Source organism: Mycobacterium aquaticum, assembly GCF_002086485.1.
GTDB lineage: Bacteria > Actinomycetota > Actinomycetes > Mycobacteriales > Mycobacteriaceae > Mycobacterium > Mycobacterium aquaticum.
This window is the reverse complement of record NZ_MVHF01000003.1, coordinates 115,343-230,685: the sequence shown is the minus strand read 5'-3', so window position 1 is coordinate 230,685 and position 115,343 is coordinate 115,343. Positions and strand designations below refer to the sequence as shown.

Sequence of the window (115,343 nt, the reverse complement as noted above, 5' to 3'; positions counted from 1 at the left end):
CAGCGAAAGCCGGGTGGCAATCTGTTTGGCGGACAAGCCTTTTGCCACGTAACGCAGCACCTCTGTCTCCCGTTCCGTGAGGCTCGGTGTGGTGGCGTCGCGGTCAGGACGGGCAGCCATGCGTCGGTACTCTCCCAGCACCAAGCCGGCCAGGCCCGGCGTGAACACCGCCCGGCCCTGCGCGGTGGCCCGAACAGCTTCGCCCAGTTCGGCTTTCGATGCGCTCTTGACCAGATAACCGGTGGCGCCGGCCTTGACCGCCTCGAGGACGTCGTCGCGCTCGTCGGACGCCGACAACACCAGGACCTTGGTGTCCGGGGACACCGCGAGCACCTCGGCGGTGGCCTGCGCGCCGGTGCCGTCGGTCAACCGCATGTCCATCACCACCACATCGGGCCGCACGACCGCGGCGCGGCGGCGCGCCGCGGCGACACCGTCGGCCGTTGCCACCACCTCGAATCCGTCGTCGGCGAGATCGCGCGCGACCGCGTCCCGCCAGATCGGGTGGTCGTCGACCACCATCACCTTGGGTGCAGAGTCAGCCATCAGCGTCCCCCTCCTGTGCGCGGCACCGTCAACTCCCATTCCGTTCCGGCGCCCGGTGCGGTGGTCAGATCGGCTCTACCGCCAAGCCAATCCATCCGTCCCACAATAGATTTCGACACACCGAGCCGACCCTGCCGGGCCGCCTCGGCCAGCCTGCCGTCGGCAATACCCACACCGTCGTCGCGGATACTCACCGTCACGCTGTCCCCCAGATCCTCGAGGAGGACGAACGCCCGAGCATCCGGCCCGGCATGTGCGGCCACGTTGTCGAGCGCATTGCCGGCCGCCGCGAACAACTCCCGGGCCACGGCGTCTTCCAGCAACACGGGCTCGGCAGGCAGGCTGACCGAAACCCGGTCACTCGCGCGGCTCCGCAGCAGCGCGCCGACGTCGGTCAAGGTCCCGCCCGCGACCTCGGCGTCCGGTGCGCTGACCAGGCGGCGCAAGGCCCGCTCCTGCTCCCCCGCCAATTCGGCCAGTTCTGCTGTCTCGCCCCCGATCTCACGGCCGCGCCGGGAGACCAAGGCCAGCACCTGGATGGCCCCGTCGTGCACGGTGCGGGACAGCCGCTCGCGCTCCTCCAAGGCCGCCGCCAGCCGTACTGCCCGCTCCAACTCGGCGTGGGCCCGGCGAGCGGTCTGGGCCGCCATACCGACCGCCAGACCCACGGCCACCTCGATGACGATCGTGGCGTTGCGGCCAAGGTTCGGGCTGACATACCCCTTCAGCGTCGCCGCCGCCGCCATGACCGCCAGGCCCGCCGCCATACCGCCGACCGGGCCGAACTGCAGGGCCGCGGAGATCGTGGCGTTGGTGGCCCACAGTGTGGTGGGCCAGGATTGGTTGTCGGCCACCCAGTGATCGGAGGCGACGAACTCCGTCGACAGCATGAGCACCAGCACGATCACGATCTCGGTGATCACCCAGGCCGGCCGTCGCCCGAACCCCTTGAGGTAGGCGACCGCGCACGCAACGCTCCAGAGCATCAGCACGGAGAACAGCAGCCAGGCCAGCATCGGCCGCATCAGATCGTCGTTGATCGCGATCTGAAAGCCCAGCGCGTAAATGCAACTCAGCAGCCGGAACCCCTGCGCCGCCCGCCACAGCGGGGCGACCGGATCCGAACGGCGCTGCACCTGCTCAGCATAAGGTCGCCGACGGCACCACTACGGCACCATCTCGGCGCGACTACGGTCCGACCGCGACCGGACGGGTAGGGTCGGCAGCCCACTCCGACCAGGATCCGGGGAACAGTGCGGCGTCGACACCCGCGGCTGCCAAGGCTGCTACGGCCACTGCGGCGGTGACACCGGAGCCGCAGTACGCGCCGGCCTCGGTGCCTTCGGTGAGTCCCCGCTCAGCCAGCAGCCCCCGCAGGTCGGCGTCCGGCAGCAGGGTGCCGTCGGTGGCGAGAACGCGGGTGCTCGGCAGGTTGACCGCTCCCGGGATGTGCCCGGCGGCCGGGTCCATCGGTTCGACGTCGCCGCGGAAGCGCTCGGGTGCACGGGCATCGAGCAGGACGCCGCGGTGCGCGCCGGCCTCTTCGGCGGTGATGGTGCGACGGGCACCGTGGTACAGGTCGTCGTGCGCGACGACGACGTCACCCGGCTCGGGCTGGACCGGGCCGCTCTGCAATGCCCCGCCCGCAGCCGTCCACGCCGCGAGGCCCCCGTCGAGAATCCGGACATCGGGGATGCCTGCCGCGGTCAGCACCCACCACGCCCGGCCGGAACCGGCCCGGTTCCAGTCGTCGTACACCACGACGGGTACCCCGGAGCGCAGACCCCAGCGGCGGGCCGAGGCTTCCAGGCACCGTCCGGACGGCAACGGGTGCCTGCCGCGGCCGGCCACGCCGTGGTCGGACAACTCGTCATCCAGGGACACGTACACCGCCCCCGGCACGTGCCCGGCCAGATACGCCTCGGTGCCATCGGGCTCTGCCAACGTCCACCGCACGTCCAGGACCGTGACCGGATCCCCGGTCTCGATCAGTTGCCGCAGTTCGGCGGCGGTGACGAAGACGTCTGCTCGTGCTGCACTCACTGCACCGAAGCTACATCACCTTCGACAGAAACGCCTTCGTGCGTTCATGTTTCGGATTGGCCATCACTTCACGGGGATTGCCGCTCTCCACGATGACGCCGCCGTCCATGAACACCAGCTTGTCGGCGACCTCACGGGCGAACCCCATCTCGTGCGTCACGACCACCATGGTCATCCCCTCACTGGCGAGGTTCTTCATCACCGCAAGCACCTCTCCGACGAGCTCGGGGTCCAACGCGGAGGTCGGCTCGTCGAAGAGCATCAGCTTGGGACTCATCGCCAACGCGCGCGCGATGGCCACCCGCTGCTGCTGACCGCCGGACAGCTGGGCCGGGTAGGCATCGGCCTTTGCCGACAATCCGACCTGGCCGAGCAGATCCTTGGCCCGCTTCAGCGCTTCGTCCTTCTTGACCTTCTTGACGTGGACGGGCGCCTCGATGATGTTCTCCAGCACCGTGCGATGCGGGAACAGGTTGAAGTGCTGGAACACCATCCCGACCTCGCGCCGTTGCTTGGCGGCCTCTTTCGGGCGCAGCTCATGCAGCTTGCCGCCGCGCTCGCGGTAGCCGACCAGTTCGCCGTCGACGTAGAGCCTGCCGCCGTTGACCTGTTCCAGGTGGTTGATGCACCGCAGGAACGTCGACTTGCCCGAGCCTGACGGCCCGACCATGCACAGCACCTCGCCGCGACCGATGTCGAGGGTGACGCCCTTGAGGACGTGCAGCGCGCCGAAGTTCTTGCACACACTCTCGGCGCGGACCATGGGTTCGGTCATGGATGCGGCTCTCCCATCTGCGCCTTGGCCAGGGTCTCCAGTTGCTTGGACGTCAGCTTCCGCGACGCGCCCCTCGCGTAATACCGCTCCAGGTAGTACTGCCCGACCATGAGCACACTCGTGACGGCCAGGTACCAGGTGGACGCCACCAACAACAACGGGATCGGTTGGAACAGCGCAACACCGATGTCTTTGGACCGCCCGTACAACTCGAAGCTGTACGGCACCGCGGTCACCAGTGACGTGGTCTTGAGCATGCTGATGAACTCGTTACCGGTCGGCGGGATGATGACCCGCATCGCCTGAGGCAGCACGGTGCGGCGCATCGTCATCCACCACGACATGCCGAGTGCGGTCGACGCCTCGGACTGCCCCTCCGGTACCGAACTGATTCCGGCGCGGATGATCTCCGCCATGTAGGCCGCCTCGTTGAGACCCAGGCCCAGGATCGCCAACATGAAGAAATTCGGTTCGCTGAGGCTGAATTTGAAGAAGGTCGGGCCGAACGGCACGCCCAGTTGGATGTTCTTGTAGATCACCGGGACCAGGCCCCAGAGCACCAACTGCACGTATACCGGTGTGCCGCGGAATATCCACAGATACAGCCAGGACACCGCTTTGAGCACCGGATTCGGCGACAGCCGCATCACCGCCAGGGCGACCCCGAGGATCAACGCCAGCACCATGGAGAAGATGGTGAGCTGCAGGGTGTTCCAGGCGGCCTGCGAAATCCGTTGGTCGAACAGGTATTTCCCGAAGGTGTCCCACCGGTAGGCCTCGTTGGTGGCCGCGCCGTACGCGAACAGCGCCAGCCCGATGATGACGAGACCCGCCATCACCCACCGCCACGGATGCCTCAGCGGGACAGCATCAATGGCGGCAGGTGAGGTTTCCTCTTCGACAGCCGGAGGCGGCGATGCGTCTGCCATTCCCGCCTCAGCTGGTCGCGCCGTTGATGACCGGCTTGTCGATCAGTCCCTTCTCGGCGCCCCAGTTGGCGGCCACCTGCTTGTAGGCACCGGTCTGGATGAGGTGCTCGAGGGCCTTCTGCAGCGACTGGGCCAGCGGCGAGCCCTTGGGGACCACCCAGCCGTACGGCGCCGAATCGAAGATCTCACCGACCTGTTCGAGTTTGCCGTCGCTCTGCTTGATCGCGTAGGCCGTCACCGGGGAGTCGGCCGACATGGCGTCGGCCTGCCCGAGCAGCACCGCGTTGGTGGCTGCGGACTGGTCGTCGAACTTCAGTACGGCGATGGCGGGCTTGCCCTCCTTGGCGCACTTCGCATTGCGGGCGGGCATCTCGTTGGTGTCCTGCACCGTCGCCGTCTGCACCGCGACCCTCTTGCCGCACGCGTCGTCGGGGTTGATGCCCGCGCCGACCTTCTGCGCCCAGGCCGAGCCGGCCTGGAAGTAGGTGACGAAGTCGACCTGCTGTTCACGTTCCTTCGAGTCGGTGAACGACGACATGCCGACGTTGTAGCTGCCGCCCTGCACGGACGGAATGATCTTGTCGAACGCCGATGGCCGGTACTCCGGGGTCAGTCCAAGGGTGGCGGCGATGGCGTTCATGAGGTCGACATCGAACCCGATGATCTTGCCGTTGGGATCCTTGAACTCGTTCGGCGCGTACGTCGGATCGGTACCGACGACGAGCTTGCCGCTCGACTTGATGGGATCCGGCACGGTGTTGGCGATGGAGTCGACCTTCTCAGCCGTTGCCGCGGTGGTCGCCGTGCCTGACGTACCGCTGTCACTGTTGTTCGCGCACCCCGAGAGCATCAGGGCGCCACTTGCCGCGATCACCCCTGCGACGCGCCACATTTTCCCCCGACGGACGTGACATCCAGCTTTCACAGTTGCCTCTTCTCTCTGCCTAGGGCCGTCTTCCGCCCTCATCAAACCGGAGACGTTAACGACCGCGGCCCCAGCCCGCACTGGGGGTAACCGAACATTAACGACCGCAGTACGACACCACAGCGGTACGGTAAAATCCGCGTCCGGCGTTGTTTGTTGTGCCAAACTGCCAGCATGGAAACCACTGCTGCACCAAGCCTGTTGCCTCATCTGTGGAAGGCAACGCTGGCAACTGGCGTTCTCGCAGTCATTCTGGGCGTACTGGTGTTCGTTCGCCCCGCTGCCGCAATCATCGTGACAGCAATCTTCTTCGGCGCTTACCTCTTGGTGACCGGCATCTGGCAGGTGGTGCTCGCGCTGAGCCTGCGCTCCCCCGCCGGTAGCCGCGTACTGCTGTTCATCAGTGGCGCGGCGTCGCTCGTTCTCGCCGTGCTGTGTTTCGTCAACCTGGACAACTCGATCCAATTGCTCGCCATCTGGATTGGTGTCGGCTTCATCTTCCGCGGTGTGGCTACGGCGATGTCGGCCATCGGTGATCAATCTCTGCCCGGACGCATTTGGGAGATCATCGTCGGCATCCTCAGCATCATCGCGGGCGTCATCATGTTCGTCGCACCGGTCGAAGGCCTGGTCGCCGTCACCCAGGTGACCGGCATCATCCTGATCGTGCTCGGCATCGTCGAGGTCGTCTCCGCCTTCGGCATCCGAAGCGACGCCAAGAAATTGAAGGCCGCCTTCGCCCCGGAACCGCCCACGGTGACGTAACCCACCGTGTCGATGATCCCGGGACGCTGGTTGCCGAGACGGATGTCTACTACACTTCGTCGTAGATTGACCTAGCGACCTCGGAAGTAGGGTCAGATGGACGCACTGGATGTGTCACGGTGGCAATTCGGAATCACCACCGTGTACCACTTCATATTTGTTCCGCTGACCATTGGGTTGGCACCGTTGATCGCCATCATGCAGACCGTGTGGGTGATCACCGACAATGACAGCTGGTATCGGCTCACTCGGTTCTTCGGCAAGCTGTTCCTGATCAACTTCGCGATCGGCGTGGCCACCGGAATCGTGCAGGAGTTCCAGTTCGGGATGAACTGGAGCGAGTACTCGCGGTTCGTCGGCGATATCTTCGGCGCGCCGTTGGCCATGGAGGGCCTGGCCGCGTTCTTCTTCGAGTCCACGTTCATCGGGCTGTGGATCTTCGGTTGGACGCGGCTGCCCCGGCTGGTGCACCTCGCCTGCATCTGGGTGGTGGCCATCGCGGTGAACATGTCGGCGTTCTTCATCATCGCGGCCAACTCGTTCATGCAGCACCCGGTCGGAGCGGTGTTCAACGCGGAGAAGGGACGCGCCGAGCTGACCAGCATCGTCGCCCTGTTCACCAACAACACTGCGATCGCCGCGTTTTCGCACGCGGTCGCCGGAGCGTTCCTGACCGCAGGTGTGTTCGTCGCGTGCGTGTCCGCCTGGTGGATGGTGCGATCGCACCGGCTGGGCGCTGTTGATCATATTGCCGACAGCGCCGGTCATCACAGCGGCACCACCCCCGCCCAAGACGCGGTCAACATGTACCGGCCGGCCACCATCCTCGGCTGCCTGGTGACCCTGGTTGCGGCCATCGGGCTGTTCTTCACCGGCGATGCCCAGGGCAAGCTGATGTTCCAGCAGCAGCCGATGAAGATGGCCTCGGCAGAATCGTTGTGCCACAGCCAAACCGACCCGGATTTCTCGGTGCTGACCGTCGGGACCCACAACAACTGCGACAGTGTCGTGCACGCCATCGAAGTGCCGTTCGTCCTGCCGTTCTTGGCCGAGGGCAAGTTCAGCGGCGTGCACCTGGACGGCGTGCAGGATCTGCAGCAGATGTACGAACACAAGTTCGGGCCCGGCGACTACCGGCCCAACCTGTTCGTCACCTATTGGTCGTTCCGCGCGATGATCGGATTCCTCGCAGTGCCAGGTCTTTTCGCGGTCGCCGCGCTGTGGCTGACCCGTGGCGGCCGGATTCCGAACCAGCGCTGGTTCTCGTGGTTCGCGCTACTGACCATCCCCACACCGTTTTTGGCCAACAGCGCGGGATGGGTGTTCACCGAGATGGGCCGCCAGCCCTGGGTCGTCGCGCCCAACCCGACCGGTGATCCGAATATCCGGCTGACCGTGGCCCAAGGCGTGTCGCACAACTCGATGACCGTCGTGGTGCTGTCCCTGGTGACCTTCACATTGCTCTACGCCGTGCTCGCGGTCATCTGGTTCTTCCTGCTGCGCCGCTACGTCGTGGCCGGGCCGCTGGAACACGACTCCGAACCGGCGCCGCCGGCACCGCCGGGTGCCGACGACGTCGCACCGTTGTCGTTCGCCTACTGAGCGCGCCGTACGAGTCGAGGAGCGATTCGATGGGATTACAGGAACTCTGGTTCATTCTGCTGGCCGTGCTGTTCCTCGGATTCTTCGTCCTGGAGGGATTCGACTTCGGTGTCGGGATGTTGATGAGCTTCTTCGGTCGGGCCGCGGACGTGAGGAGCAAATCGGACACCGCAGGTCGCGCCGGAACCGATGCCGAGCAGCACCGCCGCGCCGTGCTCAACACGATCGGCCCGGTGTGGGACGGCAACGAGGTGTGGCTTATCACCGCCGGCGGCGCGATGTTCGCGGCGTTCCCGGAGATGTATGCGACCGTCTTCTCCGGTCTGTATCTGCCGCTGCTGGCGATCCTCTGCTCGATGATCGTGCGAGTGGTGGCCATCGAATGGCGCGGCAAGATCGACGATCCCGGCTGGCGCCGATGGGCTGACATCGCCATCGCGGTCGGATCGTGGGTGCCGGCCATTCTGTGGGGCGTCGCGTTCGCGGGGCTCGTGCACGGCATGCCGGTCGACGCACACGGGCAGATGCACGCCGGAATCACTGACATCGTCAACCCGTACACCCTGCTGGGCGGCGTGGCCACCGGATCGTTGTTCGCCCTGCACGGTGCGGTATTCGTCGCGCTGAAGTCCAGCGGCACCGTGCGCACCGACGCGTTCGGTTTCGCCGGGAAGTTGGCGATCCCGGCGACGGTCCTGGTGGCGGGCTTCGGAGTGTGGACCCAGCTCAGCTACGGCAAGCCCTGGACCTGGATCGTGCTGGGGATCGCCGTGGTGGCGCAGTTGGCCGCGGTGGCCAGGGTGTTCAGCCGCACCGGCGAGGGCTGGGCCTTCGTCTGCACCACGATTGTGGTTGCCGCCGTGGTGGTTCTGCTGTTCGGTGCGCTGTACCCGAATCTGGTGCCCTCGACACTGAACCCCGATTGGAGCCTGACCATTCACAACGGTTCGTCGTCCCCGTACACACTGAAGGTCATGACCTGGGCGGCGCTGGTGTTCGCGCCGCTGGTGATGGTGTACCAGGCGTGGACGTATTGGGTTTTCCGCAAACGCATCTCAGCTGACCGCATACCGGAGCCGATCGGGCTCTCCCGGCGGTCGGACTGAATCTCTGGCGCGCCCTGGGCATCCGCGGCGGGACGGGATCCGTCACGGCGCTGCGCCGCTACCTGGCGGCCGCGGTGGCCTGCGGCGTGGTGATTGCCGGGAGCACCATCGCGTCGGCGGTGGTGCTCGCCCATCTCGTGGCCGGTGTGGTCGTCAATCCCGATTCCGGATCAGACTGGCATTCCTCGCTTCTGGCGCTCGGACTGATCTGGACCGTCCGTACCGTCGCGCAATGGCTGCAGGGCAGGCTTTCCCAGCGCGGCGCCACCGCAGTCATCGGCGAGTTGTCCGGCCAGGTTCTGCGTTCGGTGACCGCTCTGCCGCCCCGGCAATTGGCCGCCGACCGGGATACGGCCGCCGCGGTGGTGACCCGCGGCCTCGACGGGCTGCGGCCATATTTCAGCGGCTATCTGCCCGCCGTGGTGCTCGCCGGCATCCTCACCCCGGCAGCTCTGGTGGTGATGGCGTGTTACGACATTCAGGCCGCCGCGATCGTGATGATCGCGCTCCCGCTCATCCCCATCTTCATGGTGCTGATCGGGTTGCTCACCGCGGACCGGTCGGCGGCGGCGCTGAGTGCGCTGACCACCCTGCAGAGCCGGCTACTCGACCTGGTCGCCGGGATCCCGACCTTGCGCGCGCTCGGGAGGGCCGGCGGGTCGGTGCAGCGCATCGCCGAACTGTCCGCCGCACATCGGCGTTCGACCATGGCGACGCTGCGGATCTCGTTCTTGTCGGCGCTGGTGCTGGAACTGCTGGCCACACTCGGCGTGGCCCTGGTGGCGGTCAGCGTCGGCCTACGACTGGTCTTCGGCGATATGACACTGGCGGCCGCCCTGACCGCGTTACTGCTGGCCCCTGAGGTGTTCTGGCCGCTGAGACGGGTGGGTGCGGCGTTCCACGCCGCGCAGGACGGCAAGACCGCGGCCGAGGCGGCCTTCGCACTGTGTACTGCGCCGCCTCGACCGGCCGGGACCCGTATGCCACCGGGGGCAGCGCCCAGGATCGACGTCGCAGGCTTCGGCACTGCGATCGAACCGGGGCGGGTCACTGTTCTCACCGGTCCCAACGGTGCCGGGAAAAGTACGGCGCTGCAGGCGATTCTGGGTCTGACAGATGAGCCAGGGGTAGAGGTCGACGGAGTCGAGGTGGGCGAGCTCGACCCGGAGGCCTGGTGGCGTCAGGTCGCCTGGCTGCCACACCGTCCGGTGCTGATTCCTGGTACCGTGCGCGCCAACCTGGAGTTGCTCGGCCCGTTGCCCGATCTCGACAGTGCCTGTCGCAGTGCAGGTTTCGATGAGGTCTGCGACAGCCTTCCGGACGGGTTGGACACCGTGATCGGCCGTGACGGGGTGGGCCTGTCGCTCGGGCAGCGGCAACGGCTCGGCCTGGCCCGCGTACTCGGGTCCCCCGCCCCGGTGCTGCTGCTGGACGAGCCGACTGCTCACCTGGATGCCGAACTGGAGGCTCGCGTCCTGCGCGCCATCACGGCCAGGGCAGCCTCCGGCGCCACCGTGGTGGTGGTCGGGCACCGCGATCCGGTGCTGGCGATCGGCGATGCGGTTGTGACGGTGGGTGATTCACGTGTTCCGCGATGACCCGCTGCTGGGGTTCTCCTGGCAACTGCTGAGGCCCCGGGTCGGTCGGCTGGCGCTGGCCAGCATGTTCGGGGTGCTGTCACTGGGCAGTGCCTTGGCGTTGGCCGGCATCTCCGCATGGCTGATCACCCGGGCCTGGCAGATGCCGCCGGTGCTGGACCTCTCGGTGGCCGTGGTTGCCGTTCGCGCGCTGGGCATTTCCCGAGGAGTGCTCGGCTACTGCCAACGGCTGGCGTCCCACGACACCGCTCTGCGGGCGGCAGCCAATGCCCGTACCGGGTTGTACCGCCGGCTCGCCGAGACGGCCACCGATGACGTGATGCGGATGCCCAGCGGTGAACTCGTGGCCCGAATCGGCGGCTCGGTCGACGATCTGGCCGACGTGCTGGTGCGGGCACTGTTGCCCATCGTGGTGTCCGTGGTGCTGTCGGCCGCCGCAGTCGGCGTCATCGCCGTGATCTCGCCTGCCGCCGCTGCCGTGCTCGCCGTGTGCCTGCTGATCGCTGGGGTCCTCGCTCCCGGCATCGCGGCCCGCGCCGCCGACGCATCGGAATCAGTTGCTGCGCACCATCGTTCGCAGCGCGACACGGCCACCATGTTGGCGCTCGAATACGCCCCGGAGCTGCGCGTCAGTGGGCGCCTGGCCGCGGTGATCAACGAGTCCGAGCGACAGCACACGGCCTTGGGCCACGCCGTCGACAGAGCCGCGGCGCCCGCCGCTGTCGCCGCCGCCATGCCCAGCGCAGCCATCGGTGCGAGCGTGCTGGGCTCCGTCGTCGCTGCCCTCGCCCTGGCGCCGACGGTCGCCCCGACCACCGTGGCGATCCTGATGTTGCTGCCTCTCTCGGCATTCGAGGCGACCGCCGCCCTGCCAGACGCCGCTTTGCAGCTGGGGCGCTCACGCATCGCTGCCCGCAGACTGCGGGCCCTCACCGAACCCGAGCCAGGCCTGCGTCGTCGTCCTGCCGCCGCAGCGGTGGACCTGCAGCCGGGCGCACGTCTCGCGGTCCTGGGCCCCAGCGGCTCGGGCAAGACGACGTTGTTGATGGCGATCGCCGGCCAGTACACCGAGAAGCCGCAGCGCGCAGCGTTTTTCGCCGAGGACGCGCACCTGTTCGACACCACGGTGCGCGACAACCTGCTGGTAGCCCGAGGTGACGCCACCGACGATGAACTGTCGGCTGCCCTGCATCGCGTCGGCCTCGGAACTTGGTTCGCGGCACTTCCCGACGGGTTGTCCAGCATTCTGGTGGGCGGCGCGGCTGCAGTGTCTGCGGGCCAACGCAGGCGGCTGCTGCTGGCCCGGGCGCTGATCTCGAGCTTCCCGATCGTCCTGCTCGACGAGCCGACGGAGAACCTCGACGCGGCCGATGCCGAACGCATCCTGACCGAGTTGCTCACGCCCGGCGGCCTGTTCGCGGCCGACCGAACCGTGGTGGTGGCAACGCATCATCTACCGGCCGGTGTCGACTGCCCGACGATCCGCTGTGCGGCGCTGCCCCGCAGGTCCGACGAGTAGCCTCGGTCACATGACCGACGCGCGCGGTGGTGGTGGCACAGAGTCGGACAGACCCGCTCCACCGGCCGCATCGCCGACACCGTACGGACCGTACCCGGGCCCCTACCCGCCGCCGCCCTACAGCAGCTATCCCTCGCCGCCCTACGGTGGCGGTTATCCGCCGTCTCCGTACGGTGGCTATCCCGTGCCACCCCCGCCGCGCCCAGCAGTCGGACCACGCAATGGGCTTGGCACCGCAGCGCTGGTGCTCGCCATCATCGGCCTCGTGCTGTCGTTGTCGGTGATCGGTGGCATCGTGCTCGGGCTCATCGCGGTGATCGTGGGGATCGCGGCGCTGGGCCGGTGCAAACGCGGCGAGGCCGACAACCGGGGCGTCGCCACCAGCGGCATCGTGCTCGGAACCATCGCCGTGGTGGTGTCGATCGCCTTCATCTGGGTGTGGATCGGCGTCGGTCAGCGCTGGTTCGACGAATTCGGCGGCCGTGAATACATGGATTGCATGCAACGCGCGGGCAGCGATCCCGTCGCACAACAACAGTGCGAGGACGCCTTACGCAGCCGGGTGGAGCACGGTCTCGGCGTCACTCCGACGTCGACGCGCTAGCGCGACGCGGGAAAGTACTTGACGATGCCTTCCTGCACGACCGTCGCCAGCAGCTGCCCGGACTCGTCGAAGAAGTGTCCGGTGCCAAGGCCGCGGGACTCGGCCGCGACCGGAGAGGTGGTCGAGTACAACACCCATTCGTCGAACTTGATCGGCCGGTGAAACCACACCGAGTGGTTCATCGTCACCGCGAAGATGCGGTCGAAGCCCCACGACAGACCGTGCGTGGTGATGATCGAATCGAGCACCGTGGTGTCCGACGAATACACCAGCGCGGCGCCGTGCAACACCGGGTCGTCGGGCATGGTGCCCTCGGTCTTGAGCCACACCCGGTTGTGGTCGAGGCGCTCCCCTTTGTTCCGCATCACCCAGGCCGGGTCGTTGGTGTAGCGCCATTCGATGGGCCGCAACGCCTCGACGAACAAGGGCACGGTTTCCTCGTATCCCCGCAACAGCTCATCGATCTTCGGCAGCGTGTCGGGGTGTGCGACGTCGGGCGCGGCCACGCTGTGTTCGAGGCCGCGCCCGCCGTTCATGTAGGAGAGCATCACGGTTGTCAAGAGCTGACCGTCCTGCATGACGTCCACCCGACGATTGGCGAAACGCTTCTCGTCGCGTAGCCGCACGATGTGGAACTCGAGGTCTTTCTCGGGGTCACCACCGGCGATGAAGTGGGCGTTCAGCGCGCTCGGCGGCTGCTTGTGCTCGAGTGATCGACCACCCGCCACGAACGCCTGCGCGATCATCTGACCGCCGAACGTGCGTATCGGGTTCTTGCTCGGGTGCGTCCCGATGAAGAGGTTGTCGTCGACGCGCTTGAGGTCGAGAACCGCCAGCAGCTCCTCGAAATCCGAGTGTGACACCGGGCCCCTCTCCTCGTTTAGACGTCCTCCTCACCGATGCGGTGCACATGGATCAGATTCGTGGAGCCTACTGTGCCCGGAGGAGCACCCGCGACGATGACCACCAGCTCACCGCGCTTGTAGCGGCCGAGCTCCAACAACGACTTGTCGACCTGACGGATCATGTCGTCGGTGCTGGACATCTGCGGGACGATGAACGTCTCGGTACCCCAGGTCAGGGCGAGCTGGCTGCGCACCTCGGGCAGTGCGGTGAACGCCAGCACCGGCAGCGGCGTGTGCAGCCGGGCCAGTCGGCGCACCGTGTCGCCCGACTGGGTGAACGCGACCAGCGCCTTGGCGTCCAGCCGCTCACCGATGTCGCGCGCCGCATACGAGATGACACCGCGCTTGGTACGCGGAACGTGGGTCAGCGGCGGCACCACGACCGAGTTCTCCTCGACCGCGTGGATGATGCGGGCCATGGTCCGCACCGTCTCCAGCGGGTGCTTGCCCACGGAGGTCTCACCCGAGAGCATGACCGCGTCCGCGCCGTCGAGCACCGCGTTGGCGACGTCGGAGGCCTCGGCCCGGGTCGGGCGCGAGCTGTCGATCATCGACTCCAGCATCTGCGTGGCGACGATGACGGGTTTGGCGTTCTCCCTCGCGATCTGGATCGCCCGCTTCTGAACCAGCGGCACCTCTTCCAGCGGCAGCTCCACGCCGAGGTCGCCACGGGCCACCATCACGGCGTCGAATGCCAGCACGATGGCCTCGAGATTCTCGACGGCCTCGGGCTTCTCCAGCTTCGCGATCACCGGAACGCGGCGCCCGACGCGGTCCATCACCTCATGCACCAGCTCGATGTCTGCCGGCGAGCGGACGAACGACAGCGCGACCAGGTCGACGCCCAGCTGCAGCGCGAATTCCAGGTCCTTGATGTCTTTCTCCGACAGTGCCGGGGCAGACACGTTCATGCCGGGCAGCGACATGCCCTTGTTGTTGCTGACCGGGCCACCCTCGGTGACCTTGCAGACCACGTCGTTGCCCTCGATGCTCTCGACGATCAGACCGACATTGCCGTCATCGACCAGCACCCGGTCCCCTGCCACGGCGTCCTCGGCCAGCCGCTTGTAGGTGGTCGACACCCGGTCGTGGGTTCCGGCGCACTCGTCGACGGTGATCCGCACCGTCTCGCCGGTCGCCCACACGGTCGGCCCGTCGGCGAAGCGTCCGAGGCGGATCTTCGGTCCCTGCAGGTCGGCGAGCACACCGACTGCGTGCCCGGTCTCATCGGCTGCTGTCCGGACCCTGCGGTACGCAGCCTCATGATCCGCGTAGTCGCCATGGCTGAAGTTCAGCCGCGCTACATCCATTCCGGCTTCGACCAGCGATTTGACCATCGCGTCGGTGCTAGTAGCCGGACCCATCGTACAAACGATCTTCCCGCGTCGGTTCACGGGTTCAGAGCATAGTCGTTGATCGATTCAGACGACGGCCAGCGGCAGCACACCCGGGCGCACCGGCGCCGGCAGGTCGGATTCACCCATCAGGTAGGCGTCGACCGCGTGGGCCGCGCTGCGGCCCTCGGCGATGGCCCACACCACCAACGACGCTCCGCGGTGGGCATCACCGCAGACGAACACGCCCGGTGCGTCGGTCTGCCAGTCCGAGCCGCACGGCACTGCACCGCGCCCGTTTAGCTGCAGACCGAGCCCGTCGAGCAGGGCCATGTGTTCGACACCCTCGAACCCGATCGCCAACAACGCCAGGTCGCACGGGATCTCAAGCGATTCCCCGACCGGGGTGATCTGGCGGCGGCCCTCGGCGTCGCGGGTGACCCGTACCTCGGCGATCTCCATCGCCCGCAGATGACCCGTGTCGTCGCCGATGAACCGCTGTACCGCCACCTCGAAGTGGCGGGCTCCGCCCTCCGCGTGCGCCGGTGAGGTACGCAGGACCAGCGGCCACGTCGGCCAGGGTGAGAGGGACTCGTCACGGGTTCCCGGCGGCTCCGGGTTGTAGTCCAACTGCGTCACCGATTTCGCACCCTGCCGGTGCGCGGTGCCCAGACAGTCGGCCCCAGTGTCACCGCCACCGATGATGACCACGTGACGCCCGGCGGCCGACAGCGGTGACGGACCGTCGCCCTCACATTCCCGATTGGCCGGTACGAGGTGATCCATCGCCAGGTGCACCCCCGCCAGATCGCGGCCGGGCACATCGTTGTCGCGAGCCCGCAGCGCGCCGACCGCCAGTACAACGGCCTGGTGCCGGGCGCGCAACTGCTCGACCGACAGGTCGACACCCACCTCGCATTCGGTGACGAACCGGGTGCCCTCGGCCCTCATCTGGGCCAGCCGCTGATCGAGAACCGACTTCTCCAGCTTGTACTCCGGGATGCCGTAGCGCAGCAGCCCGCCGAGCCGGTCATCGCGTTCGTAGACCGTGACGTCGTGGCCTGCTCGGGTGAGCTGCTGGGCCGCGGCCAGCCCCGCGGGACCCGAGCCCACCACCGCGACGCTCTTGCCGGTGCTGATGGCGGCAGGCTGGGGCTCGACCGTACCGTCGAGCCAGGCCTGGTCGGCGATGGTCTGTTCGATGCGCTTGATGGTGACGCTACCGCCGGTCTGCTCCTCGCTGATCGAGAGGACGCATGCCGCCTCACACGGCGCCGGGCACAACCGGCCGGTGAACTCCGGGAAGTTGTTGGTGGCGTGCAGACGGTCGCTGGCCGCGTCCCAGCGGCCGCGGCGCACCAGGTCGTTCCACTCCGGGATCAGGTTGCCCAGTGGGCAACCCGCAGTTCCCGAGTGACAGAACGGGATACCGCAGTCCATGCAGCGGCGGGCCTGCTGCGCGACCTCGCCGGCCCGCTCATGCGGGTTCTGCCGTTCGTACACCTCACGCCAGTCCCCGATGCGTTCATCGACGGGCCGCTTGGCGGCCTCCACCTTGGGTACTCGCAGGAATCCGGTCGGATCAGCCACGGCTGGCCTCCATGATCGCGTTGTCGACATCGCGGCCCTCCGCCTTGGCCATCCGGGTGGCCTGCAGCACGCGCTGATAGTCGGTCGGCATGATTTTGGTGAATTGTGAACTGCGCCTTGACCAGTCGGACAACACCGACTTGGCCACGGTGCTGTCGGTGTACTGGGCGTGGCGGGCCACAACCGCCTGCAGCCAGGTCAGGTCCTCGGGCTCGAGCGCCTGCAGCTGCACCATCTCGGTGTTGACCTTCGCAGGATCCAGGCCCAGCACGTAGGCGATCCCACCGGACATACCCGCAGCCATGTTGCGGCCGGTGCGGCCCAGCACCACCACGCGGCCCCCGGTCATGTATTCGCAGGCGTGGTCGCCGACGCCTTCGGCGACGGCCAACGCGCCGGAATTGCGCGCGCAGAACCGCTCTCCCACCCGGCCGCGCAGGAAGACCTCACCCGAGACCGCCCCGTAGAGCAGGGTGTTGCCCGCGATGACGTTGTCCTCGGGCAGGAACAACACGTCGTCGGGCGGCCGCACGATCACCCGGCCGCCGGAAAGACCTTTGCCCACATAGTCATTCGCGTCGCCGATGAGATCGAGGGTGATACCGGGCGGCAGGAACGCCCCTATCGACTGCCCGGCCGATCCCGTCAGGGTCACGTGGATGGTGTCGTCGGGCAAACCGGTCGCACCGTAGCGGCGCGTGACCTCGGAACCGAGCAGGGTACCGACCGTGCGGTTGACGTTGCGGACCGGCAGTTCCAGGCGGACCGGGTGCGCGTCTTCCAGTGCGCCCTCGCAGAGTTGAATCAGGGTGCGGTCCAGGGCCTGCTCCAAGCCATGCTCCTGACCGCGCAACCGGCGACGTTGGGGCAGCTTGGCGCCATGGGCGTCGGTGGACACCGTGAAGATCGGGCTGAGGTCCAGCCCACGGCTCTTCCAGTGCGCGACACCGGGCGCGGTGTCGAGCATCTCGGCGTGGCCGACCGCCTCATCGATACTGCGGAAGCCCAACTCGGCCAGGTAGCGGCGGATGTCCTCGGCGATGAAGGTGAAGAAGTTCTCCACGAACTCGGGCTTGCCGTTGAACCGGGCCCGCAGTTCGGGATTCTGGGTGGCGACCCCGACCGGGCAGGTGTCGAGGTGGCACACCCGCATCATGATGCAGCCCGCCACCACCAGCGGTGCGGTCGCAAAACCGAACTCCTCGGCACCCAGCAGCGCCGCCACCATGACATCGCGCGCCGTGCGCAGGCCACCGTCACACTGCACGGTGATGCGGTCACGTAAACCGTTGAGCACCAACGTCTGCTGCGCGTCGGCCAGGCCGATCTCCCACGGCGCCCCGGCATGCTTGAGCGAAGTGAGTGGTGCGGCACCGGTGCCGCCGTCATACCCGGAGATCAGCACGACGTCGGCGTGCGCCTTGGACACACCGGCGGCCACGGTGCCCACCCCGACACTGCTGACCAGCTTGACGTGGATGCGTGCCTCGGAGTTGGCGTTCTTGAGGTCGTGAATGAGCTGCGCGAGGTCCTCGATCGAGTAGATGTCGTGGTGCGGCGGTGGCGAGATGAGCCCGACACCGGGAGTGGAGTGCCTGGTCTTGGCGATGCTCGGGTACACCTTGTAGCCCGGAAGCTGGCCGCCCTCACCGGGTTTCGCGCCTTGAGCCATCTTGATCTGGATGTCGGTGGCGTTGACCAGGTAGTCGCTCGTCACACCGAACCGGCCCGAGGCGACCTGCTTGACCGCACTGCGCCGCAGCGGGTCATAGAGTCGGCCGACGTCCTCGCCGCCCTCACCGCTGTTGGAGCGGCCACCGAGCTTGTTCATGGCGATCGCCATGGTCTCGTGGGCCTCGGCGGAGATCGAACCGTAGCTCATCGCGCCCGTGTTGAAACGCGACACGATCGATTCAACGGGTTCCACCTCGTTCAGCGGCACCGGCGCCCGCAGCCCGTGTTTGAACTCGAACAGGCCGCGCAGTGCCCCGCCTTCGCGGGACAGTCGATCGACCTCCTCGGAGTACTTGGCGAAAATGTCCCGTCGGCCGGTCCGCGTCGAATGCTGCAGCAGGAACACCACTTCCGGAGTGAACAGATGCAGCTCGCCCTCCCGCCGGAAACCGTACTCACCGCCGACCTCGAGCCGGCGATGGACACGTTCGGTCGGGTTCTCCGGATAGGCACGTCGATGCCGCAGCTTGACCTCTTCGGCGAGCACGTCAAGACCGACCCCGCCGAGCTGGCTGGTGGTGCCGGTGAAGTACTCCTCGACCACTCCGCGGTCGAGTCCGATCGCCTCGAAAACCTGTGCTCCGGTGTAGGACCCGACGGTGGAGATGCCCATCTTGCTCATCACCTTGACCACGCCCTTGCCGAGGGCCTTGACGTAGTTCCGGACTGCCGCGGCCGGCTCGATGCCGGTGAGCTCACCTTCGCGGATCAGGTCTTCGATCGACTCGAACGCCAGATACGGGTTGACCGCCGCCGCACCGAATCCGATGAGCATCGCGATGTGGTGAACCTCGCGGGCATCACCGCTTTCCACCACCAATGCCACCTTGGTGCGTTCCTTGGTGCGGACCAGATGGTGGTGCACCGCCGACACCGCGAGCAACGACGGGATCGGTGCTCGGGTGTGGTCCGAGTCGCGGTCGGAGATCACCAGGGTGCGTGCGCCTTTGGCGATCGCCTCGCTGGCCCGCAGGCGCAGCTCCTCGACGGCCTCGGCGAGGCCGTCACCGCCGCGTTCGACGTCGTAGAGCGCACGCAACACGGTGGAGCGCAACCCCGGATGTTCGCCGTCGTCGTTGATGTGGACGATCTTGCTCAGCTCGTCGTTGTCCAGAACCGGCCAGCGCAGCACGATCTGGCGACATGACGCAGCACTGGGTGCGAGCAGGTTCTCCTCCGGCCCCATCACCCGGGCCATGGAGGTGACCACCGCCTCACGGATGGCGTCCAGCGGTGGGTTGGTCACCTGCGCAAACAATTCGACGAAGTAGTCGTAGAGCAATCGCGACCGCGACGAGAGCACCGCCGTCGGCGTATCGGTGCCCATCGACCCGAGGGGCTCGGCACCCGAGGCCGCCATGGGCGTCAGCAGGATCCGCAGCTCCTCCTCGGTGTAACCGAAAGCGATCTGCCGACGCACGACGGACTCGTGGTTGGGCTGCATGTGGGCCCGATCGGGCAGGGTGGCAAGGTCCAGCAGCCCGGCGTGCAGCCACTCACCATATGGTTCGGCCTGCGCCAACTGCTCCTTGATCTCGTCGTCGGACACGATACGGCCGGCAGCGGTGTCGACCAGGAGCATCTTGCCGGGCTGCAGCCGGCCCTTGGCGACGATCTCGCCCGACGGTACGCCCAGCACGCCGCTCTCGCTGGCCAGGATGATGCGGTCGTCGACCGTACGCCACCACCGGCCGGGGCGTAAACCGTTGCGGTCCAACACTGCTCCGACCAAAGTGCCATCGGTGAAGGTCACGCAGGCCGGGCCGTCCCACGGCTCCATGAGCGAGGCGTGGAACTGCCAGAAGTCCCGTTCGGCCGAATCCATCGTGGTGGCGTTCTCCCACGCCTCCGGAATCATCATCAGCACGGCGTGTGGCAGGCTACGGCCACCCAGGTGGAGCAGTTCCAGAACCTCGTCGAAGGAAGCCGAGTCGGAGGCGTCGGGCGTGCAGATCGGCGACAGCCGGCTCAGATCGCCGGGGATGTGTGCACTGGCCAGCATCGCTTCGCGGGCGTGCATGCGGTTGCGGTTGCCGCGAACAGTGTTGATCTCACCGTTGTGGGCGACGAAGCGGAACGGGTGGGCCAGCGGCCAGGACGGGAACGTGTTGGTGGAGAACCGGCTGTGCACGATCGCGATGGCGCTTTGACAGCGCTCGTCGCGCAGATCTGAAAAGTACTGCGGCAGCTGCAGTGTCGTCAGCATGCCCTTGTAGACGATGGTCCGGCTGGACAGCGACGGGAAGTAGACGTCGCAGCGCTCCGCGCGTTTGCGCAGCGGGTACACGCGCCGGTCCAGGTCGATACCGCCCGGTCGGCCGCCGGCCACCTCCGGGGCAGCGACGAACAGCTGAGCCATGTAGGGCATGCAGCCAAGGGCCGTCATGCCCACGCCGGCACCGTCGGGGTCGACCGGTACCGCACGCCAGCCCAGAACTTCCAGCCCCTCTTCGGCGGCGATGGCTTCGATCCGCTCGCGGGTGCTCTGGCGAACCACCGGGTCCTGCGGGAGGAAGCAGATACCGGCGGCGAAGGTGTTCGCGCCGTCAGCGTTGGGAGCGGGAAGAGCGAAGTCGACCACCTCGCTGAGCAGCTCGACGGGCAGCTGCAGCAGGATGCCAGCGCCGTCGCCACTGTTCGGTTCGGCGCCGGCCGCGCCGCGGTGCTCGAGATTTTCGAGTGCTTCGAGTCCGTTGGCGACGATGCCGTGTGACCGTCGTCCTTGAATGTCGGCGATCATCGCGACGCCGCAGGAATCTGCCTCGTTTGCAGGGTCGTATAGGCCCTGCGCGTCTGGCAATGCCGAGAAAAGCACCTGGATCGCACCTCCACAGTCCGGAACATCCTTGCTCCGGGACTGCACCGGCCCGAATTACGAGTGTATCAGTGCAGGTCGGCGGCTACAGACCAACGAATGTGGGAATCAGCGGGAAGCCGGGCAGATTTCGGACCACAGTCCAGATGACGGCAGCGACCAGGATGGTCGCGACAGCCGGCGCCGGGAAGACCGGCTTGCCCAACCGCCAGCGCACCAGAACCCAGGCCGCCAGCAGCGGAAGACCGACCAGCGCGAACGCGTTGTCGACCACCGCTGCCCCCAGGTCTCCGTGCAGCACATCGTGCGTCATCCGCAACCCACCGCACGCCGGGCAGTTCCAGCCGGTCATCAGCTTGAAGGGGCATGGCGGGAACAGGAATCCGGGTCGGTGTGGGTCGGCCACCGCGGTGTACGCGAGCGCCCCGGTGAGCATGACACCGGCGCCGAGCGCACCGTAGCGCGTCGTCGCGGTGCTCAGGCCCGAGTTAGGTGCCATCGCGCAGCGGACGGCCGTTCGTGTCCCGGACCTTGTCGGTGAAGATGAGGATCGCGTCGATGACGCCCCAGATCCAGGCGCCGATACCGCACGTCAGGATCCCGACGACCAGTTGAATGACGCCCATGGTGGTGTCGCCGATGTAGATGCGCCCGATACCCACGAGTCCGAAGAAGCCCAGCAGCTGCAGCAGCCCGGCGGTGACCTTCGACTTGTCCGAGAACGGCTCGCCGGTCAGCGGGTGGCGCCCGTAGGGCGCCGACGGATCGACATACGCCGGGGGCGGGCAATAGCCATTGGGCTGCCCGTATCCCGGTGGTGGGTACCCCGGCTGCGGCCCGTAGCCGGGAGGTGGCGGTGGATAACCCGCGGGCGGCGGGAACGGCGGTACCGAGCCTTCGGCACCGGCGCCGTATTCCGGGCGATCGGTCATGTTCACAGCATGCCAGAACGGGACTCGTTCAAGCCGCCCTCACGCTCACGTTCCGACGTGAAGTCAGCGCCGGCGTCGCCACCACCGACGACGCTGCGGCGCGGATGCCGGTACAGCCGGAGTGCTGGGCGTGGTCGCGGCAACTTTTGACGTCTCGGGCTTGGCCGATTCGTCTTCTGCCGCATCGGATTCAGCGTTCTCAGTCGCCCCGTCCGTGTCCTCGCCGTCGGTCGCTTCGGTGGCGTCACCACTTTCCGCGTCATCAGCGTCGGCCTTCTCGGGCTCTCCGGTTTCGGCGTCGTCTTCTGCCGTCCCAGATTCTGCGGTTGGAGCTTCCTCAGCTGCTTCACCCTCGGAGTCGGACTCCGAAGCTTCGGGCTCGGTTGTCTCGGGCTCGGCAGCGTCCGACTCCGCAGCCGGCTCCGATGCTTCGGCGTCGGCTTCAGGTTCTGGCTGCTCGGCCTCGTCAGTTGAGGCTTCTGCGGCTGGTTCGCTCTCAGTCTCGGCGGCGTCGGAGTCCGCAGCTGGCTCGGTCTCGGACTCTTCGGCTTCGGAGTCAGTCGATTCCGGCTCATCGGTCGCATCTTCTGCGGCTGGTTCCACCTCAGGCTCGGTGGTTTCCGGCTCGGCGACGGCGTCGGCGACGGCTTCAGGCTCGGGCTGCTCGGTCTCTCCTTGGGGCTCGTCAGCTCCGGCCTTGGACGTCTCGGCCTCGTCGGTCGCGGCGTCTGCGGCTGGTTCGCTCTCAGTTTCGGCAGCGTCAGACTCTGATGCTTCGGCGGCTTCAGTTTCCGGTTGCTCGGTCTCGCCTTCGGCCTCGCCTGTCTCGGCCTCGTCAGTTGCGGCGTCTGCCGCTGGCTCGTCCTCAGTTTCGGCAGCGTCAGACTCTGATGCTTCGGCGGCTTCTGGCTCAGGCTGCTCGCTCTCGCCTTCTGGCTCCGCAGCTTCGCCGTCGGCAGTCTCGGGCTCGTCGGTCACGGACTCTTCGAGTGCTTCGTCCTGAGTCGTAGTGTTTTCCGGCTCCGCGGATGGTTCGGCCTCGGACTCTGCAACTTCGGCCTGGGTCGTCTCGGACTCGTCAGTTGCGGCTTCTGCGGCGGGTTCGACCGCAGACTGCTGCTCGGTCTCACCTTCGGACTCCGCGGCCTCGGCCTGGACCGCCTGGGGCTCGTCGTCTGCGGCCTCTGCGGATGCTTTGCCCTCAGTCGTAGTGGTTTCCGGTTCGGCGTCAGGCCCTGATGCGACGGCGTCGGCTTCAGTTTCCGGCTGCTCGGTCTCGCCTTCGGACTCCGCGGCTTCTGCCTCGGTCGTCTCCGGCTCGTCGGTCACCGCCTCTGCAGCTGCTTCGTCCTCAGAGACCGCTTCGGGCTCGGAAGCCTCGGACTCCGGCGCTTGCGCCTCGGTGACGGGCTCGCTGTCGTCAGTCGGGTCGGCGGCGGCTGCGGCATCCTCAGGTTGCGTCGCGTCGGCCGCCTCGCCCTCGCTTGCGGGCTCTTCGTCGGTCTGCGGCGCGATGGCCTTCAACTCGACCGCGGCGGCAGCATCGGCACCTTCGTCCTCTGCCACGGCGTCCGGGTGCATGTCCTCGGAATGTTCGTCTGCGGTGTCGGAGTCGCCTGCGACCTTCGCGGCCGCCACGACGCCCGATGCGGCCGCCACGCCGACCAGGTCTTTGCCCAGCTCGTCGAGCACCGATTCATCGGACTCGTCACGCGGTCGGCCCGCCAAGGTGGCAGGATCCTCACGGCCCTTGGGGGCCAACATGATGTAAACGACGGCACCGATGAACACGAACGTCGAGGTGAAGGTGTTGATGCGGATGCCGGCCAAATGTGTGGCGGCGTCGCTGCGCATGAGTTCCACCCAGAACCGACCCACGCAATAGCCGGCCACGTACAGCGCGAACAACCGGCCGTGGCCGATCCGGAACCGCCGGTCCACCCAGATCAGCAGGGCGAAAATCAGCAGGTTCCACAACAACTCGTAGAGAAAGGTGGGGTGCACGACCGCCAGCACGGTGCCGTTGGAGACGCCGTTGAGTTGATCGGGCAGGCCAGCGGCGTTGCGCCGATCGTAGATCTCCAGACCCCACGGCACCGACGTCGCGCGGCCGTAGAGTTCCTGGTTGAAGTAGTTGCCGAACCGGCCGATCGCTTGTGCGAGGACGATTCCGGGGGCGATGGCATCGCCGAACGCAGGCAACGGGATTCCGCGTCGCCGACATGCGATCCAGGCCCCGACCGCGCCGAGTGCGACGGCACCCCAGATGCCGAGGCCGCCCTCCCAGACCTGGAACGCCGCGGCCAGGCCCTTGCCTTCGGGGCCGAAGTAGGTGCGCCAGTCGGTCATGACGTGATACAGCCGGCCGCCGACGAGGCCGAAAGGCACGGCCCACAATGCGATGTCGTAGATGACGCCCGGCTCGCCGCCGCGCGCCGCCCACCGCCTGTCACCGATGATCAGTGCCGCAACGATCCCGGCGATGATGCACAGGGCATACGCGCGGATCGGTACCGGCCCCAGATGCCAGACGCCCTGTGACGGGCTGGGCAGGTACGCGAGGACGGTTGTGGTCAAGCCGAAATCCTTTGCCGAACACCGGTGGCCAGTTCTTCGGTGAGCGCGCGGACGGAGTCGAGCCCGTTCTGCAGGGCCGAGACAAGGGCCGATCCGACGATCACCCCGTCAGCGAAGGCCCCGATTTCGGCTGCCTGCTGTCCAGACCGCACGCCGAGGCCGACTCCGACCGGGATGTCCGAGATTTCCTTCACCCGGCTCACCAGCTCGGGCGCTGCGCTGGAGACCGCGTCGCGGGCACCGGTGACGCCCATGGTCGATGCGGCATAGACGAATCCGCGGGACGCCTGCACAGTGGCCGCCAACCGCTGCGGGGTCGACGACGGCGCCACCAGAAAAATCCGATCGAGCTGATGGGCGTCCGAGGCTGCCAGCCAATCGTCGGCCTCTTCTGGAATGAGGTCGGGGGTGATCAGACCGTAGCCGCCTGCCGATGCCAGATCACGCGCGAAAGCGTCAACCCCCTTGCGCAGCACCGGGTTCCAGTAGGTCATCACGACCGCGCGGCCACCGGCATTGCTGATCGCCTCCACGGCGGCGAGGGTGTCACGCACCCGGACTCCCCCGGCCAGCGCGGTCTCGGTCGCCGCGGCGATGGTCGGCCCGTCCATGCCGGGATCCGAGTACGGCACGCCGACTTCCACCAGATCGCAACCGGATTCGACCAGCGCGGTCATCGCCGCGATGGATCTCGGCACATCGGGGAAACCGGTTGGCAGGTAGCCGATCAGGGCTGCCCGTCCTTCCGCTCGGCACCCGTCGAACAGTTCCGCCAACCGGCTCATCAGGCGCCTCCCTCGTCAAGCAGGCCGAACCACTTGGCCGCCGTTTCCACGTCCTTGTCACCGCGACCGGAGACATTGACCAGGATGATCGACCCGGTACCGAGCTCCTTGCCGAGCTTGAGTGCCCCGGCCACGGCGTGCGCCGATTCGATGGCCGGGATGATGCCCTCGGTCCGGCACAACAACGAGAACGCATCCATGGCCTCGGTGTCGGTAATGGGCCGATAATCCGCGCGTCCGGTGTCCTTCAGATAGGCGTGCTCGGGGCCGACACCCGGGTAGTCCAGGCCGGCCGAGATCGAGTGGGACTCGACGGTCTGCCCGTCCTCGTCCTGCAGCAGGTAGGAGAACGAACCCTGGAACGCGCCTGGCGACCCGCCCGAGAAGGTCGCGGCGTGGCGTCCGGTTTCCACGCCGTCACCGGCCGCTTCGAAGCCGACCAGTCGCACGCCGGGATCGTCGATGAAGGCGTGGAAGATGCCGATGGCGTTCGATCCGCCACCGACGCACGCGGTCACGGCGTCGGGCAGGCGCCCGGCCTGATCCTGGATCTGTACACGTGCCTCCAACCCGATGACCCGCTGGAAGTCGCGCACCATGACCGGGAACGGGTGTGGGCCCGCCGCGGTCCCGAAGCAGTAGTAGGTCTCGTCGGCGTTGGTGACCCAGTCGCGGAATGCTTCGTTGATCGCGTCCTTGAGAGTCTTCGACCCGGCTTCCACGGAGACCACCGTTGCGCCGAGCAGCCGCATCCGCGCCACGTTCAACGCTTGCCGCTGAGTGTCGACGGCGCCCATGTAGATCACGCACTCGAGGCCGAGCAGGGCGCAGGCCGTGGCGGTCGCGACACCGTGCTGTCCTGCACCGGTCTCGGCGATCACCCGGGTCTTGCCCATCTGACGAGCCAGCAGCGCCTGCCCGAGGACATTGTTGATCTTGTGAGAACCGGTGTGGTTCAAGTCTTCCCGCTTGAGGAAGAGCCGGGCACCGCCCGCGTGCTCCGAAAGCCGAGCGGCCTCGTACAGCGGCGACGGGCGCCCGGTGTAGTGCCGTTGCAGCCGGTCGAGCTCGTCGAGGAATGCCTGGTCGCCGCGGGCCTTCTCGTAGGCCGCGGTCACTTCCTCGATCACCGCCATCAAGGCTTCCGGCACGAGTCTGCCGCCGTAAGAACCGAAGTGGCCTCGGGCGTCGGGATCATGGACCGTTGGTTCGGCCACGGCTGCGCTGGAACGCGGCAGCTCGGGGCCGGCGATATCCGCCATCAGTGTGCCTCTTCGCGCCAGCGGCTCATTGCCGATTCAACGAGCCGGTTTCGGGCAGGACGGGTGGGTACCCGCGGTCACCAGATCGGCCACCGCGCTCCGGGGGTCACCACTGGTGACGAGCCCCTCACCGACGAGGACCGCATCTGCGCCCGCGCCGGCGTACGCCAGGAGATCCGCCGTTCCGCGGACGCCGGATTCGGCGATGCGGATGACGTTGCTGGGCAGCCCCGGCGCGATGCGCGCGAAGCAGTCCCGGTCGACCTCCAGGGTCTTGAGATCCCGTGCGTTGACACCGATCACGCGGGCGCCGGCCTGCAGGGCACGGTCGGCTTCCTCTTCGGTGTGAACCTCGACCAGAGCCGTCATACCCAACGACTCGGTGCGCTCCAACAAAGACTCGAGCACGGGCTGTTCGAGCGCCGCGACGATGAGCAGCAGCATGTCCGCTCCGTGCGCACGGGCCTCATGGATCTGATACGGCTTGACGATGAAGTCCTTGCGCAGCACGGGAATTGACACCGCAGCGCGCACCGTGTCCAGATCTGCCAACGAACCGTGAAAACGCCGCTCCTCGGTGAGCACGCTGATCACCCGGGCGCCACCATCCTCGTAGGCGCGAGCCAACTGCGCCGGGTCGGCGATATTGGCCAGCGCCCCGCGGGACGGGCTGGCACGTTTCACCTCGGCGATGACGCCGATCCCGGGTTCGCGCAACGCTGCCATCACGTCCAGTGGTGCGGGTGCATCCAGGGCGCGCGCCTTGATTTCCTCAAGGCTTATGACGGCCTCGCGAGCCGCAACGTCGGCGCGGACTCCTTCGATGATGGAGTCGAGCACAGTGGCCGAACTCATCGCCGTCGATTCCTTTCCGGTGCGCCCGGGACGATCCCGGTGGACCTCACTCGAAGGGTAGTCGCCGCCACACCTTCTGCTGTCACCGACCCTTGTTGTCCGGATCGGACTGCTCGCCGTTCTGCCCGCCCGTCGGATCGTGCCCCTCGTCGAGGGCGTCCCAGATCATTCGTTCGGACATTGGGGCGTCGGAGTTCTCGCCCTGCGCGGCGGCCCGGCGCGCCGCCGGCGCGGCATAGCGCGACGCTACTGCGCGGGCACCGGTCGCCGACCGCATGAGCAGCACCGCGCCGGCGAGTGCCAACACGGCGGCTACCAAGGTCAGCACGGCGCCGCCGTAGTACTGATGGGTGCCGGTCAGCTGCGCCACCGGGACCAGAGCCAGGTCCGCGGCACGGACGGCGACGTCCTTGGCCACCCACAAGCTGATTCCCAGATAACCCATACCGGCACTGGCGACGGCGACGAGCAGTGCCAGCAGCCGCAACAACCAGCCCCGCACCGCCAGAACCGCGACAGCGGCCGCCAGCACCACCAGTGCGAGCGGGATCAACGCCGTGGACCACATGGCACCCGTCAGCAAGGTGTTCTTGGGCTGTCCCAGCCCGTCGAACGACGACACCTGCACCCACGACATCCGCGACGCGCCCCACAGGGCCAGGGCCGCGGCCACGAGCAGAACCTGCGCGATCCGCATCATGGTTCGGTGAGCGTGTCGGCGGCGGCGATCGCGTTGAGCACCGCTTTGGCCTTGTTCGCCGACTCGTTGTATTCGTAGGGACCGTTGGAGTCCGCCACGACTCCGCCGCCGGCCTGCACGTAGGCGGTGCCGTTGCGCATCAGGGCGGTACGGATGGCGATGGCGAAGTCGGCGTTGCCCGCGAAGTCGAGATAACCGAGCACGCCGCCGTACAGGCCTCGCCGCGTCTTCTCGACCTCCTCGATCAACTCCATGGCGCGCACCTGGGGCGCGCCGGAAAGGGTGCCGGCCGGGAAGCACGCCGTGACCGCGTCGAGTGCGGTCTTACCCTCGGCGAGTTCGCCGGTGACCGTGGACACCAGATGCATGACGTGGCTGTAGCGCTCGATGTGGCTGTAGTCCTCGACGCGCACGGTGCCGGGTCGGCACACGCGACCGAGGTCGTTGCGGCCGAGATCAACCAGCATCAGGTGCTCGGCGCGTTCCTTGTCGTCGGCCAGCAACTCCTTCTCCAGCAGCACGTCCTCTTCGTCGGTGGCGCCGCGCCAGCGGGTGCCCGCGATGGGATGGGTGGTGGCCCGCCCGTCGGTGACGGTGACCAACGCCTCCGGGCTGGAGCCGACGACCGAAAAGTCCAGTCCGCCTTCGGCATTCGGGACGTTGAGCAGATACATGTACGGGCTGGGGTTGGTCACCCGCAACAGCCGGTAGACGTCGAGTGGGTCAGCCGTGGTGTCCATTTCGAACCGTTGCGACGGCACCACCTGGAACGCCTCGCCGGCTTCGATGTCGCCGACCAGCTTCTCGACGATCGCGGAGTACTCCTCGACGGTGCGCTGCGCCCGGTGCTCCGGGGTGGGACGGCTGAAGGTCGCCACCGCCGAGGCCAACGGTTGCCCGAGTGCCGCCGTCATCACGTCGAGGCGTGCGACCGCATCGTCGTAGGCCCAGTCGACGCGCTCATCGGTGGCGTTCCAATTGACGGCGTTCGCGATCAAGGTGATGGTGCCCTCGTGGTGGTCGACCGCCGCGATGTCGGTGGCCAGCAGGAGCAGCATGTCGGGCAGGCCGAGGTCGTCGACCGCCAGTTCAGGCAACCGCTCCAGGCGCCGCACCATGTCGTAGGCGAAAAAGCCCACCAGGCCCGAGGACAGGGGCGGCATCCCGGGCACCGCAGCGGTAGCCAGCAGCTCGAGCGTCGTGCGGATCGCCTCGAGCGGATCGCCGCCGCTGGGGGCGTCCTGCGGCGTCGTGCCCAGCCACACCGCCTGATCGTCGCGGACAGTCAACGCCGACGGCGCGCCGGCGCCGATGAACGACCATCGCGACCACGACCGGCCGTTCTCGGCCGATTCCAGCAAGAACGTTCCGGGCCGGTTGGCAGCCAGCTTGCGGTACGCCGACAGCGGCGTCTCGCTGTCGGCCAGTACCTTGCGGGTCACGGGGACCACCCGATGTTCGGCGGCCAGCGCCCGGAAATCCTCACGCGACGTGGTGGAAGCAAGCGTGTGCACGCAGACGATCCTCCCAGACTGGCAGCGATGAGTCGGCGTAGCGTGGACGCCCATGACACCTCTTAAGACGGGTGACACCGTTGCCGAGTTCGAACTCCCTGATCAAACCGGCACGGTACGCAGTCTGACGAGTTTGCTGGCCGATGGGCCTGTTGTGCTGTTCTTCTATCCCGCGGCGATGACGCCCGGCTGCACCAAGGAGGCGTGTCACTTCCGCGACCTGGCCGCCGAGTTCGCCGCGGTCGGTGCGTCCCGGGTCGGCATCAGCACCGACCCGGTCGCCAAACAGGCCAAGTTCGCCGACATCCAGCGGTTCGACTATCCGCTGCTGTCCGATGCCGACGGGAAAGTGGCCAGCCATTTCGGTGTCAAACGTGGCCTGCTCGGCAAGCTGATGCCGGTCAAGCGGACCACGTTCGTCATCGACACCGATCGCACCGTGCTCGACGTGATCTCCAGCGAAATCAGCATGGACACCCACGCCGACAAGGCGCTGGAGGTGCTCAGGGCGCGTTGACTGCCCGCAGCACCGCCGCTATCGACGCGGCGAGCACCGAATCGCTGCGACCGCATGCCCACCCGGTACTGCCGCCGCAGCGGTACTCCAGGTAGCTGACCGCCTCACGACCGACGGACTGTTGGGTCAACCCCAGCACCTCGACATCGCGCCCGACGGCACTGAGCGCTGCCGTCAACGCATCCAGTGGGCCGATCCCGTGATGCGTGCTGGTCCGGGTCTGGCCGTCGACGACGAGGGTGATCGCGGTCGTCTCGTCGCGGCCGGTATGCCAGTCCTTCAGCTCGACCGGGCCGCCCGGCTGCAGATATGCGGCATCGAACAGGTCGAACAGCTCGGCTGCGGTGACCTCCGCACCGTGGCTGTCGGTGTGCTCCTGGACACGGCGGGCGAAGTCGATCTGCAACCGGCGGGGCAGGTCCAGGCCGTAGTCGGTGAGCAGCAGGTAGGCGATGCCGCCCTTGCCCGATTGCGAGTTGACCCGGATCACCGCGTCGTAGGTACGTCCGATGTCGGCCGGGTCGATCGGCAGATACGGGACCCGCCAATCGATTTCACGCTCGGACCGGCCTTCGGCGGCGGCCCTGTCCCGATGTTCGGCCAAGCCCTTCTTGATGGCGTCCTGGTGCGTGCCGGAGAACGCGGTGTGCACCAGGTCGCCGACGTAGGGATGGCGCTCAGGGATCGGCATGCGCGTGCAGTAGGCGACGGTGCGGGCGATCTCATCGATGTCGGAGAAATCGATCATCGGGTCGACGCCCTGGGCGTGCAGATTCAACGCCAGCGTGGCGATGTCGACGTTGCCTGTGCGTTCGCCGTTGCCGAAGACGCAGCCCTCGACCCGCTGCGCGCCGGCCAGCACTGCGAGTTCGGCACACGCGATACCGGTGCCGCGGTCGTTGTGCGGATGCACCGAGAGGATGACGCTGTCGCGACGGGTCAGGTTGCGGTGCATGTACTCGATCTGGTCGGCGTACACGTTGGGAGTGGCCACTTCGACCGTCGCGGGCAGGTTCAGGATCACCGGCCGGTCCGTGCTGGCCTGCCACAGTTCGGTGACCGCGTCGCACAACTCCAGCACGTAATCGGGTTCGGTCAGGTTGAACACCTCGGGCGAGAATTCGAAGCGGACGTTGGGCAGGTCGCCGGCGAACTCCAGGACGTCGCGGGCGCCGGACAGGATCAGCTCGCGCAGTTCGCCGCGGTCCTTGCCCAACACGGTGTTGCGCCACACCGGCGCGGTGGCCGTGTACATGTGGATGACGACCTCGTTGCGGACGCCTCGCACCGACTCCACGGTGCGCTCGATGAGATCGCGCCGGGCCGGGGTGAACACCGCGATTCCGACATCGGAGGGGGCGATGTCGGAGTCGGCCAGCAGCCGCACGAAGTCGTAATCGGTCTGCGACGCCGACGGGTAGCCCACCTCGATCTCCTTGTAGCCCATGGCCACCAGCAGTTCGAAGAAACGTCGCTTGCGGGCCGGGTCCATCGGCTCGGCCAGTGCCTGGTTGCCGTCGCGCAGGTCCACCGGCACCCACAGGGGTGCCGCGGTGAATCGGGCGTCGGGCCAATGGCGTTGTGTGAGTGGAACATCCACGCGGTCGAAGACGGATGCATAGCGATGCGACGGCATCGTCGAGGGCTGCTGCCGGTTCCACGTCGGGGTTTGGCTCATGCTGGTGTGCGCTTTCTGCTCGGTCGGTGATGGATCGACCGGCGCAACGACAGCCCCGCGGCAGGGGGCCGGTCGGTCAGGCCCTGCCGAGGCAGCTAAGGAGAAGCACGCGCGTCATGATGGCTAGAATATACACAACTCCTCAGACAAGTAGAGAGGTTGTGATGATTTCCCAGGTGCAACGCCACCCGTTGGCTGCGCAGACGGCGCAGTTGCTGCTGGCGCGGATCCGAGACGGCGAGTGGCCGCTCGGCCACCGCCTCCCCGGCGAAACCACGCTCGCCGCCCAACTCGGGGTGGGTCGCTCGACGCTGCGCGAGGCCATCCGCGAACTGGCAGGCAAAGGTGTATTGGAAAGCCGCCAGGGCGCCGGGGTGTTCGTCACGGCGTTGGATGTCACCGAGGACTGGGACACGGTGCTGCGTGGCGCAAACATCGCCTCGGTGATCGAAGCCCGCATCGCCATCGAGGCCGAGGGCGCCGCGTTGGCGGCAGCCCGGCGCACCCCGGCAGACGTGCGGACGATTCGGCGTACCCTCGCGGCCCGCGGTGTGACGGGCCAGTCGGTGCCCGAGCACGTCGACGCCGACATGGCGTTTCACCGCGCGGTGATCACCGCCGCGCACAACGATGTGCTGACCCAGTTGTTCGACGCGTTCCTGCCGCGACTGCGGCTGGCGATGATCGACATGCTCAAGATCCGTCCCATCGCATCCGAACCGTGTGACCACGACCTGCACCAGCAACTGGCCGACGCGATCATCGCGCGGGACCCCGCCGCCGCGGCGGCCTCCAGCCGCACCCACCTGAGCGCATTGAAGGAATCCTTTTCATGACACCGGTTTTGGAAATCAGCGACGTCACATTCCGCCGCGACGGCAAGCACATCATCGACGGCATCTCGCTGACCGTGCAATCCGGGGAGCACTGGGCGCTGCTGGGCCCGAATGGCGCCGGGAAGAGCACGCTGCTGGGATTCTGTGCAGCCGTGACCTTTCCGACGACCGGCACGGTGCGCGTGCTGGGCGGGCAGATGGGACGGACCGATCTCGCGGTGCTGCGGCGGTCCATCGGCCACGTGAACCCCCGGCACCGACTGCAATACCCGCTGACCGTGCGCGAGGTCGTGCTCACGGGCATCACCGCCACCATCGACACCGCGGCCCGCTGGACACCGAGCCCAGAGCAGGTGGCCCGCGCCCAGGAGCTCATCGACACCGTGGGACTGTCCGCGCGGGCCGATGCCACATGGCCGACGCTGTCGCAGGGCGAGCGGGGCCGCACCCTGATCGCCCGCGCGCTGATCTCCGATCCGCAGCTGCTGCTGCTCGACGAGCCCACCACGGGGCTGGACGTCGCCGCCCGCGAGCAGCTGCTGGAAACCCTTGACACCCTGGACGATTCGCATCCAGACATGGCGTCGATCCTGGTGACACACCATCTGGAGGAACTGCCGACGTCGACGACGCATGCGCTTCTGATCGCACATGGGCGGACCGTCGCGAGCGGCCCGGCTCAGGACACGGTGACCACCGATCACGTCACGACGGCGTTCGCCCATCCGGTCGAGGTCGGCTTCCACGACGGCCGCTGGACTGCCCGAGCCAAGGCCGGGCCCCGGATCCGCTAACCGGCGGGCGCCTCCCGGCGGCGCCGACGGGCTTCGCGGTGCCGGGTCACCGGCGTCGTGTCGACGACGCGGGTGACCATGGTGGCCAGAAAACGTGACGGCTGCAGCTCGGGCGGCACGGTGTCATGGCGGATGGCGATGTCGGGAAGTGCGGCCAGTGCCTCGTCCACCGCCGCGGTCTCGACGTCGACGATTTCGAAAAGCGCATCAGGCTCGGCCTTTTCGATGCTGTCCACCTCGTCGTCCTCGACCGGTGCTTCGACGTCGTAATCGATCATCACCAACGCGACCGCATGATAGGCGTCGTCCTCGGTACCCAGCTTGCCGAGCAGGTCGATCAGCCATTCCGCCTTGTCGGGCTCGGTCGTGAGGATCGTGGAGCGCAGGCCGTAGACGAAGCCGAGTGCGGCCATCGGATGGCGCAGCCGCAGATTCTTGGCGTCGCCGTAGCTCTCCTCGACCCGGTTGGCGGCGTTCTTGCCGAAGCTGGAGTCCATCCGCTTGGTGCTGATGAGAAGCTCCGGGCCGGTGTCCCAGTCCGACATCACCACGTCGACCTGCTTCATGTAGTGCTTGCCGAGAATGCTGGCGCTGGAGCCGGCGACACCCTTCATCGAGCGGCGCAGCCGGTGCTCGATGAGTTGACGCTCCTTGAGCGGCAGCCCGTCGAGCAGGTTGGCGATCGCGCTGGGCATGATCCGCGGCTCGGTCGGCCGGGGCCATACCGCGTCGGTGTCGAAGCCGGCGCGGCGCAGCTCATACGCCAGCCACACATCGAGGGCCAGCGCAGGCACACCCGTCGTCGACGGGGCATCGAGATGCAGTGGCACACCGAGAAGCCGGCGCAGCACCCGGAAGTCGGGTCGGTAGGTGAGCTCGTCGCCGCAGCGTACCCACGGGTTGGTGTGCTCACCGCCGGGCGCGGCATCGGCGACGATCCGGTCGAAGATGGCCCAGGCGGTGGCTTTCGTCGACGGTTCAGCGGGCACGCCGCGACCTTACCGCCCGCCGGGTGGCCAATGAATGCCGCGCTGTGCGAATGGATTCCAGGTCCGACAATCCGAGTGCGTCGTCGACGAGGTACACCGCGTCGAGCAACTGACCGTTGCGCAGCAAAGACGCGGTCCTCCGCCGCACGGCACGCAGCTGCGGCGCGCGTTCGACGATGAGCTCGGGCGCCGGCACCAGCCACCGATCCGCTTCGCGTGGTTCGATTTTCAGAATTCCGCCGCCGTACGACCGGCCGGTCATCTCGGCGTGCAGCAGCGTCACCGAATTCAAGGCCGCCAACGGGAGCAGGTCGCGCCCGAGGTTGGCCAGCCCGTCGCGCAGATACACGCCGTGCACCGAATTGAGGTGATGAGCCTTGACCCGGTTGGTCACCAACCGTGGGGTGTCGGCGTTCATGCACGTCAGCAACAGGTCTGCCGGCGCAACCAGCGGCACGAGGTACCACGGCGTGCGAACCCGGCACTTGTAGGCCAGGTGCACCCCGGCGGCATGCCCCGCGTCGAGGTAGCGCTGAGCCGCCGCCGACAACCGGCCTGCCGGCCGGAACAGCTGGGTGGACTTGCCCTGCTCCCCCAGCTGGCCCAGCTGATCGGCGGTGAGTGTGAGGCCGCGCAGGTGGGCGCTGCCCGGCGGGGACAGCGGGAGCAGATCGCTGCGGCGCAACCCCAATTCGCGAACCCGGTCCGGTGACAGCGCAAAAAATCCGTTGTTGCCGGTCACCATGCCCAGCGTGGTGTCTCCCCACAGCTCCAGGTGAGCGAAGCGGCCCGCGGTGTGCAAGGCGTGCAACGCGTCGACGGGGCCGTTGCCGATCAATCCGCTGACCCATTTGTCGGCGGGGTCGCGCGGCGACCAATTGCGCTGTACCAGTTCGGATGTCAGCGATACGGCATTGTGGGCCCGGTGGATGACGGCGTGGCCGGACGGTCCCTGGTCGAAGCCGTCGGCCAACAGCAGCACGATGTCGGCTTCAGCCTCGGGGAACACCTGCTCGTCGAACATCACGAGCTCGACGTGGGCGAACCGGTCGAACAGGAACTTGCGTACGGCCGCGGCATAGTTGACGCTCAGCAACTCTGCGGGCAGCACCAGCGCCATCCGGCCGCCGGGCCGCAAAAAGAGTGCGGAATGCACGGTGAAGGCCGCCCAGCTGGAAGCCAACCCGGACAATGCCACGCCGGCCTGTAGCGCCGCGCGCCGCGACTGGGCGCGTACCTGCCCGCGGAAGTCCTGGTAGCGGATGTAGGGCGGGTTGCCGATCACGGCGGTGTATTCCGGCCGCGGGGCGACGTCGAAGAAGTCGGCGGTGCGGATCTGTGCCGTGCCACCGGCCTCGGCCACCCGGCGCCGCGCGGCGGCCGCACTGGCGGCGTGGATCTCGACACCGTCGACCCGCGGGGCCGAAGCGCCGAGATGCTGCAGGCGCTCGGTGGCAGCGAGCAGAAATGCCGCGTCACCGGCTGACGGCTCGAAAACCCGGTCATCGGTACTGCGAACGGCCCACCGGGTGAGATACCGAGTGATCTCGACGGGCGTGAAGAAGGCACCACGCGCCTTGCGCGCCGCGGCGGAATCGCCGTCGGAATGGGCTGCGCTGTCGGTCACCCCGTCATTGTTATCGAAGCCACCGACAAGCCCACGCACCGCAACGCCGGGCGGCTTGCCCAACGGATCCGGTCAGATGCGCCGGTTGGCCCAGCCGTCGTCGTTGTGTGCCAGAAGCTGCAACTCACGCTCCCAAGCGTTGGCGCGCACCCGGTCGAGCAACCGACGCACCAGATAGGCGATCAGCACGCTCAACGCAACGGCACCGAGCCACACACCGGCCGACCGCACAAAGGCGGTCAACTGGGCATCGGCCTTACGTCTGGGGGCATCGACCACATTGCCCTTCTGATCAAGCCAGATCACCACTTGCTGGCCGGTCGAGGTCGGCGTCGAGAACGTTGTGCGCCCGGTTCGGGTCTGCGAGCCCTCGCGCCACTGGACCAGCACAGGCAGACCGGTGGAGTACCGCTGCGCGCCCTGCACGGTGCCGCGGAGAACCTCGGCATTCGTCGAGTGCAGTGACCGGGTCTGCTCGGCGATCGCACGCAGGTCTGCCGAGTATGCGTCGGTGCCCGACTGAACGGCCGTCGGGACGACGAGAAGAGCAGTGAGAAGAACACCCAAAATCGCAAACGCTTCGACGCGATCGGTCATCCGGGCCAATGGGTTGCGAGCCAGCCCACGGAACACCCACCTGCGGCCGAGGGTGCGCGACAACGTGCTATACATCACACCAGTCCAAGCCTAGTTTTCGAATCTATTACCAACACATTTCGATGGTGTCACTAGCACTGACCACTTTGCCAGTCGCGCCTGGCCGGGGCGACGAAAATCACAGGTCCGACGCTGTTATGGGGCAAACTTCGGTGCGCGGAGCTGGCGCGGTGAAGTTAGCGGAGAGTGGCGGCGATCACAGTTTGCCCTTGCATACGTGAAGGAGCGCGAGCGGCGAAATTCGCCGTATTGGACAGCATCGGTCGATGAGCGTGAGACCTTGCCGGATCGACCACCGTCGCTCCCGCGGCGCCGGTCACAGTGGTGTGATGCTCATATGCCGTATGCCACCCTGCTGCTCGGCGCCGCGGTCCTGCTCGCCCTCACCTCGGCGGTGATGTGGTGGGCCCAGATCGAGCATGCTGCCGCACCCTGGTGGGCGGTCATCCGCGCGCTCGGTCAGTTGGCGCTGATCAGTCTCGCGCTGCGCGGCGTACTCACCCACCCCGCGCTGGTGGCATTGGCACTGGTGGTGATGGTCAGCGTGGCGGCGTGGACGGCGGCCCGCAGACTGCGGGATCTGCACGGCGGCCCGCTCGCGGTGGTGCTGTCGACGGTGGCGGCGAGCGCGCTGACCATCGGCCTGGCGTTCGGGCTGCACATGTTGGCGCTGGAGAGCCGGTTCGTGATCGCGCTCGGCGGCATCGTCATCGGTTCGACGATGACCGCCACCACCTTGGCAGGCCGCAATTTTCAACGGATGTCGGTCAAGTCGCGGGCCGAGATCGAAGGCTGGCTGGCCATCGGCGCGACACCGAGTCAGTCGGTGGTGCACATCGGCCGGGCTGCGGCCGGAGATGCCGTGCGCCCGGTCCTCGATCAGACCAGGACGACAGGGCTCGTCACACTCCCCGGGGCTTTCGTGGGTGCGTTGATGGCCGGCGCTCCGCCGTTGGAGGCCGGCCGGTTCCAGGTTGTGGTGCTGGTGTGCCTGATCACCGCGCAGACCGTCGCGACCACTCTGCTGGTGCGCATCCTGGGCCGCTCACCCGTCCTTGCGGTCTGACGGCTCGGCCGTCGACGAGCATCGTCACAGCGGTCTGCTTGTCGGTCCGTCGTGCGATGCTGCGGGACCGACAACCTTCGAGCAAAGAGGACATCCGCGGTGACCGCACCGATCGCAGCAGACGAGCAGGCCACATATCAGGACCGCGACAGCCAAAGACCGGCCACCTCGAACACTGTTGACCAACACCGAAAAGTCTTGGATCTAGCCAAAAATGACGTCACCAAGATCCGCTACGCCGTGGATGTGCTCGGTGGCGCCCAGCCGGCCGAGGTGGTCGCCTGGCTGGCTCGCTACGGGCACACCGTCGCGTTGCGGAAAGTCTCACCGGAGGTAAAGGCATACCGCGACGCGCATGGCTCCGAAGCCCTGACCGCAGGCGTCGGCACTGACGCTGCCTCAACCGCGTTCTTGTTCGAACCCCGAAATGCTCCCGCCGCCAATCACGAAACCGTTAACGGGGCAGGTATCGACACGTCGGATGAGCGCACGGTCGATGGTCCGCGCGATACCGTCCACGCACTGCCCGAGCCACGAACACCGTGGGTCGCGTTCGCGTGCTACGCCGTCGCTGCAGTCTCGATGACCGTGTCGCTGAACACATCCTGGCGCTTCTTCGATGTCGTACTACACATCCCGACCGAGAACGCCGAACGCTGGGTGATGTTCGCCGTAGCCGAACTCGCTCTCTTCGTGTGCGGCGCGGGAATGGCCGTCAACGTTCACCGCACTGGACATCCCGGCTCATTCCGCACGATCGTGTGGGCAATGTGCGCGGCGATGGCCTACATGGCCTGGGCCATGTCCAGCCCCGGCGAAGCCCTTGGCCGCATCCTGCTCGGCCCGGTGCTGGGCACCGTGATGCTTCACCTCGGCCTGGGCCTCGAACTGCGCACCCACCACCAGGACGCAGGCATCGCGGTACGTGTCGGCCGCGAACTACGCGAACGTTTCCTGGGCCGGCTCGGGCTCGGCGACGACGGCCGCGACGCCGCCCAGCGCACCCGAGATCGCAAGGCATACCGAGCCGCAACGCTCAGCCGCCCATACAGGCACCCGTGGTCGCGGGCCGCCAAGCTGGAGCGAGCACTGGTCGCTTCGGGCGTCGCCGATGACGAATCGCTACGCCAACGGATGCTGGCCCGCCTCGCGGTCCTGCAGCATGCGCACGAACTCGCCGCGCTTACGCAGGGCTCGCCATGGCAATCGTCCGTGACAGAGCAACCTACGGCGATGCCTTGGGTAGATCAGCCCTCGGGCGAGAGGAGCACATCGGCGTCGAAGCAGGTGTGATCGCCGGTGTGGCAGGCTCCGCCGACCTGGTCGACCTCAAGCAGCACCGTGTCGCCGTCGCAGTCCAGCCGCACCGAATGCACGTGCTGGGTGTGCCCGGACGTGGCGCCCTTGATCCACTGCTCGCCGCGCGAACGCGAAAAGTAGGTTGCCTCACGGGTTTCCAGCGTGCGGGCCAGCGCGTCGTCGTCCATCCAGGCGACCATCAGCACGTCGCCGGTCCCGCGCTCCTGCACCACCGCGGTGAACAGGCCGTCGGCGTTGCGTTTGAGCCGCGCCGCGATATCCGCATTGAGTGTGCTCATCGCACAGTGATTCCTTCCGCTGCCATCGCCGACTTGACCTCGGCGATGGTGAGCTCCCGGAAGTGGAACACGCTGGCGGCCAAGACGGCGTCGGCACCTGCAACAACCGCGGGCGGAAAATGTTCCACCGCACCGGCCCCGCCGCTGGCGATCACCGGCACGCTGACCGCCGCGCGCACCGCACGCAACATGGCCAGGTCGAAACCGGCCTTGGTGCCATCGCGATCCATCGAATTCAGCAGGATCTCACCGACGCCGAGCTCGGCGCCACGAACCGCCCATTCGATGGCATCGATACCCGTTCCGCGCCGCCCGCCATGGGTGGTGACCTCCCAGCCGGACGGCGTTGGCGCGGCACCGGACGGCACGGTGCGGGCATCGACACTGAGCACGATGCACTGGGAGCCGAACTGGCGGGCCAACTCGGCGAGCAGTTCGGGACGGGCGATGGCCGCGGTGTTCACCGAGACCTTGTCCGCGCCGGCGCGCAGCAGAACGTCGACGTCTTCGACGGAGCGCACGCCGCCGCCTACCGTCAGCGGGATGAACACCTGCTCCGCGGTGCGCTTGACCACCTCGAGCATGGTCGAGCGGCCCGACGACGATGCGGTCACGTCCAGGAACGTCAGCTCGTCGGCGCCCTCGGCGTCGTAGGCTGCCGCCAGCTCGACGGGGTCCCCCGCGTCGCGGAGGTTCTCGAAGTTGACGCCTTTGACGACACGGCCGTCGTCGACATCCAGACACGGAATCACCCGAGTCGCAACGTCACTGGTCACAGGTAATCCTCCGGGCTGCCCGCGGCTTTCACGATCTCCAGCATGCGTTGGTGCACACCGGGTGCGGCGGCCAGCGCCGACTTCGACTCGACTGTCCACGGCTCGCCTGCGAGGTCTGTCACGATACCGCCGGCCGCCCGGACCAGGGCCACACCTGCCGCGTGATCCCAGATGTGATGCCCGAAACTGATGGCGGCGCCGAGGATTCCGGCCGCCACATAGGCCAGGTCGACGCCGGTGGCACCGTGCATACGCACCCGCGAGCACTCCCGGCTCAGGTTCGCCAGCACCTGCGCGCGGTATCGGCCCGGGAACCGGCCGCGTGAGTCGATGTTGAAGGTCTGGATCCCGACGATGGAGTCGGCCAGCGTCGGAGAGCCCAGTTGCGGAAGCGCTTCGCCGTTGTCGTAGAGCGGTCCGTTGACGAGTGCGGTGTAGCGCTGCCCCGTGAACGGCAGCCAGGTCAGACCCGCGACCGGCTCGCCATCGGCCAACAGCCCCAGCAGGATGGCGGCCATCGGTGAACCGGCCGCGTAGTTGAAGGTGCCGTCGATCGGGTCGAGCACCCACACCAGTTCGGAGTCGATCGGCTCACCACCGAACTCCTCGCCGTGCACGCCGATCCCGGTTCCCTCGGTCAGAGCCCTGACGACCTGCCGCTCGATGGCCAGGTCGACTTCGGTCGCGAAGTCGTTGCCCTGCTTGCGAACCGCGGAATCGGCCCGGTGCCCGGCGATGAACGGTGCCGACGCCTCGTCGAGAATCTCGGCCGCGGTACCGAGCAGTGCGGCCAGCCGGTTGGGATCCATCCGCTCAGCCGCTGACCGCAGCAAGCGCCTCGGGCAGCGTGAATCGTCCGGCGTAGAGGGCTTTCCCGACGATCGCCCCCTCGACACCGCGCTCGGTCAGCGTGGCGATGGCCTGTAGGTCCTCGAGGCTGGACACCCCGCCGGAGGCGATGACGGGTACGCCGCTGCGTTCGGCGACCGCGCCGAGCAACTCCAGGTTGGGCCCGGTCAGCGTGCCGTCCTTGGTGACGTCGGTGACGACATACCGTGAACAGCCTTCGCGCTCAAGGCGTTCCAGTACCTCCCACAGATCGCCGCCGTCGGTTTCCCAGCCGCGGCCACGCAGCCGGTGGGCACCGTCGACGATCTGCACGTCCAGGCCCACGGCCACCTTGTCGCCGTACTCGGCGATGGCTGCCGCGCACCACTTCGGGTTCTCCAGGGCCGCAGTGCCGATGTTGACGCGCGCACAGCCCGTGGCCAGCGCGGCCTTCAGCGATTCGTCGTCGCGGATACCGCCGGAGAGTTCGACGTCGACGTCGAGCTTGCCGACGACCTCGGCCAGCAGCTCGCGGTTACTCCCCCGGCCGAAGGCCGCATCGAGGTCCACCAGGTGGATCCACTGCGCACCGTCACGCTGCCAGGCCATCGCGGCTTCGAGCGCCGAACCGTAGTCGGTCTCGCTGCCTGCCTTGCCCTGAACCAGACGAACCGCTTTGCCCTCGACCACGTCGACGGCCGGCAACAGAATCAAACTCACAGTCCCTCAACCCAATTCGCGAGCAGCGTGGCACCGGCATCGCCGCTCTTCTCCGGATGAAATTGCGTGGCCGCCAACGGCCCGTCCTCGACCGCCGCGATGAACCGAGCATGGTGGGTGGCCCAGGTGACCAACGCGTCGGAATTGCCCGACCACTCCTGTGCGGCATAGGAGTGCACGAAGTAGAACCGCGTGTCGGCGTCCAGTCCGCGGAACAGCCTACTTCCGGCCGCGGCCTCGACCACGTTCCAGCCCATGTGCGGGATCACCGGGGCATCCAACCGGGTGACGGCTCCGGGCCATTGACCACAGCCGACGGTCTCCACGCCGAACTCCACACCGCGGGCGAACAGAATCTGCATGCCGACGCAGACGCCGAGCACCGGGCGCCCCTGCTGCAACCGGTCGGCGATGATCTTTTCCCCGCCGATGGCCCGCAGACCCTTCATGCATGCTTCGTAGGCACCGACACCGGGCACCACCAGGCCGTCGGCGGCCGCGGCGGCACCTGGGTCGGCAGTCACCTCGACATCGGCACCGACGCGCTGCAGGGCCCGTTGTGCCGAGCGCAGATTCCCCGATCCGTAGTCGAGAACAACGAGTTTCTTCGTCACAAACTGCCCTTCGTGGAGGGCACCCCGGTGACCCGCGGGTCGTATTCGACGGCCTGGCGCAACGCGCGGGCGACGGCCTTGTACTCGGCCTCGGTGATGTGGTGCGGATCGCGACCGTAGATGGTGCGCACATGCAAGGCGATGCGGGCGTTGAACGCGATCGACTCGAACACGTGGCGGTTGATCACCGTGTGGTAGGGCGTGCTGGACCCGGCGATGGTGAACTCGACCATGTAGTCCGGCTCGCCGGTGTGCACGAAGTACGGACGGCCCGACACATCCACCGCGGCGTGCGTCAACGTCTCGTCCATCGGGATGAACGCGTCACCGAACCGCCGGATGCCGGTCTTGTCCCCCAGCGCCTGGCCGAGGGCCTGGCCCAGCACGATCGCGGTGTCCTCCACTGTGTGGTGGCCTTCGATCTCGATGTCGCCCTTGGCCTGAACGGTCAGGTCGAAGCTGGCGTGGGTGCCCAGCGAGGTCAGCATGTGGTCGAAAAACGGCACGCCGGTGTCGATGTCGACCACACCGGTGCCGTCGAGGTCGATCTCGACGGCGATCTCGGATTCGCGAGTCTTACGTTCGACTTTCGCCCGACGGGTCACGATGCTCCTACAGTGCTGTTGAGTTCGGTCTTGACGAGGTCCGCGCTGGCAGCCAGGAAGGCATCGTTTTCCGCCGCCAGGCCGATCGTGGTGCGCAGGTATCCGGGGATGCCGACGTCCCGGATCAGCACGCCCGCGTCGAGGTAGCGCTGCCACGTTGCCGGCGCATCGGCGAAGTGCCCGAACAGCACGAAGTTGGCGTCGCTGGGAATCACGCGGTAGCCCAGGCGGGTCAGCTCTGCGACCACGCGATCCCGTTCGGCGGCAAGGGTTGCCACACTGCCGAGGGTGTCATCGGCGTGCCGCAACGCCGCGCGGGCCGCGGCCTGGGTGAGCACCGACAGGTGGTACGGCAACCGCACCAACAGCAGCGCGTCGATCACCGCTGGGGCGGCCGCCAGATATCCCAGCCGGCCGCCCGCGAACGCGAACGCCTTGCTCATGGTGCGGCTGACGACGAGCTTCGCGGGATATTCGGCCAGCAGCGCGACGGCGCTGGGCTGTGATGAGAACTCGCCGTAAGCCTCGTCGAGGACGAGCACGCCGCCGGTCATCGCATCGAGCAGACGCCGCAGATCCTCAAGCGGAACACTCTGTCCCGACGGGTTGTTCGGGCTCGTCACGAACACGATGTCGGGCTTGCGGTCCTTGATGGCGGCCACGGCTGCGTCGACGTCCAGGCTGAAATCGTCCGAACGGGACGCTTGCAGCCAATCTGTCTGGGTGCCGTCGGAGATGATCGGGTGCATCGAATACGACGGCACGAAGCCGAGCGCCCGGGGGCCCGGGCCGCCGAAAGCCTGCAGCAGTTGCTGCAGGATCTCATTGGAACCGTTGGCAGCCCAGAGGTTTTCGGTGGTGAGCCGCACTCCGGTGGCCGACGTCAGATAGGCCGCGAGGTCAGCGCGCAGAGCCACCGCGTCACGGTCGGGATAGCGGTGCAGCTCGGCCGCGGCGTCGCGCACCGACGCTGCGACGTCGTCGATGAGCGCCTGGGTGGGCGGGTGCGGGTTCTCGTTGGTGTTCAGCCGCACCGGAACCTGCAACTGCGGTGCGCCGTACGGCGACTTGCCCCGCAGGTTGTCCCGCAGCGGCAGATCCGCCAAGGTCACCTCTGTCACCGCTCGAACCTCCGTCGTACTGCCTCACCGTGCGCCGGCAGGTCCTCCGCCTTCGACAACGTGATCACATGGCCTGACACATCTTTCAGCGCTGCCTCGTCGTACTCCACCACGTGGATGCCGCGCAGGAAGGTCTGCACCGACAATCCGCTGGAGTGCCGTGCACAGCCGGCGGTGGGCAGCACGTGGTTGGACCCCGCGCAATAGTCGCCCAGGCTCACCGGTGACCAGGCGCCCACGAAAATCGCTCCGGCCGACCGGATCCGATCGGCGACCCCGGCGGCGTCGACGGTCTGGATCTCCAGGTGTTCGGCCGCGTAGGCGTTGACTGTCCGGATACCTGCTGGGATGTCGTCGACGAGCACGATGGCCGACTGCTGACCCGTCAGGGCCGCGGTCACCCGCTCGACGTGCACGGTGGTGGCGAGCTGGTTGGCCAGCTCACGGTCGGTGGCATCCGCGAGGGCCACACTGTCGGTGACCAGCACGCTCGCGGCCATCTCGTCGTGCTCGGCCTGGCTGATCAGGTCGGCGGCCACGTGCACCGGGTCCGCGGTGTGGTCGGCGAGGATCGCGATCTCCGTCGGACCTGCCTCGGCGTCGATACCCACCTGTGAACGGCAGATCCGCTTGGCTGCGGTGACGTAGATGTTGCCCGGTCCGGTGATCATGTCGACCGGGGCCAGCTCGGCTCCATCGGTGTCGGTGCCACCGTAGGCGAGCAGCGCGACGGCCTGAGCCCCGCCGACCGCCCACACTTCGTCCACACCGAGCAACGCCGCGGCGGCGAGGATGGTCGGATGCGGCAGCCCGCCAAACTGCGCCTGCGGGGGGCTCGCGATCACCAGGGAATCAACCCCGGCGGTCTGCGCGGGCACCACGTTCATCACCACACTGGACGGATAGACCGCGTTGCCGCCCGGCACATAGAGGCCGACCCGTTCGACCGGGACCCACCGTTCGGTGACCGTCGCGCCCGGCGCCAGCGTCGTGGTGGTGTTGGTGCGGCGCTGATCGGCATGCACGGCGCGGGCGCGGTCGATCGACACCTGCAGCGCCGCCCGCACATCCGGGGACAGTTCGGCGAGGGACTGCGCCAAGGCCTCGGCCGGGACGCGCACCGCCGCGGGCCGGACACCGTCGAAGGACTCGCCGTAATCCAGGGCGGCCACGGCGCCCCGCTCGGCGATCGCGTCGACGATCGGACGGACCTTGGGAACCACTGCGTCCACGTCGACACCACCGCGGGGCAGGGCAGCGCGCAATTGCGCGGCACTCATCTCGCGGTTGCGCAGGTCGATACGGGACATCTGAAACTCGGCCATCTCTTCGATTGTCCCTGATCAGTCCAGTTGAATAAAAATCCGGGCAGGTAAGCGTCGTAGGGTGGTCGCAAACCGGCGAATGGAGTCGAGATGTCCACGAAGGATCACCCCAACAACGCCCCGGGCGTACCGATGCTCATTCCGCCCGCACTGGAACGGTTTCAGATCAAGTACATCAACCCGGCGCTGAAGCCACTGTCGAAGCGTCTGCCCGGTTTCACCGTGATCAAGCACCGTGGGCGCACGTCGGGCACGCCGTACGAAACCATCGTCACCAGCTACCGCAAGGGCAACACGCTTGCGGTGCTGCTCGCGCACGGCAAGACCAACTGGGTCAAGAACGTGTTGGCCGCGGGCGAGGCGGACGTCCATCTGTTCCGCGGTGACGTCCACATCACCAACCCGCGGGTGCTGCCTGCCGGCACCGATGACGCGTCGCTGCCTCGGATCGCACGCGTCGCGGGCCGCCGGACCGGGGTTTTCGTCGCGGATATTGTTTGACAGCCCTGTCAGACTGCTGCCATGACATGGCAGGTCTGGCTGGCGTTTCTCGGCGCGTCGATCGCGATCAGTGTGTCTCCGGGGGCCGGGGCGATCCAGTCCATGGCCACCGGCCTGACGCACGGCATTCGCCGCGGCTCGTGGAGTGTGCTGGGTCTGCAACTGGGGCTGCTCACGCAGCTGGTGCTGGTGGCGGTCGGCTTGGGTGCCGCCATCGCCAGCTCGATCCTGGCCTTCCAGATCGTGAAGTGGATCGGCGTCGCGTACCTGATCTACCTGGCAATCCATCAGTGGCGCAGCGCATCGCAGGACCTGCGTGAACGGCTCGGCACCGCAGCCGATCGGGGCCGGGCGGCTCTGGTGGCGCGCGGGTTCCTGGTCAACACCACCAACCCGAAGGGTCTGGTGTTCCTGGTCGCAGTGCTGCCACAGTTCGTCGTGCCGACGGCCCCCTTGCTGCCGCAGTACCTGGCGATCGGCGTGACGATGGTGTGCGTCGACGCCGTGGTCATGAGCCTCTACACCGGTGGGGCCGCGCGGCTCCTGGCCTGGCTGCATACCCCGCGCCAACAGACCGTGCTCAACCGGGTGTTCTCCGGCCTGTTCGCGACCGCAGCGGTGGTGTTGTCCCTGGTACGGCGCGGCGTCGTAGCCTGATCCGCCGCGGCCGCTCAGATGTCGAGGCCCAGGTCGAGCACCCGTACCGAGTGTGTGAGCGCGCCGACCGCGAGATAGTCCACTCCGGTGCCGGCGTACTCGGCTGCGGTGTCGAGAGTCAGACCGCCCGAGGATTCGAGCTTGGTCGCCGGTGACGCGGCAGCGCGTCGTTGCACCGCGATCTGCGTCTGCCAGACCGGGAAATTGTCGAGGAGCACCAGCTCGGCCCCGGCGGCAAGCACGTCGTCGAGCTGTTCGAGGGAATCGACCTCGACCTCGCACGGCAGCTCGGGCGCGGCGGCGCGCACCGCCTGCAGCGCGGCAAGCACTGAACCGGCCGCGGCCACATGGTTGTCCTTGATCAACGCAGCGTCACCCAACCCCATTCGGTGGTTGACTCCCCCGCCGACGCGGACGGCGTATTTCTGCAGGGCACGCAGCCCGGGCAGCGTCTTGCGGGTGTCGCGGATCTTGGCGTTGGTGCCGGCGACGGCGTCCACCCAGGCGGCGGTCGCGGTGGCGATACCCGACAGATGGCACATCAGGTTGAGCAGCGTGCGCTCAGCGGTGAGCAGCTGCCGGGTCGGCGCCTCCACGGTCAGTACCTGGGCCTTCGCGTCCAGGCGGGCTCCGTCGTCGACGCGGTGGATCACCCGGTATCCGTCGGGACCGATCACCTCGTCGAGCACCAGCAGGGCGATGTCGACGCCGGCGACGACTCCCGGTTCCCGGTTGACCACCGAGGCGGTGGTCATGGTCGAGGCCGGCACGGTCGCCTGGGTGGTGACGTCGGGGCCGTAGCGCAGGTCTTCCTCAAGTGCCCGCGCGATGGTGGCCCGGGCCTCGACGAGCTCGGATTCTGAGAGTCGCATCAGCACACCGCCGTCGGGGTTGCGGCGGTGATCGCGCCGGCAGTGTCGCGAATGCTCAACGGATGCTCCTGGTTCGGGTCGGTCCCGGGGAAGTCGCCACGGTGGTGGCACCCCCGGGTCTCGGTACGGGCGAGGGCCGCAGCGGCAACGGCCTGCGCCGTGACGGTGAGCGCAGCATCTTCAAAACTCTTGCGGCTGCGGGCTTCCCGCTGGGATGCGGTGGCCAACAGCTCACGCAGCCGTCCCAGTCCGGCGGCGTCGCGGACCACGGAGGCGTGGGCGGACATCGCGTGTTGCAGCAGGCTGCGGTCGACGACGTCGACACGGCGCTCGCGGGGAGCCTGGGCACGCACCGAACCGGCGTGTGCCGCATGGTCGGCGGCGGCGCGCCCCGCCCGGCCACCCACCACGAGTCCCTCAAGCAGGCTGTTGGAGGCCAGCCGATTGGCGCCGTGCATGCCGGTGCGCGCGACCTCCCCGGCGGCGAACAGTCCGGGCAACTCGGTACGGCCGTGCACGTCGGTGACCACTCCGCCGCAGCTGTAGTGCGCACCCGGCACCACCGGGATCGGCTCGCGGGTCGGGTCGATCCCGGCTGCGGCGCACGATGCCGCGACGGTGGGAAACCGTCGCCGGAAATCACCGATGCGGCGGGCGTCGAGATAGACGCACGGGTCACCGGTGGCGGTCAGCCGGGCGTCGATGGCTGCTGCCACAACGTCGCGCGGCGCCATGTCGCCCATCGGGTGCACCCCGTCGGTGACCGAAAGACCTTGCGAGTCAACCAGAACAGCGCCTTCCCCGCGGATCGCCTCGGTCACCAGCGGCAGCCGGCCGTCGACTTCACCGTTGAACAACATGGTCGGGTGGAACTGGATGAACTCGATATCGGCAACCGGTACACCTGCCCATAGGGCCAGGGCGATACCGTCGCCCGTGGAGCCCTCGGGATTGGTTGTGGCGCAATAGAGATGCCCGAGGCCGCCGGTGGCCAGGACCACCGACGGGGCATGCAGGATCCCCATGCCGTCGTCGTTGTTCACCAGTACACCGGTGACGGCCGAACCGTCGTGCAGGATCTGCAGCGCGACGTGATTGTGTCGGATGTCCAGGTTGGCGGAGGCGTGGTCAAGGGCGCGTTGCACTTCCGCGCCGGTGGCGTCACCGCCGGCATGGATGATCCGGTGCCGGGTGTGTCCGCCCTCGCGAGTCAGTGCCCACCGGCCCGGAGTGGTTTCGTCGAACCGCGCGCCGGCATCCACCAGATCGGCCACGGCGCGGTAGCCGTCCGCGACGATCGAGCGGACCGCATCGGGATCGCAGAGCCCGCCACCCGCGGCGACCGTGTCGGCGACGTGCGCGTCGATCGAGTCGTCGTTGCCGGGGAGCACGACGGCGATGCCGCCCTGGGCATAGGCCGTCGCTGTTTCCCCGGTCTTGCTGAGCACGATCACGCGCCGGCCCTGCCGGTGGGCGGCGAGCGCCGCAACGAGGCCACCGACCCCGGTGCCGATCACCACGACGTCGGCGCGCTGCTGCCACAGCGTCGACGCACCGCAGGCGAACGAGCCACCGGCGGTGCGGGCCGACAACCCGCTCACTCGCCGCCGCCGGGCTGGCCGATGGCAATCATCCGTTGCACACTGGCGCGGCCCAGCCGGGCGGTCTCGGGATCGACGTGTACCTCGTCGGCTCCTTCGACCAGGCACCGCAGCAGGGCGGCGGGCGTGATCATCTTCATGTACCGGCACGAGGCCCGGTCGTTGACCGCGAGGAAGTCGACTTCCGGTGCGGCCCGGCGCAGTTGGTGCAGCATGCCGATCTCGGTGGCCACCAGCACCTGGCTGGCGCCGGTCTCGCGGGCCGCGTCGAGCATGCCGCCGGTGGACAGGATCTTGACGCGCTCCTCGGGCACGGCGCCTTCACCGGCCAGGTACAACGCGGAAGTCGCGCAACCGCATTCGGGGTGCACGAACAGCTCGGCGTCCGGGTGTGAGCGAGCCTGGTCGGCCAGTTCGTCGCCGTTGATGCCGGCGTGCACGTGGCATTCCCCGGCCCAGATGTGCATGTTGGTGCGACCGGTGACGCGCCGGACGTGTGCGCCGAGGAACTGATCGGGGCAGAACAGCACCTCACGGTCGGCGGGGATGGACGCCACCACGTCGACGGCATTCGCGGACGTGCAGCAGATGTCGGTGAGCGCCTTCACCGCGGCGGTCGTGTTGACATACGACACGACGACGGCGTCGGGATACTCGTCTTTCCACGCCCGCAGTTCGTCGACGGTGATGGAGTCGGCCAGCGAGCAGCCGGCACGCTGATCCGGGATCAGCACGGTCTTGTCCGGGCTGAGGATTTTGGCCGTCTCGGCCATGAAATGCACGCCGCAGAACACGATGGTGTCCTCAGGTGCGTCGGCGGCGATGCGCGAGAGTGCCAACGAATCGCCGACGTGATCGGCCACGTCCTGAATCTCGGGCAGCTGGTAGTTGTGCGCCAGCAGGGTCGCGCCGCGCTGGTCCACGAGGCGGCGGATCTCGGCGGCCCACTCGGCGTCGCCGACCACGCCGGAATAGCCGTCGGGTCCGTCCAGAATCTGGTCCGCCATCCGGCCTGCCAGATCCCCTGCAGTCGTGCCATTGAGCACCGTCACGACGGCCTCCTCAATCCGAGTCAAGTTTTCGACTTATAATCGAAAACATGCCACATACTAGCACCGAGCACGAAGTGCTCGCTGTCGTGTTCCAGGTTCGCGGCCTCGACTCCCGGCAACCCGTGCTTAACGTGCTGTTATGGCAGCGGGCACGCGAACCCGAGCGTGGCAAGTGGTCCCTGCCCGGCGGCCGGCTGCGCGACGACGAGGATCTGATCAGCTCGGTCCGGCGCCAACTCGCCGAGAAGGTCGACGTACAACAGCTCACCCACCTCGAACAACTGGCCGTGTTCTCCGCGCCCGACCGCGTTCCCGGGCCGCGCACCATCGCGTCGACGTTCTTGGGGCTGGTGCCCTCCCCCGCCACCCCCGAGTTGCCGCCCGACACCCGCTGGCACCCGGTAAACGACCTGCCCCCGATGGCCTTCGACCACGCGCCGATGGTCGAACATGCACGGACCCGGCTGGTCGCCAAGATGTCGTACACGAACATCGGATTCGCTTTGGCACCAACGGAATTCGTACTGTCATCGTTGCGGGATGTCTACAGCGCGACGCTCGGGTACCAGGTCGACACGACCAACCTGCAGCGCGTGCTCGAGCGCCGCAACGTCATCACTCGCACCGGCACCACCGCGCGGTCGGGCCGGAGCGGAGGCCGCCCGGCCGCGCTGTACCGCTTCACCGAATCGCGCTACCGCGTGACCGACGAATTCGCCGCGCTGCGCCCGCCCGGGTGAGTCGACTGGATTCTTAGACCCTTCTTAAGTAAGAATGCCCGGATGGACTTGGGCAGTGCCGCCAACTTGGCCGACGCGGAATGGATCGGCCGCACACCGCACGAAGAACTCGACCGCGGTGCCCGGCCTCAGTTGCCGGCCGACGATCCGTTCTACACACCGCCCGCCGGGTTTCAGCACGCAGCCCCCGGCACCGTGCTGCGCAGCCGTGACGTCGAACTGTCCTTCCTGGGCCTGATCCCACAGCGCCTGCACGCCACCCAGCTGCTCTACCGCTCGACGAGCCGCACCGGCGTCCCGGAGGCAGCAGTCACCACCGTGATCGTCCCGCCCGACGCGGCGCCGGACTGCCCCCTGGTGTCCTACCAGTGCGCGATCGACGCGATCACCGGACGCTGTTTCCCCTCCTACGCGCTGCGCCGCCACGCCAAGGCCACCGGATCGCTGGCCCAACTGGAGCTCCTGCTGATCACTGCGGCGGTGGCCCAGGGCTGGGCGGTGTCGATCCCCGACCACGAAGGCGTCGAAGGGATGTGGGGCGCTCCCTATGAGCCCGGCTACCGCATCCTCGACGGGCTGCGGGCCGCGCTGGAATCCGAGCAACTCAACTTCTCGCCCGAGGCACCCATCGGCCTGTGGGGCTACTCCGGCGGCGGACTGGCCACCGGCTGGGCCGCCGAGATGTGTGAGTCATACGCTCCCGAGCTCAACGTCGTCGGCGCGGTCCTCGGCTCGCCCGTCGGCGACCTCGGGCACACCTTCCAGCGGCTCAACGGCACCATGTTCTCCGGACTGCCCGCGCTCGTGGTGGCCGCGCTCGCCGATATCTACCCCGGCCTCAACCGCGTCATCGCCGAACACGCCACCCGGGAAGGCCGCAAGCTGCTGGACCGGCTGCACCGGATGACCACGGTGGAAGCCGTGCTGCGCCTCATCGGCACCGACATGGAAGATCTGGTGGACCTGCCGCTGGAGCAGATTCTCGCCATGTCGGAAGTCAGCGAGGTGTTCGACGACATCAAGCTGGGAACCGCCGCTCCCCGGCCGCCGGTGCTCATCGTGCAGGCCGTCCACGACGAGATCATCTCGGTCGACGACATCGACGCGCTGGCCGACACGTACATCACCGGTGGCGCCGACGTCACCTACCACCGGGACATGTTCTGCGACCACCTGTTGCTGCATCCCATGTCGGCGCCCATGGCGCTGCGCTGGCTGGGCGACCGGTTCGCCGAACGCCCGCTCACCGCACACCTCGTGCGCACGAAATGGCCGACGCTGCTCAACCCCATGACCTACGTGGGAATGGCCCGGCTCGCCGGCATCGGGTTCAAGATGGTCACCGGCCGCACGGTGCGGCACCGGCGGCTCTGAGCCGGCTCAGACTCCGGGCTGGGCGACCGGCGCAGGCAACACCGGATACACCGGGGTCTCCTCGGGCGGCCAGGCACCCAGATCGTCGCGCGCCGCCGAAACCGCCATCAACGCGTAGACCAGCGCTGCGACGGCCGCCGGAAACAGGATGGTCGTGGCGATCTGCAATGGCCCGTGCCCGAAGAACGCCGCCGGAGCCTCCACGACATAGTGCACGCGGTGTTCCGGACTGATCGGAGCGCCGAGCAGGTCGACGGTTCCGTAACGCAGATGTGCCAGCGCAACACCGACACCTGCCGCTGCAGCCGCCGACACCCCGCAGCCGACGACCAGCGCCCCCGCAAGCACCGGGCCACGGTGCGCACGCCACTGCCAGACCAGGACCGCGGCCACGACCGACGCCACCACCAGGAAGCCGACGAACATGAAGGCGGATGTGAAAAAGTTGTCGGACTCGCTGCCAAGGTAGGCATGGATCCGCTCACCGCTGCGCGTGAGCGCAACCACGCCGTGGATCGACGGCGCCAACCAGGCCCACAGCGCACCGACGACAGCACCCACCAGCGCCATGGCAACCACAACGGTCACCGCGGCGCGTTGCCGTGAAACACGCGGGCCCGCAACAACATCGGGGGCAGGGGCGGCAGCAGGTGCGGGCGTCTCGCCCGGGGCGTTCGGCTCTTCGCCCGAGAGGCTCATCGGGGCCTTCGGCTCTTCGCCCGAGAGGCTCATCGGGGCCTTCGGCTCTTCGCCCGAGAGGCTCATCGCTGGGTCTCCAGGTCCTTGGAGTCCACCACCCCATGCCGCGAACACTTCGCCCACCACCCGTCCGGGCGCACCTGGACGATCATCCGGCGGCCACACTCGGCGCAGAAGCGGGGCGGCTCGAGGCCGAGCTGAGCGGCCGTCGGGACCGCCGAGCCTGCCGCTGCATTGACCTCGACGCCGGTATAGACGTTGTACACACCGGCACTGACGGGCGCGGGCAGCGCCGGCATCTCGCTAATCATCACCAACAGTTCTACAGGCTGGCGTTGAGCGCCTTGATGGGCATCTGCAGATCGTCGAGCAGCTCCAGGTCCGCTTCGGCCGGACGGCCAAGCGTGGTCAGGTAGTTGCCGACGATGACGGCGTTGATGCCGCCCAGGATGCCCTTCTTGGCGCCGAGGTCACCGAGGGTGATCTCGCGGCCGCCTGCGAAGCGCAGCATCGTGCGCGGCAGCGCCAGCCGGAACGCGGCGACGGCCTTGAGCGCCTCGGAGGCAGGCAACACCTCCAGATCGCCGAACGGCGTGCCCGGGCGCGGGTTCAGGAAGTTCAGCGGCACCTCGTGCGGGTCGAGCTCGGCCAGGTTCGCGGCGAACTCGGCGCGCTGTTCCAGCGTCTCCCCCATGCCGAGGATGCCACCGCAGCACACCTCCATACCGGCCTCGCGGACCATGCGCAGGGTGTCCCAGCGCTCTTCCCAGGTGTGGGTGGTGACGACGTTGGTGAAGAACGAGCGCGCCGTCTCCAGGTTGTGGTTGTAGCGGTGCACGCCCATGTCGGAGAGCCGCTGCACCTGCTCCTCGGACAGCATGCCCAGCGAGCACGCGATCTGGATGTCGACCTCGTTGCGGATCGCCTCGATGCCTGCGGCCACCTGGGCCAGCAGCCGCTCGTCCGGGCCGCGCACAGCGGCCACGATGCAGAACTCGGTCGCACCGGTCTTGGCGGTCTGCTTGGCCGCTTCCACCAGGCTCGGGATGTCCAGCCAGGCACTGCGCACGGGAGACGCGAAAAGTCCCGACTGTGAACAGAAGTGGCAGTCTTCAGGGCAGCCGCCGGTCTTGAGGCTGATGATGCCCTCGACCTCGACATCCGGACCGCACCACTTCATCCGGACGTCGTGCGCCAGGGCGAGGAGTTCCTCGAGGTGCTCATCGGGCAGCTGCAGTACCTGCAGCGTCTGGTCCTGATCGAGGCCCACGCCACGCTCCAGGACCTGCTCCCGGGCCACACTCAACACATCCACGGCAGCCTGCGTCACGGTGGTTCCTCCTGCGGATCTTCGGCTTGAACGTCGGCGGTGCCGACCATTGAACACCGTTCAGGTTAGGGTAGCGGCGTGCAACTCCACAAACCCGACGTGGTGGATGCGGCGACGGCCATCCTCGACAGCTACGGCATCGCGGACCTGACCATGCGGCGGCTGGCTCGGGAGCTCAACGTCAGCCCGGGCGCGCTGTACTGGCATTTCGCCAACAAACAGGAGCTGCTGGGCGCTGTGGCGGACCGCATTCTGCAGCCGGCCGGCACCGACGCGGGTGGATTCGGATGGCGCGACCGAATCCACGGGATCTGCGCCGGCCTGCGCGATGCGCTGCTGTCGCACACCGACGGAGCCGAGCTGGTGTCGTCGAGCTTCGCGGCCGGCCAGTCGGCCCGTGCCGCCGCGATCGTCGCCCAACTGGCCGATGCCGCCCGCGACGCCGGCGTGGCCGCCCAGGACGCCGAACCCGCGGCCCGCACCGTCATGTACTACGTCCTCGGATTCACCGTCGACGAACAGTCACGGCTGCAGTGGGACGCCGCGGGCGCACTCAGTGACGAACAGTCGGTGCTGATGGCCGACACCGGCCGCGAGTTCGGTTTCGGGTTACAGCTGCTTGTCGACGGCCTGGCCGTGCACGGCGGTGCCGATCTCGACGCGCTGCGGGCCAACGCCGAATAGCTCACGGCCCCAGTCGAACTCGGCCGAACAGGCCGCCGTTACGGCATGCCGTTGCGCACCACGGCGTCCAACGCGGCCAGCGCCGTCGGGTCACCGGTGGCGTCGACCGCACCTCCCCTGGTCCAGCTCCACAACGCCAGGTCGGCGACGGGTGCACGCACCGTGGCCGTCGCTGCAGCACCCGGGCGCGCGCGCACCGCACGCGGCCATTCGCCTGCCCTACCCACCTCGACGAGCCAGCGCTGCGCTGTGTCGGTGCCGACGAATTCGACGACCGCGTGGGGCTGATACGTCGTGCCTTCCGGCTGCCATCCCCACATCACGTCGACGGCATGATCGACGGCGCCCGCAGCCACGTCGATGCCGATCGCGCTGACGGGTAGCCCTGCCGTCAACTCCGCATCGACGCGGTGCAGGGTCGCCTCGTAGGTCTGCATCCGCCGGGTGAACCCGACGGTCTGGTCGGGCGCGAACCACGACCAGCGTGGTTCGCGGTCCTCGAGCCGGTCCAGTTGGCCGAGCAGCGCGGAGGTGGCCTGCGCCCGCAGCGCCAACGCATCTGCGAGAGTGTCAGGGCGTGCCGGTTTGTCCTGCTCGACCGCCGCGAGATCGGCGTCGGACCGGACATCCCTTTCCAGCACGCCGGCCCAGAAGAAATGCACCTCGGTCAGGTGCCACAACAGATCCGCGGCGCTCCAGTCCGGACAGGTGGGACACCGGCTCTCCGGTGCGACGCCGGACAGCACATCGGCGAATCGTCGGGCCTCGGCGCGGATGATGGCAATCCGGTCCACCCCGTCAGCATGTCAGCCGATGAGGTGTTCTGTCCTGTGGTCGCCGTCCCACCTGCGCAGGCCCGTGATCTTGCCGGTGATCTCCGCGGGGCGCCCCGCGATCTTCAGCGCGGCCGTCAACTTCGCCGGGGCGATCCGGCGGGCCAGCGTGACGTGAGGAGTCCAGTGGCCCGGCTCGGTATGCGGCATCGGGCCGGGCGCCATGAGCGGCACGCACGACCGGTAGACGTGCGCGTGAACGTCGAGAATCTCAGGCGACGGCAGCAACAACCGCCCGAGCACGCCGGCGGTGCGCCCGAAGATCAGCGTGGCGCCTATCCGGCATGGCAGCGGAAAGCGGTCGACGACGGGCAGCAGCACCGTCTCGGCCGCAGCATCGATGTGTTGGGCGACCGCCAATGTGGTGTGCGGTCGGCCGGCAGGCGCCTGGCTGGGAATGCCTGCCTCGCGCAGTCCGTCCCAGATACCGCGGATCGTCTCCTCGGTATCGGCGTCGAAGACGAATTCGACGGAATGCACCACTTCAGACCGCCTCGATCCACCCTCGCTCGAAAGCCTTGGCGCTGATCTCCTCGAACTCCTCCGGACTCGCCGCGCCGGCCCCGGCGGGCAGCACTGCGCGCAGGGGCGCCAGTCGGGCCAGCTCCTCCAGATTGCCTTCCTCAGCAGGCCCAGGTTTCGCAGGCCATGCGCCGATGACCAATCCGGCGCACGGAATGCCTTGTCCGGCAAGCGATTCCAGCGTCAGTTCAGTGTGGTTGAGGGTGCCGAGGCCGGCCGACACCACCACCAGCACCGGAGCCGAGACATCGGCGGCGAGATCACGCAGCGTCACCCCATCGGCGCCGATCCGCACCAGCAGCCCGCCGGCCCCCTCGACCAGGGTCAACCGCCCCGGCGCGTCGGCCGATCGCACCGCAGTGACCAAGTCGGCGCGGGTCGGCAGGGCAAGTCCCGCCCGCTGCGCTGCCGCCTCGGGCGCCAGCGGCTCGGGATAGCGCCAGCCGCCGTGCAGCGCGGTCACCCCGGCGAGTCGGCGCACCTCGCCGAGATCGTCGTCGCCGTCCGCGTCCCCGGTCTGCACGGGTTTGCACACCGCGACGTCCCGTCGGGCGAGCCGGGCAGCACACGCCAGCGCCGCGGTGGACACCGTTTTGCCGACGCCGGTGTCCGTACCGGTGACGATCAGCAGCGTCATGCGCGGGCGACCGCGAGGACCTCGGTGAGCACCCGGCGTGCCAGATCCATTTCATCGTCGGTCAGCGAGGCGCGTGCGGTGAGCCGCAGACGCGAGGTCCCGACTGGGACGGTCGGCGGTCGGAAGCAACCCACTCGCACACCGCGCTCCAGGCAGGCCGTCGCAGCGGCGAACGCTATTTCGGGCTCACCGAGAATCACCGAAACCACCGCTGAGTCGGGCTCGGTCGTCACCCCTGAGATTCGTGCCAACTCGGCCGCGTGTGTGAGCACCGCCCGGGCCCGCTGCGGCTCGGCGATCAGCACGCGCAGCGCCGCCAACGCCGCGCCGACGGCGGCAGGCGCCAGCCCGGTGTCGAAGATGAACGGCCGGGCCGCGTCGATCAGGTGGGCCCGTACCGCCTCGGGGCCGAGGACGACGCCGCCCTGGCTGCCCAGCGCCTTCGACAGCGTCGTCGTCATGACGACGTCGGGCGCCCCGGCCAGACCGACCTCGTGCAGCAGGCCCTGCCCGCCGGTGCCGCGGACACCGAGACCGTGTGCCTCGTCCACGATGAGCAACGCTGCGTGGCGGCGACAGACCGCGTGCAGTTCGCGCAGCGGGGCCAGCACGCCGTCGGCGCTGAACACCGACTCGGTCACCACGACCGCGCGTTCCTCGGTACGCGCACTGAGCGCGGCGTCGACGGCGGCCACGTCGCGGTGCGGTGAGACCACCACGCGGGCGCGGGAAAGCCGGCACGCGTCGACCAGCGATGCGTGCGTCAGGGCGTCGGAGACCACGAGCGAGCCAGGACCGGACAGGGCCACGACCGCGCCGAGGTTGGCGGTGTAGCCGGACGAGAAGACCAGGGCGGATTCGGCGCCGACGAACTCGGCGAGCTCGTGCTCGAACTCCTCGTGAAGCTCGGTGTTGCCGGTGACGAGGCGTGATCCACCGGCGCCGGCACCCCAGGTGCGCAGTGCCTCGACGCCGCCGTCGAGCACGTCAGGGTGCTGGGACAGGCCCAGGTAGTCGTTGGATGCGAGATCGAGCTCGGCGCCGACCGGCGGGCGGACGCGCAGTTCGCGGCGCAATCCTGCGGTCCGGCGCTGCTGTTCGACGTCGGCCAGCCAGGACAGCGGTGAAAGATCTGTGCGTGTCACCTGATGCTCCTAGGGGTCGGCCCGACAATTGAACACGTCGGCGGTGCCGACAATTGAACACGTCGGCGGTGCCGACAATTGAACACGTCGGCGGTGCCGACAATTGAACACCGTTCAGGTTAGTGCACGCGCCACACCGACCATCGCGGCGGTGATCTGTTCGACCTCCTCGGGAGTGCAGATGTACGGCGGCATCGCGTAAACCAGGTTGCGGAACGGACGTAGCCAGACCCGGTGCCGCAGCGCTGCCGCGGTGGCCACGCGCATGTCGACCGGCTGTTTCATCTCGACCACGCCGATCGCCCCGAGCACCCGGACATCGGCGACGCCGCCCAGGTCGCGGGCGGGCGCCAGGCCCTTCCGCAGCCCCGCTTCGATCGAGCGGACCTGGGTGCGCCAGTCGCCGGCGATCAACAATTCGACCGCGGCCACACCCACCGCGCAGGCCAGGGCATTGGCCATGAACGTGGGCCCGTGCATGAGCGCGCCAGGTTCACCCGAGCTGATGGTCTGCGCGATCCGGGCCGTGCACAAGGTGGCGGCCAAGGTGATGTAGCCGCCGGTCAGAGCCTTGCCGACGCACATGATGTCGGGGCTGACGCCGGCGTGGTCCGCGGCGAACAGCTCGCCGGTGCGGCCGAACCCGGTGGCGATCTCGTCGAAGATCAGCAGCACGTCGTGGCGGTCGCAGGCCGCCCTCAGGTCCGACAGGTAGCGCGGATCGTGGAAGCGCATGCCGCCCGCCCCCTGCACGACCGGTTCGACGATCACGGCCGCGAGCTCGTCGGCGTGCTCGGCCAGCTGCTGTTCGAACGCCGCGCTGTACGCCGGGTCGTACGCGCCGGGGACCTGGGGCGCGAACTCCTGCGCGACCAGCACGTCGGTCCAGATGGAATGCATGCCGCCGTCGGGATCGCACACGCTCATCGGGGTGAAGGTGTCGCCGTGGTAGCCGCCCCGCCACGTCATCAGGCGGTGTTTACCGACCCGCCCGAGGCTGCGCCAGTACTGCAGGGCCATCTTCACGGCCACCTCGACCGAAACCGAACCGGAGTCGCTGAAGAAGACCGTGTCGAGTCCGGCGGGGGTCAGCTCGACCAGGAGTTGCGCCAGACGCGCTGCGGGCTCGTGGGTGAGCCCGCCGAACATGACGTGGTTCATCGTCGCCATCTGCCGCGTGATGGCCTGGTCCAGGGCCGGGTGACCGTGGCCGTGCACCGCCGTCCACCACGAGGCCATCGCGTCGAGCACCTCGACGGGCTCGCCGTCGAGAGGGTCGATCACGGTAAGCCAGGCGCCCTTGGCGCCGACGGCCACCACCGGTGCCAACGCCTCGGCCCCGATGGTGCTGTACGGGTGCCAGACGTGTGCCGTGTCGATGGCACTGATCTGGGCCGGTGTCAGCTCAGCCACAGAGCGGCAGCCTAGCCCTTTGCTCACTTGCCGCGCCGTAGGCATACGAAATGTGAGCACCACAGGGTTTTTAGGTAAATTGACCTCGATCATGATGACCCTCGCCCCAGCCCGGTCGGCGCCCGTCAGCGACGATTCGCGCGGCGCCCCTGCCGCCATGGGGACCCGAAAGTCGGGTTTCTATCGGCACGATCTGGACGGCCTGCGCGGTATCGCCATCGCGCTGGTCGCGGTTTTCCATGTCTGGTTCGGGCGTGTTTCCGGTGGTGTGGACGTTTTTCTGGCGTTGTCCGGGTTCTTTTTCGGTGGCAAATTGTTGCGCACCGCGCTCACTCCGGGCGCCTCGCTGTCAGCGGTTCCCGAGGTGGTTCGGCTGGTCCGCCGGCTTCTGCCCGCACTGGTCGTGGTGCTCGCGGCCGCCGCCGTGCTGACCATCCTGATCCAGCCCGAGACCCGCTGGGAGACGTTTGCTGACCAGAGCTTGGCAAGTCTGGGCTACTACCAAAACTGGGAACTGGCCAGCACAGCGGCGAACTATCTGCGCGCGGGCGAAGCGGTCAGCCCGCTGCAGCACATCTGGTCGATGTCGGTACAAGGCCAGTTCTATATCGCGTTTCTTGCGTTGATCTTCGGATTCGCCTGTCTGTGCCGGAAGGTCTTCGGCAGGCACCTGCGCACGGCATTCGTCGTGCTGCTCAGCACGCTGACAGTGGCCTCCTTCGTGTACGCGATCATCGCGCACAACATCGACCAGGCGACCGCGTACTACAACAGCTTCGCCCGGGCTTGGGAGTTGCTGCTCGGCGCGCTGGTCGGTGCGGTCGTGCCGCTCGTCCGGTGGCCGATGTGGCTGCGCACCCTGGCCGCGACGATCGCGCTGGCCGCGATCCTGTCCTGCGGCGCGTTCATCGACGGCGTGAAGGAATTCCCCGGGCCGTGGGCACTGGTTCCGGTCGGAGCGACGATGCTGTTCATCGTCTCCGCGGCCAACCTCATGACAGGCACCGGTTCGGATGACCGGTCGCCGCTGCCCAACCGGATGCTGGCCACCAAGCCGTTCGTCTCGCTCGGTTCCATGGCCTACTCGCTGTATCTGTGGCACTGGCCGCTGCTGATCTTCTGGCTCTCCTACACCGGCCATTCGCACACCACCTTCGTCGAGGGCACCGTCGTGCTGCTCGTCTCAGGCGTACTGGCCTGGCTCACCACCCACTACGTCGAGGAACCGCTGCGCCTGCAGAAGTCGGCCAAACCGGCCGTACCTGCCCAAGTCATCCCGCTGCGGACCCGGCTGAAGCGCCCGACCATCGTGCTGGGCTCAGTTGTCGCCCTGCTTGGCGTCGCGCTGACCGCCACGTCGTTCACCTGGCGTGAACACGTCACCGTGCAGCGGGCCAACGGCAAGGAGCTGGCCGGGCTGTCCGCTCGGGACTATCCCGGTGCCCGCGCCCTGCTCAACCACGAGCGGGTGCCCAAGCTGCCCATGCGGCCCACCGTGCTGGAGGCCAAGGACGATCTGCCCGCCAGCACACTCGACGGCTGTATCAGCGATTTCTCCAATGCCGATGTGATCACGTGTACCTATGGCGACAAGGACGCGACGCGCACCATCGCGCTGGCAGGCGGTTCGCACGCCGAACACTGGATCACCGCCCTGGACCTGCTCGGCCGGTTGCACAACTTCAAGGTCGTCACCTATCTGAAGATGGGTTGCCCGCTGACCACCGAGGAAGTACCGCTGGTGATGGGCGACAACCGCCCGTACCCCAAGTGTCACCAATGGAACGACGAGGTGATGTCCCGGCTCATCGCCGACCGGCCCGCCTATGTGTTCACCACGTCGACTCGGCCATGGAACATCAAGCCCGGCGATGTGATGCCGGGTACCTATATCGGCATCTGGGAAACTCTGTCCAAGAACAACATTCCCGTTCTCGCGATGCGGGACACGCCGTGGCTGGTGCGGGACGGCCAGCCGTTCTTCCCGGCTGACTGCCTGGCCAAGGGGGGCGACGCGGTGTCCTGCGGCGTCAAGCGGTCCGAGGTACTCTCCGACCGGAACCCCACTCTCGATTTCGTCGGGCAGTTCCCACTGCTGAAGCCACTCGACATGAGCAATGCGGTGTGCCGGAAGGACTATTGCCGTGTGGTGGAGGGAAATGTCTTGCTGTACCACGATTCTCACCACATCTCGACGACATATATGAGAACGATGACGGGCGAGCTCGGCCGTCAGATGGCGGCTGCAACGGGTTGGTGGTGAGGCCGTGACCTCGTCCATCGAGCCGCCCCGTACCCCGGCGCGCACCACGTCGACGGTGTGGCCGGGCGATGCCTACCCACTGGGTTCCACCTACGACGGCGCGGGTACCAACTTCTCGCTGTTCTCCGAGGTGGCCGAACGCGTCGAGCTGTGCTTGATCGCCAAGGACGGTACCGAAGAGCGGATCAACCTCGACGAGGTCGACGGCTACGTGTGGCACGCCTACCTGCCGACCGTGACACCGGGCCAGCGGTACGGTTTCCGGGTCCACGGACCTTGGGACCCCAGCGCGGGACACCGATGCGATCCCAGCAAGCTGCTGCTCGATCCGTACGGCAAGTCGTTCCACGGTGACTTCGACTTCACCCAGGCGTTGTTCTCCTACGACCTGAACGCCAAACCCGAGGGCACCGGAACTCCCCCACGGGTGGATTCCCTGGGCCACACCATGACCAGCGTCGTGATCAACCCGTTCTTCCAATGGGGATCCGACCGGGCGCCCAAGACGCCGTACCACGACACGGTCATCTACGAGGCCCACGTCAAGGGCATGACCCAGACCCACCCCGGCATCCCCGAGGCGCTGCGCGGAACCTACGCCGGCCTGAGCCACCCGGCGATCATCGATCACCTCAAGTCGCTGCATGTCACAGCCATCGAGCTGATGCCGGTGCACCAGTTCATGCATGATCACCGGCTGCTGGACCTCGGGCTGCGGAACTACTGGGGCTACAACACCGTGGGGTTCTTCGCGCCGCACTACCAGTACGCCGCGAACCGACATGCGGGCGGTGCGGTGGCCGAGTTCAAGACGATGGTCAAGACGTTCCACGACGCGGGCATCGAGGTGATCCTCGACGTGGTCTACAACCACACCGCCGAAGGCAACCATCTGGGCCCCACCATCAACTTCCGCGGTATCGACAACGCGGGGTACTACCGGCTGATGGACGGCCAGCGTGAGCTCTACAAGGACTTCACCGGCACCGGTAACAGTCTCAACGCCCGTCATCCGCACACCCTGCAGCTCATCATGGACTCCCTGCGCTACTGGGTGTTGGACATGCATGTCGACGGGTTCCGGTTCGACCTGGCGTCGACCCTGGCGCGCGAGTTCTACGACGTGGACCGGCTGTCGGCGTTCTTCGACCTCGTACAGCAGGATCCCGTGGTCAGCCAGGTCAAACTGATCGCCGAACCGTGGGACGTCGGTGAGGGCGGCTACCAGGTGGGCAACTTCCCAGGTTTGTGGACCGAGTGGAACGGGAAATACCGCGACACTGTGCGTGATTACTGGCGGGGCGAGCCCGCAACCCTGGGTGAGTTCGCGTCCCGCCTCACCGGTTCGTCGGACCTCTACGAGGCGACGGGCCGGCGGCCCGGCGCCAGCATCAACTTCGTCACCTGTCACGACGGCTTCACGCTGCGGGACCTGGTGTCGTACAACGAGAAACACAACGAGGCCAACGGCGAGGACAACCGTGACGGCGAAAGCCACAACCGGTCGTGGAACTGCGGTGTCGAAGGGCCGACCGACGACCCCGACATCCTCGCCCTGCGCGACAAGCAGATGCGCAACATCATGGCCACGCTGATGCTCTCGCAGGGCACTCCGATGATCGCGCACGGTGACGAGATCGGCCGCACCCAGCTGGGCAACAACAATGTGTACTGCCAGGATTCGGAGTTGTCCTGGATGGATTGGTCGTTGTGCGAAACCAATGCCGACCTGCTGGCGTTCGCGCGCAGGATCGTCAAGTTCCGCAAGCGCCACCCGGTGTTCCGGCGCAGGCGGTTTTTCGAAGGCAAACCGATCCGCAGCGGTGACCAAGTCCGCGACATCGCGTGGCTCACGCCGTCCGGAACCGAGATGACACCGGATGACTGGGGCGCGGGCCTGGGCACCTGCGTGGCGGTGTTCCTCAACGGCGACGCCATCGAGGCGCCCGATGCCCGCGGCGAGCGCGTGGTCGACGATTCGTTCCTGTTGTGTTTCAACGCCAATGACCACTCGCAGGATTTCGTCACGCCGGACGGCGATTACGCCCGTCAGTGGACGGCGGCGTTCGACACGGCCGATCCGACCGGTGGGTCGGACCTGGTGGTGGCCGCCGGGGAGAAGATCTCGCTGCAGGCCCGCTCGCTGCTCGTCCTGCAGAAGACGGCCTGACCCGTGACCGTACCCGTACTGTCCACGTACCGGCTCCAGATGCGTGGTGATTGCTGCACATTCGACGACGCAGTGGAGCTGCTCGACTATCTCGACGAACTCGGGGTGTCGCATCTGTATCTGTCGCCGATCCTCACCGCGGTCGCGGGGTCGACCCACGGCTATGACGTCACCGACCCGACCAGTGTGTCGTCGGCGCTGGGCGGGGCCGACGGTCTGCGGCGGCTCGCGGACGCCGCGCGCAAGAAGAACATCGGCATCATTGTCGATATCGTGCCCAACCACGTCGGGGTGTCCGACGCCGAGCAGAACCGGTGGTGGTGGGACGTATTGGCCAACGGCCGCGACTCGCGCTACGCGGAGTTCTTCGACATCGACTGGGATCTCGACGGCGGACGGATCGTGTTACCGGTCCTGGGCTCCGATGCGGACGTCGAACATCTGACCGTCGACGGTGATGTGCTGCGCCTGGGTGACCTGGTGTTCCCCGTTGCCGCGGGCACCGGCGACGGATCCGGTGCGCAGGTCCACGACCGGCAGCACTACCGGCTCACCGGGTGGCGCACCGGCCGCTGCGGGTATCGGCGGTTCTTCTCCATCACCTCGCTGGCCGCTCTGCGCCAGGAGGACCGTCTCGTGTTCGACGCCACCCACACTGAGGTCAAGCGGTGGTTCGACGAGTCGCTGGTCGACGGGCTGCGTGTCGACCATCCGGATGGATTGTCCGATCCCGCAGGCTATCTCGCCTGGTTGCGCGAATTGGCCGGGCCGTCGGCGTGGATCGTGGCCGAGAAGATCCTCGCCGCCGACGAGAGCCTGGACGCCTCGCTGCCGATCGACGGGACCACCGGATACGACGCGCTGCGAGAAGTCGGCGGCCTGTTCATCGATCCCACAGGAGCTGCTGTCCTGACGAAACTGGCGAACCAGGACGTTGCCGCGTCGGAGATCCAGCTCAAGGCCACGGCCGTCACCGACACGCTGGGCAGTGAGCTGGCCCGGCTGTGCCGCGTCATCACGTCGGCCACCGATACGGAACATCCGCTGCTACCCCAAGCCGTGGCGGCCCTGGTCAGCCGAATCCCGGTGTACCGCTGCGACTATCCCGCACTGGCCACGGTGCTCCCCGTGGCCATCGCTGAAACCGCGGTGGCGGCACCGGAATTGGCGCAAGTGCTGACCATCGTGTCTGCAGCGGTGTCCACCAGCCCCGAAGCGGCGGCCCGGTTCAACCAGCTGTGTGGGGCGGCGACCGCGAAATCGGTCGAGGATTGCGCGTTCTACCGCGATGCCCGCCTGGTGTCGTTGAACGAGGTCGGCGGCGACCCGGCACTGTTCGGCGTCAGCGCGGCGGAGTTCCATCAACGGGCCGCGACCCGGGCCCGCCGCTGGCCGCTGACCATGACCGCACTGACCACACATGACACCAAGCGCGGTGAGGATGTGCGGGCCCGCATCGGCGTGCTGTCGCAGGTGCCGTCGGAGTGGGCCGACCGGGTCGGCGAGTGGTCTGCCCTGGCGGTACCGCCGGACGAGGACACCGCATTGTTCCTGTGGCAGAACGTCTTCGGTGTCTGGCCCGTCGACGGCGTGGTCAGCGCCGAGCTGCGGGATCGGCTGCACGCCTACACCGAGAAGGCCATCCGGGAAGCCGCCACGCACACGTCCTGGCATGACCCCGATGCCGAGTTCGAGACCGCCGTGCACGCCTGGCTCGATCAGGTGCTCGACGGTCCGGTCGCGTCCGGGTTGACCGAGTTGGCCACGCGCCTGCACGAGCACGCCGTCAGTGACATCCTGGGCCAGAAGCTCATCCAGCTGACGGCGCCCGGAGTGCCGGACGTGTACCAGGGCACCGAGCTTCCCGAGGACAGCCTGGTCGACCCGGACAACCGGCGGCCCGTCGACTACGCCGCGCGACGTCGTGCGCTCCGCGACATGGACGACCCGAAAATGCGAGTGACGAACGCGGCGTTGCGGTTACGTCGGGAGCGCCCGGAGAGCTTCTTGGCCGGTGGTTACCATCCCGTGCCGGCCGTCGGACCTGCCGCAGCGCATGTGGTGTCGTTCCGGCGCGGGGCCGACGTGCTGGTGGCGGTCAGCCGCTGGACGGTGCGGCTCGCCGAAACCGGTTGGGCAGACACCACGATCACGCTGTCCGACGGAGTGTGGACCGACCGGCTCACCGGTGCGCAGTACAGCGGTACCATTCCCGCCGCGCACCTGTTCGGCGAACTTCCGGTCACCCTCTTGGTGCGTGGAGCATGACCGAATTCGCGGTGTGGGCACCGAAACCCGACGTGGTGCGCCTCGATGTCGACGGCACCCGCCATGACATGACCCGTGACGCCGACGGGTGGTGGCGCGCCGACGTCGACGCGACCGCGGACAACCGGTACGGATTCGTCCTCGACGACGACCCGCAGGTACTTCCGGATCCGCGTTCGCCCCGCCAACCCGACGGTGTGCACGAACCCTCCCAGCTGTGGCAGCCCGCGCTCGACGCGTGGACCGATGCCGACTGGGCCGGCCGGTCCATCGCAGGCGCTGTCATCTACGAACTGCACACCGGCACGTTCACCCCGGCCGGAACCTTCGATGCGGCGATCGAAAAGCTGGACTATCTCGTCGATCTGGGGGTCGACTTCATCGAGTTGATGCCGGTCAACGCGTTCAACGGAACCCACGGCTGGGGCTATGACGGTGTGCTCTGGTACGCGGTGCACGAACCCTACGGTGGCCCCGACGGCCTCATCCGCTTCATCGACGCCTGCCATGCCCGCGGGCTCGGCGTGCTGATCGACGCGGTGTTCAACCACCTCGGCCCCTCCGGCAATTACCTTCCCCGGTTCGGTCCGTACCTGTCCTCCGGCCACAACCCGTGGGGCGCGTCGATCAACCTGTCCGACGCCGACGCCGACGAGGTGCGCCGCTACATTCTCGACTGCGCGCTGCGTTGGATGCGCGAATTCCATGCCGACGGGCTGCGGTTGGATGCCGTGCACGCCCTCATGGACAACACCGCGATCCACCTGCTGGAGGAGCTTGCCACCGAAACCGATGCGCTCGCAGCAGAACTGGGCAGACCATTGTCACTGATCGCCGAGAGCGACCTCAACGACCCTCGGCTGATCACGCCGCGCGACCAGGGCGGCTATGGCCTCACGGCACAGTGGGACGACGACATCCACCACGCCATCCACACCGCGGTCTCTGGCGAAAGACAGGGCTACTACTCCGATTTCGGGTCGCTGCGCACCCTCGCCAGCACCCTGAAGAACGGCTATTACCACGCAGGCACGTACTCGTCGTTCCGGCGCCGCAGGCACGGCCGTCCGCTGGACACCGCGACCATCCCGGCCACCCGGTTGCTGGCCTACACCCTGACGCACGATCAGGTCGGCAACCGCGCAGTCGGCGACCGGCCGTCGCAGGTGCTCGATACCGGACAGCTCGCCGTGAAGGCGGCCCTGGCGCTCGGCTCGCCCTATACCGCAATGCTTTTCATGGGCGAGGAATGGGGCTCGTCATCGCCGTTCCAGTTCTTCAGCTCGCATCCCGAACCCGAACTGGCCCGCGCCACGGCCGAGGGACGCAAAGCCGAATTCGCCGAGCACGGATGGGACGCCGACGAGGTTCCCGATCCCCAGGACCCCGCGACGTTCGAGCGGTCCAAACTGAACTGGGACGAGATCGACGAGGGTGACCACGGCCGACTGCGGCAGCTCTACCGGGATCTCATCGCCTTGCGCCACACCGAGGCCGACCTCGCCGATCCGTGGCTGGACCATCTGCACATCGAGTTCGACGAACGCCAGCGCTGGATCGTGATGCGGCGGGGCGCAGTGGCCATCGCCTGCAATCTCGGCGAAGACGCCACCAGCGTTCCCGTGACGGGTGAGCTGGTGCTGGCGTGGGGTGAACCGGAGCCGGGCCCTGAAGCGACGATGCTGGCGGGACATTCTTTCGCGATTCTGCGTACTGTCAAACCGGTGTCCACAGCCGCGGAGCCTGTGGATAACGCGTTACCCGGTTAGCCGCCGGGGCAGTGATGATGCCGCTATGAGTCATCGCGAATTACTGCCCGTACCTCCGATCGAAACCGCCACCGACCCAATCCATTCCACCGCAGACATGCGCCAGCGCTGGCGCGCGCTCATGGGTGAGCTCGGGTTCGGGCAGCGGCTGCTGTGGGTCGGATTCGTCGGCGGCGACCGCCGCCTCTACAAGACCATGAGCCAGGTACCGCTGCGGGCCAAACCACAGCCGGGTCTGGTCGAGTACATCGTGAGCCGACTACCGCGCGTGCTGTCCGGATTGGAGGACGGCGCCACCGTGGCATTGCTGCTCACGCGGCCGGGCCGCGGCCCGGTGTCGAACCTCGACCGGGACTGGGCAGCACTGCTCACCACAGCGGCCGTCGAATACGGCGTCCCGCTGGAACCGATCTTCCGGGCCAACGACGAGGCGGTGCTCGAAGTGGAACCGACGCTGCGACTCCGCCGGCTAGGTCAGGGGTGCGCCCGCCGCGGCGACGGCCGCCACGACGACGAGCACCGCGGCGAAAACCCGGAGATGGTCGACAGCCTTGGTCACCAGTTTCTCGGCGGCGACAACCGGGGACAGTGTGAGCATCAACCACCATGCGTGCGGGGCCAGCGCCATCGCGGTCATCATCGGGCCGCACGCGCCGGCACACCACACACCGTTGCGTAGACCCTCGCGGATGCAGGCCGTGTCGGCCGCGCGACCGTCCGGGGGGATCGACCGCATCCGGTGGCAGGCCAGCAGACACCGCCGTTTCCAACGCGTCACCTCCCACCAGGCGGCGACAGCCAGCACCCCCGCGACGGCCTGCGACGCGGTCGTGACGGGCACCACGAGCCATCCGATGGTCAGCACCACCAGGCCGGCGACCGACCACACGGCGAGGTAGCCTGCGGCGAACAACATCTGGCCACGCTGGCGTCGCTTCCACTTGCCGTTCAACGCAATCGAGCGCGCGGCGGGAACCGCCGTGGGCAGCATCATCGCCGTGGCCATGATCGACCACAGCACAACGGAGGTGAGGAATGCCCAGGCGGAAACGGGGTGCGGGCCCGCACACTGATGCATTGCGAGTGCGGGCCCCACCGCCGCGTGGTGGTGTCCGACCGTGACCCCACCCGGAAGCGGTGCTGAACAATGCTGCGCCGCAACGTGAAACCTCGCCAGTACGGTGTGCCCGGCGATGACCGCCAGCCACGCGACCGCCGCGACGGCCAACAGCGACAGCTCGGGATGCATCCACTGCGTCCGCCGCCACGCCGACGGACGCGGTGCCACCGCCGTCATTGCAGGAACACGCTCACCCGTCCGACGCGCGCGGTGCCCGGCTGTTGCGGTGCCGACGCCAGCTCACCCGGCAACTCGATCGGCGTCGCGGGCGGCTCGACGCGCTGCGGCACGAACGTCACGCTGAGCTGATCGTTCCACCGGCCCTCGGCGGTCAACTGCCGATACTGCCGGGTGATGTCGAACGCGAGCCTCATTCCGCCGTGCTCGTTGTCGGGTGCGGTGGTCTGCTCGATCCCGAAGAACGCGGCAACACCGACGTAGTGTGCGTCGTCCAGTGCGGGTACGCCGCCGGGAGCGTCCAGATACACCCGATAGGTGACTCCCACCGGAGCCGCCGAGGTCACGTCCTCCAGCCGCAGCGATGCCCGCGACACAGGATTCGCCGCAGGGGCGGCCAACGGCCCTGCCGGGGCCGCGATGTCGAAGGTGACAGTGGTGGACTCCCCCGTCAGCGCAACGGCATTCTGCGATGCGCCGACGAGCTCGGGCGGGCCCTGTGGCGCAGGAGGAAAGGCCATGTCTGCCTCCACGGGAGCAGGAACGGGGGTCGAGGTGTCCTCATAGCTGTAGTTCAATTGCGCTGCGGTATCCAGTACCTCTTGCACCGTCTCGGTGAGTGTTGCCGCGTTCTCGTCGTGGAAATGGAACGTCACGCCGGACAGCCATGCTGACTCGTTGGTGTTCACATGACCGGGCATCCCTCGCCAGACCTCCCAGAGCCGGTCGATGTTGGCGTGATGCAGCCAGAAGATGGGGTCGAGCGCCGCGGTGTTGAACGAACCCATCAGGCCGCCCACGTCGACATGGACCGCACCATGCGGTGTGCCCTCCAACGGCCCCATCGCGGAACCGGGGTCCTCGCCGGCATGGCTGAATCCCGTACGGCCACCGGCAAATCCGTTGGTGCCGGCGAAGTCGGTGGGCGCCAGGGCCGCGGTGAGATCCACATCCGCCTGGGGCAGCGCCGAACCATCGTTGAGATTGCGTCCGGCGACCCACAGCGGATTGGGGGTGACCCCGTCCGGCAGGGTGAGGTCCAGGAACGCCTTCGGCAGACGTCTGCGCGCGGCGTCGTCGCTGCTGTAGTTCCAATATGGCAGCGCCCAGGTCAGCTTGGTCGCGTCGTCGACATCGTCGAGATCCTGGATGGCCGCCCGGATGATCCGCTCGAACCACTCGAGATACATGCGGTGCCATGGCAGGAAGAACCAGCAGAAGTGCTGGCATTGATTGCGGAAGTTGTCCGGGTTCACCGTCGTCCCGTGAATGTCGGACTGATACTGCCAGCCGATGGGGTCCATCTGGTTGGCCTTCGTCCGGTCGATCAGCACCTGCACGCCGCGGGCGTAGGCGTAGATCGTCGGATGCCAGTGGTCGATGTCGTCGAGGGTCCAGATGTTGTGCCGCACATAACTGATCGCGGTCGCGATGGTGACGATCTGCCCGGTGAAGATCTGGTTGGCGTTGGTGATCTGGGGGTTGGCGGCCTCCAGTTCTGCCACGGTCGCCGCGAACCGGGTGCCGATGGCGGTGAGCGTATCGCCGTGCTGCACCACGTACTGCGGGCCCGCTGCCGGTGCACTGCCCGGCACCGTGACGATCTGCCCCGGGAAGATCCGGTTGGGATCGGTGATCTGCGGATTCGCTGCTTCCAGCGCTGCGAGACCGACGCCGAACCGGGTGCTGATCGCGGTCAGCGTATCGCCGGGCTGCACCACATACTGCGGGCCCGCCGCCGGCGGGCTGCCGGGCACCGCGATGACCTGTCCCGGGAAGATCTGGTTCGGATTGGCGATCTGCGGATTCGCCGACTTGAGCGCGCCGAGGCTGACGCCGAACCGGTTGGCGATGGCGCTCAGGGTGTCCCCGGCGTGCACCACATACCTCGGCCCGGTTGCCGGTGCACTGCCCGGCACCGTGACGATCTGCCCCGGGAAGATCCGGTTGGGATCGGTGATCTGTGGATTCGCCGCTTCGAGGCCGGCCAGGCTGACCCCGAGTCGGTGAGCGATGGCACTGAGTGTGTCACCGGAATGAATGATGTACTCGGCCATGGCGGGCTCCTTGCCTCAAAGTGCTGGAGCCAACGCTAGAAACCGGCGCAGCCATCCGCGCGAGTAGCGCACTACCTGTATCCGGCGATCGTGGGACAGCGGACGCCGCAGCCGACTGCCGCACCCGCCCGGCGGCTGTACGAAACCTGTAGCTGCGCAGGGGAATACGACGTTCGCGACGCTCAGGTCAGATAGCGGTACGTCGGAGATCCGGGCTCGAGCAACTCGACGTGGATGTCGGAGGCCTCCATCCGGGCCAGTAGACCTTCCAGGTCGGCCGCCGAACTCAGCTGGACACCACAGAGCGCCTCGCCGGTCTCCCGGTTGTTGCGCTTGACGTACTCGAACAGGGTGATGTCGTCGCCCGGCCCGAGCACCTCGTCGAGGAAGCGCCGCAGCGCGCCGGGCTCCTGGGGGAAGTCCACCAGGAAGTAATGCTTGAGGCCCAGGTGAACCAGCGAGCGCTCCAGCACCTCGTTGTACCGGGAGACGTCGTTGTTGCCGCCGGAGATCAGGCAGACCACGGTGGAGCCGGGCTCGATGTCGGCTTCCAGTAGCGCGGCCACCGACAGCGCACCGGCCGGCTCGGCGATGATGCCCTCGTTCTGGTACAGGTCGAGCATCGCGGTGCAGACCGCGCCTTCGTCGACGGTGGTGATCGACACCATGTCGCCCGCCGCGGCCAGGGCTGCGTAGGGCCGCGCACCGGCACGGGCGACGGCGGCCCCGTCGACGAACTGGTCGACGTGCTCGAGGGTGACCGGCTCGCCCGCCGCCAACGCCGCGATCATCGACGCGGCGCCGGCCGGTTCGGCGCCGAGCACCGAGGTGCCTGTGGTGCGCTCGGCCAGGTAGGTGGTGATGCCGGAGATGCACCCCCCGCCGCCGACGGGCACGATCACCAGATCGGGTTCGCTGTCGAGTTGCTCCAGCAGTTCGGCGGCGATGGTGCCCTGCCCGGCCATGGTGCGCAGGTCGTCGTAGGGCGGTACCAGGGTGGCACCCGTGCGTGCCACGTCGTCGAGTGCCGCTGCAGCGGCCTGGTCGTATGTCGCGCCGATGGCGATCAGCTCGATGAACTCCCGGCCGTGGTACCGGATCCGATCACGCTTCTGCTTGGGAGTCTTGGCAGGCACGTATACCCGGCCGTGGATTTCCATCGACCGGCATGCCATCGCGAAGCCCTGCGCGTGGTTTCCGGCCGAGGAGCACACCACACCGGCGGCCTTCTCGTCCTCGGAGAGCTGGGCCATCAGATTGAAGGCGCCGCGCACCTTGTAGGACCGCACAGCCTGCAGGTCCTCGCGTTTGAGGTAGACCGTGGCGCCGGTGGCCTCGGACAACCGCTCGCTGATCTGCAGTGGGCTCTGGGTGACCACGCCGGAAATTCGCCGGGCAGCCTCGTCGATGTCGGCCGCGCGAAGCGGCGCTGACGTACGGGGGCTCAGTTCGGCAGTCACCGGTCAATAGTGCCACCGGCCAGCGGTTTCACTTCACCGGGGTGAGCACGAACACCGGGATCTGCCGGTCGGTCTTCTTCTGGTACTCGGCGTAATCCGGGAAGGCCGCGACGGCCCGCTCCCACCACGCGGCCTTCTCGTCCCCGAAAACCTCGTGGGCCTCGTAATCCCCGGATACCGTCCCGTCCTGCAGTTCGACCCGGGGATTCTTCTTCACGTTGTAGTACCAGACCGGATTCTTCGGCGCGCCGCCCAGAGAAGCGACCACGGCGTACTCACCGTCATGCTCGACACGCATCAGCGGTGTCTTGCGGATCTTGCGGGTCTTCGCGCCGACGGTGGTCAGTAGGATCACCGGTCTGCCGTTGAGTTCGGTGCCTGCGGTGCCCCCGGACGAGATGTAGGTCTCCGCGTTTTCCCTGGCCCAGTCGGATGTGCTCGGTTCGTATTCTCCAGTCAGCGGCATGTGGCCAGCCTAGAACTCTCCGGCCCATCGCGATCCGGACCGAACGATTCCGCCCGACTATGGCTAAACCCACCGACAAGGGGTAAACCCATTCTTATGCGCCATATCCAACGGCGGATACGGACGGCGGGAGCGCGCACCGTGGTGCTCGCGGCTCTGGTGGCAAGCGCGTGTGCAGCCCAGTCCAGCCCCCCGGCCGGCGGAAACACCGCGCGCATCACCATCAACGGCCAGCAGTCGTCGACCGCCTTCCCGATCGACTGCACGCAGCGGGCCTGGTTGTGGATCATCGACTCGGTGCAGAAAGAACCGGGGTTCACGGCGATGGTCGAGACCGGAACCGCGGTCACCCCCAAGGCGGTGCGCCTGCGCAGCGTGAACGGTTTCACCGGTAGCTGGGCAGTAGGGCGGACCGGAACGGCCGAGGCGAGCATCGACGGGTCGACGTTCACCATCACCGGTACGGCAAGCGGCGCCAATGACGACCGCCCGACCAGACCGGCCGATGTTCAGTACCGGCTGGAAGCGCGCTGCTGAGGTCGGCGGTCACTGACCTTCGAGTAGGCCGCGAAGGGTGTGGAGATCGGCGGTCACCGCGGCGACATCGGAGTCGAAGTCCTCATCGGAAACCCCGGGCCGCTGCCGTACGGTGAACACCACCTCGCATTGCGCCGCTCCCGGGGCGGCTGCCAGCACCCGCATGGGGTTGTAGACCTCCTCACCGGAGGGCAAGCGCACCACATGATCGAGGACGCCGAAGGTGTTGGGCGGACTGAACTGTACGGTCACCTGGCCCATCGGAGAGTCCGCGACCCAGCCGTCGGCCGACGGCCGAAGCGCCCCCTTGGCCAACCCTGACGCCCAGCTCGACAACTCGTGCGGGTCGGCGGCGAACGCGTACACCACGTCGGGCGCGGCATCGATCCAAACACTCACATGACGACTCCGCATATTCACAGCGTAGGCAGCCACACTGACACGATGAACAGTCAGGCGGACACTCCTCGTGAACCGCACACCCCGGTGGAGAAATTCGTCGCTCGCGCGGAGCGGTTGGCCGCGGAAACCGGCCACCACGTGCCGTCGTGGCTGCGTCCCGGCAACCCGGAAAGCCGCCTGCCCGTGCTGACCGCACTCATCGCCGCACTGGCCCTGCAGGTCGCCATCCCTCGCAGTTACACCGTGGTGCCCCGGTGGCCGCTGATCGTCGCGGAGCTGCTGTTGCTGGCTGTCCTGGTGTGGCTCAACCCGATCCGCTTCACCCGGTCAACCATCCTGGGCCGGTACGCCACGTTCGTGCTACTGGCCGCGATCACGCTCGACAACACGCTCTCGGCAATTCTGCTGGACGTGAAGATCCTGTCAGGCGCGGTCAGCAACAAGGCGGCGATCCTGTTGGGCAGCGGCGCAGCCATCTTCGTCACCAACATCATCGTGTTCGGCATCTGGTACTGGGAGCTGGACCGCGGCGGGCCGTTCGCGCGGCAGACCGGCGCGCACCCGTATCCCGATTTCATGTTCCCCCAGATGGGGAATCCCAATGTCGCCAAACCGGATTGGCGGCCCACCTTCGTCGACTATCTCTACGTGAGCATGACCAACGTGATGGCCTTCTCCCCTACCGACACCATGCCGTTGGCGCGGTGGGCCAAGATGGCGATGGCCGTGCAGGCCATGGTGGCACTGTCCACTGCGGGGCTCGTAATCGCCAGGGCGGTAAACGTTTTGGGCTGATCGTTCAGTGCGACGGCGGGTGTACCGTCACACTATGCGGACTGTCATCACCGATCTGACCCCAGTCGAACAGACGGCGTTGCTGACGCTGTACGCCCGGGCGTTGGACAACCGCGCGCCGCGGCCGATACTCGGGGATTCCCTGGCCGATTCGATCGTCGACGAGATCGACTACGACTTCGCCGGTCTGGGTGTGCAGACCAGCGTGGTGTGCCAGACGGCGGTGCGGGCCAAGATGCTCGACGACCGGGTCCGTGGCTTCGCCTCGGCTCATCCGGACGCCGTCGTGGTCGATCTCGGTGCAGGCCTCGACAGCGGTCTGTACCGGGTCGCGCCGCCGCAGACCGTGGACTGGTACCACGTCGACCTACCGGGTATCAGCGCGCTGCGCGCGACCCTCTTGCCGCCGGATCCACGCTCGCACATCGTGGCAGCGTCGCTGGCAGCTGCAGACTGGGCGACGACGATCCCGGCGGACCGGCCCACCATGCTCGTGGCCGACGGGTTGTTCGCATTCCTCACCGAAGCGGTGATCGCAGGCATCTTCCGCGGTATCACCGAGCACTTCCACAATGGCGAGATCGCCTTCAACGACTACGGTGGCATCGGCTGGTTCAGCCGGGCAGCGCTCAAACTGTACCCCCAGAAGATGTTCAAAGACGTTGGCAGCCAATGGGGTTACCTCGGCTTCAAAGACGCTCATCACCCGCAGAAGTGGAATCCGCAGCTGCGCCTCGTCGAGGAGGCAAGCCTCACTCACGCCCGGGAAGTCGACCTGTTCCCCGGCTGGCTGCGCATCGCCACCCGATTGATGGGGATGACGAAAGCGACGGCGCGCAAGGGACGGATCCTGCGTTACCGGTTCTGAGGTAGGTCCACGGTCAACCAGCACCTGTGCCGCGTCAGATCGGCATCGCCCGATGGATGCCGCACGTGCATGTGTCGATCGACGGACACGTGCAGCGCATGCCCCATTCGATGATCGCCCTGGCCTGGGTCAGGGCTTCCAGTTGTTCGTCGATGCGGGCGAGCTTGGCGTGGGCCAGGGAACGCGCGACCGGCCGGCCCGGCGTCTCGTCACCGATCAGCACGGCGATCTCGTCGAGCGTAAAGCCTGCCGCCTTGCACAGGCGGATGACTTCCAGTCGCACCAACACCGACTCCGGATACCGGCGTTGACCGCCCACGCGTTCCGGGGCGGGGATCAGGCCGATCTGCTCGTAGTAGCGCAACGTGGTCTGGGCGACACCGCAGCGTCGTGACACGTCGCCGATGGCCAATCGGGTGGTCATCCGCCGCTCCTCGCGTGTTGCTTGACTTAGAGTCAACTCTAAGTTGTTGACTGGGCCTCATGCCAGATGTCATCACACCCAGCCTGAGTCGGTCCCGCTACGCGATGCTGCGGACGTTCCGCCGCGACGGCAGCCCTGTCGACACCCCGATCTGGTTCGCCCAGGAGGACGACGCCATCGTGTTCCGCACAAAGATCGGCCCGAAGACCAAGCGGCTGACCGCACATCCCGCCGTCGAACTCGTCGCCTGTGACTACCGCGGCCGCATCACCGACCCCACCACGTTCGCCGGCCGGGCGGCCGTGTTGTCAGGCGCCGATGCGCAGCGGGCCAACCGGCTCCTGCATCAGCGGTACGGATGGCAGTGGAACATCGTGCCGCTGCTGAAGATCCCCGGCGTCACGAATGTGCACCGCGACCTGCCCCTGCGCGAGAAGATGCGGAGGGCGCGCGATCGCGACGTCTGGCCGGACAGCGCCATCGTCCGGATCGACATCACCGGCCGGGCAAGCTAGCCCAGGCAGCCCGGCCCCAGCAGCGCCTTGAGGTCGCCCATCAATGCCGACGAGGGCGTCACTCGCAGCGACTGATCCAGCTCCAATGTGGTGATCCGCTCACCGCTGATCAGCCGCAGATGGACCTGCGCGGTGCCCGGATGGTTCGCCAGCACCTGCTTGAGTGCACTGACCTTGTCGATGGTGCACTGCCGGGTCGGCAGACTCACCGCAAGAGGCCGGTCGGCCTGAGCACTGGTGAAGTCCGGCACCACGAGCTCATGGGCGATCAGTGAGATCCGGTCATCGCGCGCGGCCACCTTGGCCTTGACCAACACCACCACGTCGTCGGCGATCTCACCGCCGAACAGCGAATACGTCTGGGGGAAGAACAGCACCTCGATACCACCGGTGAGGTCTTCCAATTGCGCTGAGGCCCAGGGCAATCCGTTCTTGTTGACGCGGCGGTTGACCGAGGCGAGGATGCCGCCGACCACCACTTGGGCGTCGTTGGCGACGTCCCCGTCGAGGATCGCCGGGATCTGCGTGTCGACCTGGGCCGTCAACAGGTGAGCGACGCCGTTGAGCGGATGGCCGGACACGTACAGGCCGAGCATCTCGCGCTCGAGTGCCAGTTTGTGCTTGTCCTCCCACTCATCGTCGGGGACTTTGATGGTGAACGCCGCGTCCCCGGCGTCAGTGGCGTCTCCCCCGCCGAACAGGTCGAACTGCCCCATCGCCTCGGCCTTCTTGGTACCGAGCACCGAATCGACGGCATCGGTGTGCACCAGGAACAGCCCCTTGCGCGGGTGGCCGAGCGAGTCGAAGGCGCCGGCCTTGATCAGCGACTCGGTGACCTTCTTGTTGCAGGCCGCGATGTCGATCTTGTTGAGGTAGTCCGAGAAGTCGGTGAACTTACCTTTCTCGGCGCGGGTGCTGACCAGCGACGCAACCACATTCGCGCCGACGTTGCGCACCGCGCCCAGGCCGAACCGGATGTCGGCGCCGACCGAAGCGAAGTTCTGCACCGACTCGTTGACGTCGGGCGGCAGGACGGTGATACCGAGTCTGCGGCAGTCGGCGAGGTACACCGCGGCCTTGTCCTTGTCGTCGCCGACGGAGGTGAGCAGGCCCGCCATGTATTCGGCCGGGTAGTTCGCCTTCAGGTAGGCCGTCCAGTACGACACCAGACCGTAGCCGGCCGCGTGCGACTTGTTGAACGCGTACCCGGCGAACGGAAGGATGGTGTCCCACAGGGCTTTCACGGCGGCCTCGGAGAACCCGTTGGCCGTCATGCCCTCCTTGAAGCCCTTGTATTCGGCCTCGAGGACCTCGAGCTTCTTCTTGCCCATGGCCTTACGCAGCGCATCGGCCTTACCCATCGAGTAGGAGGCGACCTTCTGCGCGATGAACATGATCTGCTCTTGGTAGACGATCAGGCCGTAGGTCTCGGCGAGGATCTCCTTGAGCGGCTCTTCCAGCTCCGGATGGATCGGCTTGATGGCTTGGCGGCCGTTCTTGCGGTCGGCGTAGTCATTGTGGGCGTTCATGCCCATCGGGCCCGGCCGGTACAGCGCCAGCACCGCCACGATGTCGTTGAAGCCCGTGGGCTGCATGCGACGCAGCAGATCACGCATCGCACTGCCGTCGAGCTGGAACACCCCCAGCGTGTCGCCCCGGCCGAGGAGTTCGTAGGCCGCCGGGTCATCGAACGGCAGCGTTTCCAGGTCGAGGTCGATACCGCGGTTGGCCTTGATGTTCTCGATGCAGTCACCGATGATCGTCAGGTTCCGCAGGCCCAGGAAGTCCATCTTCAACAGGCCGATGGCCTCACACGACGGGTAGTCCCAGCCGGTGATGATCGCGCCGTCCTGCGGCCGCTTCCACAGCGGGATCGCGTCGATGAGCGGCTCGGAGCTCATGATCACGGCGCAGGCGTGCACACCCGCGTTGCGGACCAGGCCCTCCAGACCGCGTGCCGTCTCGAAGATGGTCCGCACATCCGGATCTGTGTCGATCAGCGCGCGGACCTCGGCGGCTTCCTTGTACCGCTCGTGGCTGGGGTCGGTGATGCCCGACACCGGGATGTCCTTGGCCATGATGGGCGGCGGCAGCGCCTTGGTGATCCGGTCGGCGATCGCGAATCCGGGCTGGCCGTAGTGAACACGAGCCGAATCCTTCAGCGCCGCTTTGGTCTTGATGGTGCCGAAGGTGATCACCTGCGCGACCCGGTCGCTACCCCACTTGTTGGCCGCATACCGCAGCATCTCGCCGCGGCGACGGTCGTCGAAGTCGATGTCGATATCGGGAGCCGACGGGCGTTCGGGATTGAGGAACCGTTCGAACAGCAGCCCGTGCGGGATCGGGTCGATGTTGGTGATGCCCAGCGCGTAGGCCACCAACGAGCCGGCGGCCGATCCACGACCCGGCCCCACCCGGATGCCGACCGAGCGGGCGTAGTTGATCAGGTCGGCCACGATCAGGAAGTACGACGGGAACCCTTTGTCGCAGATGACCTTGATCTCGTAGGTGGCCCGGTCGGTGTACTCGGCTGGGACCGCCCCGCCCGCGACATGGGCGAAGCGGCGCTCCAGGCCGGCCTGGACCTCATGCGTCAGCCAGGACGCCTGATCGTGCCCGTCGGGCACCGGGAACACCGGCATGCGGTCGGTCGGCGTCCACACGTCGGCGTACGACTGCACCCGCTCGCCGATGAGCACCGTGGAATCGCATGCGCCAGGCACCTGGGAATCCCACAGCGCGCGCATCTCCTCGGCGGACTTGAGGTAGTAACCGTCGCCGTCGAACTTGAACCGGTTCGGGTCCGACAGTGTCTTGCCGGTCTGGATACACAGCAGTGCTTCGTGGTTCTGCGAGGCCTCGCGTGTCACGTAGTGGCAGTCATTGGTGGCCAGCGGCGGGATACCGAGCTTCTGTCCGATCTCCAGCAAGCCCTCGCGGACCCGGCGTTCGATATCGAGGCCGTGGTCCATCAGCTCCAGGAAGAAGTTCTCCTTGCCGAAGATGTCCTGCCATTTGGCGGCCGCCGCCAACGCCTCGTCGCGCTGACCGAGCCGAAGCCGCGTCTGCACCTCGCCCGACGGGCAGCCGGTGGTCGCGATGATGCCCTGGGCGTGTTCGGCGATGATCTCGGCGTCCATACGGGACCACTTGCCGAGCTGGCCTTCGAAGGATGCCAGCGACGACAGCTTGAACAGGTTGCGCAGACCGGTCGCGTTCTCCGCGACCATCGTCATGTGGGTGTAGGCGCCGCTACCCGAGACGTCGTCGCCCTTCTGGCTCGGGTCACCCCATTGGACCCGCTTGGTGTCGAACCGCGAACCGGGAGCGATGTACGCCTCGATGCCGATGATCGGTTTGATCCCGGCCTTGGTGGCCGAGTTGTAGAACTCGCTGGCACCGAACATGTTGCCGTGGTCGGTCATGCCGATGGCCGGCATGCCCAGCCGCTGGGCCTCGGCCAGCATCGGCGTGATCTTCGCGGCACCGTCCAGCATCGAGTACTCGGTGTGATTGTGCAGGTGTACGAAGGACCCCGAAGATGAACCGCTCATAGGGTGGCCAGTCTATTGCGGACCACCGACACATCCGGGCGTGTCGCCGAGCGTGTCTGGAGGCGGCCGCTCAGCAGGCTTGTGAATCTCCGCCCAGCAACCCGCCGTCGAGCACGGCATCGAGTTGCCTGGCAACCGACGAATAGTCGCATGGGGCATCCACGCCCACCCATACGCCGACGCCGCACAGGATGGCGTGGAGCAGTTCGACGATGGCGGTGGTGTCGCAGTCGGCGGGCAGGTCACGCCGCGCGACCGCGTCGCCCACCACGCTGTGCAGGAAGCCTCGGGTGGCCGTCACGGTGGCCGTCGGCAGGGTCGGGTTGCGTTCGGCCTCCAGGCGCGCGCTGACCAGAAACGCCACGAAGGAGCTGTCGCGGGAGCCGACCTCGAGGACTGCCGTCACGAAAGCGCGCAAGCGATTGACCGGTAGCTCATGCTGTTTGGCCTGTTCGATGCATTCGACGAGCTCCGAGTGCGCCTCGTCGACCAACTCGCAGTACAGGTCTTCCCAGTCGGCGAAGTAGTAGTTCAGGGTCGGCCGGCTCAGCCCGGTCCTGCGGGCGATCGCCTGGAACGTGGCCGCTCCGTACCCGTACTCGGTGATCACCTCCCGGCCTGCGCGCACGATGCGGGCTCTGGTCCGCGCGGCGTCGGCCCCCACCGGCCTGCCGGGTTTACGACGGCGATGCCCACGTCCCCCCGCGTAACCCATGGGCAAACGCTAAGACATAGCTAAATACCGGTCAACACCTTCCCTCGCAAACTGAGATGAAATGGACATCACACGGAGTCATAAGTGCGGATGAAATCACGCTGCTTGCGGCTGCGGAGCAACAGGTTGTCGAGATGCACACCCAGGGGCCGCACGACGTTGAGGAAGTTCCACCGGCCGGGAATGATCACGCGCACCTTCTCCCGCTCGACGGCCCGGATCACTCCCGCGGCCGCTTTGTCGGGGCTGATCCGCAGCCGCTCACTGGAGCGGGTCGGCGGCACGTTGGTGAGCCGCACCATCGCCGTGTCGACGGGACCGAAGTAGGCGATGGTCACTCCCACGCCGTATGGCGAGAGTTCGATCCGCAGTCCGCGGCCGAGCATCTCCACGGCCACCTTGCTGGTCGAGTAGGCGACACCACCCAGCGCCGGCAGCAAGGTCCCGAACTCGCTGTTGGGTGGCCACCCCATCGACGACACCAGAACCGCATGCCCCCGCGCCGCGATGAGCGGGTCGATCGCCGGTTCGAGGGTGTTGAGTGTGCCGATGAGGTTGACGTCGATGACCCGCTGCGCCGTGCCCGGTTCCAGCACCCGCAGGGTCGCCGGCCGGTGCGTGATGCCCGCGGTGCAGAAGACCAGATCGAGTCGGCCGAACTGTTTCACGACGCGGTCGACCGCGTCGGCCATCGCTTCGCGGTCGGCCACATCGGCTCCGATGGCCAGGGCAGCGCCGCTGCCGAGCGCTGCGTCCTCATCGATGTCGACCGCACACACCCTCGCGCCTCGCGCGGTGAGGAGCCTGACCTCGGCGGCTCCGATCCCGCCGCCCCCACCGGTTACCAGCGCGACCGCGCCCGAAAAATCTCGCATCGAAACGCGACCTCCGCGTTGGTTTTCCACTGTCGACCGACACTTCGGACCTTACCGGGCGCGGTGGGCCGGTATCGGTCAATCGCGCAGTTGGCCTCGACGATTCGGACCTTGCCGCACACGTGCCCTCTCTATGCTGACCCCAACACCATCGATGCGGTCGCAGTAGGCAGTCGACTTCGCGTCTACCAGGAGGTGGCGCAGTGAGCGACGGGTCGGACACCACCTGGTCGGACGCCGGATGCCCACGCCCGGTGTACCGGGGAATGGCTTCGTCCTCTTGCTATTTGGCGATGCGCGACGGTGTCCAGCTCGCCGTCACAGTCCATCTCCCTGTCGCACCGGCGGGGATGCCGCTGCCGACCATCCTGCATCAGACCCGGTACTACCGGGCGATGGAGCTGCGGTGGCCGTTACGAATGCTGCTGGGCGGCAAGCCGTTTGACCATATCCGCTCCACCGCCGTGTGCCGTCGGCGCTTCGTCTCCACCGGCTATGCCTGGGTGGATGTCGACGTGCGCGGGTCCGGCGCCTCCTACGGGCACCGGGTCTGTGAATGGTCCCCTGATGAGATCCGCGACGGCGCAGAGGTTGTCGACTGGATTATCCGCCAGCCGTGGTCTGACGGGCTCGTCGGTGCTCTGGGTACCTCCTACAGCGGCGCGGCCGCCGAGCTGCTGCTGGTCAACCAGCACCCCGCGGTGCGGGCCGTCGCACCTCGATTCTCGGTGTACGACGCCTACACCGACATCGCGTTCCCTGGCGGCATCCACGGGACCTGGTTCACCGAGACCTGGGGACGCTACAACGACGCGCTCGACCGCAACGCTCCCCATCAGGTTGCGGGGTGGTGGGTCAAGCTTCTGGTGACCGGCGCGATGCCGGTCGACGGTGACCGGCGCCGTCGGCACCGCGCCGAGGCCGTCGCCGAGCATCTCGCCAACTACGAAATCCATCCGCAGGCCCTGGCATTGACGTTCCGGGACGATGTCGCACCGTCGGATCCCTACCGAAACGGATCCGCTGAAGGGCCGGCCCCGATCGGTACGCCCATCGATCCGAACGGCAGCATCAACCGCTTCAGCCCGCACAATTACCGCCGCGACATCGAAGGGTCGGGCGCCGCGGTCTACGGCAGCGGGGGCTGGTTCGACGGTGCCTATGCGCATTCGGCGATCAAGCGCTTCTTCTCGGTGTCCACCGCGGGCAGCCGGCTGGTCCTCGGCCCGTGGAACCATGGTGGGCGGTGGCAGATCGAACCTGTTCGTCCACCGACGCTTTCGGCATTCGACCACGAAGGCGAACTGCTGCGGTTCTTCGACCATCACCTGAGACGACGCGACAACGCCATGGCGTCGGAACCCGTCGTGCACTACTTCACGATGGGTGAAGGCCGCTGGAAATCAGCATCTTCCTGGCCCCCACGGTCCGATCTGCTCACGTACTACTTCACGGCCGACCGGCGGCTCACCGTCGAGGCCCCCGGATCCGGCGGAGTTCCGGATCCGTACGCCGCCGACGACCATCAGGTCGATCTCACTGCGGGTACCGGTGAGCACTCACGGTGGCGCACGCAGGTGGCAATCGGGGAAGCTGTGCGCTATCCGGAGCGCACCACCGCGGATGCAAAGCTGCTGACCTACACCTCTGGCATGCTGACCGATCCGCTCGAGGTGACGGGGCATCCACTCGTCACGCTGTTCGTCAGCTCGACAGCAGCCGACGGCACGTTCTTCGTCTATCTCGAGGATGTGGACTCCCGAGGCGCCGTCTCCTACGTCACCGAGGGTGAATTGCGTGCGCTCCACCGACATCTCAGTACCGCCACGGCGCCCTATCCGCAGACCGTTCCGTACCGCAGCTTCAGACGCGCCGACGCGCAGCCGCTCGCCCGCGGTGAGATCGCGGAGCTGAGGTTCGATCTCTTGCCGACCTCGTACGTGTTCGAGGCCGGGCACCGGATCCGGATCGCCATCTCGGGTGCCGATGCCGATCAGTTTGCGGTGCTGCCAGGCGGTGCACCCGCCATCCGCGTCCACCGCGACAGCGCCCACCCGTCGCGCGTCGAATTGCCGGTCATCACCAGCTGAACATGAATTTCAACGCTTTTCGGCGATCCATTCCGATGTGAAGTCTTGTATCGCGGGGATCCCGTCGCAGAACTGACGCCCCAGATAGTCTTCCAACTTGCCGCCGACGAAGGGAACCGCGACCCGAACCGTGGTTCGGCGGACCAGCCGCGAACCAGCAGACTCCGGTGTGAGGGTCGCCGTGCCATGGGCCGACACCGGAGCACCGGGCACCGAGACGCGGATATCGCCCAGCACCACGTCGCTGCCGTCGGGCCGCCACGTCTCGCTCCGCACCATCGTCAGATCTGCGGGGTACAGCTGAGTCACCAGCGCCGGCAGTCGATCACGCAGAAGACGCAGTGTGACAGTCACCATGACCGAACCTGCCGCATCGATCTCAAGGCGGTCGAGAGTGGCCCCCGCTCCTGCGTAGGCCGCGAGCCGTGCATGCCAATAATCTCGGTCACCGAATGCCGTGAGAATCTCGGCGACGTCGGCGGCAGATTGCACCGACACGTCGAACGACCGTGCCATACCGATACCGTAATCCCGATGGTCGGTGGCCTCAACCTGACCGGATCCGGACCAAAGCGCTTGCGGCAGTGCGATCATCAGCACATGGCCAAAGCCCGCCGGTCCTTTGAAGGATCAACAAGAAGTTCGGCATCCGCACCGCAGGTGTGGGACGTGTGGACCGATCCGCCGCGATGGCCGGGCGGAATCATCGAATCAGCGTCGATCGACCGCGAATTCGGCGTTGGCGCACGGATAACCGTGAAAGGAAAAGGTGGGCCGGCAACCGCGTCCACCGTGACGCAGGTGGAGTCACCGCGACTCTGGACCGGCACCTCGTCATTTCCCGGACTGTCCATGCGCTTCGAGCACCAGATCGACTCTGTCCCCGATGGCACGATCTTGACCGAACGGGTCATCATGGCAGGCCCGCTGGCCGGCCTGGCTGCCATGTTCATCGGCCCGCGGCTGGCCACGGCGTTCGTGTCATCGACGGCGCGGATCGCCGAAATCGCCGAGCGCCACTGACAATCGACGTCATACACCGACGAGAGCGAGCTGAGCGCCGAAGACGAATGCGGTGACACCGAAGACCACGACCGCGGGCAGCGTCGCCAGCACGGAATCACGCACTCGCCGGTGAGCGATAACCGCGCCGATCATCATCAGCAGGAACCCGACCGCCGCGGCAATACCGACCGGCCGCCAGAACAATCCGCCGATCAGCCCGATCGCGCCTGCCAGCTGGCAGGCGCCGATGAACCGGCTGAGTCCGCGCGACAGCCCCAACCGCTGACCGTTCTTGCGTGCTTCCTCCAGATAGAAGAGGTTCAGGATCGCGGCGACACCGAGATAGACCGCCAGCACGATCGAGGCCACTACCACCGCGATACTCATCCGATCCCCTGTCGAAGCGTCGCCACTTCGCTGATTCTAACTTCCGGAGTTGTCGGTAGCGCCAGATCCGCTTCCAGACGTACCGCCGTCGGTATCAGATTGCGTCGTACCGGTATTCGTGCTCGTACCGGCGCCTTCACTGCCTGCTGTCGGCGGGGTGACCTTGTTGCCGGTGCGGTTGGCCCCCAACGCGTCCTTGACCTTTGTCATGGCATCGGTCACCGCGCCGTTGATCTTGGCGGTGACGGTCTTCAGCCCAGACAGCGCAGGCGATCCACCGATCGGACCGCGCACCACATTGGTCTGGGGTTTCTTCGGCGCGGACGGCGCATCCGGCGTCGTCGGGGCCGATACCGGATCAGGTGCGCCCGAAACACCCTGCTCGGCTTCGGATGTGCCAACCCCGCTGGGGGTGCCGGACGATGCCGCGCCGGTATCGGGTGTATCGAGTGTCTTCACGGCCGTAAGCTGCGGACCGCCCTGCGGCGTCTCCTGATCAATGGTCGGCTCCTGATGCTTCGCCGTCGTGAGCTGTTGACCCCCCGACTCCTGCGGCACGGCGGAGTCGGCCGTCAGCGGGCTGATCGGGTTGATATGCACGGTGTTCAGCGCCTCGAGACGATGGATGGTCTCCTTCAGCCCCGCGGCGACGGCGTCGGCGTCAGCTTCCCAGCGGGTCACCGGGGGCAGCAACTCGAGATGTTGCGGTTGCGCCGGATATACCCCACCGTTCGGCGGCCGGTTGTAGCCCGTCTCGATGATGGCCCGCAGCAGCGGATCCAGTGCTTTGACGATCTCGGGTGGCACTCCGAGATCCAGCAACGGCCGGGTCAACGGCAGCTGGCCCTCCGGATTCCGGATCACCACGTCGGAGATGTTGCCGTTGGTCGTCACGATGTAATGTGCCGGATCCTGTTGCGCCAGCGCCACATCAGCCGAGCTGATGGTTCCGTCGTGGTTGAGGTCGAAGTCCACATCCTGGTAGTAGCCGTTGTGAACGTAGACGAATCCCAGGGCGGCATTGGCCCAGGCAACCGGATTGAGGACGTACTGCGGCACGTCCGAGGCGCCGTCGTACTGCTTGCTGATCTGAATCACCTGCGGACCGTTGGGGTCCGGATTCATCGACGCGCCGAAGCTCAGCCCGATCAGCGGCACGTACACGCCTGCAGGCAGCCGAGCCCACAGCCCGCCGTCGTTGCGCGCACCGTTGCCGACCAACACGAACGTGATGTTCGACGTGTCATATCCTTCGGCCTGCAACTGGCGGATCGCCTCGGACTCGGCGTTGGCCCCTTGGGAATAGCCCACGACGTAGATGGGGTCGTTCGGGTTTTGCGCCCGTGCGTCTTTGATGGCGGTGATGGTGTTCTGGGTCGCGATGGTCCGCGATGCGTCATAGGTGGGATCGGTGAGCCCGGTCAGGATTCCGAACGATCGCGGGTACTGCACGTAGTAGTTGCCGCCCGCACCGGGGGTGGAGACATAATCGTAGCCCTGGTCGAGGACGCCGCTCAGGGTGCCGCGCATCCGGTCTGGCGCTTGGGAATTGCCGGTGGGAATGATGTCCTTGGTGCCGTCGATGAAGATGCTGGTCGCCGCTAGGAGGCGCACCATCGGCGCGTTGGCGTCGACGACATTGACGAATCCGACCAGGCCGGCCAGTTCCAGCGCGACTCCGGCGGTCACGTATGACGCCGTCCTGGCGCCCCCGGTGTTGTGTCGATGAATTCCCACGGCGTTCCTCCGCCCGACAGTTGGAATTAGCTGACCGGTGGGATCCGGCGTCACGAGCCTAACTCGCCGGCTGTGAAATAGCTGTAGTTTTCGCTGGGAATTCCTGACAGTGCACGGCCCGTGACTGCGTGGTGGTCATAGGCGCGATCGACGCCCAAAGATGGGATGACGCTGGGTATCAACGGAACAACCTCAAGAGCCACCGAGTGCCGGACCGCCCGCTAGATACCGGGGATGGTGCGGTCGCCGGCCCACGCCGAGGCTGCGTGACGATGGCCACCGCACGCCTTGGCGCGTATCCGCTCTATGTTTGCTGATATCCCCTTCGGAGTGTTCAGGAGCCGGCCCCGGCAGAGCTGCTGGTCGCAGCGCCGCTTTGAACCTTCACGCCCGCGGGCTTGGTGCCGAGCGCCTTTTCGATCGACGTGATCGTGTTGGTCACAGCCCCTTTCACCGATGCAACGGTGCTCTGGACGCCGGTCGTCAACCCTGACTTGCCCGTTGTCGCGCCCCGCACGACATTCAACTTCGGCTTGTTCACCTGGGGCAGCAACGGTGTCAGGATCGATTTGTTCAGCACCGGTTGACTGGTCGTGTCGGCCGGCGGCGTGCTGCTCTGGGTTGTCCCGGTATCGGTGGTCGATGCCGCGGTCTGAGTGTCGGTAACCTGTTGCGAATCCTTGGAATTCGGTGCGGAAGTGGATGATTGGCCGCTGGGCACCTGCGCTGAGGCCATGACCTGTGAGAGCGGAACCGGTGGCGGAGGCTGGTTCGGCAGCGTGACGGGCGGACCAAAGATGCCGTAGGCGCCCTGCCCTTGCACGTACGCCGGCGGCGTTCCCGGGGTGCGCTCCCCCGTGAGATCTTCCAATCCGATGAACAGGCCCGTCGGGATGGCGACGGCGAGGGCCGCGGCGAACTTCACGGGATTCGGGAAGTAGAAGATGTTCGCGGGCGTCGGCTGCCCTGGGTTGATGGTTCGGTTGTAGCCGGATTCGATGAGCACCCGCATCACGGGGTCCAACGTGTCGGCGATGATCGGGCCCGCGCCGGGGATGTTCGCGATCGGCATCAGCAACGGCACCGGGTAGGTCGGTATCAGATAATAGGCCGTATCGCCTTGGGTCCCCTGGTAAACGGCACTGTTCGGGTCGACATTCTGATAGTTGGGGTGCACCAGGACCAGACCCGCTGCCGCGTTCGCCATGGCGAACGGATTGAGCGGGTTGGTCGGGAAATCGGCGAAGCCGTCGTACTGTTGCGCGATGTCGTAAGTGGTGATCTGGCCCGGTGCGGCCCCGGCCGTCGTTGTGGGCGTGGCGCCGCTGAAGGTGAAGTCCAAGCCGGGGATGTAGAGCCCGTTGAAGCGTTCCAAGGCACCACCGTTGGGCCGGTTGCCGTTACCGATCAGAACGAAGCTGACCGCAGGCGGCGTTCCCGGATTGTTGGCCCAGTACTGATTGAAGCTCCGCTTGTACTGTGTTGCGACATTCGCCCCCTGTGAATATCCGAAGATCACACTTCCGGAATCGATGGTCCCCGGGGACGGTAATGCCGCGACACCGGCGGCGACCGCGTCGTCGTAAGTCATGGCGTGGAAGTAGCCCACCGAAACGGGCCAGAAGCTGGCGGGATAGTTGACGAACACATTCGGTTGTCCGGCCGGTGGATTGACCGTGGCATCGATGTACGGCGTCGCCAGGTCGATATTCTGTTGCGGCGTGTCGAGAGTGCCGCAATAGGGTCTGCAGAACGGTTGGGCGTACTGGGTGCCCCTGATGATGTAGTTCGATGCCGCAGTGAGGGTGAACACGGAGGTCATCGTGGCGGTGAGGGCCAACAGGACCGCGGCTGACAGGACCAACAGTGCCACCAGGACCGACCGAATGAAGACGCGCATGATGAACCCGCTTGATTGTGGTGTGCAGTTTGGCTCGCCCCGACTGCGATACCCCTGCATCATCTACCACGTGCGCCGCGAAATGTGCGGTGTCTGGCAAATTGATGCTGTGAATTTCGTTGGCTGATGCCGAAATACCGGGAATATGCGAGGAATTGTTTGTACTCGCAACTAAGTCCGACATTCGTGGTCTCGGACGCAGATCTCGGTCTTATTTCAGGCCGATATCTCCGCGCTGCACGGGTACCGTATGTGTGTGACCGCACAAGGATTCGACGCCGTCATCGTGGGCGCCGGCTTCGCCGGTATGGGCGCGGCGATCCAGCTCAATCGGCTTGGATTCGACGACTTGGCCATCCTCGATCGCGAAGACGACCTGGGTGGGACTTGGCATGTCAACCGCTATCCCCGGCTGACCGTCGACATCCCCACCACCACGTATTCCTATTGGTTCGAACCCAATCCGTACTGGTCGAGACTGCATGCCCCCGGCGACGAGTTGAAGAGCTATGCCGATCATGTCGCCGAGAAATACGATCTGCGCCGCTACATGCGCTTCGGCACGACCGTCGAAAGTGCTCGGTGGGACGAGGATTCGCAGCGCTGGCAGGTGGGTCTCTCCGGTGGCGACACACTGACCGCGCAATTCCTGATCACCGCCACCGGCTACCTGTCGCAGCCGCGGATCCCGGACATCCCGGGAATCGCGGGCTTCGAAGGTCGGATCATGCACAGCGCCAAGTGGGATGGCGGCTATTCACTCGACGGCCGCCACGTCGCGATCATCGGCACAGGTGTGACTGCAGTGCAACTGATCCCCGAACTCGCCGAGCGCGCGGCGGAACTGACTGTCTACCAACGGACACCGATCTGGGTGGTGCCGCGCGTCGACTTTGCGATCCCGGCGGTCGTGCAGCGACTGTTCGCGCGGTTCCCCCTGTCGCAGCGGCTGCTCAGAGTGGTCACCGACGCCATCGCCGAGGCGGGAATCTTCACGGCGGTGGTGCATTACAACTGGTCCAAACCGCTGAATCGGGCCGCCGCCCGGGTGTCCAAGCTGCACATGTTCACGTCGGTGCGGGATCGGTCGACGCGGCGGAAACTGACTCCCGACTACGATTTCGGGTGCAAGCGCACCACGTTCTCCAACCACTACTATCGGACGTTCGCACTGCCCCACGTCCATCTGGAGACCACCGGCATCGCGCAGATCGAGCCGGACGGGATCGTCAACGGCGAGGGACGCAAGACCATCACCGACACTCTGGTGCTGGCCACCGGGTTCGATCTGTGGGACGCCAATTTCCCCGCGATCGAGGTCATCGGCCGCGCCGGTACCAATCTGGGGAAATGGTGGCGGGAAAACAATTTTCAGACCTACGAGGGCCTCTCGGTCCCCGGCTTCCCCAACTACCTGAACATGGCCAGCCCGTACGCCTTCACCGGTGCATCGTTCTTCACCATGACCGAGTACCAGATGCGGCATATGTCCCGGCTTTTCGGTGAGTTGCTCCGTCGTGGCTCTGACACGTTCGAGGTCACCGAGAGCGCCGGCGCGGAGTTCCACCGGCGGATCTCTCGTCGCCTCGGCGACATGGTGTTCTTCCGGGGCAACTGCGCGTCGTCGCGGTCCTACTACTTCCGTGGTAATGCCACGATCACCCGGCCGACGTCGCGACGCAACGCGATTCGTGAGTCGATGAGGTTTCCGCTGAGCGATTACCACTTCAGCTGACGGGCGAGGGTCAGAACGCGTACCGGTGGAACTTGACGATGTCGCGCAACCCTGGGGTGCGTGCCGCGGCGGCAGCGAATCGCCGGTATCCCTTCGGCAGCAGCTGGACGGTGCTCGCCTCGAACACCGAGATCGCACACAATGACCGGACCCGCGGAATCTGGCTGATGATCTCATCCGGGGCATTGACCGCCCAGCCCAGATCGGATCCCGACCATCGCACCACCTTGTTGTTCTTGGCCTGGGCGCGTCTACCGAATCGGCTCCAGAAGTCGAGTTGCAGTTCCCCTGAAGGGAACCGACTGACCACACGGCGCAGCAGGTCGATGCCATCGTGTTCGGTGAGATACATGCTGACGCCTTCGGCGATCAACAATGCAGGTCGATCTTTGGGAATGCTGTTGAGCCAGTTGGGATCGGTGGCCGACGACGACACCAGGTGGTAATTCTGACGGGTCGGGTACAGACGGTCGCGCAGGGCGATCACGTCCGGAAAGTCGATGTCGTACCACTCGACCTCAGGCCCGGGGTCAACCCGGAATGCCCGGCTGTCCAGTCCGCACCCCACGTGCAGCACGACAGGGTTCTCGGTCACCGCGAGAAACTGCTGGACCCAGATGTCGAACTGGGCGGCGCGGACGGCGATCGAGGTCACCTGCCTGCGGCGTTGACGCGGGACGGGACTGCGGCTCCAGTCGTAATCGAGCTGGGTCATCAGCTGTTTCGCGAAGCGATCACCCAACACCGGCCGGGCGGAATCCGCGTCCAGCGCCTTCGCATAGACCATGTCGAGCATGGTCTGCGGCGGCCCGCTCAAGTCGACGTGCATCTTGGTAGCCATTGGAACCAACCCTTCGCTGATGAACTGGAGAACGATGGTCAGGACAGCGCAGACGCCTCGACCGACGCGGCGCGCAGCATATTGAGAATCAGATCCAGCGATCGTTCCGGCGCCGCCGCGTCGACGTGGTGTTCGAGGACCAGTTCACCGGCGACAACTCCGAACCCGTACACGTCGATGACAGCCGACGAAGCGCGGTGGAATTGCGACGAAAAACCGACCACCTCCAGACCTGGCGGTGTCGGCATCGCCGCGACATTGCCGATGTTGGTGGACAACACCACATCCGCCAACCCGGGCAGAGTCCCCTCGTACTGCAGGTTGAAGTGAAGTAGCGACTGCTGCACCACGCCGTCGCCGAGATCGGCCTGCAGCGTCGACGCGATCTCTGCCGCGAGCTCGACAAGTGTGGTGGCAGGGGTGATCTGCGCGAGGTACGTGGCGACACCCAGCGCCAAGGTGCAGCTTGTCGGTGACACCGGTGGCTCGAGCAGCGGACGCAGGTTGACGTTGTACACGTACGGTATGGGAATGTGCGGTGTCTCGCGAACCCGCCACTCGGCCAACAGGATCGCCGCCGAGACAAGATTGTTGACGAACAACCGATGCCGGCGGCCGTATTTGATCAATGCGGCCGTCTCGGCTTTGGACAGGCGGCCTCGTGCGGTCGGCACTGCGATAGGCCGCGAGAATTTGGTGGTGTTGGTCGACCGCCGGGGCGGCAACTCGTGGGCGAACATGGCGGGTATGAACCGATCGAGGCCCGACCTCGAGAGCTTCACGACGCCACGCTGTTCGAGGATCGCCTCGATCGGTTCCGGTGCCGGCTGCGGACTGACCGGCCCAGCATCCCCCGTGGTCACCACCGATGTGTAGCGGGTGAACAGGTCGAACAGCAGCCCGGCGATGTGATTGCCGTCGGCCAGGCTGTGGTGGACATACAAAGTGAGTTCACCGCCGTCCGCGACGGGTCGCACAACCAGGTTGATCAGCGCAGCACCCTGATCGAGCGGCATCTGCGCGTCCGCCTCGTCGTCTCCCGCCAGCCACATCCCCGGATGCAGAAGATCGTCGCCGACGATCTGAAAGCGACCGTCCGCGGCTTGCTCGAGGTGGCCGGCATATACGGGATATGTCTCCAGAAGGCAGTCGAACGCCATCGACATCGCATCCGCGTCGAGAGGTCCCGCCAGCTGCAGGGTCACCGATGTGAATGTCTGTGTCTCAGCGAAGAAGTCCTCGCTCGGTGCGAGCCTGCGGATGACAGCCGTGGGAAAAGTCATCAGGCCTCCTCGTCGTTGCGCGGTCTCGTCGTCATGGTGCTCACCCGCGCATACTCACCCGGCGGTAACCGACCACCATCGGAACCACACAGGCGACGATGATGCCGCCGGACCAGAGCAGGACACCGACCGACGGTGTGAACAAGCCGCCGCCGAGGGTCAGACTGCGCATCACCTCGGTCGCATAGGACAGCGGCTGGTGTTCGACAACCGGCTGAATCCAGTTCGGATACTGGTCCAGTGGCACAAAACCGGTGCAGAAGAACAACAGCAGCGCTGAAACCAGGGTGATCGCCTCGACCAGCGTTGCACTGGGCCAGTACACCGCGATGGTGAGCGCCAACATGGCGAACGCCATCCCGAACAGCACCGGGACGCACAACCAGACGACCCCGGCCAGCACGCCCCGCTCCAGTCGCAGCCCCAACGCCAGGCCGACCGCCAGCAGCGCAACAGAATTCACGGCGACCCGGATGGCCTCGGAAACCAGCCGCGCGACGAGCCCCGATGCGCGATGCACGGGCAGGACCCACAACCGGGCAAGCAGACCGTCGTTGCGTTCGGCGATGAACCCGACCACACCGACCGAAGCGCCGTTCATCGCGCCGATCAGTGTCACCAGCGGAACGCTGCCATACAGTGCGCTGTGTCCGGTGACCGTCGAAATCGCGTCCCCCAGCACGATGTTCATCACCACGAGGAAGAAGATCGGCAGCGCAAGGCCGAACACGAATGTCATCGGATCGCGGACCAGGCGGATCAGCAGCCGCTTGGTCTGCGCCCAGATGTGAGCGGGCAGCACGCGCACGGAGTTCTCGCCGAACCGGCGATCCGGAATCGGGAACGCAGCCTCGCTGAGCACGGCCGAGTCGCGGGGTACCGCGTGATCGGTGACCGACATCATCGCCGCCTCAACACGAGAGCCAGCGACAGCGGGATCATCACGACCGTGACGCCGGCCAGCCACGCGACCGACGGACCCACCACCGACCAGCTGACCGGACCCGTCGCGGGCGTCGAATCGCCTGCCAGATCCCGCATCGCATAGATGAACTGGGAGATGGGTTGATTGCGGACCACCGGTTGGATCCAGTGCGGGAAATGCTCGACGGGTTGGATGCCGACGGACAGCAGCCCGAAGATCAACTGCGGCAGCATCAGCCACTGTGTGGTGGCCTCCGGGTTCTTCGATGAGCTGCCGAGCAGATCCGCGAGGTAGGACAGCACCATGCCGATCGCCAACAACAGCACGCAGAACAACACGGCGTAGCCGACACCACGGTAGAACCGAAACCCGATGACGTATCCGGTGGCCAGCGCTGCGGCGATACCGATGGTGCACCGGTAGGCGCCCGCCGACATGCGCGCCACCAACGGTGTCAGAGCCGGGATCGGCATGGAATCGAACCGGCGGTTGATGCCCTTGACCGAATCCGTCGCCGCCCGCAATGCCCCGGTGATCGCGGCGAACGAAATGCCCTGCAACGCAATGAGCGGCATCAGAAACTGCGCGTAGCTGCTCATCCCCGACCTGGCACCCATCATGTGATTCAGCGGGATGTACCACCCCGCCGCGAACACCACGACGGCCACGACACCAGTGGCCACCTCACCGTTACGCAGTGAGGGCGCGACCAGCCGGACGGTGAGGACCCACCACTGCCCGAGCGTCGACGGGCGCGGTCGCGGCGCGCTCAGCGCGGCCGTCATGGCATCACATCCTCTCCAGCTGCGGCTCGCTACCGTTGAGCCGGTGCTTACCGACGCCGGCGCCGGCCAGCGCGCCGTCCCCGTCGTCCTCGTCGGTAGCCGCGACATCCGGCGGCGACACGTCGGAATCGTCGGTGAGGGCCAGGAACACCTCGTCGAGCGACGGACGCCGCAGTGCGATATCGGTGAGTTCGATGTTCGCCGCGTTGAGCAGCGACAGCGCCTCCACCAGGGTGCTGGGGCCGTCGGGGGCAGGCACCGCGATGCGGTCGGCGGACTCCTCGAGCGCCGTCCTGTTGTGCTCGGGTACGAGTGGTCCGAGTGCCGTGATGATCGCAGGCAGATCCTTGAGGTCACGCGGGACGATCTCACAGTAGCTGCCGCCGGTGCGTTCCTTGAGCTGATCGGCAGTCCCCTCGGCCACCACCGTGCCGTGGTCGATCACGATGATCCGGTCGCTCAGCGCGTCGGCCTCTTCGAGGTACTGGGTCGTCAAAAGGGTTGCGATACCGAGCTTTTTGAAGCCCGACACCAGATCCCAGATGGTCTGCCTGCTCCGCGGGTCCAGTCCGGTGGTTGGCTCGTCGAGAAACACCACCTCGGGACGGACCACCAGCCCGCAGGCGATGTCGATGCGTCGGCGCATACCACCCGAATACGTGCCCACCCGGCGATCCGCGGCGTGGACAAGGTCGAACTCGGCGAGTAGGCCCTCGGCCCTGGAGCGTGCCACCGCCTTGCCCAGACCCTGTAATCGCCCGAACAACATGAGGTTCTCGCGACCGGTCAGCACGTCATCGAGGGCCACCTGCTGTCCGGTCAACATGATCGATCGGCGCACGCTCGCCGGATCTCTCGTCACGTCGAATCCGGCGATGCTGGCCTCACCGCGATCCGGCCGGGTCAATGTCGAGAGGATGTCGACCATCGTCGTCTTACCGGCCCCGTTCGGCCCGAGCAGCGCCACCACCTCTCCGCGCCCGACGTCGAAGCTGACCCCGCGCAATGCCTTTACCGCACCGAACGATTTGTGGATCTCGTTGACGACGACGCTCTTGTCCGAAGCAGTCAACACAACCTCCTCATCAGATCCTCCGTTGCTGATACCGGTTCACCGGCTGATTCACTCGGCAGACAGGTCCACCAACCCGAGTTCCGACATGGCACCGCCGAATTCGTCCTGGGTCGGCGCCGTCGCCAGCGCTTCGGACAGGAGTTCCTCGAACTCGATCGGGAAGCGGTCGGCCAGCATCGTCACCGTCTCCGGTGCGACCCGGCGAACGTCGTACCACCAGTCCACGTGCATTCCCGCCGATGACCGGTAGAACCGCATCTCGATCGGGAATCCCAGTCCGGGCGTCTTGTCCCGTACGCCCATCGCCGTCTCGCGATCGATCTGCACCGGCCCGGCTGCCGCGGGCAGATCAGGAATCACACCTTCGTTGCACAGCAGGATGTCCGGGGAATCCAGCGCGCCGAACGTCCGTGACGTCGGCCCGTACAGATAGCGCAACAGCCCGTGGCCGACACCCTGATGTGGGACCGCCCGCATGGTTTCGTGCACGCCGTCGAGCACCTGCGTCGCCGTGGACCCGCCGTGGCAGGACAGCGACACGGGGTAGACGGTGGTGAAGCCGCCGACAGTGCGCCGGGGATCGACATCCGGCTTGAGCACGGCACGCCCGGTTCCGGCAAGTGCGACGGCAACCGTTCCATCGGCGATCGAGTGCGCGACGGCCCGGGACAGCGCGCCGAGCATGAGTTCCTCGACGGCGAACTCGAATCTGCCCCTTGCCCGTTCGATGAGGCCCGCCTGCTCGGCGGCGATCAGCGACGGCACACACTTCATGTCGTCCACGCCGGGAGGTTGTGCGGAAGCTCGATCTGCCAGGTGCAGTGTGGGTTTGGCAGCTTCGTCCAGCCAGTACTGCCTGCTGTCGAGTACTGCCGGATGGGTGGCGAGCCCTGCGTAGCGCTGTGACCATTCCCGCCACGTCGCGGTGACCGGAGGCAACGTGATGTCGTTGCCTGCCAGTCGCTGGGTGAACGCGGTGAACAGATCGGTGAGCAGAATCTCCCGAGACACCCCGTCGGCCGCGAGCTCATGGATCGACATCGCGAGGTACCGCCCGGCTCCGACGGCATCGACGATGTAGGTCGCGACCAGTGCCGGACTGGAAAGATCCTGCCGCGCTACCTGTCCGGTCAGGATGTCGACCGCCGCGCGCCGTTCGTCATCGCCACCCGGCGTCACGGTACCGGGCAGCGACACCTGGGCGATGTCGAGCTGGTCGCACGGTGGCCGGATCTGCTGTTCCCACGCTCCGGCCCGTTGGCTGAACTCGGTCCGCAACGCGTCGTGGTGGTTGATCACCGCCGCCAACACCGACCGGACATCCTCGATTCCGACGGTGGAATCCAGCCTCACCAGCAGCGGCACCCGCCAGCGCCCGGATTCGCGAAGACCCTGCTCAAGGAAGTGCGCCGCGAGCGGCGAAACAGGTTGGGGCGCATCGTCGACCGACACAGCGGCCAACCCGCCTGCGGCGTAGCGCGCGGACAGCACCGCAGTCAGCGCCGCCACGTTCGGGTGATCGTAGAGATCTTGCGGAGTCAACTCCAGACCCTGGTTGGTCGCGCTCATCGCGACGCCGATCGCGATCAGGGAATCCCCGCCGATCTCGAAGAAGTCGTCGTTCGGGCCCACCGAACTGACACCGAGACACTCGGCGCAGATTCGCCGCAGCGTCGATTCGATGTCCACCTGCCCGGTACCGGCGCTGCCGGTTTTCGTCTCGCCGGCCGGTTCGGCCACATGCCCATTGGGCACGCTGCCGTTGGCCCTGGCAGGTGCCGCGCCGTCGGCGGTGATCTCCGGGTCCACCCAGTGCCGTTGGCGCACAAAAGGGTATCCGGGCAGCGAGACCAGCGCAGGTGTGTGGCCGGTCAACGGGGACCAGTCCACCTCGACACCGGCCGACCACAGTTGGCCGAGCGCCAACAGGAACGTGTCCCGGTCACCGCGGTTCTGCACCTGATGACGCATCAAGCGGACGGCGCGATGCCGTTCGGCCCATTTCGGGTGCCGCATGGCCGATCCCGTCAACGCGCCACCCGGCCCGACCTCGACCAACACGGCGCAGGGATCTTCCAGCACGTGATCGAGTTCGTCGGAGAACCTGACCGTGGCACGAATCTGGCTCGCCCACAGGGTCGGGTCGGTGGCTTCTGCGTCGGTCAGCCAGGCTCCGGTGACGTTCGACAGCACCGGGGTGTGCGGCGGATGAAGCTGGACGCCTGCCAGAAACTCGCCGAACTGTGGCACGACGGGATCCATGAGCTGCGAATGGAACGCGTGCGCGGTACGGACCCGGCGGGCCAGTATCCCCCGCTGCCGCAAGCGGTTCTGGAACTTCATGACGTCTTCCGGTGATCCCGCCACCACGCAGTTGCCGGGGTCGTTGACCGCTGCCAGGTCGAGGCCCGGCGCCAGATGCTCGGCGACGGCCTCGGGTGTCATCGCGACCGCGACCATCGCACCCCGGGCAGAGCCGTGCATCAATCGGGCCCGGGTCGCGACCACGCGGATCGCGGTCGGCAGGTCGAAAATTCCTGCCAGCACGCCCGCCACATACTCGCCGATGCTGTGACCCACATACGCAGAGGCTTGGACACCGTAGGCGTGCAACAGCCGGGCAAGGGCGTATTCGACGGTGAAGAGGGCGGGTTGGGCGCGGTCGGTGCGTTCCAGGTCCGATTGGCCGGAGCCGAACAGCTCTGCTTTGAGATCGATGCCGAGCTCACGCTGGAATCCCTCGGCGCACCGGTCGAAGTGCTCGGCGAACACCGGCTCGGATTCGTAGAGACCGCGCGCCATGTCAGCGTGCTGGGCGCCTTGCCCCGGGAACATGAGCGTGACGCGACGCTCACCGGCCGGCGCCCGGCCGGTCGGGGTCGCGTCGGTCGCCTCGCTGACGAACACGTTGTCGTTCTCGGGGGCGCCCAGCACGGCGGCCGCGTCCTGCCGGTCGTGCACGACGGCGGCCAGCCGAAACTTCTCGAGCCGCCGCCGGCCGAGCGTGACAGCCACATCGGACAGGTCCAGGGCGGGATCTGCGGCCAATTCGGTGGCCAATGCCGCCCGGAAGTCCTCCAGCGCTTCAGGTGTGCGGGCCGACAGCCGCAGCACCTGTGGCCCGTCCTGCACCGGCCGTGCGGGCTGCGCGGGCGCTTCCTCGACGACGACGTGCACGTTGGTGCCTCCGACACCGAACGAACTGACACCGGCCCGGCGCACCCCGTCCCACTCCCACGGTGTGCATTCGCTGCTCACGGTGAACGGGCCACGGTCGAGGTTCAGTGCCGGGTTCGCCGTGGTGAAGTGCAGCGTGGCGGGAATGGCCCGGTTCTTCAAGCACAGAATCGTCTTGATCAGACCGGCGATGCCCGACGCCTCCGCCAGATGGCCGATGTTCGACTTCACCGAGCCCACCACGCACGGACCCGGCCGCGGCGTGTCCGAGAGGCTGAAAGCAGCTCGAAGCGCCTCCATTTCGATCGGGTCGCCCAGGGGCGTACCCGTACCGTGCGCCTCGATGTAGCTGATGGACGACGCATCGACGCCGGCCACCGCTTGGGCCTCGGCGATCACATCGGCCTGGGCGGCGCCGTTCGGCGCCGCGTAGGTCATCTTCTTCGCACCGTCGTTGTTGATCGCCGAACCCCGGATCACGGCGTGTATCCGGTCGCCGGCCTCCAGCGCCGCTTGCAACGGTTTGAGTGCGACCACGGCGACACCACTGCCGAACACGGTGCCGTCGGCTGCGGTATCGAACGGCCGGCAGTGCCCGGCACCGGACACCATCGACCCGGGCTCATGCCAGTAGCCCACGTGATGCGGAATGCGGATCGACGCGCCGCCGGCGAGCACCATGTCGCACTCGCCGTTGAGCAGGCTCTGGCAGGCCGTGTGCACAGCGACCATCGACGACGAACACGCAGTCTGCACCGTCACGCTCGGCCCACGCAGATCGAACTGGTGCGAGACCCGGGTGGCGAGGTAGTCCTTGTCGTTCTGCAACGACATGTTGATCAGATCGAAGGTCGCACCCTGCCCGAGGAACGCTGACCGGTCGTGATGGGACAACAGGTTGTGCAGCATGTACATGCTCGCGCCGCTGGTCGCGAACACGCCGATCGAACCGTCGAACGCGGCGGGATCACAGCCGGCATCCTCGAGCGCATGCCAGGCGCACTGGAGGAACAGCCGCTGCTGCGGATCCATCATGCGCGCCACTTGCGGTGGGAAGCCGAAGAATTCGGCGTCGAACTCGTCTATGCCGTCGATGATCGGGGCCCGGCGCACGTATTGCGGATCGGCGAGGGTGACGGCGCTGACTCCGGCGTCGATCAACTGTGCCTCGGTCAGCGTCCGGATGGACTCCTCACCGGCGCGGAGGTTTTGCCAGAAAGCCGACGGTGAGTTGGCACCGGGGAACCTCAGCGCCATGCCGACGACAGCTATGGCGTTGGGCGACAACGAATCCTGTTCGACGGTGGCAGTCACGCGCGCTGTCCTCTCGTACGGCGCACCGCGGCGCCCCTGCGGGCAGCGGCACGTTGGTTGGCTCGGTCCCGGAGTGCGTCGATGGCTGCGCCGGTGTCCGGTGTGGACACTCCGCACTGATGCATCACATCGGCGGTGATGTCATCCAGGGATGCGCCCTGCAGCAGCATGGCCACAGGGGGTTCGACACCGAAGTCGGACTGGGTGGCATGCCGGATCCGCACGGCCATCAGCGAATCCATGCCGAGTTCGATCAGCGGCACAGCCGGGCTCAGGGCAGCCTGATCGGCGTAACCCATGATCGCGGCGAGCCGTGTCCGCAGCCGTTCACCGATGATGCGTTCGGCGTCAAGGGGATCCAGCTCGGTGAAGTCGGGAGCACCGGCCCAGTGATCGTCGTCGGCACGGTCCTCGGCGCCCTCTGCGGGTATCAGCGAGTCGACCATCTTGAGATTCGCGCGAGTGCGGTATGCGGCGGCGAGGCGGGTCCAGTCGGCGGCGGCGACGACGGCACGAACCGGGGCGTCGGTGGTCAACGCCGGGCACAGTGCGCGGATCGCGACCTCGTCGGGCATGGGTTCGAGGCCCGAGCTCAGCGTGACCTGCTGGTACTCGTCGGACTGGTTGTCGGCCAAGGATTTCCACCATCCCCAGTTCACGGTGGTGGCGGGAAGACCGGCGGCTCGGCGGGCGTAGGCGAAGGTGTCCAGGAACGCAGTGGTGGCCGTGTAGTGCGCCAGCCACCGAGAACCGAGCAACCCCGAGATCGATGCGAACAGCACGAACTGGCGCACCGGATGTTTCAACGACAGGGTGTGCAGCAGTGATACCGCGTCCAGCTTGGGTCGGAACATCACCTGCACGTCCTCGGCGGTCATGTCCGCCAAGGTCACCGGTCCGCCTCCGAACGCCGCGAGATAGATGCCGCTCAACTCGGGGAGGTCGCGGCCGAACCGGTCGAACAGTGCCGACATCGCCTTCGGATCCGACGCGTCGGCCGCGACCGGGACGAGCGTCGCTCCCTGTTCTGCCACGGCCTGCGCCAACTCCGTCATGCGGGAACCGGGATTGCGGGACACCGCAACCACCGTCCTGGCTCCCATCGCGACAAGCTGACGAACCAGATGCGGCCCGATGTTGCCCGTGGCCCCGACGACAAGATGGCTTCCCGCCCCATCGAGTTCGGCGGATGGCGCGGGCCGTGCCGGTGCCTGCACCAGCCGCGGTACATGCCGGCGCCCGGCCCGGTACACCGCTTGATCGTCACCGTCGCTCCCGGCGGCCTCGGCCCGCAGGTAGCCCGCCACCCGCTCGGCGGGCACCGACTCGTCGACATCGATGACCCCACCCCAGAATTCGGGGTGTTCCAGTGCCAGTGTCCGGCCCAGGCCCCACAGCACCGCATGGGCCGGATGGGCGCGGTCGCCCTCCGAGAGCGGCTGGGCGTTACGGGTGAGCAGGTACAGACGCGGCGGCTCGGGCAGCAGTGCCAACGCCGCGCAGAGCTTGCGGCACATGTTGAACAGGTGATACCCGGGCTCGGGATCGAGGCATCCGATGCCCACATCTGGCGCGAACACAACGTGGGTGACGCCGTTCAACACATCGGCCAGTGCACCGTCGTCGTCGGACAACGCCGAGGGGGCCAGCAGCGTGGCGTCCAGTTCCAGACTCAGCTCGGCATCGGAGACCACCAGCCAGGTTCCTGACGCATGCCGATCCTCCGGCAGCGGACGTACTTGCCACGTCAGCTCGCAGCACCACTGTGGCGGCACTGCACCGGACAGCAGATCCGACGGTTGCGCGACCACAGGGCGGTCTACGGCACGCCCATCGATCCAGTGCCTGGTGTGTTGCCATGGCGTGGTGGGCAATTCGGGTGGCAGGCCGTCAGGGTGCGGGGTCTGCGGGGCCGCGGCGGTGTGGATTGCGTTGAGATTGGTGTGGAAGGTGTGGGTGTCGTCGGTGTCGCGCGACAGGGTGCCGACGGCGTGATGGTGTGTGTCGCCGAGCGTCTCGGTGATCGAATGCGTCAGCACCGGATGCGGACTGATCTCGATGAACGTGCCGTATTGCTCGCCGAGGTCGGCCAAGGCCTGGTAGAGCCGGACCGGCTGGCGCACGTTGGCCACCCAGTAGGCGGCGTCGACGTGCGGAGCCCAGTCGTTGGTCACCGTCGACAGGAACGGAACCGCAGGCGGTTTCGGCTCCAGATCCATCAGACCGGTGCGTAATTCGGTCAAGATCGGATCCATGAGTGCGCTGTGTGAGGCCACCTCCATGTTGACCCGGCGGGCGAAGCGGTCCTGCTGCTGGAGGTCGGTGATCAGTTGGTCGATCTGCGCGGGCGGCCCGGCCACGACCGTCTGCCGCGGCGACGAGTACACCGCCAGGCTGACCCCTGCACGCTCCGCGATCAGGGCGGAGGTGGCGTCGGCATCGAGTTCCAGGAGTGCCACGGCGCCTTGGCCGGCCAGCCGCGACATGAGTCGGGAGCGGGTGGCGATGACGCGGAGTCCTTCGGTGGGGGTGAGTGCGCCTGCGGTGACGGCGGCGGCGACTTCGCCCATGGAGTGTCCGATGACGGCGTCGGGGACCACGCCGTAGTGCCGCCACAACGCGGTCAACGCCACCTGCAGGCCGGTCAGCACCGGCTGGATACGTTCGATACCGGTCAGTGGTTCTGCCGTTTCGAGCACCTCGCGCAGGGAGAACCCGACCTCGGTGCGGAATGCGGGTTCGAGGGTGTCGATGGCGGCGGCGAAGGCGGGTTCGTCGGTGAGTAGTCGGCGGCCCATGCCGGCCCATTGGGAACCTTGCCCGGAGTACACGAACACCCGGCCCGGACGGCACGGCCCGTCATGCGACCGGACCACGCCGACCGCAGCCTGACCCGCCGCGAGGGCCGACAGTCCGGCAACCGCCTGGTCATGGTCGCGGGCGCAGATGGTGGCGAAGGTGCGGTGTTGGGTCCGGTGGTGGTTGAGGGTGTGGGCGACGTCGGCGAGGCGGACTTCGGCGCCGGGGCCGGTCATCCACTGGGCGAGCATGGCCGCGGTCGCGGCGATCCGCTCGGGCGTCTTGCCCGATACCACCAGCGTGGTCACCGGCGAATCCGGCTCCCACACAGCAGGTTCGGGAGACGGTGCCTGCTCGACGATGATGTGTGCGTTGGTTCCGCTGACCCCGAACGAAGACACCCCCGCCCGGCGCGGACGCGGCACGGTGGGCCATTCCAGCGCCGATGAAGCGATGGTGAGGCGGGTGGCGTCTTGGCTGGCGTGGGGGGTGAGTTGGTGGAAGTTGAGGTGTTTGGGGATGTAGCCGTAACGCACACTGAGCACGGTTTTGATGAATCCGGCGATGCCCGCGGCCGATTCCAGGTGTCCCAGATTGGTTTTCACCGAGCCCACCACCAACGGCGCGGCATCGCCGCGGTCGGCGAAAACCTGTGCCAGCGCGTCGAGCTCGATCGGATCACCCAGTGCGGTACCGGTCCCGTGCGCCTCGATGTAGTCGATATCGGCGGCCTGCAACCGCGAGGCCGCCAGTGCCTGGCGCATCAACGCCTGCTGCGCCGGGCCGTTGGGCACCGTCTGCCCACTGCTGGCGCCGTCCTGGTTGACCGCCGATCCGCGCACCACCGCCAACACCCGATCCCCATCGGCCAGGGCATCGCTCAACCGCTTGAGCACCACCACCCCACAACCCTCACTGCGCACATACCCATTGGCACCAGCATCAAAGGTCTTGCACTGCCCATCCGGCGACAACATCCCGAACCGGGAACACGCAATGCTGTTCTCCGGGCGCAGAATCAGATTCACGCCTGCGGCCAGGGCGGTGTCGCTCTCCCCGCGACGCAGACTCTGACACGCCAGATGCACCGACACCAACGACGACGAACACGCCGTGTCCACCACCAACGCCGGACCCCGCGCACCCAGAAAATACGCCAACCGCCCCGCCGCAAAATTCGCCGCATTCCCAAACGGAATATAGGCGTCGTAGTCTTCGCGACGCAGCGTCTCGGTGAGCCTCAACATGTAGTCGTATCCGGTGAGGCCGACGAAGATGCCCGTCTGCGTCCCCCGAATCGACTGCGCCACAACACCGGCGTTCTCCAACGCCTCCCACGCCACCTCAAGCAACAACCGCTGCTGCGGATCCATCGCCGCCGCCTCCCGCGGCGCAATCCCAAAAAACTCCGCATCAAACTCATCCGGAGACCACGACGTCAAAAACCCACCATCACGCGCACAAATCGTCCCCGGCACCGACGGATCCGCCGAATAAAACTCCTCAACATCCCACCGATCCCCCGGCACCGGCACAATCCCACTACGCCCGTCCTGCAACAACTGCCAAAACTGATCAGCAGAACCCACCCCACCAGGCAACCGGCAACCCATCCCCACCACAGCCACCGGCTCAACATCAGCACGCTCAGCCACCGCCAACCGCGCCGTCAACTCATCAATCCGATGCAACGCCTCAGCAATAATCGCCCGACGATCCGCCCCAGCACCCACCATCAAAATCAACCCACGCTTTCCGGGAGGTCGGCGTCGGCGATCTCGGCGAGGTGGTCGGCGAGCTCCGTGACCGTCGGGTAGTCGAAAACGACTGTCTGGGGCAGAACTTCGCCGAGGGTCTCGGCAAGCGCGCGTTGCAGGATCACGTTCATCAACGAATCCATGCCCAGTTCAAAGAAATCCGCGTCCGGGTTGAGCGACTGGGCCGATGGCAGCCCCATGACGGCGGCCACCAGAACGCCGACATGGTTCTGCAACAGGGCACGACGTTCTTCTGGTTCGCAGACCCGCCACACGTCTTTGATGTCGCCGACCGGTGCCGCGGTTTGGTCCGAACCAGAGCCGGGCGACTCGGGTTCCTCCATATCGACGACACCGCCCCAGATCTCCGGATGCTCCGAGGCCAGCGCCCGCCCCAGCCCCCAGAGCACGGCATCAGCCGGATCCGCCGGACGATCGTCGGAGCCGTCGCGCCGTCCCAGGATGAACATCCTGGGTGGCACCGCCATCGTGGCGAGCGCCGCCGTCAGGCGCCTGGCCGTGTTGAACAGCCGATAACCCCATTCCGGCAAGTGACCTGAAGCCGAAAGGTCCGGCGCGTAAAGGACATTCGCGGCCCTGCCGAGGATGTCCGGCAATTCGGATGCCGCTGCTCCGTCGGCCAGAGTGTCCATCGGAAGGACGGTGACCACCGCTGCGTCCCCGACTGCGCTACTCACCTTGGTGCCGCATCCATCGTCGGCGAACACCACCCAGGAACCTTCACCGGCGGTATCGGCCGTGGTGATCGGCCCGATCGGCCAGTCGGACTCGTAGGTCCATCCGTTCGATCCGGCCGCGGGCGCATGACGCTGCGGGGTGGTCGGTTTGATCCACAACCGGGTGTGGTGCCACGGGGTCGCGGGCAACACCGGATGTGGTTCGGGCGGGTGGGAGGTGCGCGGCGGTGCACCGGTGTGAGCGGAGTTCAGATTGGTGTGGAAGGTGTGGGTGTCGTCGCCGTCGCGCTGCAGGGTCGGCACAGTGTGGAAGTGGGTGCCGGCCAGGGTGTCCGCGATGGAATGGGTCAGCAGAGGGTGCGGGCTGACCTCGATGAAGGTGGCATGGTCTGCCCCGGCCGCAGCGACGGCCTGAGTGAACCGCACCGGTCGGCGCAGATTGGTAACCCAGTGATCGGCGTCGAAACTCGGTGTCGGCGTCTGACTCTGGTCGTAGGTGGTCGAGATGATCGGGATCGTCGGCGGTTTCGGCGCCAGATCGCTCAACGCGGCCCGAAGGTCGGGCAGCACGGGATCGATGGTCGGATGGTGCGACGCGACGTCGACGTCGATGCGTCGTGCCAACCTGCTCTGCTGCGCGACCTTTGCGATCAACGTGTCGACGTCACTCGGTGGGCCTGCGATCACCGTCTGGGTCGGTGATGCGTAGACCGCCAGCGTCACCTCCGGATACTCGGCGATCAACCCCAGGGTAGAGGCAGGATCGAGCTCGAGCAGTGCCATCGCGCCTTGGCCGGCCAGCCGGGACATGAGTCGGGAGCGGGTGGCGATGACGCGTAGTCCTTCGGTGGGGGTGAGTGCGCCTGCGGTGACGGCGGCGGCGACTTCGCCCATGGAGTGTCCGATGACGGCGTCGGGGACCACGCCGTAGTGCCGCCACAACGCGGTCAACGCGAGTTGCAGGCCGGTCAGCACCGGCTGGATACGTTCGATACCGGTCAGTGGTTCTGCCGTTTCGAGCACCTCGCGCAGGGAGAACCCGACCTCGGTGCGGAAGGCGGGTTCGAGGGTGTCGATGGCGGCGGCGAAGGCGGGTTCGTCGGTGAGTAGTCGGCGGCCCATGCCGGCCCATTGGGAACCTTGCCCGGAGTACACGAACACCCGGCCCGGACGGCACGGCCCCTCGTGCGCGCCGACCACGCCGACCGCAGCCTGACCCGCCGCGAGGGCCGACAGTCCGGCAACCGCCTGGTCATGGTCGCGGGCGCAGATGGTGGCGAAGGTGCGGTGTTGGGTTCGGTGGTGGTTGAGGGTGTGGGCGACGTCGGCGAGTCGGACTTCGGCGCCGGGGCCGGTCATCCACTGGGCGAGCATGGCCGCGGTCGCGGCGATCCGCTCGGGCGTCTTGCCCGATACCACCAGCGTGGTCACCGGCGAATCCGGCTCCCACACAGCAGGTTCGGGAGACGGTGCCTGCTCGACGATGATGTGTGCGTTGGTTCCGCTGACCCCGAACGAAGACACCCCCGCCCGGCGCGGACGCGGCACGGTGGGCCATTCCAGCGCCGATGAAGCGATGGTGAGGCGGGTGGCGTCCTCGCTGGCGTGGGGGGTGAGTTGGTGGAAGTTGAGGTGTTTGGGGATGTAGCCGTAACGCACACTGAGCACGGTTTTGATGAATCCGGCGATGCCCGCGGCCGATTCCAGGTGTCCCAGATTGGTTTTCACCGAGCCCACCACCAACGGCGCGGCATCGCCGCGGTCGGCGAAAACCTGTGCCAGCGCGTCGAGCTCGATCGGATCACCCAGTGCGGTACCGGTCCCGTGCGCCTCGATGTAGTCGATATCGGCGGCCTGCAACCGCGAGGCCGCCAGTGCCTGGCGCATCAACGCCTGCTGCGCCGGGCCGTTGGGCACCGTCTGCCCACTGCTGGCGCCGTCCTGGTTGACCGCCGATCCGCGCACCACCGCCAACACCCGATCCCCATCGGCCAGGGCATCGCTCAACCGCTTGAGCACCACCACCCCACAACCCTCACTGCGCACATACCCATTGGCACCAGCATCAAAGGTCTTGCACTGCCCATCCGGCGACAACATCCCGAACCGGGAACACGCAATGCTGTTCTCCGGGCGCAGAATCAGATTCACGCCTGCGGCCAGGGCGGTGTCGCTCTCCCCGCGACGCAGACTCTGACACGCCAGATGCACCGACACCAACGACGACGAACACGCCGTGTCCACCACCAACGCCGGACCCCGCGCACCCAGAAAATACGCCAACCGCCCCGCCGCAAAATTCGCCGCATTCCCAAACGGAATATAGGCGTCGTAGTCTTCGCGACGCAGCGTCTCGGTGAGCCTCAACATGTAGTCGTATCCGGTGAGGCCGACGAAGATGCCCGTCTGCGTCCCCCGAATCGACTGCGCCACAACACCGGCGTTCTCCAACGCCTCCCACGCCACCTCAAGCAACAACCGCTGCTGCGGATCCATCGCCGCCGCCTCCCGCGGCGCAATCCCAAAAAACTCCGCATCAAACTCATCCGGAGACCACGACGTCAAAAACCCACCATCACGCGCACAAATCGTCCCCGGCACCGACGGATCCGCCGAATAAAACTCCTCAACATCCCACCGATCCCCCGGCACCGGCACAATCCCACTACGCCCGTCCTGCAACAACTGCCAAAACTGATCAGCAGAACCCACCCCACCAGGCAACCGGCAACCCATCCCCACCACAGCCACCGGCTCAACATCAGCACGCTCAGCCACCGCCAACCGCGCCGTCAACTCATCAATCCGATGCAACGCCTCAGCAATAATCGCCCGACGATCCGCCCCAGCACCCACCATCAAAATCAACCCAGCCTCTGCGAAAGTTGTTGCAGCAGTTCGTCTTCACTGAAGTCTTCGTAGGTGTCGACCTCACCGTCGTCGGCAACCTCGATCAACTCGGGCAGGATGGTGGTCAGGTAATCGGTGAGCGCGTCGACGGTCGGGTAGTCAAAGATCACCGAGGCCGGCACCGCCTGCCCGAGACTTTCGGCCAGCGCCCGCTGCAGGGTCACGCTCATCAGCGAGTCCATCCCGAACTGGAAGAACCCCTCCGACCGGTCGAGAAGCTGCGGCGACGCCAGCCCCATAACCCGCGCGACCAAGGTGCTGACGTGCTCGGCGAGCTGGTTGTACCGCTGCTCGGGTTCGCACTCGCGCAGGGCTTTCCGGAATTGAGTAGCAGGTACGGCGGGAGCGTCGGCCGCGTCGGGTTCGTCGTTGTCCACCGGCAGCAGGTCATCGACGATACGCAGCGGCGCTCTGGTCCGGTAGGCGGCCGCCAGTCGGGTCCAGTCGGCCGCCACGACGGTCGAGCGCACCGGAGTGCGGGATCCGCACACCGACCACAGCGCCTGGATCGCCACCTCGTCGGGCATCGGTTCCAGGCCCGAACCCAGGGTGATGTTGCGCTCCTGCTCGATCTGGTTGTTGGCCAGCGACTTCCACAGCCCCCAGTTGACGGTCGTGGCAGGCAGGCCGGCGGCACGCCGCGCGTAGGCGAAGGTGTCCAGGAAGGTGGTTGTCGCCGCGTAGTGCGCCAGCCATCGGGAACCCAGCAGTCCCGATATCGAGCTGAAAAGGACGAACTGGCGCAGCGGCGTGCCCAACGACAGCTTGTGCAATAGGGCGATCGCATCGAGCTTGGGCCGGAACATCGCCGCAACGTCGGCGTCCGTCATATCCGTCACGGTGACCGGACCACCGCCGAAGGCGGCCAGGTAGATTCCCGCCAGCGGGGGCAGATCGCCGCCGAATCGGGCGAAGAGCTCCGTCATGGCAGCTTCATCGGTGGCATCGGCAGCCACCGGCACCAACGACTTGCCTTGACCGGCAAGTGTCGCGGCCAACCCGTCCAACCGGGCACCGGGATTGCGTGACACCGCCACGACGGTCCCGGCGCCCATGTCGGCCAACTGCTGGATCAGCTGCGGACCGATGTTGCCGGTCGCGCCCACCACCAGATAGCTGCCGTTGCCGTCCAGCCCATCCCCCGATGTGGTGGGCGGCAGCGCCCGGCGTAGCCGGGCTACCCGGCGGACACCCGCCCGGTAGACGATTTGGTCTTCCTCATCGCCGGCATGGGCTTCGGCGACGGCGTACCGGGCGACGAGACCGTCAGGCACCGACTCGTCGACATCGATCACCGCGCCCCAGATGTCGGGGCACTCCAACGCCAGCGTGCGGCCCAGGCCCCACAGCACCGCGTGAGACGGATTGGCGCGGTCCCCGTCGGCGATGGGCTGCGCGTTACGGGTCAGCAGGATCAGGCGCGATGGCAATCCGGAATCCGCCAGCACGACTGCCACTCGGCGCGCAGCGCTGAAGACGCGGTATCCGGATGCCGCGTCGAACGCCGGGCACACCGGTGCGGCGTACAGCACGTAATCGGCATCGGCTGCGGCGGCGCGCAACGTCGTGGCATCCGCATCCTCGTCCAGCGCGGTGACCTGGTTGTCCCCGGCACGTGCGATCTCAGCAGCGAGACCGTCGTCGCCGATCACCACCCACGATCCTGCGGCGGCCAGCGACTCGGCTGCCACGCACCGCTCCGGCCAGGTCAGCTCGCAGTACCACTCCGCAGGGACGACACCCGACGTCGCCGACGGGGCACCGCCGCGGGATCGCCTGCCCATGGGCATGAAGTCGGCCCAGTGGCTCGTGTGCAGCCACGGTGTCGTCGGCAGCACCGGATGCGGTCCCGGTGGGTGCGGGGTGACCGGAGGCTGCGCCGTGTGCATCGCATTGAGGTTGGTGTGGAAACTGACCGTGTCGTCGCCGCCGCGCGTCAACGTGCCGACGCTGTGGTGGTGGATGTCGCCGAGGGTTTCCGAGATCGCGGGCGCGAGCATCGGATGGGCGCTGATCTCGACGAAATTGGTGTAGGTTTCGCCGGCCGTGGTCACCGCCTGTTGCAGGCGTACCGGGCGGCGGATGTTGTCCGCCCAGTAGTCGGCGTCGAGCACCGGTTCCGTGGTGCCATCCCGAACCGTCGAGAGGAACGGAATCACGGGCCGCCGCGGCGAGAGATCGGCCAGCGCCGCCCGCAGGTCCGGCAGGATCGGATCCATCAAGGCGTTGTGGGACGCCACCTCCATGTTGACCCGGCGCGCGAACCGGCCGCGCCGCTGCACTTCCGCGATCAAAGTGTCGACCGCCGCAGGCGGACCGGCGATCACCGTCTGGCGCGGCGACGTGTAGATCGCCAGGCTCACGTCCGGGTGCTCGGCGATGAGTTCCGTTGTCGCCTCGGCGTTCAGGGACAACAGCGCGACAGCGCCCTTGCCCGCCAAGGTGGACATCAAGCGGGATCGGGTGGCGATCACCCGCAGTCCCTCCCGAACCGTCAGTGAGCCCGCCACGACAGCTGCCGTGACTTCGCCCATCGAATGGCCGATCACCGCGTCCGGGGTCACGCCGTGATAGCGCCACAGCTCCGTCAACGCCAGCTGCAGCCCCATGATCACGGGCTGCACCTGCGCATCGCCGCGCACCGGCAGCCCGTCCCCGAGCACCTGCCGCAGGGAGAACCCGACCTGTTCGACGAACACCGGTTCCAGCTCGGCAACCGCCGCGGCGAACGCCGGTTCGTCGATGAGCAGCTGCCGTCCCATGCCTGCCCACTGCGAGCCCTGACCCGAGTACACGAACACCGTTCCCGCGCCGCAGGATCCGTCGTGCGGACCGACGACGCCGGTGGCGGGTTGCCGCTGCGCCAACGCGGTCAAACCTGCGACGGCCTGCTCACGATCACGTGCACACACGGTGGCGAACACCGAATGACCGGATCGGTGGTGGTTGAGCGTATGGGCTACGTCGGCCAACGCGGTTCCCGCGCCGGCGCCGCTCATCCACGCGGCCACGGTCCCGGCGGTGCGTTCGATACGCTCGCGGTCCTTGCCCGAGACCACCAGCGTGGTGACGGCGGCATCCTGCCTGGGCCCCGACGGGGCCGCATCGGGAGCCTGTTCGAGCACCACGTGCGCATTGGTGCCGCCGAATCCGAACGACGAGACGCCGGCCCGTCGCGGCCGCCCCACCGACGGCCAATCCTGATTCTCCGCAGCGACTTTCAGTCGTAGCGCACTGAACGGGATGTGTGGGTTCGGCGTCTCGAACCCGACGTTTCCGGGGATCCGGGCCTGCTGTACCGCAAGCACCGCCTTGAGGAAGCCGGCGATACCGGCCGCAGCCTCCAGATGGCCCAGATTCGATTTGACCGCACCGATCAGCAGTGGCGACTGCTCCTGGCGGCCCCGGCCGAGTGCGGTGCCCAGCGCGCGGGCCTCGATCGGATCTCCCAGGAAGGTACCCGTCCCGTGGGCTTCCACATAGTCCACGTCGTGAGGCGTCAGTCCGGCATTGGTGTACGCCGACTTCAACACCGCCATCTGCGCGGCCGGGTTCGGCGCCATCAACCCGTTGGATCGCCCGTCCTGGTTGACCGCCGATCCGCGGACCACGGCGAGGATGCGATTCTCGTCGCGCACGGCGTCGCCGAGGCGCTTCAGCACGACCGCCCCGCAGCCCTCGCCTCGCACGAAACCGTCTGCCGCAGCGTCGAAAGCGTGGCACCTGCCGGTCGGCGACAACGCGCCGGCCTGGTCGAAGCCATGGAAGACCGCAGGCGACAAAAGCATGTTGACACCGGCCGCGAGTGCCGTGTCGCAGTCACGCATCCGCAGGCTCTGGCATGCCAGATGGATCGCGACCAGTGACGACGAGCATGCGGTGTCGATCGTGACCGAGGGTCCGCGGAGGTCGAGGAAATAAGACAACCGGTTGGCGATGATGCTCAGCGCGCCACCGGTATTGCTCCAGGCATCGACTGTCGGGAGATAGGTCGACCCCAGGTAGCCGTACTCACTGAAGCAGGCTCCGGCGAAGACCCCGGTCTGTGAACGGCGCAGTGAGCTGGCTGGGATTCCGGCGTGTTCGAAAGCCTCCCAGGCGACTTCGAGCAGCAGTCGCTGTTGCGGGTCCATCTTCGCGGCCTCGCGCAGTGAGATCTCGAAGAATTCCGCGTCGAAGGCGTCGATGTCTGGCAGGAACGAACCCCAGCGGGTGGTGCCCGCCAGCGCCTCCGCAACTTCGGGCGATCCGTCGTCGAACGGCTGCCAACGTTGCGGCGGAACTTCGGTGACCGCGCAGCGGCCGTCCCACAGAAAGTCCCACAGAGCATCCGGACCGGTGATCCCGCCGGGGAACCGGCACCCCAGGCCCACTACGGCGATGGGTTCGTCGAGCGATCCGCGGTCGAATCCAAGCGTCTGGTCCGCGGCGGATTCCTGCTCACCGTCGACGAGAAACCCGACCAGCGAGTTGATGGTCGGATGCTGCCAGAAGTCGACCGGGGACACCGGGCGGTCCAGGAGTTCGGCCAGTTCACCGGAGAGCACGACGGCGTCCTTGGATCCGACGCCAAGGTCGTTGAGCGACAGATCGAGGTCGATCTCTTCGGGCTTGCAGCCGACGGTGGTGACGAGATAGTCGATCAGCCAGCGCCGCAGTCCGGCGTCGTCTCCGACGGTGGCAGTCATCGTGGTCCGTCCAATCGCTCGAACCGGTTCTCTCGATAGAGCTCGCCGCAGGTCGACCGGCGCACCTTCCCGCTGGTCGTTATCGGTATCGAGCCTGGCGCGACAAACACCAGATCGGCGGCTCGTACCCGATGCGTCGTCGAAATCGCCGATGTCAGTTCACGTTTCAACAGATGGAGCCGCTCGGCCCAGTCGTCGTCCGACTCGCGGCGACGCTTGACCTCCACGATGGCCACCAACTTCTCGGACTCGCCGTCGGGCACCGATATGGCGGCAGCACGGCCGTTGCTCAGCTCTTGGATCGTCGCCTCGATATCGTCCGGATAGTGGTTCGAGCCGTCCACGATCAGCAGATCCTTGATCCTGCCGATGATGAACAGCTCACCGTCGGAGATGACGCCGAGATCGCCGGTCTTGAGCCACGGCCCGTCGGGCGTACCGGGTGAGGCGTTGACCAGGCTTCCGTCGAAGACCCGTTGTGTCTCTTCGGATTTGTGCCAGTATCCGGCGGCGACGTTGTCCCCGTGCACCCAGATCTCGCCGACTGTTCCGGCCGGGTTCTCGGTGCGGGCGGCGGGATCGACGATCCGCAGCACGGTGGACCGGTGGGTGCCATGCCCGATCAGTTCCGTGCTTCCGCTCGCGTCGGCATCGCAGCGCCTCGCGTGCCCATTCGACAGCTTCTCGTAATCGAACCGGACCCGCGACGGGGCGGTGCCCAGGTCGGAGGTGGCGACATAGACGGTGGCCTCGGCGAGGCCGTAGGACGGTCGAATGGCGCTCGGCTTCAGATGAAACGGCGCGAACCGATCGATGAATCGGTTGAGGGTGGCGGCGTGCACCCGCTCGCTGCCGCTGAGTATCGAGCGCACATCGCCGAGGTCCAGCCCGGCCATGTCGTCGTCGGTGGTGCGGCGCGCCGCCAGCTCGAAGGCGAAGTTCGGGGCCGCTGACAGGGCCGCCGGACTGGAGGCCAGCGACTGGATCCACCGAGCCGGACGCTGCAGGAACGCCAACGGACTCATCAACGCCGCGCTGCGGCCACAGACCAGGGGCGCGCAGACGCCCTTGATCAGCCCCATGTCGTGGTAGAACGGCAGCCACGATACGAAGGTGGCATCCGACGGGATATCCCCGCCGAAGTAATCCCCGAGTGCCTGATCGACGTTGGTCACGACGTTCTTGTGGGTGACCACGACCCCGGCAGGCAGGCGCGTCGAGCCCGACGTGTACTGCAGATAGGCGACCGGCGGCATGCCCGGCCGCACCGCGTCGGGTTCGCGCGGCGAATCAAGGTCAAGCGAGTCGATTTCGACGATCGCCGGCGGCCGGGCGCCTTCCGCATAGCCCGCGACCTCAGCGGCCGAGGCGGTTGTGGTGAGGATGACCGACGGACTGCAATCCCGCAGCACTGACACGACTCGCTCGTCGTGCACGCCTGGCTGTGGAACCGACAGGGGTACCGCGACGAAACCGGCGTGCATGGCGCCGAGGAAACCCACTATGTACTCGAGTCCTTGTGGTGCCAGCACGGCAGCACGGTCACCTGGTGCGCCGCACAACCGGAGTTCCTCGGCAACGACGCGGACGCGTCGGTACAACTCGGCCCACGTGAGCGATTCGCGGTACCCGTTGGGGTCGACTTCGAAGTCGAGGTAGGTGTAGGCAGTGGCGTCGCCCTGCTTACCGGCCCGCTCACGGAGAAGCGCTGTCAGGGAATGTTCAACCATGGGTTTTCCTTCCATTCACTCCCGCTCAGACTTCGTCGCCCATGCCGACAGCGCGGAACAGCGCGCCATCTGCGTGTTTGTTTGCTGCACGCCGCCGTCGTCGGCGACGCACGCTGCATCCTGTGCTGGCCGTCGGTGCCCAGCACAAGCCCGTCCCCCGACTGGTTCTGACAGCGGGCGTCATCTCTCCGTCAGCCGCACATCCCTTGTGCCGGCTAGCGAAGATGGCTCCCGTGGCGTCTTTGCGGAAATTTACGCCGCTGTTGGCAAACTGTCATCGGTTTTCCCACTCGAGAGTGGCGACCTCGCCAACTTGTTTGCCGGTGCAAATTAGCTACGCGACGCGAATCGGGGCTTTACTCGAGATGCACCGCCGTTCGACGTTCGGGGTGCTGTTTGCCCTGTCGACTTCCGAGCTTTTCGCAGCTCGGCGAGAATCCGCCTAGATAAGTTGTTACACAACGGCATTCGCGGGCGCATTGCACTTTGCATCCAACCGATCAAGATTGCCGATCTTGTTATCGCAAATTTTTGCCTCAATGGGCAGCCGATCGCGCAGAAGCCGGAAACCCGATGCCGACCAAACGCTCTCCGGCCCGCACGCAGCGGTGAATGGCGCATGTCGCCGCCCACGACACGGCGGCTGGACACCTACTGACGAGTTGAGCAATCGCCTAGCACAGCTAGCAGAGTTCTGTTCTGTCATTTGCCGATTGGCATTCCATCCGTGCTCCCCGATAATGAGCACTCAACCCGGCGGTACTACGCCGACGGGCCCGGGGAGGTGATGGCCGGTGCGTTCGTCAACGACACCCAGCCCGTGGATCACGGCATGACAGCGGAAGC

At 66.9% G+C, this 115,343-nt stretch carries 92 protein-coding genes (2 of these 92 running past the window's edge); 28 read left to right on the top strand and 64 right to left on the bottom strand.

The window, feature by feature from the left end:
- The 6 genes in view from BST13_RS04700 to BST13_RS04675 are tightly spaced (at most 52 nt apart) and all read right to left on the bottom strand, a layout consistent with a single transcriptional unit that may run on beyond the window.
- Positions 1-546 carry the 5' portion of a response regulator gene (locus BST13_RS04700; RefSeq protein WP_083161110.1) on the bottom strand. 108 nt of this gene lie to the left of the window's left edge, so the window shows 546 of its 654 coding nt (coding positions 1-546); its start codon is at positions 544-546; its stop codon lies off the left edge, out of view.
- Positions 546-1,682, bottom strand: coding sequence for a MacS family sensor histidine kinase (macS, locus tag BST13_RS04695; protein WP_083161108.1), 1,137 nt, complete (start codon positions 1,680-1,682; stop codon positions 546-548). The genes BST13_RS04700 and macS overlap by 1 nt, the downstream gene beginning before the upstream one ends.
- A 52-nt stretch (positions 1,683-1,734) precedes the next feature.
- Positions 1,735-2,589 (bottom strand): sulfurtransferase, encoded by an 855-nt coding sequence (locus BST13_RS04690; RefSeq protein WP_083161106.1) that lies wholly within the window; start codon positions 2,587-2,589, stop codon positions 1,735-1,737.
- A gap of 10 nt (positions 2,590-2,599) precedes the next feature.
- Positions 2,600-3,352, bottom strand: a complete 753-nt coding sequence (locus BST13_RS04685) for an amino acid ABC transporter ATP-binding protein (RefSeq protein ID WP_211296014.1) — start codon at positions 3,350-3,352, stop codon at positions 2,600-2,602.
- An 8-nt stretch (positions 3,353-3,360) separates the two neighbouring features.
- Positions 3,361-4,293 (bottom strand): amino acid ABC transporter permease, encoded by a 933-nt coding sequence (locus tag BST13_RS04680; protein WP_083161102.1) that lies wholly within the window; start codon positions 4,291-4,293, stop codon positions 3,361-3,363.
- A 7-nt stretch (positions 4,294-4,300) separates the two neighbouring features.
- Positions 4,301-5,185, bottom strand: coding sequence for an ABC transporter substrate-binding protein (locus BST13_RS04675; protein WP_083161100.1), 885 nt, complete (start codon positions 5,183-5,185; stop codon positions 4,301-4,303).
- A 207-nt stretch (positions 5,186-5,392) separates the two neighbouring features.
- On the opposite strand from BST13_RS04675, the gene BST13_RS04670 reads away from it, so the two are divergent.
- The 6 genes from BST13_RS04670 (at position 5,393) to BST13_RS04645 (ending at position 12,412) form a co-directional block, all read left to right on the top strand.
- Positions 5,393-5,983 carry an HdeD family acid-resistance protein gene (locus tag BST13_RS04670; protein WP_083161098.1) on the top strand — a complete coding sequence of 197 codons (591 nt, stop codon included), beginning with the start codon at positions 5,393-5,395 and terminating at the stop codon, positions 5,981-5,983.
- Between the two features lie 96 nt (positions 5,984-6,079).
- Entirely contained in the window at positions 6,080-7,585 is a 1,506-nt protein-coding gene (locus BST13_RS04665) for a cytochrome ubiquinol oxidase subunit I (RefSeq protein ID WP_083161096.1), read from the top strand.
- Between the two features lie 29 nt (positions 7,586-7,614).
- The gene (gene cydB / locus BST13_RS04660; RefSeq protein WP_083161094.1) at positions 7,615-8,691 is read left to right on the top strand and encodes a cytochrome d ubiquinol oxidase subunit II; all 1,077 of its coding nucleotides are present in this window, start codon (positions 7,615-7,617) and stop codon (positions 8,689-8,691) included.
- Positions 8,692-8,741: 50 nt separating this feature from the next.
- A complete protein-coding gene (gene cydD / locus BST13_RS04655) occupies positions 8,742-10,289 on the top strand; it encodes a thiol reductant ABC exporter subunit CydD (protein WP_083161092.1) in 1,548 nt (515 codons plus the stop codon).
- Positions 10,276-11,808 carry an ATP-binding cassette domain-containing protein gene (locus tag BST13_RS04650; protein ID WP_083161090.1) on the top strand — a complete coding sequence of 511 codons (1,533 nt, stop codon included), beginning with the start codon at positions 10,276-10,278 and terminating at the stop codon, positions 11,806-11,808. The genes cydD and BST13_RS04650 overlap by 14 nt, the downstream gene beginning before the upstream one ends.
- Before the next feature lie 10 nt (positions 11,809-11,818).
- A complete protein-coding gene (locus BST13_RS04645; protein WP_083161088.1) occupies positions 11,819-12,412 on the top strand; it encodes a DUF4190 domain-containing protein in 594 nt (197 codons plus the stop codon).
- Here BST13_RS04645 and BST13_RS04640 read toward each other — a convergent pair.
- The 12 genes from BST13_RS04640 to BST13_RS04585 form a co-directional block, all read right to left on the bottom strand.
- Positions 12,409-13,275, bottom strand: coding sequence for an acyl-CoA thioesterase II (locus tag BST13_RS04640; protein WP_083161086.1), 867 nt, complete (start codon positions 13,273-13,275; stop codon positions 12,409-12,411). The two genes, BST13_RS04645 and BST13_RS04640, sit on opposite strands and share 4 nt — an antisense overlap.
- A 17-nt stretch (positions 13,276-13,292) precedes the next feature.
- Positions 13,293-14,711: a pyruvate kinase gene (pyk, locus tag BST13_RS04635; protein ID WP_083161084.1), complete on the bottom strand. Its 1,419-nt coding sequence runs from the start codon at positions 14,709-14,711 to the stop codon at positions 13,293-13,295.
- 27 nt (positions 14,712-14,738) lie between these two features.
- Complete coding sequence (locus BST13_RS04630; protein WP_083161082.1) at positions 14,739-16,241, bottom strand: glutamate synthase subunit beta; 1,503 nt, start codon at positions 16,239-16,241, stop codon at positions 14,739-14,741.
- On the bottom strand, positions 16,234-20,790 hold the full coding sequence (gltB, locus tag BST13_RS04625; protein WP_083161398.1) for a glutamate synthase large subunit: 4,557 nt from the start codon (positions 20,788-20,790) through the stop codon (positions 16,234-16,236). The genes BST13_RS04630 and gltB overlap by 8 nt, the downstream gene beginning before the upstream one ends.
- A gap of 85 nt (positions 20,791-20,875) precedes the next feature.
- Entirely contained in the window at positions 20,876-21,289 is a 414-nt protein-coding gene (locus BST13_RS04620; protein WP_083161080.1) for a DUF2752 domain-containing protein, read from the bottom strand.
- Positions 21,279-21,722, bottom strand: coding sequence for an NINE protein (locus BST13_RS04615; RefSeq protein ID WP_083161396.1), 444 nt, complete (start codon positions 21,720-21,722; stop codon positions 21,279-21,281). Before BST13_RS04615 ends, BST13_RS04620 begins: the two co-directional genes overlap by 11 nt.
- A gap of 63 nt (positions 21,723-21,785) precedes the next feature.
- Complete coding sequence (gene lgt, locus BST13_RS04610; protein ID WP_083161078.1) at positions 21,786-24,299, bottom strand: prolipoprotein diacylglyceryl transferase; 2,514 nt, start codon at positions 24,297-24,299, stop codon at positions 21,786-21,788.
- Positions 24,296-25,084, bottom strand: a complete 789-nt coding sequence (gene trpA, locus BST13_RS04605) for a tryptophan synthase subunit alpha (protein ID WP_083161076.1) — start codon at positions 25,082-25,084, stop codon at positions 24,296-24,298. Before trpA ends, lgt begins: the two co-directional genes overlap by 4 nt.
- Positions 25,084-26,346 (bottom strand): tryptophan synthase subunit beta, encoded by a 1,263-nt coding sequence (gene trpB / locus BST13_RS04600; RefSeq protein ID WP_083161074.1) that lies wholly within the window; start codon positions 26,344-26,346, stop codon positions 25,084-25,086. The genes trpA and trpB overlap by 1 nt, the downstream gene beginning before the upstream one ends.
- A gap of 36 nt (positions 26,347-26,382) precedes the next feature.
- Positions 26,383-27,201, bottom strand: coding sequence for an indole-3-glycerol phosphate synthase TrpC (gene trpC, locus BST13_RS04595; RefSeq protein WP_064945792.1), 819 nt, complete (start codon positions 27,199-27,201; stop codon positions 26,383-26,385).
- An 82-nt stretch (positions 27,202-27,283) separates the two neighbouring features.
- A complete protein-coding gene (locus BST13_RS04590; protein WP_083161072.1) occupies positions 27,284-27,901 on the bottom strand; it encodes a TIGR02234 family membrane protein in 618 nt (205 codons plus the stop codon).
- Positions 27,898-29,415: an anthranilate synthase component I gene (locus tag BST13_RS04585; RefSeq protein ID WP_083161070.1), complete on the bottom strand. Its 1,518-nt coding sequence runs from the start codon at positions 29,413-29,415 to the stop codon at positions 27,898-27,900. The genes BST13_RS04590 and BST13_RS04585 overlap by 4 nt, the downstream gene beginning before the upstream one ends.
- Before the next feature lie 52 nt (positions 29,416-29,467).
- On the opposite strand from BST13_RS04585, the gene BST13_RS04580 reads away from it, so the two are divergent.
- Entirely contained in the window at positions 29,468-29,932 is a 465-nt protein-coding gene (locus BST13_RS04580) for a peroxiredoxin (protein WP_083161068.1), read from the top strand.
- On the opposite strand, the gene BST13_RS04575 is transcribed toward BST13_RS04580, so the two are convergent.
- The gene (locus BST13_RS04575; RefSeq protein WP_245839344.1) at positions 29,919-31,610 is read right to left on the bottom strand and encodes a 2-isopropylmalate synthase; all 1,692 of its coding nucleotides are present in this window, start codon (positions 31,608-31,610) and stop codon (positions 29,919-29,921) included. The genes BST13_RS04580 and BST13_RS04575 overlap by 14 nt on opposite strands.
- 164 nt (positions 31,611-31,774) lie before the next feature.
- Here BST13_RS04575 and BST13_RS04570 point away from each other — a divergent pair, with 164 nt between their 5' ends.
- Together BST13_RS04570 and BST13_RS04565 are read left to right on the top strand one after the other, a co-directional pair.
- Positions 31,775-32,446 carry a FadR/GntR family transcriptional regulator gene (locus BST13_RS04570; RefSeq protein WP_083161066.1) on the top strand — a complete coding sequence of 224 codons (672 nt, stop codon included), beginning with the start codon at positions 31,775-31,777 and terminating at the stop codon, positions 32,444-32,446.
- A complete protein-coding gene (locus BST13_RS04565) occupies positions 32,443-33,240 on the top strand; it encodes an ABC transporter ATP-binding protein (protein ID WP_083161064.1) in 798 nt (265 codons plus the stop codon). Before BST13_RS04570 ends, BST13_RS04565 begins: the two co-directional genes overlap by 4 nt.
- On the opposite strand, the gene BST13_RS04560 is transcribed toward BST13_RS04565, so the two are convergent.
- The 3 genes from BST13_RS04560 to BST13_RS04550 all read right to left on the bottom strand — a co-directional run bounded on the left by BST13_RS04560 (position 33,237) and on the right by BST13_RS04550 (position 36,528).
- Positions 33,237-34,229 (bottom strand): hypothetical protein, encoded by a 993-nt coding sequence (locus tag BST13_RS04560; RefSeq protein ID WP_083161062.1) that lies wholly within the window; start codon positions 34,227-34,229, stop codon positions 33,237-33,239. The two genes, BST13_RS04565 and BST13_RS04560, sit on opposite strands and share 4 nt — an antisense overlap.
- Positions 34,219-35,856, bottom strand: coding sequence for an N-6 DNA methylase (locus tag BST13_RS04555; protein ID WP_245839342.1), 1,638 nt, complete (start codon positions 35,854-35,856; stop codon positions 34,219-34,221). Before BST13_RS04555 ends, BST13_RS04560 begins: the two co-directional genes overlap by 11 nt.
- Positions 35,857-35,928: 72 nt before the next feature.
- Positions 35,929-36,528 carry an Rv1733c family protein gene (locus BST13_RS04550; protein ID WP_142282723.1) on the bottom strand — a complete coding sequence of 200 codons (600 nt, stop codon included), beginning with the start codon at positions 36,526-36,528 and terminating at the stop codon, positions 35,929-35,931.
- A 322-nt stretch (positions 36,529-36,850) separates the two neighbouring features.
- On the opposite strand from BST13_RS04550, the gene BST13_RS04545 reads away from it, so the two are divergent.
- Together BST13_RS04545 and BST13_RS39645 are read left to right on the top strand one after the other, a co-directional pair.
- Positions 36,851-37,579: an ABC transporter permease gene (locus tag BST13_RS04545; protein WP_083161056.1), complete on the top strand. Its 729-nt coding sequence runs from the start codon at positions 36,851-36,853 to the stop codon at positions 37,577-37,579.
- Positions 37,580-37,678: 99 nt separating this feature from the next.
- Positions 37,679-38,872, top strand: a complete 1,194-nt coding sequence (locus BST13_RS39645; RefSeq protein WP_245839340.1) for a hypothetical protein — start codon at positions 37,679-37,681, stop codon at positions 38,870-38,872.
- Here BST13_RS39645 and hisI read toward each other — a convergent pair.
- Genes hisI through hisD form a run of 8 tightly spaced genes read right to left on the bottom strand, consistent with a single transcriptional unit; the run spans position 38,827 to position 45,166 of the window.
- The gene (gene hisI, locus BST13_RS04535) at positions 38,827-39,177 is read right to left on the bottom strand and encodes a phosphoribosyl-AMP cyclohydrolase (protein ID WP_083161054.1); all 351 of its coding nucleotides are present in this window, start codon (positions 39,175-39,177) and stop codon (positions 38,827-38,829) included. The two genes, BST13_RS39645 and hisI, sit on opposite strands and share 46 nt — an antisense overlap.
- Positions 39,174-39,953, bottom strand: coding sequence for an imidazole glycerol phosphate synthase subunit HisF (gene hisF, locus BST13_RS04530; RefSeq protein ID WP_029367139.1), 780 nt, complete (start codon positions 39,951-39,953; stop codon positions 39,174-39,176). Before hisF ends, hisI begins: the two co-directional genes overlap by 4 nt.
- The gene (locus BST13_RS04525) at positions 39,950-40,762 is read right to left on the bottom strand and encodes an inositol monophosphatase family protein (protein WP_083161052.1); all 813 of its coding nucleotides are present in this window, start codon (positions 40,760-40,762) and stop codon (positions 39,950-39,952) included. Before BST13_RS04525 ends, hisF begins: the two co-directional genes overlap by 4 nt.
- A 4-nt stretch (positions 40,763-40,766) precedes the next feature.
- Positions 40,767-41,501: a bifunctional 1-(5-phosphoribosyl)-5-((5-phosphoribosylamino)methylideneamino)imidazole-4-carboxamide isomerase/phosphoribosylanthranilate isomerase PriA gene (gene priA / locus BST13_RS04520; protein WP_083161050.1), complete on the bottom strand. Its 735-nt coding sequence runs from the start codon at positions 41,499-41,501 to the stop codon at positions 40,767-40,769.
- A complete protein-coding gene (gene hisH, locus BST13_RS04515; protein ID WP_083161048.1) occupies positions 41,498-42,115 on the bottom strand; it encodes an imidazole glycerol phosphate synthase subunit HisH in 618 nt (205 codons plus the stop codon). Before hisH ends, priA begins: the two co-directional genes overlap by 4 nt.
- The gene (gene hisB / locus BST13_RS04510) at positions 42,112-42,720 is read right to left on the bottom strand and encodes an imidazoleglycerol-phosphate dehydratase HisB (RefSeq protein ID WP_083161046.1); all 609 of its coding nucleotides are present in this window, start codon (positions 42,718-42,720) and stop codon (positions 42,112-42,114) included. The genes hisH and hisB overlap by 4 nt, the downstream gene beginning before the upstream one ends.
- The gene (locus tag BST13_RS04505; RefSeq protein WP_083161045.1) at positions 42,717-43,841 is read right to left on the bottom strand and encodes a histidinol-phosphate transaminase; all 1,125 of its coding nucleotides are present in this window, start codon (positions 43,839-43,841) and stop codon (positions 42,717-42,719) included. The genes hisB and BST13_RS04505 overlap by 4 nt, the downstream gene beginning before the upstream one ends.
- The gene (gene hisD / locus BST13_RS04500) at positions 43,838-45,166 is read right to left on the bottom strand and encodes a histidinol dehydrogenase (protein ID WP_083161043.1); all 1,329 of its coding nucleotides are present in this window, start codon (positions 45,164-45,166) and stop codon (positions 43,838-43,840) included. Before hisD ends, BST13_RS04505 begins: the two co-directional genes overlap by 4 nt.
- A 90-nt stretch (positions 45,167-45,256) precedes the next feature.
- Here hisD and BST13_RS04495 point away from each other — a divergent pair, with 90 nt between their 5' ends.
- On the top strand, positions 45,257-45,667 hold the full coding sequence (locus tag BST13_RS04495; protein ID WP_083161041.1) for a nitroreductase family deazaflavin-dependent oxidoreductase: 411 nt from the start codon (positions 45,257-45,259) through the stop codon (positions 45,665-45,667).
- Between the two features lie 21 nt (positions 45,668-45,688).
- On the top strand, positions 45,689-46,324 hold the full coding sequence (rhtB, locus tag BST13_RS04490; RefSeq protein WP_083161039.1) for a homoserine/homoserine lactone efflux protein: 636 nt from the start codon (positions 45,689-45,691) through the stop codon (positions 46,322-46,324).
- A 14-nt stretch (positions 46,325-46,338) separates the two neighbouring features.
- Here the strand turns inward: rhtB and nadC are convergent, their stop codons facing one another.
- From nadC to nadA, 3 genes are read right to left on the bottom strand one after another with little or no spacing between them, the layout of a single operon-like run.
- Positions 46,339-47,196 (bottom strand): carboxylating nicotinate-nucleotide diphosphorylase, encoded by an 858-nt coding sequence (nadC, locus tag BST13_RS04485; RefSeq protein ID WP_083161392.1) that lies wholly within the window; start codon positions 47,194-47,196, stop codon positions 46,339-46,341.
- Positions 47,196-48,797 (bottom strand): L-aspartate oxidase, encoded by a 1,602-nt coding sequence (locus tag BST13_RS04480; protein ID WP_083161037.1) that lies wholly within the window; start codon positions 48,795-48,797, stop codon positions 47,196-47,198. The genes nadC and BST13_RS04480 overlap by 1 nt, the downstream gene beginning before the upstream one ends.
- On the bottom strand, positions 48,794-49,849 hold the full coding sequence (nadA, locus tag BST13_RS04475) for a quinolinate synthase NadA (protein WP_083161035.1): 1,056 nt from the start codon (positions 49,847-49,849) through the stop codon (positions 48,794-48,796). Before nadA ends, BST13_RS04480 begins: the two co-directional genes overlap by 4 nt.
- A 47-nt stretch (positions 49,850-49,896) precedes the next feature.
- Here nadA and BST13_RS04470 point away from each other — a divergent pair, with 47 nt between their 5' ends.
- Positions 49,897-50,589, top strand: coding sequence for an NUDIX hydrolase (locus tag BST13_RS04470; RefSeq protein WP_083161033.1), 693 nt, complete (start codon positions 49,897-49,899; stop codon positions 50,587-50,589).
- A gap of 42 nt (positions 50,590-50,631) precedes the next feature.
- Positions 50,632-51,963 (top strand): lipase family protein, encoded by a 1,332-nt coding sequence (locus BST13_RS04465; protein WP_083161031.1) that lies wholly within the window; start codon positions 50,632-50,634, stop codon positions 51,961-51,963.
- A 6-nt stretch (positions 51,964-51,969) separates the two neighbouring features.
- On the opposite strand, the gene BST13_RS04460 is transcribed toward BST13_RS04465, so the two are convergent.
- Genes BST13_RS04460 through bioB form a run of 3 tightly spaced genes read right to left on the bottom strand, consistent with a single transcriptional unit; the run spans position 51,970 to position 53,977 of the window.
- Positions 51,970-52,728, bottom strand: coding sequence for a DUF2567 domain-containing protein (locus tag BST13_RS04460; RefSeq protein ID WP_245839338.1), 759 nt, complete (start codon positions 52,726-52,728; stop codon positions 51,970-51,972).
- Complete coding sequence (gene bsaP, locus BST13_RS04455; protein WP_170064258.1) at positions 52,725-52,973, bottom strand: biotin synthase auxiliary protein BsaP; 249 nt, start codon at positions 52,971-52,973, stop codon at positions 52,725-52,727. The genes BST13_RS04460 and bsaP overlap by 4 nt, the downstream gene beginning before the upstream one ends.
- 11 nt (positions 52,974-52,984) lie before the next feature.
- On the bottom strand, positions 52,985-53,977 hold the full coding sequence (gene bioB / locus BST13_RS04450; protein ID WP_211296012.1) for a biotin synthase BioB: 993 nt from the start codon (positions 53,975-53,977) through the stop codon (positions 52,985-52,987).
- A 93-nt stretch (positions 53,978-54,070) separates the two neighbouring features.
- Between bioB and BST13_RS04445 the strand changes: the two genes are divergently transcribed.
- Positions 54,071-54,676 carry a TetR family transcriptional regulator gene (locus tag BST13_RS04445; protein ID WP_083161027.1) on the top strand — a complete coding sequence of 202 codons (606 nt, stop codon included), beginning with the start codon at positions 54,071-54,073 and terminating at the stop codon, positions 54,674-54,676.
- A 38-nt stretch (positions 54,677-54,714) separates the two neighbouring features.
- Here BST13_RS04445 and BST13_RS04440 read toward each other — a convergent pair whose 3' ends face one another.
- The 5 genes from BST13_RS04440 to BST13_RS04420 form a co-directional block, all read right to left on the bottom strand.
- A complete protein-coding gene (locus BST13_RS04440) occupies positions 54,715-55,470 on the bottom strand; it encodes a maleylpyruvate isomerase family mycothiol-dependent enzyme (protein ID WP_083161025.1) in 756 nt (251 codons plus the stop codon).
- 12 nt (positions 55,471-55,482) lie between these two features.
- Positions 55,483-55,992 carry a 2'-5' RNA ligase family protein gene (locus tag BST13_RS04435; protein WP_083161023.1) on the bottom strand — a complete coding sequence of 170 codons (510 nt, stop codon included), beginning with the start codon at positions 55,990-55,992 and terminating at the stop codon, positions 55,483-55,485.
- A gap of 1 nt (position 55,993) precedes the next feature.
- Positions 55,994-56,668, bottom strand: coding sequence for a dethiobiotin synthase (gene bioD, locus BST13_RS04430; RefSeq protein WP_083161021.1), 675 nt, complete (start codon positions 56,666-56,668; stop codon positions 55,994-55,996).
- Positions 56,665-57,813, bottom strand: a complete 1,149-nt coding sequence (locus BST13_RS04425; RefSeq protein ID WP_083161019.1) for an 8-amino-7-oxononanoate synthase — start codon at positions 57,811-57,813, stop codon at positions 56,665-56,667. Before BST13_RS04425 ends, bioD begins: the two co-directional genes overlap by 4 nt.
- A gap of 114 nt (positions 57,814-57,927) precedes the next feature.
- Complete coding sequence (locus tag BST13_RS04420; RefSeq protein ID WP_170064257.1) at positions 57,928-59,271, bottom strand: adenosylmethionine--8-amino-7-oxononanoate transaminase; 1,344 nt, start codon at positions 59,269-59,271, stop codon at positions 57,928-57,930.
- 46 nt (positions 59,272-59,317) lie between these two features.
- On the opposite strand from BST13_RS04420, the gene BST13_RS04415 reads away from it, so the two are divergent.
- Genes BST13_RS04415 through treZ form a run of 4 tightly spaced genes read left to right on the top strand, consistent with a single transcriptional unit; the run spans position 59,318 to position 67,696 of the window.
- On the top strand, positions 59,318-61,489 hold the full coding sequence (locus BST13_RS04415; protein ID WP_083161016.1) for an acyltransferase family protein: 2,172 nt from the start codon (positions 59,318-59,320) through the stop codon (positions 61,487-61,489).
- Positions 61,490-61,493: 4 nt separating this feature from the next.
- A complete protein-coding gene (gene glgX / locus BST13_RS04410) occupies positions 61,494-63,659 on the top strand; it encodes a glycogen debranching protein GlgX (protein ID WP_211296004.1) in 2,166 nt (721 codons plus the stop codon).
- A gap of 3 nt (positions 63,660-63,662) precedes the next feature.
- The gene (gene treY / locus BST13_RS04405; RefSeq protein WP_083161014.1) at positions 63,663-65,927 is read left to right on the top strand and encodes a malto-oligosyltrehalose synthase; all 2,265 of its coding nucleotides are present in this window, start codon (positions 63,663-63,665) and stop codon (positions 65,925-65,927) included.
- Entirely contained in the window at positions 65,924-67,696 is a 1,773-nt protein-coding gene (treZ, locus tag BST13_RS04400) for a malto-oligosyltrehalose trehalohydrolase (RefSeq protein WP_083161012.1), read from the top strand. Before treY ends, treZ begins: the two co-directional genes overlap by 4 nt.
- A 469-nt stretch (positions 67,697-68,165) precedes the next feature.
- On the opposite strand, the gene BST13_RS04390 is transcribed toward treZ, so the two are convergent.
- The 4 genes from BST13_RS04390 to BST13_RS04375 all read right to left on the bottom strand — a co-directional run bounded on the left by BST13_RS04390 (position 68,166) and on the right by BST13_RS04375 (position 72,976).
- The gene (locus tag BST13_RS04390; RefSeq protein WP_158087105.1) at positions 68,166-68,984 is read right to left on the bottom strand and encodes a copper chaperone; all 819 of its coding nucleotides are present in this window, start codon (positions 68,982-68,984) and stop codon (positions 68,166-68,168) included.
- A 5-nt stretch (positions 68,985-68,989) separates the two neighbouring features.
- Positions 68,990-71,050, bottom strand: a complete 2,061-nt coding sequence (locus tag BST13_RS04385; RefSeq protein ID WP_083161008.1) for a LysM peptidoglycan-binding domain-containing protein — start codon at positions 71,048-71,050, stop codon at positions 68,990-68,992.
- Between the two features lie 182 nt (positions 71,051-71,232).
- Positions 71,233-72,510, bottom strand: a complete 1,278-nt coding sequence (gene ilvA / locus BST13_RS04380) for a threonine ammonia-lyase IlvA (protein WP_083161006.1) — start codon at positions 72,508-72,510, stop codon at positions 71,233-71,235.
- A 28-nt stretch (positions 72,511-72,538) separates the two neighbouring features.
- Complete coding sequence (locus BST13_RS04375; protein WP_083161004.1) at positions 72,539-72,976, bottom strand: nitroreductase family deazaflavin-dependent oxidoreductase; 438 nt, start codon at positions 72,974-72,976, stop codon at positions 72,539-72,541.
- Between the two features lie 96 nt (positions 72,977-73,072).
- On the opposite strand from BST13_RS04375, the gene BST13_RS04370 reads away from it, so the two are divergent.
- Positions 73,073-73,513, top strand: a complete 441-nt coding sequence (locus BST13_RS04370; RefSeq protein WP_083161002.1) for a lipoprotein LpqH — start codon at positions 73,073-73,075, stop codon at positions 73,511-73,513.
- A gap of 9 nt (positions 73,514-73,522) precedes the next feature.
- Here BST13_RS04370 and BST13_RS04365 read toward each other — a convergent pair whose 3' ends face one another.
- Positions 73,523-73,927: an SRPBCC family protein gene (locus BST13_RS04365; RefSeq protein ID WP_083161000.1), complete on the bottom strand. Its 405-nt coding sequence runs from the start codon at positions 73,925-73,927 to the stop codon at positions 73,523-73,525.
- Positions 73,928-73,957: 30 nt separating this feature from the next.
- Between BST13_RS04365 and BST13_RS04360 the strand changes: the two genes are divergently transcribed.
- Positions 73,958-74,710, top strand: a complete 753-nt coding sequence (locus BST13_RS04360) for a hypothetical protein (RefSeq protein WP_245839337.1) — start codon at positions 73,958-73,960, stop codon at positions 74,708-74,710.
- Between the two features lie 34 nt (positions 74,711-74,744).
- Positions 74,745-75,578 carry a class I SAM-dependent methyltransferase gene (locus BST13_RS04355; protein ID WP_083160998.1) on the top strand — a complete coding sequence of 278 codons (834 nt, stop codon included), beginning with the start codon at positions 74,745-74,747 and terminating at the stop codon, positions 75,576-75,578.
- A gap of 34 nt (positions 75,579-75,612) precedes the next feature.
- Here BST13_RS04355 and BST13_RS04350 read toward each other — a convergent pair whose 3' ends face one another.
- Positions 75,613-76,002: a MerR family transcriptional regulator gene (locus tag BST13_RS04350; protein ID WP_083160996.1), complete on the bottom strand. Its 390-nt coding sequence runs from the start codon at positions 76,000-76,002 to the stop codon at positions 75,613-75,615.
- Positions 76,003-76,061: 59 nt separating this feature from the next.
- On the opposite strand from BST13_RS04350, the gene BST13_RS04345 reads away from it, so the two are divergent.
- On the top strand, positions 76,062-76,517 hold the full coding sequence (locus tag BST13_RS04345) for a PPOX class F420-dependent oxidoreductase (protein WP_083160994.1): 456 nt from the start codon (positions 76,062-76,064) through the stop codon (positions 76,515-76,517).
- On the opposite strand, the gene dnaE is transcribed toward BST13_RS04345, so the two are convergent.
- The 3 genes from dnaE to BST13_RS04330 all read right to left on the bottom strand — a co-directional run bounded on the left by dnaE (position 76,514) and on the right by BST13_RS04330 (position 81,661).
- Positions 76,514-80,071, bottom strand: coding sequence for a DNA polymerase III subunit alpha (dnaE, locus tag BST13_RS04340; RefSeq protein ID WP_083160992.1), 3,558 nt, complete (start codon positions 80,069-80,071; stop codon positions 76,514-76,516). The genes BST13_RS04345 and dnaE overlap by 4 nt on opposite strands.
- A gap of 70 nt (positions 80,072-80,141) precedes the next feature.
- Positions 80,142-80,786 carry a TetR/AcrR family transcriptional regulator gene (locus BST13_RS04335; protein ID WP_083160990.1) on the bottom strand — a complete coding sequence of 215 codons (645 nt, stop codon included), beginning with the start codon at positions 80,784-80,786 and terminating at the stop codon, positions 80,142-80,144.
- Positions 80,787-80,854: 68 nt separating this feature from the next.
- On the bottom strand, positions 80,855-81,661 hold the full coding sequence (locus BST13_RS04330) for an SDR family NAD(P)-dependent oxidoreductase (RefSeq protein WP_083160988.1): 807 nt from the start codon (positions 81,659-81,661) through the stop codon (positions 80,855-80,857).
- A gap of 266 nt (positions 81,662-81,927) precedes the next feature.
- Here BST13_RS04330 and BST13_RS04325 point away from each other — a divergent pair, with 266 nt between their 5' ends.
- Positions 81,928-83,751, top strand: a complete 1,824-nt coding sequence (locus BST13_RS04325; RefSeq protein WP_083161384.1) for a CocE/NonD family hydrolase — start codon at positions 81,928-81,930, stop codon at positions 83,749-83,751.
- A gap of 9 nt (positions 83,752-83,760) precedes the next feature.
- Here the strand turns inward: BST13_RS04325 and BST13_RS04320 are convergent, their stop codons facing one another.
- Positions 83,761-84,267, bottom strand: a complete 507-nt coding sequence (locus BST13_RS04320; RefSeq protein ID WP_083161382.1) for a DUF2505 domain-containing protein — start codon at positions 84,265-84,267, stop codon at positions 83,761-83,763.
- 153 nt (positions 84,268-84,420) lie between these two features.
- Between BST13_RS04320 and BST13_RS40385 the strand changes: the two genes are divergently transcribed.
- Positions 84,421-84,774, top strand: coding sequence for an SRPBCC family protein (locus BST13_RS40385; RefSeq protein WP_142282722.1), 354 nt, complete (start codon positions 84,421-84,423; stop codon positions 84,772-84,774).
- A gap of 9 nt (positions 84,775-84,783) precedes the next feature.
- On the opposite strand, the gene BST13_RS04310 is transcribed toward BST13_RS40385, so the two are convergent.
- The 3 genes from BST13_RS04310 to BST13_RS04300 all read right to left on the bottom strand — a co-directional run bounded on the left by BST13_RS04310 (position 84,784) and on the right by BST13_RS04300 (position 88,780).
- Positions 84,784-85,143 carry a DoxX family protein gene (locus BST13_RS04310; protein WP_083160984.1) on the bottom strand — a complete coding sequence of 120 codons (360 nt, stop codon included), beginning with the start codon at positions 85,141-85,143 and terminating at the stop codon, positions 84,784-84,786.
- Positions 85,144-85,179: 36 nt separating this feature from the next.
- Positions 85,180-86,832 (bottom strand): PE-PPE domain-containing protein, encoded by a 1,653-nt coding sequence (locus BST13_RS04305; RefSeq protein ID WP_083160982.1) that lies wholly within the window; start codon positions 86,830-86,832, stop codon positions 85,180-85,182.
- A 382-nt stretch (positions 86,833-87,214) separates the two neighbouring features.
- A complete protein-coding gene (locus BST13_RS04300) occupies positions 87,215-88,780 on the bottom strand; it encodes a PE-PPE domain-containing protein (protein ID WP_245839333.1) in 1,566 nt (521 codons plus the stop codon).
- A gap of 256 nt (positions 88,781-89,036) precedes the next feature.
- On the opposite strand from BST13_RS04300, the gene BST13_RS04295 reads away from it, so the two are divergent.
- Positions 89,037-90,515, top strand: coding sequence for a flavin-containing monooxygenase (locus BST13_RS04295; protein WP_095533410.1), 1,479 nt, complete (start codon positions 89,037-89,039; stop codon positions 90,513-90,515).
- A gap of 10 nt (positions 90,516-90,525) precedes the next feature.
- Here the strand turns inward: BST13_RS04295 and BST13_RS04290 are convergent, their stop codons facing one another.
- The 10 genes from BST13_RS04290 to BST13_RS04245 are packed head-to-tail and all read right to left on the bottom strand — an operon-like array spanning position 90,526 to position 114,497.
- Positions 90,526-91,356 (bottom strand): class I SAM-dependent methyltransferase, encoded by an 831-nt coding sequence (locus BST13_RS04290; protein WP_083160978.1) that lies wholly within the window; start codon positions 91,354-91,356, stop codon positions 90,526-90,528.
- Between the two features lie 38 nt (positions 91,357-91,394).
- Positions 91,395-92,639 carry a phthiocerol/phthiodiolone dimycocerosyl transferase family protein gene (locus BST13_RS04285; protein ID WP_083160976.1) on the bottom strand — a complete coding sequence of 415 codons (1,245 nt, stop codon included), beginning with the start codon at positions 92,637-92,639 and terminating at the stop codon, positions 91,395-91,397.
- A gap of 40 nt (positions 92,640-92,679) precedes the next feature.
- Positions 92,680-93,540 (bottom strand): ABC transporter permease, encoded by an 861-nt coding sequence (locus tag BST13_RS04280; protein WP_083161379.1) that lies wholly within the window; start codon positions 93,538-93,540, stop codon positions 92,680-92,682.
- Positions 93,540-94,349 (bottom strand): ABC transporter permease, encoded by an 810-nt coding sequence (locus tag BST13_RS04275; protein WP_083160974.1) that lies wholly within the window; start codon positions 94,347-94,349, stop codon positions 93,540-93,542. Before BST13_RS04275 ends, BST13_RS04280 begins: the two co-directional genes overlap by 1 nt.
- Positions 94,350-94,353: 4 nt before the next feature.
- The gene (locus BST13_RS04270) at positions 94,354-95,421 is read right to left on the bottom strand and encodes an ATP-binding cassette domain-containing protein (RefSeq protein ID WP_083161377.1); all 1,068 of its coding nucleotides are present in this window, start codon (positions 95,419-95,421) and stop codon (positions 94,354-94,356) included.
- Positions 95,422-95,472: 51 nt separating this feature from the next.
- A complete protein-coding gene (locus BST13_RS04265; protein ID WP_245839331.1) occupies positions 95,473-99,915 on the bottom strand; it encodes a type I polyketide synthase in 4,443 nt (1,480 codons plus the stop codon).
- Positions 99,912-104,450 carry a type I polyketide synthase gene (locus BST13_RS04260; protein ID WP_083160972.1) on the bottom strand — a complete coding sequence of 1,513 codons (4,539 nt, stop codon included), beginning with the start codon at positions 104,448-104,450 and terminating at the stop codon, positions 99,912-99,914. The genes BST13_RS04265 and BST13_RS04260 overlap by 4 nt, the downstream gene beginning before the upstream one ends.
- Positions 104,451-104,455: 5 nt before the next feature.
- Positions 104,456-108,028 (bottom strand): type I polyketide synthase, encoded by a 3,573-nt coding sequence (locus BST13_RS04255; protein WP_083160970.1) that lies wholly within the window; start codon positions 108,026-108,028, stop codon positions 104,456-104,458.
- Positions 108,029-108,033: 5 nt separating this feature from the next.
- Positions 108,034-112,767, bottom strand: a complete 4,734-nt coding sequence (locus tag BST13_RS04250; RefSeq protein WP_083160968.1) for a type I polyketide synthase — start codon at positions 112,765-112,767, stop codon at positions 108,034-108,036.
- Positions 112,764-114,497 carry an AMP-binding protein gene (locus tag BST13_RS04245; RefSeq protein ID WP_083161373.1) on the bottom strand — a complete coding sequence of 578 codons (1,734 nt, stop codon included), beginning with the start codon at positions 114,495-114,497 and terminating at the stop codon, positions 112,764-112,766. The genes BST13_RS04250 and BST13_RS04245 overlap by 4 nt, the downstream gene beginning before the upstream one ends.
- Before the next feature lie 727 nt (positions 114,498-115,224).
- Here BST13_RS04245 and BST13_RS04240 point away from each other — a divergent pair.
- Positions 115,225-115,343, top strand: partial view of a thioesterase II family protein gene (locus BST13_RS04240; RefSeq protein ID WP_245839329.1) — the start only. 727 nt of this gene lie beyond the right edge of the window; the window shows 119 of its 846 coding nt (coding positions 1-119); it begins with the start codon at positions 115,225-115,227; its stop codon lies off the right edge, out of view.

What these genes read in the sequence shown, in the direction of transcription:
- BST13_RS04345 (WP_083160994.1), top strand. Translation starts at nt 76,062, where the DNA reads ATGCCAGATGTCATCACACCCAGCCTGAGTCGGTCCCGCTACGCGATG.
- bsaP (WP_170064258.1), bottom strand. Translation starts at nt 52,973, where the DNA reads ATGATTAGCGAGATGCCGGCGCTGCCCGCGCCCGTCAGTGCCGGTGTG.
- BST13_RS04680 (WP_083161102.1), bottom strand. Translation starts at nt 4,293, where the DNA reads ATGGCAGACGCATCGCCGCCTCCGGCTGTCGAAGAGGAAACCTCACCT.
- BST13_RS04685 (WP_211296014.1), bottom strand. Translation starts at nt 3,352, where the DNA reads ATGGTCCGCGCCGAGAGTGTGTGCAAGAACTTCGGCGCGCTGCACGTC.
- BST13_RS04580 (WP_083161068.1), top strand. Translation starts at nt 29,468, where the DNA reads ATGACACCTCTTAAGACGGGTGACACCGTTGCCGAGTTCGAACTCCCT.
- BST13_RS04570 (WP_083161066.1), top strand. Translation starts at nt 31,775, where the DNA reads ATGATTTCCCAGGTGCAACGCCACCCGTTGGCTGCGCAGACGGCGCAG.
- BST13_RS04350 (WP_083160996.1), bottom strand. Translation starts at nt 76,002, where the DNA reads ATGACCACCCGATTGGCCATCGGCGACGTGTCACGACGCTGCGGTGTC.
- BST13_RS04275 (WP_083160974.1), bottom strand. Translation starts at nt 94,349, where the DNA reads ATGACGGCCGCGCTGAGCGCGCCGCGACCGCGCCCGTCGACGCTCGGG.
- cydB (WP_083161094.1), top strand. Translation starts at nt 7,615, where the DNA reads ATGGGATTACAGGAACTCTGGTTCATTCTGCTGGCCGTGCTGTTCCTC.
- BST13_RS04550 (WP_142282723.1), bottom strand. Translation starts at nt 36,528, where the DNA reads ATGTATAGCACGTTGTCGCGCACCCTCGGCCGCAGGTGGGTGTTCCGT.
- BST13_RS04330 (WP_083160988.1), bottom strand. Translation starts at nt 81,661, where the DNA reads ATGCGAGATTTTTCGGGCGCGGTCGCGCTGGTAACCGGTGGGGGCGGC.
- BST13_RS04360 (WP_245839337.1), top strand. Translation starts at nt 73,958, where the DNA reads ATGAACAGTCAGGCGGACACTCCTCGTGAACCGCACACCCCGGTGGAG.
- rhtB (WP_083161039.1), top strand. Translation starts at nt 45,689, where the DNA reads ATGACATGGCAGGTCTGGCTGGCGTTTCTCGGCGCGTCGATCGCGATC.
- dnaE (WP_083160992.1), bottom strand. Translation starts at nt 80,071, where the DNA reads ATGAGCGGTTCATCTTCGGGGTCCTTCGTACACCTGCACAATCACACC.
- BST13_RS04460 (WP_245839338.1), bottom strand. Translation starts at nt 52,728, where the DNA reads ATGAGCCTCTCGGGCGAAGAGCCGAAGGCCCCGATGAGCCTCTCGGGC.
- BST13_RS04320 (WP_083161382.1), bottom strand. Translation starts at nt 84,267, where the DNA reads ATGGCACGGTCGTTCGACGTGTCGGTGCAATCTGCCGCCGACGTCGCC.
- BST13_RS04590 (WP_083161072.1), bottom strand. Translation starts at nt 27,901, where the DNA reads ATGATGCGGATCGCGCAGGTTCTGCTCGTGGCCGCGGCCCTGGCCCTG.
- BST13_RS04310 (WP_083160984.1), bottom strand. Translation starts at nt 85,143, where the DNA reads ATGAGTATCGCGGTGGTAGTGGCCTCGATCGTGCTGGCGGTCTATCTC.
- BST13_RS04385 (WP_083161008.1), bottom strand. Translation starts at nt 71,050, where the DNA reads ATGGCCGAGTACATCATTCATTCCGGTGACACACTCAGTGCCATCGCT.
- BST13_RS04260 (WP_083160972.1), bottom strand. Translation starts at nt 104,450, where the DNA reads ATGGTGGGTGCTGGGGCGGATCGTCGGGCGATTATTGCTGAGGCGTTG.
- BST13_RS04280 (WP_083161379.1), bottom strand. Translation starts at nt 93,540, where the DNA reads ATGTCGGTCACCGATCACGCGGTACCCCGCGACTCGGCCGTGCTCAGC.
- hisD (WP_083161043.1), bottom strand. Translation starts at nt 45,166, where the DNA reads ATGGCCGAGTTTCAGATGTCCCGTATCGACCTGCGCAACCGCGAGATG.
- trpA (WP_083161076.1), bottom strand. Translation starts at nt 25,084, where the DNA reads ATGAGCCGGTTGGCGGAACTGTTCGACGGGTGCCGAGCGGAAGGACGG.
- BST13_RS04245 (WP_083161373.1), bottom strand. Translation starts at nt 114,497, where the DNA reads ATGGTTGAACATTCCCTGACAGCGCTTCTCCGTGAGCGGGCCGGTAAG.
- bioD (WP_083161021.1), bottom strand. Translation starts at nt 56,668, where the DNA reads ATGACGCTGCTGATCGTCACCGGTACGGACACCGGCGTCGGCAAAACG.
- trpB (WP_083161074.1), bottom strand. Translation starts at nt 26,346, where the DNA reads ATGGCGGATATCGCCGGCCCCGAGCTGCCGCGTTCCAGCGCAGCCGTG.
- BST13_RS04285 (WP_083160976.1), bottom strand. Translation starts at nt 92,639, where the DNA reads ATGACTTTTCCCACGGCTGTCATCCGCAGGCTCGCACCGAGCGAGGAC.
- BST13_RS04670 (WP_083161098.1), top strand. Translation starts at nt 5,393, where the DNA reads ATGGAAACCACTGCTGCACCAAGCCTGTTGCCTCATCTGTGGAAGGCA.
- BST13_RS04565 (WP_083161064.1), top strand. Translation starts at nt 32,443, where the DNA reads ATGACACCGGTTTTGGAAATCAGCGACGTCACATTCCGCCGCGACGGC.
- BST13_RS04675 (WP_083161100.1), bottom strand. Translation starts at nt 5,185, where the DNA reads ATGTGGCGCGTCGCAGGGGTGATCGCGGCAAGTGGCGCCCTGATGCTC.
- BST13_RS04300 (WP_245839333.1), bottom strand. Translation starts at nt 88,780, where the DNA reads ATGCGCGTCTTCATTCGGTCGGTCCTGGTGGCACTGTTGGTCCTGTCA.
- nadC (WP_083161392.1), bottom strand. Translation starts at nt 47,196, where the DNA reads ATGCGACTCTCAGAATCCGAGCTCGTCGAGGCCCGGGCCACCATCGCG.
- BST13_RS04420 (WP_170064257.1), bottom strand. Translation starts at nt 59,271, where the DNA reads ATGCCTACGGCGCGGCAAGTGAGCAAAGGGCTAGGCTGCCGCTCTGTG.
- BST13_RS04325 (WP_083161384.1), top strand. Translation starts at nt 81,928, where the DNA reads ATGGCTTCGTCCTCTTGCTATTTGGCGATGCGCGACGGTGTCCAGCTC.
- BST13_RS04415 (WP_083161016.1), top strand. Translation starts at nt 59,318, where the DNA reads ATGATGACCCTCGCCCCAGCCCGGTCGGCGCCCGTCAGCGACGATTCG.
- BST13_RS04370 (WP_083161002.1), top strand. Translation starts at nt 73,073, where the DNA reads ATGCGCCATATCCAACGGCGGATACGGACGGCGGGAGCGCGCACCGTG.
- hisI (WP_083161054.1), bottom strand. Translation starts at nt 39,177, where the DNA reads ATGAGCACACTCAATGCGGATATCGCGGCGCGGCTCAAACGCAACGCC.
- BST13_RS04290 (WP_083160978.1), bottom strand. Translation starts at nt 91,356, where the DNA reads ATGGCTACCAAGATGCACGTCGACTTGAGCGGGCCGCCGCAGACCATG.
- BST13_RS04355 (WP_083160998.1), top strand. Translation starts at nt 74,745, where the DNA reads ATGCGGACTGTCATCACCGATCTGACCCCAGTCGAACAGACGGCGTTG.
- BST13_RS04645 (WP_083161088.1), top strand. Translation starts at nt 11,819, where the DNA reads ATGACCGACGCGCGCGGTGGTGGTGGCACAGAGTCGGACAGACCCGCT.
- BST13_RS04525 (WP_083161052.1), bottom strand. Translation starts at nt 40,762, where the DNA reads ATGGATCCCAACCGGCTGGCCGCACTGCTCGGTACCGCGGCCGAGATT.
- BST13_RS04545 (WP_083161056.1), top strand. Translation starts at nt 36,851, where the DNA reads ATGCCGTATGCCACCCTGCTGCTCGGCGCCGCGGTCCTGCTCGCCCTC.
- BST13_RS04250 (WP_083160968.1), bottom strand. Translation starts at nt 112,767, where the DNA reads ATGACTGCCACCGTCGGAGACGACGCCGGACTGCGGCGCTGGCTGATC.
- treZ (WP_083161012.1), top strand. Translation starts at nt 65,924, where the DNA reads ATGACCGAATTCGCGGTGTGGGCACCGAAACCCGACGTGGTGCGCCTC.
- BST13_RS04620 (WP_083161080.1), bottom strand. Translation starts at nt 21,289, where the DNA reads ATGGCACCTAACTCGGGCCTGAGCACCGCGACGACGCGCTACGGTGCG.
- BST13_RS04575 (WP_245839344.1), bottom strand. Translation starts at nt 31,610, where the DNA reads ATGAGCCAAACCCCGACGTGGAACCGGCAGCAGCCCTCGACGATGCCG.
- BST13_RS04470 (WP_083161033.1), top strand. Translation starts at nt 49,897, where the DNA reads ATGCCACATACTAGCACCGAGCACGAAGTGCTCGCTGTCGTGTTCCAG.
- BST13_RS04335 (WP_083160990.1), bottom strand. Translation starts at nt 80,786, where the DNA reads ATGGGTTACGCGGGGGGACGTGGGCATCGCCGTCGTAAACCCGGCAGG.
- BST13_RS04615 (WP_083161396.1), bottom strand. Translation starts at nt 21,722, where the DNA reads ATGACCGATCGCCCGGAATACGGCGCCGGTGCCGAAGGCTCGGTACCG.
- BST13_RS04465 (WP_083161031.1), top strand. Translation starts at nt 50,632, where the DNA reads ATGGACTTGGGCAGTGCCGCCAACTTGGCCGACGCGGAATGGATCGGC.
- BST13_RS04495 (WP_083161041.1), top strand. Translation starts at nt 45,257, where the DNA reads ATGTCCACGAAGGATCACCCCAACAACGCCCCGGGCGTACCGATGCTC.
- BST13_RS04665 (WP_083161096.1), top strand. Translation starts at nt 6,080, where the DNA reads ATGGACGCACTGGATGTGTCACGGTGGCAATTCGGAATCACCACCGTG.
- BST13_RS04375 (WP_083161004.1), bottom strand. Translation starts at nt 72,976, where the DNA reads ATGCCGCTGACTGGAGAATACGAACCGAGCACATCCGACTGGGCCAGG.
- BST13_RS04255 (WP_083160970.1), bottom strand. Translation starts at nt 108,028, where the DNA reads ATGGTGGGTGCTGGGGCGGATCGTCGGGCGATTATTGCTGAGGCGTTG.
- BST13_RS04365 (WP_083161000.1), bottom strand. Translation starts at nt 73,927, where the DNA reads ATGCGGAGTCGTCATGTGAGTGTTTGGATCGATGCCGCGCCCGACGTG.
- trpC (WP_064945792.1), bottom strand. Translation starts at nt 27,201, where the DNA reads ATGAGTTCGGCCACTGTGCTCGACTCCATCATCGAAGGAGTCCGCGCC.